Genomic DNA, 110736 nt, shown 5'->3' on the forward strand with positions numbered 1-110736 from the left:
TAACGAAGAGGTCCCAGGTTCAAGTCCTGGTAGGCCCACGCAGGTCAAGCCCGGTTCGCGTCTCGCGGACCGGGCTTTTGCGTGACCTGAGTGACTATGCGGGTGACTGTGGCTCCCGGGAGACCTCGGCTTCATCGGCAGTTGCCTGCCCACGCACGTCCACGACGATGCCCGAAACGGTCGTACGGTCCTGCGAATAGCTGGTGAGGATGACGTTGGTGAATACAGCTTTCTCAGCGAGTCGCCGATCGATCGTCGGGAGAGCACCAGTGAAGGTCGCGCTGGCGAACGAGGCGTCGCCGCTGAAGGTCGCGTTGTCGAACGTGGCCTCGCTGGTAAAGATCGCGCGGTCGAACACGGCCTGGCCGCTGAAGGTCGCGTTGTCGAAGGAGGCCTTGCGAATGAAGGTCGCGCCGCGGAACCAGACGTGGTCGGTGAAGGTCGCGTTATAGAACGTGGCCTTGCGGGTGAAGGTCGCGCCGCGGAACCAGGCTTGGTCGGTGAAGGTCGCGCTGTCGAACAGGGCGTTGCCGGTGAAGGTCGCGCCACCAAACGCGGCGTCGCCGGTGAAGGCTGCTTCATTGAACCAGGCGTGGTCGGTGAAGGTCGCGCTGTCGAACCAGGCCTCGCAGGTGAAGGTCGCGTTGTCGAACCAGGCCTCGCGGGTGAAGGTCGCGCCGCGGAACCAGGCTTGGTCGGTGAAGGTCGCGCTGTCGAACAGGGCGTCGCCGGTGAAAGTCGCGCTGTCGAAAAAGGCGCTGCCGGTGAAAGTCGCGCTGTCGAAAAAGGCGTCGCCGGTGAAGGTGGTGCCGCTGAAACGGCCGATCCGTGGTCGGCAGTTCCTCGGGGTGAAGTCGATGAGGTGCGCGTCGGTGAGGTCGAGGTCGATGTCGGCCCAAAACTTCCGGCGGTTCTGCGGGGCAAGGTGATCGGTGAGGATGCGCTGGCCAGCAAGTCGGACTTCGCGTTCTTGAATCCATTCCTGGTGTTCCACGCTGTCGGCCGCCGGGGCAGAGCTGGGAGGCGTGTAGGGCATGCGCAGGTAGGCGCAGATGACGTTGACGATGCTCTGCCGCTGCTCAGGATTGTCGTGGGCGAGCCGTTCGAGAGCGTAGAGGCCAGCCAGGCGCACTGGGGCCTCAATCGAGCCGAGTTGGTCGGCGGCCTTGGTGTACAGCTCGGTGACGTTCTTCTCGGTCGCGTCGCTCTCGTTGTGCCACTGCCGCCGCACCGCCAGCAGTAGCGCGAAAATGCCCGTGGTGCCGGCGCCGATGCCGAGCCCCGTCTTGATCGCATCGACCCGTGCGGCACCAGGATCCTTCGCCGCGGTGGCTTCGCCCAGCAGCCAGTTGGTCGCAACCCAGGCCACGACGACCACCACGATCGCGGCAGCGGCGACGACCCACCAGCTCATTCCTGAGGCCCGTGTCCGCGGCGCATGCTGTCCTCGCAGCCGCCAACCAGCGGCGGTCATACCCACTCCGGCAGCAGCGAACAGGGCTAGCGGCACTGCGTGCGGGCGTGCCCACCTGCCCAACGCCGGCCAGTCGACCCACCCGAACAGCACCGTCATCCCGGCCAACAGTGCGGCCCCGCTGAGCAGCAGCGCTCCGCGCGCCGGCGCCCAGTCCAGCGCGGGCAGGCGAGGCAGCGTTGGCTTCCGCTTCGTCACGCACGGTCAGTCGCCGTCGAGCCACCTGGTGCTACACCAGAGTGGGGTTATAAGAGAGGACTACAGAGTGGCTAAGCAGCCCTAAATCTCGCTCAAGTGCGGGCGCCATCCCCGTCTCCCCGGCTTACCTTGGTGGAGACGAAGGGGGGCCCACATGGGCTGGATCGTCTTCGGGATAGCGATTGTGGCGCTGCTCGCGATCGCCTTGATGGCGGACCTGCGGGACCACGGCCGCGGCGGCAAACGGATCGCGGGTGGCCTCGGCGAAGCGCGCCGCGATGACCTGGCGCAGAACCCGCAGGTCGGTGACCAGGGCAGCTATCTGAACCTCCCCTGACGTCAGTCGCGTTCCATCGTGAGTACCGCGCTCGTGCCTTGGGCGACGTCGACCTCGATGCGGCCCTGGTTGCTGTCGGCGAGCTCGACCTCCCAGCTGGGCTGGCCCTGCGCGGTGTCCTGCTCGACTCCCAGCGATCGGCCGCCGTACTTCTGGGTGGCGATCCGGGCGGCTTCCGTCTGGTCGACCGCGTGGGGCGCGCTCCCCGGCGGAGCAGCCGGGGCGGCAGGCGGCGTCGACGAGCTGCACGCGGCGGTCGCGACCAGCAGGGCAGCGGCACCGGCGATCAGCACGGCTCGCATGAGAGGACTCCTTCCGTTGACGACTTACCCCTCCGAGGGTGTCTTCGCGAGAAGGTGACGACATCAGGGCCCGACCCTGAAATCTCCCGGATACAGGTCAGCCCTGCCGGGAAGAGAAGGCCGGCAGGGCTGAGCAGTCACGGTCGGCACGCGCCACGGTCGCCTCTCGGCGGTGGGCGCATCGCGGCTCCAGCCGGACGGAACTCCGCGAAGGCAGTGGTTGAGGCCCGGGGGACACGGTGGGCGCACCGACCACTGGGTACAACAGGATCACCGGGTCCGGTATTTCCCCGCGCGTGTGACGTGCGTTACCGGCAAGATCGTGGTTCCACGTGGAACCACGGCCCCCGACGCCGGTTCGTGCCGGTGCAGTAACATCACGGGGTAAGGGAAGCAAGCTGAGAAGGGGGCTTCGGTGAAGAAGCTGCTGGCACTCGCGGTCATCGCGGGCGGCGTCCTGTTCGTCGTGAAGCGCAACAAGGCGGCCAAGGCCGAAGCCGACCTCTGGCGCGAGGCGACCGCACCGGTCCCCTCCAGCAACGGCACGACCCCGGCCAAGCCGGCGAGCGCGTCCCAGAACTGAGTCTTCGCGGGCGGTTCGCCGCTCGCGCCCGGGGCTGTAGCTCAATTGGTAGAGCACCGCCTTTGCAAGGCGGGGGTCAGGGGTTCGATTCCCCTCAGCTCCACAACCCCAGGGACGTGACAAAGGCCAGGTCAAGCGGTGTTTCCGCCGGCCTGGCCTTCGTCGTATCAGGCGGCTGTGTTGCCCGCCGTGCCCCCTGCGTGCCCCTCGCCCCGCTGGCGGGCACGTTTTCGAGCCCTCTTGCCCTGCGGACGTCGCCGGGCCTGCTCGATGTTGCCGCTCATCGCGTCGGCGATCGTGTGGTCACGCTCGCGCCGCGCGCGCTGGTAGATCAGCGCTGCCCGCGTGGTCGAGTGGCCCATCCGCGCCATCAGCTCCCGCGTCGTCGCGCCACCTTCGGCAGCCAGCTCGTTCCCGCTGTGCCGGAGGTCACGGAAGTGGACGTCATCCGGGATCTTCGCATCCTTTCGAGCCTTGACCCACAACCGTCGGAAGTTGTGCCTGCGAAGCCGACCACCCTGCGGGCCAACGAAAACCAGACCGTCCGCGCCCGGCTCGGCGTACCGCGCGATGTGCTCGCGCAGGTCACCCACGATCGCCTTCGGAACGGCCACGCGACGCTTTCCGGCCTCACTCTTCGGTCCCTTGATCGTCGAACCACCCCGCAGTTCTGCTTGCGAGCGCAGCACGCGAATCTCGCGACGTTCGAGGTCGACGTCTCGCCTGCGCAGCGCCGCCAGCTCGCCGAACCGCGGCGACGCGAACGTCGCCAACAGGATGAGCATCCGATACCGCGGCTGGATCGCGTCGGCGACGGCGAACACCTGGCGAATCGTCAGCACCGGCCGTTCGGCTGAGTTGTCCTCGCCAGCACCCTTGATGCGGCACGGGTTCCGCTTCACGATCCGGTCCTCTTCAACCGCCGTGTTGTAGATCGCGCGAAGCAACCGGTACGCCTTCGCCACTAGTCTCTACAACTGGAACGCACCGCCACCGTCGAACAGGGCCAAACTCGCTGAGACGGTGCGTTCTCCAATGTTGTGAACGCTAGGGCTCGACAACTCGACTACTGCATTTCATCGGGGGTATCCTCCTCGTTAATCTCCTGGATCTGGTTAAAGAACTTCGGGTTGACGTCCACTATGATTTCTGCGCCAATCTCACGTTCGATGAGGTCGATTGCCCTCCTTGCCATCCTATTTGGAGGAGATCTAAACCAGATCGAGTAGCCGCCCGGCCCTACGCTGGTTACGTAGTCGTCAAGATCGACCCTGTTTTTCATTCTCAAATTCACGAATTCATTGAATTCTCGCTGACCTAAGAGCCGTGCATGGCGAGTAAAACCGGGATCTGATCGAATGTCGACCCTGGCTTGCCTGCTTAGCTGGTCAACGTCATGGGAAATTGAACGCTGCGAGCGATCCAGGCCGCGAACAGTCGCCAAGAGTTCCTCTAGGATTTCCCGCTCTGGTCGCTCGGCTTGAATAAGAGCAGTTTGAGCGAGTGGGCCAGACTTTATCGCCTCCACCTCTTCGTGAAGTTCTGGCCACCACTTGCTTAGAAGCTTGTCAATCATGCCGTCATCGAGCGGCTTCTGTGCGACCGCATTCAAGGCTCGCACAATGCTCTTCATTCCAGCTTCATCAAGAATCTGTCCTTGAAATTGACCGAGCGGGTTCTCTATATCGGCCAAGCCGAGATTGATCGCAAGAGGTACGACGTGACTTGCAGATACCGACTTCGCTAATGCGCCTGCCTCGAAGTTCAGCCACGGCTTTGCCTGATTGTCCGCCGTGACAAAGATAATTCCGAAGTCTGTCGCTTCAAGCTGCGTAGAAATCTCCGCCTGCCAGCGAGTTCCCGCCTCAATGCTGGACGACATAAATGGCTCAACTTCGTTTATCAGGTAGGGAAGCCATCCCTTTACGGCGGCGGCAACTTGGCGACTATAGTCGCCGGACCAGCTTAAAAATACCCTCATACGCGGTCATCTTAGTGGTGTGACAACGAGGAGCGCGGGGGCATCCGGCGCGCTGGTTGAGATGACTTCCGTTAGGTCTTGATCAATTACTCGCCATCAAGAGGTCTGATCCTTCTGGTCATCACCGGCCAGTCTGCCTCGGAATGGCCTGTAGAGCAGGCCGCAGCCCGAGTGTGAGAGCAAGCGACAAGGCTCGGCAGCCGGGTGGCATGCGAAGGCTTCTGGACGGCAATTGCACGCTGAGTGCGCCTACAGCCCCGGCGATAGCCGGAATTTCGCTGCCTGAGACCGCCGTACGCGGCTGACGATGATGACGGCGATGGATCCGGCCCGGATACCGTCGTAGGCGCTCTGAGAGCCGGTTTTTGGACGATGGCTGTCTCCGTCGGCGGTTAGAGCGCTCACGCCTGGCGTTCAGGAGAGTGACACCTGCGGGGTGTCGACGCTGTCACACCTGTCACTCCGCCTAGTCTGACCTGCGCGTTTAGGTGTGACAGGTGAGTGACACCGAAGGCGACAACAATTTTCCCACTCTACTACTATGTCTCTCCAGTCACGAGCAGCGAAAATAGGCTGAACCAGGGACGCGGATCCCTGGTTCAGCCTCTTGTACTTGTCGTGCCCCCCGCGTGCCCGTTGCCGGGGAAGCGAGCAGGGAACATCGGGCAGCGCACGTTGCTGACCAGGCAATACGAGTTCTGCAGCTCGCCGGCGAAACCGGTTCGCACCTTTGCAAGGCGGGGGTCAGGGGTTCGATTCCCCTCAGCTCCACAACCCCGGAAGAGGGCCGGCGCGAAGCAGGCCCTCTTCCGGCGAAATCAACGCAGGAAACTGATCACCGCGTCCCGGCCCGCGTGGCCGCGTTCGCGGTTCTGGATCGAGTGGGCCTCGCCCGGCACGATCACCAGCTTTCCTTGCGGTGCAACACGAGCCTCCTCCTGCGCCCACTCCAACGGCGTCGACAGGTCACGATCGCCGTTCAGCAGCAACACCGGGACGTTCGGGAGCCCTGAAGCCGGGTTCGAGCCGACGCGCTCCGCCGGCCATGGCAGGCAGCCCTGGATGAAACCCTGCCGCGTCGCCACTTCCGTTGTGTACGGCCAAGTTGCCGACGCCGGTAGTGCACGCGCGGCCAAGGACAACAGCGGCTGCCGCAGGGCCACCGGTGTTGCCGACGTGCCCCACGGGAAGCGCTGGTCCGCGCACAGCGTCGCCGCGTGGAGGCCTGAGCTGTAGTCCGCCGGGGCGACGTCCTCGGTTGTGTAGCCCTCGACCACCTGATCCAGCCACTCCGGTGCGCCGCCGCGAGCCGCGTGCAGTGCGCCGATGACGTCGCCCGCGTCGGGGGATCGGTACGTCGGGTCGTTGAACTCGTAGGCGACGATCGCGTCGAAGATCTTCACACCTTCGGCCGGGCTGCGGTGGCGCACCACCCACGCGAGGTCCTCCGCCGGGTCGAAGCCGCAGGCCGGGGCCGCCGCACACGCCGTGCGCAACACCCTTGCCTCGGCCGTCAAGCCCGTCAGGTACAGCGTCGCCGAGGGGGTCGAGTGGTGTGGCAGCACGGAATCCAGCACCACCTTGCTGACGTTCCCCGGGTGCGCAATCGTGTATCGCGCCGCCGTGAACGACCCGTACGAGACGCCGTCGACCACCATCTTCGGCACGCCCAGTGCGCGCCGAAGCTGGTCGAAGTCCGCGACGCTCTGGTCGGTCGAGTACAGCGGCGCCGTGGTGCCGAGGATGCGCGCGCACTCGGTGACCGCGTCCCGGGTCGGCGTTGCGATGTCCGAGCTGCCCACCTGGGTCTGCAGGCCCGGGCAGTTCAGCGCACCGGCGCCGGTGCCGCGCTGGTCGAGCATGACGAACCGGTAGTCCTTCGCGACCTCCGGCAGCCGCTGCGTCGCGATCCGCGTGATGGTGCCGACGCCGCCCTGCCCGGGCCCGCCGGTCAGGAACAGCAGCACGCCCTTCGGCGCGGACACGTTGTCGGACGTCGCGACCGGCAGGTCGAGGGTGCCCGGCACCCGGCCGGTGTGGTCGAAGGGCACGGTCAGCGTCGAGCAGGTGAAGCCCGGTTGGCCCGGGCACGGATGCGGGTCCGTCAGCGTCGGTCGTCCCCCAGGACGCGCGTCGGCCACGGCCACACCCCCGAGTGCGGCGGTCAGCGCCAGGACCAGCCCGGCGGTCAGCATCTTCGAGCGCATGACTGCATCATGCGCACAGCCGCCGGCGTGCGGTCTACCCCCGATCAGGGCTTGACGCAGGAGATCTTCCCGCGCACCGCTCCCGTCGGGCTCGCTTCGCCGGCCGTGTTCGGTGCGTTGTCGCGGCGGCTGCCGTCGGACTGCGTGACGCACAGGCGGCCGTCCGGCAGCAGCACCGGGCTGGTCGGGAACTCCAGCGGTCCGCCGTTGCGCAGCTTCGACGCCGGATCGGCCGGGTTGCGGAAGTACTCGACGACGCGGCCGTCGCGCCGGGCCAGGACGATCGCATTGCGCTCGTTCGCCGCCGTCCAGACGTTGCCCGCGCGGTCGAGGACGATCCCGTCGGCGCCTTCGAGGTACGGGTGCTGCACTTCGATGTCGTCCAAGCACAACGTGTTCGCCGGGAACGCGGCGTCGCACCCGGTGGCCGCGCGTGGCCGGCCCGAGCGGTCCATCGGCACGCGCCAGAGCGCGCCTCGCGCGGTGTCCGCGACCAGCAGCGTGCCGTCCGCGGTGAACGCCAGGCCGTTCGCGACGAGGTGCTGCGAACCCGCGGTGTCCGCCGCGGTCCGGCCGCTCGGCGTGATCGTGACCGTGCCCGGCGGCAGGCCGCGCACGTCCCGGCCCACCCCGCCGGCGATGACGTCGCTGACCATCGGCTGCACGCGGAACACCTCCGCCGCGACGCCGTCCGCGCCGGCCCGCCACACCCGGCCCTGGCCGGTCACACCGTCGGAGATCCACAATGCGCCGGACTGGTCGAACGCGACGCCGTTCGCGCCCGGGACGCCGCTGGTGAACACCGTTGCCGCCGGTGGGTTCGCCGCGTCCGGCACGAACGACACCACGGTGTCGGCGTTCGCGACGTACAGCCGGCCACGGCGGTCGAACGTCAGACCCGCGGGGCTGCACGGCGCCGGGATCGTGCCGACCACCGCGGCCGGGCCGCCGGAAGCGGCGACGCGGTAAACAGGACAGGGGTCGGCGCCGCGTGCCGGGGCGTAGAGGTTTCCCCGGCCGTCGGTGGTCAGGCCTTCGATGCCGAGCGGGGCGGCGAAGACCGTCTCGAACACGGCGGGGTGGTGTGAAGCGGTCATGTCACCGGCGGACGCGCCGGACAACAGCCCGGCGGACAGCGCGATGGTGGCGGTGAGGACGACGGTTCGGCGCATCAGGGCCTCCGTTTTGTCGGATTTCCTGCCTACGCCGCCGCGCCCGGGCCGTCAAGGCCAGAGGCGCTCGCGGACCCAGCCGCCGTCGGCCTTCCGGTACCGCAGCCGCACGTGCCGGCGGTCGTGGCTGGCCTGCCAGAACTCGACCTCGTCCGGGTCCACCAGGTACCGCGTCCAGGTTTCCGGGGCCACACCGGGGTTTTGTTCGACCCACCGCTCGGCTTCCGCGGCGGCGGTGTCGAGTTCGGCCGGGTCGCGCAGCACCTGCGACTGGTGCCCGATGAACGCTTCGACGCGGGAAGCGGGCGGCCGGGCCAGGAAGTCCCCGGCGGACACCTCGGGCGCGGCGGGGGAGACCGGCCCGCGCAGCCGGACCTGCCGGCCGCGGCCGGGCCAGAAGAACGTCAGTGCCGCGCGCGGATCCTTCCGCAGTTGCAGCCCCTTCGGGCTTTCCGAGCTGGTGGCGACCGCCCAGCCGCCGGGGCCGACGTCCTTGAGGATCACCACGCGCGCGTCGGGCGCGCCATCGGCGTCCACTGTGGACAGTGTGACGGCGTGCGGCGCCAGCACGTGCTCGCCGGCCTCGGTGAGCCACTCGAGGAAGAGCTCCTGCGGGTCGGCCGGCGCCGTTTCCGGCGTGAACACGGGAAGTTCTTCGGGGAACGACGGCCAGCCGCGCAACGCCACCATGTCAGTAACCGTACGGCCCCTGCTGCGGCGGGTGCCCCGGCGGTGGGTAGACCGGCGGCTGCGGCCCGGGCTGCCCCGCGTACGGCGGCGGAGGCACCGGCGGCGCGGCCATCGGCGGCTGCTGCTGCCAGCCCGGTGGTGGTGGCTGCTGGGCCGGCTGCTGGGGCGGCTGTGGTTGCTGCGCCTGCCATTGCGCCTGCTGGTAGGCCTCGGCGGGCTGCGGGAAGCAGAACGTCAGCTTGGCCCGGATCGCGCCGTGCATCGCGGCGCCCCAGACCTTCCCGCCGGTGAACGCGTACGTCTGCCCGGCCGTCAGGTCCACCGCGACCATCCGCGTCTCGCCGCCGAACTGGTTGCTCGTCTTCGCCGACGCGGCCTGCGCGGCGTCCGGGTAGACGCGCGGGGCGACGAGCCCGGCGATCACCACCGATCCCGCGGTCCAGCCCATGGTGCCGATCATGTTCGCCCGGGCGTGCTGCGTGGCGCGGGCGGTGAAGTCGTACAACGCGGCGGCGCTGACCTCGGGGACGGGCGCGGCGACGACGCAGTAGTTCATCGTCGTCAGCATCACCGACTCGGTGAACAGCCCGACCACGGCCGTCGCGGGCCCGATCTGCACGGAGTTCAGCCGGCCGCCGGAGCGCTGGACGCGTTCGGCCACCACGCCGAGGTACTGCTCGGGGGTGAGCACGCCGGGACCTCCCTTGTCGAGACACGGCCATCGTCGCATGCCGGGCGGTCACGGCGAGTTCAGCCAGCGGTTTTCACACATGCTTCATGGTTGACTGTGCGCGCTATGCGACGACTCGTACTTCTCGCGCCCGCCGTGGCCCTGCTGGCCGGCTGCAGCGCCACCATCGTGACCGGCACCGCGACCCCCAGCCCGCCGTCGGCGTCCGCCGGAACGGCCGCGGGCGCCCAGCTGCCACCGGACCCCGAGCCGGGGGCGACCGAGGACTGCCCGTACCTCGACAAAGAGTTCGTGGCCGAGTCGAACGGCCAGCACGTGTCGAAGGTCCGGGTGTCGGCCGACCAGCCGCACCCGGCGTGCTTCTTCTACCGCCCGGACGGGAAGATCCAGCTCACCGTCCGTGTCTACGTCGGGGATCCGGCGACGGCCACGGCGCTGGTCAACAAGGCCGCGCCGGTCGACTCGACAAACCCGGCGAGCGACCCTTCCGGCTGGAAGGGCGGCTACCAGTCGTCCGACGACGGCGCCGTTTACGCGGTGGCGAAGGGGGATGCGGCCGTCATCGCGACGACCAACCAGAAACAGAGCGTGAAGGCACGCACAGTGGTCAAGAAGGCTATCGCCGCCCTGAAGCTCTAGGTAGCGCCTCCACACGGGTGAGTGATGTTGATCTTGTATTACCCTGTGCGTCACGCGCAGGCTTCGTGGACTCGCGCACCGCAGCCACCGGGGGATCCCCACCCCGGGGCGGGGCACAACTCTGCAACGACAAAGGACAAGATTCGTGGCTGACACCCTCAAGGACATCCTGCTCGACTCCAGCCGTCGCCCGGCGGTCGTGACCGACTTCGGAGACCTCGTCGACGCCGAGGTCTCCGACAAGGGCGGCGTTTCGGGTGCCGTCGTCAAGACCGGCTTCGCCGCGGTCAAGAAGATCAAGCCGGGCATCATCCCCTCGGCCGTCGACACGCTGCTGCCGGACTTCGCCACCGCGCTCGAGCCGTTCTACGGCGACTACCGCGCCAAGGGCGGCAACGACTTCGGCGCCTACCTGGTCGGCCGCTCGGACGAGGCTTCCGACGCGCTGCTGAGCGTCACCGACTCGCGCGCGGAGAAGAGCAGCCGCGACAGCATCAAGAAGGTCTACGGCAAGCTGCGCCCGAACGGCAAGAAGAACGTCGAGGAGGCGCTGCCCCGCCTCGGCGCGCTGATCGACAAGCACGCCGCTGCCGTCTGATCAGACCCCACGCACGACTGAAGAGGCCCCCGGGGCACCCCGGGGGCCTCTTCGTGTCGTGTTCAGTTCTTCTTCTCGGCCGGTGCCGCGGACGGCGCCTTCCCGTTCGCCGTCGGGCTCGGCTTCGCCGCTTCGGCCGGCTTCGGCGGCGCGGGCGGGGTGGCCTTCGGCGGCGCGGGCGCGACCGGGGGCTCCTGCTTCGAGCGGAGGGCGTAGGCGGCGCCGGCGCCGACCACGACCAGACCGAGCAGCCACGGCCACTTGCGACGGCTGCGCGTGCCCTTGGCCGCGGCCTTCGCCTCGACCACAGCGGCGTAGAAGTCCTTCTTCGCCGCCTTGAAGTCCTTCTTGCCGCGACGCTTCGACTCGCCGGCCGACTTCGCCGCCTTGATGGCGGCCTTCTTGGCCTTGCGGCCAGGCTTGCGCAGCTCGGAGAGCCGGGCGAGGGCCTCCTTGCGGGCGGCCTTCGAGCTCTTCTTGAGCTCCTTGCGGGTCAGTTCCGTCTTCTTCGCCAGCTGTTTCTGGACGCGGCGGCCGGACTTGGCCCCCTCGGAGACCAGCTTGTCGGCGGCGTCGACGGCCTGGGCAGTCGCCCGGGACATGGCCTTCACCTCATCAATCGTTTTGGCACTGCTTTGTTGCCCGTAACCTATCGTGCCCTTTTTCGCGCTGCTTCGCTCCGTCTTCCTGCGTGAGTACCCGGTTACTCACCCGGCAAAGCCCCCCGGACCCCCCGAAAGCTTGAACCGGTGGCACGATGAAGCGCGTGAAAGCGACGCTGCACACCAACCAGGGTGACATCCACCTGAACCTGTTCCCCGACCACGCGCCGAAGACGGTCGCGAACTTCGTCGGGCTCGCGGAAGGCACCAAGGAGTACACCCAGCCGAACGCGGCGGGCACGAACTCCGGCCCCTTCTACGACGGTTCGATCTTCCACCGCGTCATCGACGGCTTCATGCTGCAGGGCGGCGACCCGACCGGCACCGGCCGCGGTGGCCCCGGCTACAAGTTCGGCGACGAGTTCCACCCGGAGCTGCAGTTCAGCAAGCCGTACCTGCTGGCCATGGCCAACGCCGGGCCCGGCACGAACGGCTCGCAGTTCTTCATCACGGTGGCGCCGACGACCCACCTCAACTTCCGGCACACGATCTTCGGCGAGGTGGCCGACCAGGAGTCGCGCACCGTCGTCGACAACATCGGCCGGACGTCGACCGGGCCGGCGGACCGTCCGCTGACCGACATCGTGATCGAGAAGGTCACCGTCGACCACGAGGGCTGAGTTCACGAGGTTTCGGTAGGTTGGTTCCATCGTGAACCAACCGCCGAACCCCGCCGCGCAACCCGAAGCCGCCCTCCCCGGGTGCTGGTGGCACCCGAACCGCCCGACCGGACTGAGCTGTTCCCGGTGCGGGCGTCCGGCGTGCCCGGATTGCCTCCGCGAAGCCCCCGTCGGCTTCCACTGCACCGACTGCGTCCACGCGGGCAGCCAGGAACAACGCCGTCAGCACCGCGGCTACCAGGGCGCCGGCTTGGGCGTGCGCACGATCGCCGGCGCGCGCCCGTCCGAGTCGTTCCTGGCGACGCAGGCCATCCTCGCGGTCAACGTCCTCGTCTTCGCCGTCACCGTCCTCCAGGCCCGCAGCCTCAACGACAACCAGACGTCCGGCGTCTTCCAGGTCGGCGTGCTGTGGGGCCAGGCGACGCTCGGCGCCGGCGAGTGGTGGCGCCTGTTCACCTCGGGCTTCCTGCACTACGGGCCCATCCACATCGCGGTCAACATGTTCTCGCTGTGGATGATGGGCCGCGCGCTCGAGCCGGTCTTCGGCAAGGTCCGGTACCTCGCGCTCTACTTCGTCTCGATGCTCGGCGCGTCCACCGCGGTGCTGCTGTTCGACAGCCTCGACGGCGGGACCGCGGGCGCGTCCGGCGCGCTGTTCGGCCTGATGGGCGCGTACGCGGTCATCGTGCTGAAGCTGCGCCTGAACCCCACCGGGCTGATCATCACGCTCGCGCTGAACGCGTTCATCACCTTCGGCGTCGCGAACATCTCGATCCTCGGCCACGTCGGCGGCCTGGTCACCGGCGCGCTGGTGACCGTGGCGATCCTCTACGCGCCGAGGACGCGCCAGACGACCTACCAGGTGGCCGGGATCACGATCCTCGTCGTCGCCATGGTGGGCCTGCTGATCTTCAAGGACACCGAGGTGGCGGCCCAGACGTGCCACTTCGTCCAGTACCGCGGCCAGGAGCTCTACAGCTGCGGCTAGCTCCGCGCGCGCAGCGTGCTGAGGACGTCCAGGACTTCGCGCGGGTCCTCGCCGAGGTCGAGCCACCCGAAGACGTACAGCTGGTCGTCGTGCTCGATTTCGAGCGTGACGCCGTCGCGGCCCATCCGCCGGGTGGTGCGGAGCCGGGTGCGGGTCTGCGCCCACGGCAGCCGCTGCGTGCCGCTCAGCGTCCGGGTCACCAGGCCGTCGGTGTCGGCGGCCAGCCGCGGCCGGACGAGCGTGGCGTGGGTCGCGAACGCCCCGACGGCCACGGCCGCCAGCGCGAACAGCACCAGCCCGCCGCGGTCGCCGGTCAGCGCGTCGGCCACCACGCCGATCAGCAGCAACGCGGTGACCGCCCACGCCGATACCACAACGGCCTGACGCGGTGCCCATGAGGTGGGGTAGTTATCCACAGGGGTTATCCACACTGGGGATGAGTCACACCGGTGTAATTCGGCGTCAAGCCGCCATTCGGAGTAATAATCAACGCCAGCGCATGGTCATCAGCAGACCTGCGATCATCAGCGCAAAACCGCCGGCGAAGTTCCAGTTGCCCAGATCGGCCATCCAGGAGATCTTGTCCCCGGCGATGTAGTTCACCAGCAGCCAGATCAGGCCGAGCAGCATCAACCCGAACATCGGGATCTTCCAGGCCAGGCCCGTGGGGCCGGCGGCCCGCACCTTCACCGGCGTGCGCCGGTCGGCAGGTGGGGTGTAAGCGGTCTTCTTGCGGACCTTGGACTTGGGCATCGTGTGTTCCTCGCGGTGCTCTTCGGGCTCGTCTGGTGGCGATGTCCCGCTGAGGGTGCGCAACCAGCGCCACGTGCACACGTTAACGTAAACGACCGCAGGAAAGCAGCGGCCGGGAGTGGTCGGATTTTCCCGCACCGTGACAAGGGCGTCACCCAGGGTTCGACGCGGCTTGAGAGGAGCTTGCGTGACGATGCGCGAAGGACCGGATGACGACCGGCGCAGACACCCCGGACAGCGGCCGGTGCCCCAGCGTCGGACGCCCGCCACGCCCCCGCGCGGCCAGGTGCCGCCGCGGCCGCCCCAGGGCCCGCCGCCCCGGCGTCCGCAGGGCCCGCCGCCCCGTCGCTACACCAGCCCCGCCCCGCCGCCCGGCGCGGCCGAAGAGACCGTCGTCTTCGCCCCGGTCGGCAAGGGTGGCACCGCGACCAAGGAGAAGCCCGCCCCGGCGCCGCTCGGCAAGGGCGGCGTCGCGATCCGGACCGCCGGCGAAGTCCTCATCACGCTGGGCCTGGTCGTGCTGCTCTTCATGGTCTACGAGCTCTACGTGACCGACCTGTTCTCCGCCGGCAAGCAGTCCGAGGCGAGCGACCAGCTCGACGGCGAGTGGGCGCACGACCGCACGCTGCACCCCGAGCTGATCGACGGCAAGGCGTTCGCCCGGATCCACATCCCGACGTTCGGCGTCGACTACAACTTCACGATCCAGGAGGGCACGGACGACGTCGCCCTCGAGGTCGGCCCCGGCCACTACAAGGGCACGTCGCTGCCCGGCGAGCCCGGCAACTTCGCCGTCGCCGGCCACCGCGTCGGCAAGGGCGCCCCGTTCAACGACCTGGACAACCTCTCCTCTTGTGACCAGATCGTGATCGAGACGTCCACCGACTTCTACATCTACAAGGTGCTGCCCTACGACGACGAGATCGAGGGCTGGGCCGGCGGCAAGGGCGCCGACCCGAAGTGCAAGGGCGTCTCGACGCTGCGCGACACGAACGCCGAGGACGGCGGCGCGTACAGCGAGACGTTCGGCCGCAAGGTCGTGCTGCCGAGCCAGGGCACCGCGGTGAACCCGGTCCCGTACAAGGACGCCGAAGTGCTCCCGAAGGCCCAGCAGGCCGCGCTGCTCACGCTCACCACCTGCCACCCGCAGTTCTCCGCCAAGGAACGGCTCATCATCACCTCGGTGCTGACCCAGCAGGTGCCGAAGAACCAGGTCAAGGACTACGGCGACCTGCTCTCGAAGATCGGGGAGGCCTGATGTACGGGTGGCTCTGGCGCAAGTTCCCGGGTCCGTTCGCGGTGAAGCTGACGATCGCGGTGGTGCTCGCGCTCGGCGTTGTCGCGCTGCTGATGTTCGTGATCTTCCCGTGGCTGGAGCCGCGGCTGTGGTTCAACGAGGTCGCGGTCAACTGAGGTTCGGGATCTTCCTGGTCAGCGGCCGTTTCCCCGGCCAGTCGGACGGTGACGTCCTCCGCCGGTCGGTGCGGGCCGCCGAGCTGGCCGAAGACGCCGGCTTCGACGACGTCTGGTTCGCCGAGCACCACTTCATGCCCTACGGCGTCTGCCCGTCGGCGATCACCCTGGCCGGGCACGTGCTCGGGCGGACGTCGCGGATCGGGGTCGGCACCGCGGTGAGCGTCCTGTCGACGACTCACCCCGTCGCGCTCGCCGAACAGTGGGCGATGCTCGACGCCGTCTCCGGCGGGCGGCTGCGGCTGAGTGTCGGGCGTGGTGGGCCGTGGCAGGACCTCGAGGTGTTCGGCACCGGCCTGGACCGCTACGAGACCGGCTTCGAAGAGACTCTCGACGTCTTCTTGCAAGCCACGACCGGCCGCGCGCACGCCCGGGGAAGACACTTTGCCTTCCGGGACGTCCCTCTCGTGCCGGCGCCGGAGCGGCGGCCGGACGTCGTGGTCGCGTGTGGCGGGCCGAAGTCCGACGCCGTGCGGCAGGCCGCGGCGCGGAACCTGCCGTTGCTGCTGGGACTGCACGCGGACGACGACGAAAAAGCCGCCACCGTCGCGGCCTACGGAAAACCCGCGGCCCACGTCTCGACCGTGCTCTGCCAGGTGGGCGACGCCGGCGTTGTCCGCCGGGCGCTGCCCGGGTGGCTGGCGGCCGGGCTCGGTGCGCACGTCACGGTCGACGGGCGGCCCGGGCCGACGCGGGATCCGGGGGACTACACCGAACGGCTCTGCGCGATCCACCCGGTCGGCGACGCGGCCCACTGCGTCCGGACCCTGGAAACGAGCCTCCGGCGCACCGGCGTCTCCCACGTGCTGATGTTCGTGGAAGCGTCCGGTACGCCGGAGGGGACTTACAAAAACATCGCGCGGATCGGCACCGAGGTGCTGCCCGCGCTGCGGGCTAGCAGTCCCGCAGCTCCGGGCTCTGGTTGAGCAGCTGGCCGCGCGGCGAGACGAACGCGCGGTAGCGGTCACCGTCCACATCGGACTTGAAGACGGCGACCCGGTGGCAGTTCTGGAAGGCCAGCTTGACGCCGAAGTGGCGCTCGAGGCCGCCGCGGATCGCGTCCGAGGCCAGCGCCCGCAGCAGCTGCCCGCGGGCGGCCTCGCTCGGTGGCGGCGTCTCGTTGTCGGCGAAGCCGTCCGCGGCGCCCTCGGCGTCGGCGATGACGCCGGTGATGACCTCCCAGGCGTACGGCAGGGATTCCTTGACGCAGGTGACGAACTCGGCGTCGGTGACCTCCCCGCGCTCGGCCTTCTCCAGCAGCGCGGGTGACACGTCCAGGGACATCGAACCTCCAGTTTGAGCAGGGCCACCCTCTTGGCTACCGGCCGGGTGGCCCCGCCACAAGAGAAAACGATGATCATCACCAATATGGCGGAAGGCGTGGTCACTCCCAGCGAAAGAGCTTGGCCGCCAACGCCGTTCCGATCACCGCAAAGGCGGCGAGGACGACCAGCTGAAGCGGCTGCACACCGGCGCCGGTCCAGGCGTCCTGCAGCGGCTGCGAGCCCGGCGGCACGTAGTCGCCGATCCGGCGGACGACCTCCGGCAGCAGCGGCCGCGGCAGGTACACACCGCCGAAGAACATGATCGGCAGGAACGCGATCATCGCGATGCCGCCGGCGATCTTCGCCGTCCGGGCGACCGAGGCCGCGATCAGGCCCAGCGCGAACGTCGAAACCACGCCGAGCAGCAGCGTCGCCACGAACGCCAACGGGTGCTTCGGCATCGGCACGTCGTAGACGGCGTTGGCCAGCCCCAGCACGAGCGCGATGCCCGCCAGCGCGACGACGACGTGGATCAGCAGTTGCGCGCCCAGCAGGTTCGCCGGGTGCACCGGTGTGGTCGCGAGCCGCCGCAGCACACCCTGTTCGCGGTAGGTCGCGACGGCGGCCGGGATCGACTGCAGCGCCAGCATCGCGAGGCTGATGACGATCAGCGACGGCACCCAGGCGTCGATGAACCGGTAGCCGCCGGCCGCCGGGCTCGGCTCGGTCATGCCCGGGATCGCGCCGATCGCGAGCAGCAGGACGGGTGGCAGCAGGATGCCCGCGATCCCCATGAACGGCGAACGGAGGAAGAGCTTGGTTTCGGTGGCGGTGATCTTGGCGAAGGTGTTCACAGGGAGCTCCTCGTGAGCGAGACGAACGCGTCGTCCAAAGTGGAGGCTCCGGCCGCGGCGCGGAGCTCGGCCGGGGTGCCGGTGGCGACCACGCGCCCGGCGTCGAAGATCGCGACGCGGTCGCAGAGCCGCTCGGCTTCGTCCATGAAGTGGGTGACGAGCAGGACGGTGACGCCGGTGGCGCGCACACCCTCGACCAGCCGCCACGTTTCGCGGCGGGCGTGCGGGTCCAGCCCGGTGGTCAGCTCGTCGAGGACTGCCAGCTCGGGCTTCCCCACCAGCGCCAGCGCGATCGACACACGCTGCTTCTGACCGCCGGAGAGCTTCCCGAAGAAGGCGCGCTGGTGGTCGCGGAGGTCGAGCTGGTCGAGCAGGACGTCGACGTCGGCCGGATCCGGGTAGAAGGACGCGAACAGCTCCAGCGCCTCACGCACCCGCAGCTTCGCGGGCAGCTGGCTTTCCTGCAGCTGGACGCCGACGCGGCGGGTCAGCGCCGCGCGGTCGGTCGCCGGGTCGAGGCCGAGCACGGAGATCGTGCCGCCGTCGGCCTGGCGGAGGCCCTGGAGGCATTCGACGGTGGTGGTCTTCCCGGCGCCGTTCGTGCCGAGGATCCCGAAGATTTCGCCGCGCTCGACGGTGAACGAAACGCCGTCGACCGCGACCCGGTTGCCGTAGCGCTTGTGGAGGTCGGTGACTTCGATGAGTGGCATGGTTACGAAGCTACGAACTGGCGGCCGTGCGCAGAAGGACGCTGAAACCCCAGCTCAAGTAGTGTTTTGCTGACGCGGGGGTGGGGCTGGGCCCACCCCCGCTGTGGGGCTTTCAGCACTGCGCGGGCGCGGGCGGGTCGGCCAAGATCTCGGGGGAAGGAGGTGCCGGATGACGTACCTGCGTGCGCTCGGGCGAGCGTTGGCGCTGGCCGCGTTCTCGTTGCTCAGCTGGGTCGACGTGGTTGTCGAGCTGATCGCGTTTGCGCTGCTGTGCGTCGGCCTGGTGTTCTTCCTCGGTCCCGCGGTCGAATGGACCCGGGGCCGCTCGACGAAGGCCCGGGCGCTGGCCGCGCGCTGGTGCGGCGTCGAGATCGAAGTGCCCTACCAGCCCGAGCCGCCGGAGCCGGCGCGCGAGCGGGACGGCTGGTACCGCGACGGCAACACGCTCTACAAGCGGGTGTTCTGGATTCGCTGGCAACGCCGGCTCACGTGGGCGCTGGAGGACCCGGCCGCGGGCCGCGAGTTCACCTGGCAGCTGCTCAACCCGCTGGTCACGCTGCTGCTGCCGGTCGCCGTGCTGCTCGGTGGACCAGTGGTGCTGCGGGGTTACGGCCAGTGGACACGCTGGTGGATCGGCCCGCGCCCGGTGGTCGAACACCGTAAGAACTGGGTGCACCGGCACCTCGAGTCGTTCGGGCACCAGGCCGGCATCCTCGCGCTTTCCCTGGTGCAGCTGGTGTTTTCGGTGTGGCAGTTCGTCGTCATCGTCGGCGCGCTGCCGGTCGCGGCGCCGGTCGTGCTGTGGAGCCGGACCATCACGGACACGCTGCGCCGCGAGGCCGGGAACTGGACGGGAGTGCGGATCCCGCGCCCGTACCTGCCGCCGCCCGGCCTGCCGGTGCCCCGCCCGGACGGGCTCTTCCAGGTCGGCAAGCAGCTGTACGAGGAGCCGTTCTGGCCGGTCCAGCACGCCCGCTCGCGGTGGATCCTGCGAGACCGGGCCACCTGGCGCGACCTCGCCGGCGGCGGCCTGATCCCGCTGGTTTCGCTGGCGCTGACGCTGCCCACGTTCGTGCTGCTCGGCTGGGGGCTGATCGGCCTGGGGACGCTGTGGGTGTGGCGGCCGTTCGTGACGTCGCCGGTCCGGTGGGTCTTCCTGCCCGAGGTGTCGACGCACCTCGGCGCGCTCGCACAGACCCCGTTGTTCCTGGTCGCGCTGGTCGCCGGGCTCGCGCCGACGACGTGGCTCGCGCGGCAGCAGGCGCTGTTCGCGCGGGTGTGGCTCGGGCCGACCGAGTCGTCCCGGCTCGCTCACCGCGTCGAACGGCTGAAGCAGACCCGCGCCGACGTCACGATCACGCAGGCGGCGGAGCTGCGGCGGATCGAACGCGACCTGCACGACGGCATCCAGTCGCGGCTGGTCGCGATGGGGATGAAGCTCGGCGCGGTCGAGGCGCTGGTCGACACCGACCCGGCGGCGGCGAAGCGGCTCGCGGCCGAACTGCGCTCGGCGTCGTCGGAAGCGCTCACGGAACTGCGGGTGCTGATCCGCGGCATCCACCCGCCGGTGCTGTCCGAGCGTGGGCTGGTGGACGCGATCCGCGCGCTCGCCTTGGACAGCCCGCTGAAGACGCAGGTCACCGGCTCGCTGCCGGGGCGAGTCGAGGAGCCGGTGGAGGCGTGCGCGTACTTCACGGTGTCGGAACTGCTGGGCAACGCGGCAAAACACGGCTCGCGGCGAGTGTCGATCGAGATCGGCTTCGCCGACGAACTGCTGACGCTGGTGGTGACCGACGACGGCAAGGGCGGCGCGGACCCGGCGCGGGGCACCGGACTGCGCGGGATCGAGCGCCGGCTCGGCGGCTTCGACGGTAGGTTGACCCTGACCAGCCCGATCGGCGGGCCGACGAGGGCGACCGTGGAGATCCCGTGCCAGATCGACCCAGAACCGTCGTCGCCGAAGACCAGTACCTCCTCCGAGACGGTCTGACACACCTGTTAGCAGCCCACGGCTTCGACGTCGTCGCGGCGGTCGGCAGCGGTCCCGAACTGGCGGCGGCACTGCGTGAGCACCGACCCGAAGTGTCCGTTGTGGACGTTCGGATGCCACCGACGAACACGGACGAAGGCCTGCAGGTGGCGCTGGCGGCCCGGCGCGAGATGCCGGGCTTGCCGATCTTGGTGCTGTCCCAGCACGTCGAGCAGCTGTACGCCCGCGAACTCCTCGCCGACGGCACCGGCGCGATCGGCTACCTGCTGAAGGACCGCGTCTTCAACTCGGACCAGTTCATCGACGCGGTCCGCCGTGTCGCCGCCGGCGGCACGGTGATGGACCCCGAGGTGATCGCCAAACTGGTGGCCGGCAACGCCTCCGACCCCTTGTCCGCGTTGACGCCTCGAGAGCGCGAGGTCCTGGGCCTGATGGCCGAGGGCTGTTCCAACGCGGCCATCGCGGCCCGGCTGCACTTCAGCGAAGGCGCGGTCGGCAAGCACACGGCGAACATCTTCCAGAAGCTCGGCATCTCGGCTTCGGACGATACGAACCGCCGCGTGCTGGCCGTCCTCGCTTACCTCGGTGCCGGTTAGCCGCGCGAAACCCGGGTCATCTCTTCACGCTCGACCACCTTGATCCGCTCACGACCGGCGGCCAGGCCCAGTGACTTCTCGTGCGCGTCGAGCTTGCCCCAGCCTTCCCACGTCGTGAACGGAATGCCGCGGGTCGCGAGGAAGTCGAGGATCGCGTCCGGGGAATTGTGCTTCGGGGCGTTCAACGTGTCCGCGTCCGAGAGCAGGCTGGCGATCGTCTCCGCCGCGTCGCCCTTCGTGTGGCCGATGAGGCCGATCGGGCCGCGCTTGATCCAGCCCGTCACGTACACGCCCGGCAGCTGGTTCTCGTCCAGGTCCAGCACCCGGCCGGCCTGGTTCGGGACCACGCCGTCGACGTGGTCGAACGGGATCTCCGGCAGGTGGGACGACAGGTAGCCGACCGCGCGGTACACCGCCTGGACGTCCCAGTCGTGGAATTCGCCCGTGCCGCGCACGTTTCCGTCGCCGGTCAGCTCGGTGCGTTCCGTTCGCAGGCCCGTCACGCGCCCGTCGGCACCGAGGATTTCCGAAGGGGAGTGGAAGAAGTGCAGGTGCAGCCGGCGCGGGCGGGTCCCCGGCTCGCGGATCGCCCACTCCTGCAACGTCTTCACGACCATGTCGATCTGCTTGGACGCGCGCAGCGCCGCGATGCTGCCGTCGTCGAACTCGATGTCCTCCGGGGACACGATGACCTCGACGTTCGGCGAGTGGTCGAGCTCCCGCAGCTCCAGCGGGGTGAACTTCGCCTGCGCCGGGCCGCGGCGGCCGAACACGTGCACGTCGGTGATCGGGCTGGCCTTCAGGCCCTGGTAGACGTTGTCCGGGATGTCGGTGGGCAGCAGCTCGTCGGCCGTCTTCGCGAGGACGCGCGCGACGTCGAGCGCCACGTTCCCGACCCCCAGCACCGCAACCGAAGTCGCGTTCAGCGGCCAGGTGCGCGGGACGTCCGGGTGGCCGTCGTACCAGGAGACGAAGTCGGCGGCGCCGTAGCTGCCGTCCAGCTCGGCGCCCGGGATGTCGAGCGCGCGGTCGGCGGACGCGCCGGTCGAGAAGATCACCGCGTCGTAGAACTCCTGGAGCTCTTCGAGCTTGATGTCGGTGCCGTAGTCGATGTTGCCCAGCAGCCGGATGTTCGGCTTGTCGAGCACCTTGTGCAGCGCGGTCACGATGCCCTTGATGCGCGGGTGGTCGGGCGCGACGCCGTAGCGGATCAGCCCGAAGGGCGCGGGCATCCGTTCAAAAAGGTCGATCGTCACGTCGGCGTCGGACTTGTCCAGGATGTCGGCGGCGTAGATGCCGGCGGGACCAGCGCCCACGACGGCTACGCGAAGAGATCGGCTCACCCGCTCCACGGTAAGTTAGGTTGCCCTAACCTAAAATGTGATTTGCGGTACGGTCCACCAGGTGGGAGCCGGTAAGCTCGGCGCCATGCGCGTTCTCGTCGTCGACAACTACGACAGTTTTGTCTACAACCTGGTCCAGTACCTGGCCCAGCTCGGCGCCGACTGCACGGTCTGGCGCAACGACGTCGTGGACCTCGACCGCGTGCCCGAGTTCGACGCCGTGCTCGTCTCGCCCGGCCCGGGCACCCCCGAACGCGCTGGTCAGAGCATGGACGTCGTCCGCAAGTGCGCCGAGACGCGCACACCGATGCTCGGTGTCTGCCTCGGTCACCAAGCGCTCGGCGTCGTTTACGGCGCGACCGTCGACCGCGCTCCCGAACTGCTCCACGGCAAGACGAGCCAGGTGCGCCACACCGGCGCCGGCGTCCTGAGGAACCTGCCGGCGGAGTTCACGGCCACGCGGTACCACTCGCTGACCGTGGTGCCGGACACCATCCCGGACGACGTCTTCGAGATCACCGGCCGCACCGAGTCCGGCATCGTGATGGGCATGCGCCACCGCGAGCTGCCGCTGGAAGGCGTCCAGTTCCACCCGGAGTCCGTGCTCACCGAGGGCGGCCACCGGATGCTCGCGAACTGGCTGGCCGCCGCCGGGCACCCCGTCGACCCGGCCCGGGTCGACGAGCTCGAGCGGGCGACCCGGGCGCTCCAGAAGGCCGCTGTTGCGTGATCCGGCTCGAGGGAGTCGGCAAGCGGTACGGGCGCGGCGACTTCGTCCTGCGTGACGTCGACCTCAGCGTCGAGCCCGGGCACGTCGTCGGCGTCCTCGGCAGCAACGGCTCCGGCAAGTCGACCCTGCTGCGGATCATGGCCGGCGTCTCGCACGCCACCACCGGCACCCTCACCGGCACCCCGCGGATCGGCTACCTGCCGGACCGCTTCCCGGCCGGCCAGCGCATGGGCGCGCGGGCCTACCTGCGGCACATGGCACGCATCCACGGGCTCGCCGACCTCTCGGTGATCGACCCGCTGCTCGAGCGGCTCGCGCTGGTCGGCGGCCCGACGGCGCCGCTGCGCACGCTGTCCAAGGGCAACGCGCAAAAGGTCGGGCTCGCGCAGGCCGTGATGGTCCGGCCGGATCTGCTGATCCTCGACGAGCCGTGGTCCGGCCTCGACGTCGGGACGCACACGATCCTCGGTGAGCTCGTCGCGGAGACGCGGGCGCGCGGGGCGAGCGTCGTGTTCACCGACCACCGGCCGCAGGTGGTGCACGACCACGCCGACGTGGTCCACCTGATGGACCAGGGACGGCTCACCGCCGAAAGTGCCGACCCGGCAACGCGGATCGTGCTGCGCGGGCGCGGCACCGACTGGGCGGACGAGCCCGGCGTGCGGCACGCCGTCGCCGAGGCCGACCGGGTGGTGCTGACCGTCGAAGCCGAATCCGCCGACGCCGTCCTGCTGCGCGCCCTCAAGGACGGCTGGTCGGTGCGGGAGGTCGCGCCGTGCTCCCGATGACGCGGTACTACCTCGCGCTGCTCGGGCATTCGCAGCGGTACCTGCCGGCGCTGCTGGCCTACCTCGCGCTGTGCGTGATCCTCTACGCCGACCCGAACTCCCCGCCGCTGCCGCTGTTCGGCGTCAGTGCCGGCGGCCTGCTGGTGGTGTCGTGCTGGCTGACGATCGCGCTGCTCGACATCGAAGACCCGGTGCAGCGGCTGATCACGTTGAGCCATGCGCGGCAGTGGCGGCGGATGGTCACCGGCGCGATCGTCACCGTGCTGGCCTGCTCGCTGGTGCTCACCGTGATCACCGAGGCGTGGTCGGCGCTCAAGGCGTTCAAGGTCCAGCCGTCGGCGCTCGGCATCGGGCTCCTCGCCCACCTGGCGTGCGCGCTGCTGGGCATCGCGATCGCGCTCCCGTGCTCGCGGCTGCTGGTGCACCGCATCGGCTGGACGGTGCTGGCCGCCGTGGTCACCCTGATCGTCGTGCTGCTGGCGAAGATTCCGCTGGTCCACCCGCTGCTGCACGCCCTGACCGACGAAGAACCGGTCGGCGGGCCGCTGGTGCTGGCGGTCGTGACGTCGGTGGTGGTGCTGGCCGCGAGCTTCCTCGTCGTCTCGGAACTGGTCCGCCGCCGCTCCTGACTGCAAATTGCAGAATTCAATTTCCCCCACGGGCTTCCAGCCGGGCCTCGCGGCCGACTAAAGTTCGGGTCCTCTCCGATTCTGGGTGAAGGGAGACCGGGTGACGGCTGGGATCGTTGCGATCACCGTGCCAAACTCCGAAGGCGAGCTCCCTGGGCTCGCCGCCTGGCTGCGTGGCGAAGACGAGCTCCGCGGCCGTGTCCAGCTTTTCGACGCCGTGGTGGTCGGCGTGACGAGCAACTCCGCCGGCGTCTTCTGCCGCTCGCTCTTCGGGTGGTTGCGGCGCTACCGCGAATCCCGCGTCTCCCTCAAGGTCAAACGCTCGGGCGCCGCCGAGGAGCTCGAGCTCGACTGCGGCGCCGCGAGTGACGCCGAACAGGTCCTCGGCGCGGTCCGGGGATTCCTCGACAAAGCCTGAACAACGAAGAAGGCCCGCACGGCGAACCGTGCGGGCCTTCTTCTTGTGAACGGGGATCAGGGCGCGCCACCGGGAGTGCTCGTCGTCGGGAACGGGAAGCCCCCGTTGCCTTCCGACACCCCGACCGTGATGGCCTGGTCCTTCTCGATCTCGGTACCCGGCGAGACGCTCTGCTTGGTGACGGTGCCCTCGGGTTTGTTGCTGGTCTTGTCGGACTGCTGCTTGAGCTGCCCGGTCCAGCCCATGCTCTCCATCTTCTGCTGAGCCTCGTCGACCGTCATGCCGGAGAGGTTCGGCATCTGGATCTTGGAGTCGTCCGGGCCGCTCGACACCGTCAGCGTGATGAGGCTGCCCGCCGTCACCGAACCACCGTTGGGGTTCTGCGTGATGACCGTGTCCTTCGGGACCGAGTCCGAGGCCTGGTCGACCTTCTTCGTCCTGAAGCCGGCGCCCCGCAGCGCGGAGTCGGCCTGCGAATACGGCTTACCGGTGAAGTCCTGGACCTGCTTGAGCTCCTTGGACTTGGCCACGGTGATCTTCACGCTCGAGCCCTCGGGGACCTCGGACCCCGCGGTCGGGGTCTGCAGCTGAACCAGGCCGGCCTGGTTCGGGTCGTCCACCTCGACCTCGTCGACGTTCTGGTCGAGGGTCAGCTTCGCGTCGGTCAGCGCCTTCTCGGCCTGGTCACGCGTCTTGTTCTTGAGGTCCGGCACGCTGGCCTTGCCCGGCGACACCCCGACCGTCAGGATGATCTTCGTGCTGGTCGCCACCTCGGTGCCGATCGCCGGGTTCACCTGGATGACCTTGTTGATGTCGTCCTGGCTGCACTGCGGGTTGCCGTCGGTGGGCGTGACACCGCAGGGGACGTTCTTGCTTTCGAACGTCTGGAACCCCTTGCCGCGCAGCTGTTCCTGGGCCTGCGGCAACGACTGGTGCAGCACGTCCGGGATGGCGGCCGTGGTCGGGTCGTTGCTCTTGAACGCGTTGGACAGCCACATGATGAGCAGCACCGCGCCCAGCACGAACACCGCGGCCAGCACGGCGAGGATGGTCCGGCGACGGCGCTTGGCCTTCGGGTCCTCGTCGTCCGGCTCGTTGTACTCCTCGTAGCGCTGCGGCTGCCGCCGGTCGGCGTTCATCACCTGCGTGCGCTCGTCCTCGGACATCACCATCGGCGCCGCCGGGCGCTGGCCCGAAAGCGTGCGCACCAGGTCCGAGCGCATCTCCGCGGCCGACTGGTAGCGGTTCGCCGGGCCCTTGGCCAGCGCCTTGAGCACCACGGCGTCGAGCTCGGGCGCCACCGCCGGGTTCACCGACGACGGCGGGTTCGGGTCCTCCCGGACGTGCTGGTAGGCGACCGCGACCGGGGAGTCCCCGGTGAACGGCGGCTCGCCGGTGATCAGCTCGTACAGCACGCAGCCGGCGGCGTAGACGTCGGACCGGGCGTCGACCGACTCACCGCGGGCCTGCTCCGGCGACAGGTACTGCGCCGTGCCGATCACCGCGGCGGTCTGGGTCATGGCGGACTGGCCGTCGTGCATCGCGCGCGCGATGCCGAAGTCCATCACCTTGACCGCGCCGTTCTTCGTGATCATCACGTTGGCCGGCTTGACGTCGCGGTGCACGATGCCGTGGCGGTGCGAGAAGTCCAGCGCCGCGCAGACGTCCGCCATGACCTCCATCGCCCGCTTCTGCGACATCGGGCCTTCGGTCTTGACGATGTCGCGCAGCGTCCGGCCTTCGACGTACTCCATGACGATGTACGGCAGCGGCCCGAACTCGGTGTTCGTCTCGCCGGTGTCGTAGACCGCGACGATCGCCGGGTGGTTCAGCGCGGCGGCGTTCTGCGCTTCACGGCGGAAGCGCTCTTGGAACTGCGGGTCCCTGGCGAGGTCGGCACGGAGGATCTTGATTGCGACTTCCCGGCCGAGGCGCACGTCGTGGCCGTGATGGACCTCGGACATGCCTCCGTAGCCGAGCGTTTCGCCCAGCTCGTACCGGTTGGAGAGCAGTCTGGGTGTGCTCATCTCTGGGTGCCGTTCCATTCCGTCCAAGGTGTGGTCATGATGCCTTGCTGGCCATCGTCGGTCGTGCCGGGAGTGTCCGCCGGGTAGGCACTCGAAGCGGGCGGCTCCTCCGCGGGCGGCTGTCTGCCCGGGACCACCTGGCTCGTCGTCTGGCCGGTGCGTGGTGGCGAGCCGGAGCTGCCGATCATCTTCGCCACCAGCACGATGCCCGCCACCAGGACAACGAGCAGGATCGCCGCGAGGAGCGCCCACCAGCCCCATTGGGACTTCTTCTTGGCCATCGGCGCCATGGCCGGACGCATTACAGGCCGGGACGGCGGGCCGATCGCGACCATCGGGTTCACCGCCGGCGACGGCGGGCCGACCGGCATGTGCTGCTGCTGCGGCGGGACCTGCTGCGGCGGCGGCTGCTGGATCGGGTGCTGGCCGGTCGAAGCCGGCGGCTGTGCGGGGTGCTGGCCGGTCGAGTACGTGGCATTGACCAGCCCGGACGGCGTCGGCAGCGGCATGCCGGCGCGGACCGCGGCGACGGCGTTCGCGAACTCGCCGCCGTTGTTGTAGCGCTGCCGCGGGTCCTTCACCAGCGTCGCCTCGATCACCGCGCGCGCCGCGGGCGGCACGTCGGGCGGCAGCGGCGGCGCGATGTCGCGGATGTGCATCATCGCGACCGTCACGGCGTTTTCGGAGAGGAACGGCCGGTGCCCGGCGAGGCATTCGTAACCGCACACCGCCAGCGAATAGACGTCGGACGCCGGTTCCGCCGGGTGCCCGAGCGCCTGCTCCGGCGCGATGTAGTGCGCCGTGCCCATGACCATGCCGGACCGGGTGACCGGCGCCGCGTCGGCCGCCTTCGCCACGCCGAAGTCGGTGATCTTCACCTGCCCCGCGGGGGTCACCAGGATGTTGCCCGGCTTGACGTCGCGGTGGACCAGGCCCTGCTCGTGCGCGGCCTGCAGCGCGTTGCCCGCCTGCTCCAGCATGTCGAGCGTGAACTCCGCCGACAGCCGGCCGTGCTTCGCCAGCAACCCGGCCAGCGGGTCGCCGTCGACGAGCTCCATCACCAGGTACGCGATCGAGAGGTCGCCGTCGAAGAGGGTCTCGCCGTAGTCGTGCACCGCGGCGATGCCGGGGTGGTTGAGGGACGCCGTCATCCGCGCCTCGGTGCGGAAGCGGTGGAGGAACTCGGCGTCGCCGGAGAGCTCCGCCTTGAGGATCTTGACGGCCACGGTCCGGTCCAGCCGGGTGTCACTGGCCTGCCAGACCTCGCCCATCCCGCCGACGGCGATCCGGCTGGTGAGCTTGTACCGCTCGGCCAGCAACTGACCGGAGGACAGCATCCGCTATCCACCCCCGAGCTTGGCGTTGATCGCCGCGCGGCCGATCTCCGCGGCGACCGTGCCGCCGGTGGCCGCGAGGCCGCGGTTGCCGCCGTCCTCGACGATCACGGCGACGGCGATCTGCGGGTCGTTCGCCGGCGCGAAGCCGGTGTACCACGCGTGCGGGGCGGTGTTCTTGGAGTCCGTGCCGTGCTCGGCGGTGCCGGTCTTCGACGCGATCTGGATGTCCGGGCGCTTGCCGCCACCCTTGGTGAAGCCCTCGGAAGCGATCATCATGTCCTTGAGGATCGCGGCGTTCGACGACGAGAGTGCCGCCGTGCCGGTGAGCTCGGTCGGGCTGTAGTCCTCGATGGTCGACAGGTCCGGCGCCAGCACCGACTGCACCAGCTGCGGTTTCATCGCCATTCCGTTGTTGGCCACGGTCGCCGCGAGCAGGCAGTCCTGCAGCGGGGTCAGCCGGACGTCGCGCTGACCGATACCACTCTGGTAGAGCGCGCCCTGCGAGTCCAGCGGGCCGACCGTCGACGGCGCCACCTTCATCGGCACGGTCAGGTCGGTCTGCCCGATACCGAAGTTCGCCGCCGTCTTCTTCAGCTTCTCCGGGCCGAGCTGACCGGCGAACTGCGCGAACGGCACGTTGCAGGAGTGCGCGAGCGCGTCCTTGAACGTGGTGCCGGGGCAGGCGGCGCCGGCGTAGTTCTCCAGTGTGACGCTGGTGCCGGGGAGCTTCGTGTTCGGCGCCGGGTCGATCGGGGTGTCCGGGCCCTTGCCGTCTTCGAGCACGGCCGACGCGGTGACCAGCTTGAACGTCGAGCCCGGCGGGTAGGTCTCGGAGATCGCCCGGTTCAGCATGGGCTTCTTCGGGTCCTTGTTGTTCGCGTTCCAGGCGTCGGTCTGCGCCTTCGACGTGTGCGACGCCAGCTGGTTCGGGTCGTACGACGGGGTCGAGACCATCGCCAGGATCCGGCCGGTCTTGGGCTCCAGCGCGACGACCGAGCCGGTGTAGCCCCGCTGCATCATCAGGTCGTACGCGGCCTTCTGGACGGCCGGGTCGATGGTCAGCCGGACGTTGCCGCCGCTCGGGTCGCGGCCGGTCACCATGTCCGACAGCCGCCGCACGAACAGCCGCGGGTCGGAGCCGTTGAGGACGTCGTCCTCGGCGCGCTCGAGGCCGCCGGCGCCGTAGTTGATCGAGTAGTAGCCGGTCACCGGGGCGTACATCGCGCCGTCGGCGTAGGTCCGGATGTACTTGTACTTGTCGTTCGACGGGTTGACGCTGGCCAGCACCTCGCCGTTCGCCTGCGAAACGATCTTGCCGCGCTGGCGGGCGAACTCGTCGTAGAGGACGCGCGCGTTGCGCGAGTCGGTGCGGTAGTCGTCGGCCTTGACCACCTGGATGTAGGTGGCGTTCGCCAGCAGCAGGACGACCATCACGAGCATCGCCATGCCGACCTTGCGGAGCGGGGTGTTCATGCCTGCGCGCCCCCGTTCGCCGGCGGGCGCTGCACGAGCACGGTGTGCGCTTCCGCGATCGGGGCCTGCGGCTGCTGCTGCGGCTTCGGGCGGTGGGCGGGCTTGCGGGCGGCGTCGGAGATCCGGAGCAGCAGCGCGACCAGGATGTAGTTCGCCAGCAGCGACGAACCACCCTTCGACAGGAACGGGGCGGTGATACCGGTCTCCGGGATGAGTTTCGTGACCCCGCCGACAACGACGAAGATCTGCATGACCATGGTGAACGCGAGCCCGCCGCCGAGCAGCTTGCCGAACGTGTCGCGCACGGCGAGCGCGCTGCGCATGCCGCGCATGGCGACCAGCAAGTAGAGCATCAGGACGGCGGCCAGCCCGATGAAGCCGAGCTCTTCGCCGATCGCCGCGGTGATGAAGTCGGTGTTCGCCTCCGGGACCATGTCCGGGCGGCCCGCGCCGAGGCCGGTGCCCCCCATGCCGCCGGTTCCGAGCCCGAACAGGCCCTGCGCGATCTGGTAACCGCCGCCGGCCTCGTCGTAGGTGGCCAGCGGGTCCAGCCAGTTCGCGACGCGCTGCTGGACGTGCGTGAAGAGGTTGTAGGCGATGATGCAGCCGACGGCGAAGAAGCTGAGCCCGAGGACGACCCAGATGACCCGCTCGGTCGCGACGTACAGCATCACCAGGATGACGCTGAAGAACAGCAGCGAGGTGCCGAGGTCCTTCTCGAACACCAGGATGCCGATGCAGACGAACGCGGCGATCAGGATCGGGCCCAGGTCGCGGGCGCGCGGCAGTTCGACGCCGACGAGCTTCTTGCCCGCCACCATGAACAGGTCCCGCTTCGACACCAGGAACGAAGCGAAGAAGACCATCAGCAGGATCTTCGCGAACTCGCCCGGCTGGATCGAGAAGAACGGCAGCTTCAGCCACACCTTGGCGCCGTTGACCTCGGAGAGGCTCGACGGCAGCAGTGCGGGCAGCGCCAGCGCGACGATCCCGACCAGGCCCGCGGTGTAGCCGTAGCGGGTCAGCGTGCGGTGGTCGTTCACCACGACCAGCACGGCGACGAAGAACACCAGCGAGATCACCGTGAACAGCACCTGCGCGGTGACGGCGGGCGTGTAGTCCTTGCCGTTCTGCAGGGCTCGCTCGGCCAGCGCCAGGTCGATCCGGTGGATCATCACCAGCCCGATGCCGTTCAGCAGCGCGACGCAGGGGAGCAGCACCGGGTCCGCGTACGGCGCCCACTTGCGGACGGCCAGGTGGGCGGCGGCGAAGATGCCGAGGTAGGCCAGCCCGAGCCAGAGGATCGAGCTGGTGAGCTCCTGCTCCTGGTTCGCCTCCACCAGCACCAGGGCGATGGTGACGATGCACGCGGCGAACCCCAGCAGCACCAGCTCGGTGTTGCGGCGGGTCGGGACCTCGCGCGGCGGGTTCGTCTGGAACTGCGCGGCGAGCGGCTCGGCGGCGCGCGCTGCGGCGGGCTGGCTCATCAGTTACCGCCTCCCGTCGTCGGTGCCGTCGAACTCGGCGTCGAGCAGTCCCTCCCCGCTGGCTGGTTCGCCGACGACGGAGCGGTGGAACCGGCCGGCGCCGACGGAGTTGTCGTCGGCGTGACCGAAGGTGTCGGCGTCGGGGACGGCTGGGTCCCCGCCGGCGCGCAGTTGTTCAGGCGCTTGTGCAGCTGCAGGAAGTCGTCGATGTACTTCCGGGCGTCGTCGAGGCTGTCCTTCTTGACGCCGTTCTGCACCGCCAGCCGCGCGTCTTCCTGGAGCTGGTCGACGCGCAGCTTGTCCGTGCACACCTGGTTGGGCGGGCACGAGCCCTGCTCGTAGGTGTGCAGGTCGATGCCGAGGATGCTGCCGGGGACGCCGCGGTAGATCACGACCTCCTGGTCGGCACCTTCGCCGACATAGTACTGACTCAGCACGAAGTACCGGGTCGCGATGGCGGCCGCGGCGAGCACCACGAGCACGACCAGCGCGCCGGCCAGCCAGCGGAACCGCTTCCGGCGCTTGGCCTTGGGATCTTCGGTCGGCTGCGGCAGCTCCGGGCGCGGCTGCGGCGGGGGCTGCGTCAGCGCCCTGGCCCGCGCCGCGGGCGAGTCGCCCTGGTGCCGTTCGTCGCTGCCATCCCCGGCGGCGCCGCCCACGATGGGCGCGTCCTCACCGAAGTCGACGTCGACGACGTCGGCGATGATCACCGTGACGTTGTCCGTGCCGCCGCCCTTGAGCGCCAGCTCGATCATCCGGTCCGCGCACCGCTGCGGGTCCGGGATCTGCACGGCTTCGGTCAGCGTCTCGTCGCTGACCATGCCGGACAGGCCGTCCGAGCAGATCAGGTACCGGTCACCGGGACGCGCTTCGCGCACGGTGAGGCTCGGCTCGACCTCGTGTCCGGTCAGCGCCTTGAGCAGCAGCGACCGCTGGGGGTGCACCGCCGCCTCTTCGGGCGTGATCCGGCCTTGCTCGAGCAGTTCGTTGACGAAGCTGTCGTCGCGCGTGATCTGCGCGAACTGGCCACCGCGCAGGAGGTAACAACGCGAGTCACCGACGTGGACGAGGCCCAGCCGGGTCCCGGCGAACAGGACGGCGGTGAGCGTGGTGCCCATGCCGTCGAGGTCGGGGTCCTGCGAGACGAGCTCGGCGATCGCCGAGTTGCCGTTCGCCACCGCCTCGCGCAGCTGGGCGAGGAGGTCGTCACCCGGCTCGTCGTCGTCGAGCGGGGCGAGGGAGGCGATGACGACCTTGCTGGCCACTTCACCCGCCGCGTGCCCACCCATGCCATCGGCGAGCGCGAGCAGGCGAGGGCCGGCGTACACGGAGTCCTGGTTGCTCGAACGCACCAGGCCCCGGTCGCTGCGGGCTGCGTAGCGGAGGACGAGAGTCATGGGCGAAGCTCGATCACCGTCTTGCCGATTCGGATGGGGACTCCGAGCGGGACCCGGAGGGGTGCAGTGACCTTAGCCCGGTCGAGATACGTGCCGTTCGTCGAGCCCAGATCTTCCACGTACCAGTCCTCACCGCGCTGGGCGATCCGGGCGTGCCGGGTCGACGCGTAGTCGTCGTCGAGCACCAGCGTGGAGTCGTCGGCACGGCCGATGAGGATCGGCCGCCCGTCCAGCGCGATGCGGGTCCCGGCCAGCGCGCCGTGGGTCACCAGGAGCTGCTGCGGCGACTTGCTGTTGCGCGGCTTCTTCTCCTTCTTGCGCCCGAAGGTCGGCACCTGGACGCGCATGCCTGACGCCGCGTAGAGGTCCGAACGGACGACTCTGAGCGCCGCGAACACGAAGAGCCAGAGCAGCACGAGGAAGCCCACCCTGGTGAGTTGTACGACCAGCTCTGGCACTTGGTGTGTCCGCTCCCGACTCTTCCGCGCAGCCGCGACGCGGGTACGCCGCGGTCCCCCCGCACGTCAATTCTGCGGGAACAGTATTCCGTGCCCGGAGTCAGCCCTGTGTACGGAACACGAGGGACGAATGACCCACCCGGATGACGTCGCCGTCGGCGAGCTGCCAGGTCTGGACCGGAGTGCCGTTCACGGTGGTGCCGTTGGTCGACCCGATGTCGGCGAGCGTCGCGCTCTGGCCGTCCCAGGTGATCTCCAGGTGCCGGCGCGAGACGCCGGTGTCGGGGAGGCGGAAGTCGGCGTCCTGGCCGCGGCCCACGACGTTCCCGCCCTGCTTGAGCGAGTACGTGCGGTTCGAGCCGTCGTCGAGCTGCAGGCTCGCCGCGAGCTGGCGCCCGGCCGCGGGCGGGGCGTAGCCGCCCTGCTGCTGGGCGTACGGGTCGCCGGCGGGCTGGCCGTACGCCTGCTGGCCGTACTGGTCGTAGCCGCCCTGCTGCTGGCCGCCGTACTGGTCGTAGCCGCCTTGCTGGGGCTGGGCGTAACCACCCTGGTCGTAGCCGCCGCCTTGAGGCTGGGCGTAACCCTGGTCGTAGCCACCCTGCTGGGGCTGGGCGTAACCACCCTGGTCGTAGCCGCCGCCCTGGGGCTGGGCGTAACCCTGGTCGTAGCCACCCTGCTGGGGCTGGGCGTAACCACCCTGGTCGTACCCGCCCTGCTGCTGGGCGTACCCCTGGTCGTAGGCACCGCCCTGCTGCGGCTGGCCGTACTGGTCGTAGCCACCCTGCTGCTGGCCGTAACCCTGGTCGTACCCGGGCTGCTGGCCACCCTGCTGTCCGTAGCCGTACTGGCCCTGCTGGCCGTACGGGTCACCCTGGTCGTATTGGCCGTAGCCGGGGGGCTGGCTCATTGCTGGGTCTCCTGCGTTGCTGGGTCGTGCCGACCGCGGTGAACCGGCGCCTGAGGGGCGGGCGTCGGGATCGACGGACGAACGGGTCTTGAACTGTCCAGTATGCAGCGCCTCGTTGCGCTCGAGTGATACGACGACGTCACCATAGGTGTCCAGGCCTTCGGCGGCGAGGTGTTCCGCCACCGCCTTGGCCAGCACCTGGGTGACCCGTTGCTCGTCACCGGCCATGCGCTCGTGGTCAGCCGTCCCCAACGACACGATGTAGTGATTCGGGGCGAGCTGCCGACCGCCTGCCAGCTCACGAACGTTCTCCTCACTCTCCCGCTCCAGGGCGATCGCCACTTCCTGCGTGACGACGTTGCCACCGAACATGCGCGCGAAAGTGTTCCCCACCAGGTTCTCGAGTCGCCTGTCGAATCTCTCGGCGCGGCCCACCGGGGAAAACCTCCTCACACTCGTGCTTCCGCACCGATCCTATCCGGGTGAGCGAGCCTCGACACGGCCCCCGGTGAAACAGGTCGGAACCACCTGCTAGTCTTCTCCTCGCTGTCGTAGAGAAGCACTCGGGCGAGTGGCGGAATGGCAGACGCGCACGGTTCAGGTCCGTGTGTCCGAAAGGACGTGAGGGTTCAACTCCCTCCTCGCCCACAGCAAAAGGGCCCCGGCTGGTCGCCGGGGCCCTTTTTTGTGCGCTGGGGGCGGACTGGGGTTCTTGTGCTCAGGTGGGGAATATCACCCGTTTGGCTCTGCGTGGTGTTCGCTCACGGCGGACCTCGAGGTGTATTACGACGCTGTTTTGGTGATCCAGTCCGCGATGGCGTCCGCCCTCGAGGTTGTTTCGATGCCCGCGTGGGGGCAGCCGGGGCCCGTTGCCTCCAGGGCGACCAGGGTGTCGTTCGTGAAGTAGGGGGCGCCCGAGTCGTAGGTGCAGGCGCTCGTGGTGATTTCCGGGGCCGCGCCGCGGACGCCCAACGTGGTCGGGGCGACCTTGGCCACCGTCACCGTGCCCTGCTGCATCCGGGTGGCCGGTTTGGGGTCGGTGCTGGTCAGGCTGCCCCAGCCGGCCAGCGTCAGCTGGTCGCCGACCTTGGGGGCGGTGCGGTTGAGCTTCATCGGGGTGACCGTGGTCACCGGGGTGTCCAGCTTGAGGAGGGCCACGTCGCTCTCCTTGGCCTGGCGCACTTCGGTGACCTTGCGGGCGATGCCCGATTCGGTTGCTTCGTCGGTCAGGCCCAGCGTCGCCGTGGTCGGGTACGGGGTCTTGCCGGACACGCGGACGCGGTTCGCGTCGTGGAAGCAGTGGCCGGTGGTCAGGAGCCAGGCGGGGGCGACCAGCGCGCCCGTGCAGTAGCTGCTGTACGTCGAGCCGTCCGGGCGGGGGATCTTCGTCATCGCGAGCTTCGCGACGAACCCGAACCGGCCCGGGGGGACGTCCGTTCCGTGGGCGACCCCTGGCGCGGCCAAGGCGGCAGGGGTGGTGGTGCTGGTCAGGATCGTCAGGACAGCAGCGGCTAGCAGGGCGCGCGGGCGCATTCTTCCCCTTCGTCGAGTTGGTGATCGACGTTCGAGGTTATTGCCGCGGCCCGGCGCGGGGAATTCCCTGGCCGGGCGTCACCCGGTGGCACACCGGGTGACACCCGGACGGACGTTGCCCGGCGGTGACGACCGCCGCGGCGGTGGCGGGAATCCCCGCCACCGCCGGGAAATCAGTTCACGCCGACCAGGTCGACGACGAAGACGAGGGTCTCGCCGGGCTTGATGACGCCGCCCGCGCCGCGGTCGCCGTAGGCCAGGTGCGGCGGGATGACGAGCTTGCGGCGGCCGCCGATCTTCATCCCCGCGACACCCTGGTCCCAGCCGGTGATGACCTGGCCGGCGCCGAGGCCGAAGCGCAGCGGCTCGCCGCGGTTCCAGGAGGCGTCGAACTCTTCGCCGGTCGAGTGCGAGACACCGACGTAGTGGACGGTGACGGCCTTGCCGGGTGTGGCCTCCGCGCCGTCGCCGACCGTGATGTCGGTGATCTCGAGGTCGGCCGGCGGGGTGCCGTCCGGGCGGTCGATCTGGGGCTTTTCCAAGGTCATGGCAGCCACCGTACCCACGCGCGCGAGGCTGCGCCGTTCGGACTACGCCCAAGGACTGAAAAACGCGAAAAGTCTTCACACTTGTCCTACTGCTCGGTAGCGTGCGCTTCGTCACTCTCCTTTGAGCGAGGGAGCCCTGATGCGACGTGGCATCCGCACCTTGACCTTGACGGCACTGGCGGGCCTGGTCGCCGGGCTCACCCAGGTCGCTGTCACCGCGCCGGCCGCCGAGGCGGCCGCGGCGCCCAACGACTACTGCGGCGGGCAGTGCAGCGACATCCTGCCGCCCGGCGAAAACGGCAACGGCACCCTCGCGGAAATCCTGGCGCACAAGGTGCTCGGCACCCGCCCGGCGCACGCGAGCGACCAGCTCGGCAAGTACTCCTCCCTGGCCGGCGGCTACCAGGCGCTGACCACGTCGACGATCAACCAGTACTTCAACGACTCCTCGTTCGGCGTCGCCGCCGACCAGGTCGCCAGCACGATCCAGCCGCGCTCCGACGTGACGATCGTGCGGGACAAGGCGCTCGGCGTCCCGCACATCACCGGCACCACCCGCGCCGGCACCGAGTTCGGCGCGGGGTACGCCGCCGCCCAGGACCGGCTGTGGCTGATGGACGTCCTGCGCCACGCCGCCCGCGGCAAGGTGACGCCGTTCGCCGGCGGCGCCGAGGCCAACCGGGAGCTCGAGCAGGACTTCTTCGCGAACGCGCCGTACACCGACACCGAGCTGCAGCAGCAGATCGACAAGGTCGCCGCGAGCGGCCCGCGGGGCGCGCAGGGCCTCGCCGACGCGCAGGCGTACGTCGACGGGATCAACAAGTACATCACCGACTCCCACAGCGGCCGCTACTTCCCGGGCGAGTACGTGCTCACCGGGCACGTCGACGCGATCACCAACGCCGGCACCATCGACCCGTTCCGGCTGACCGACCTGGTCGCGCTCGCTTCGCTGGTCGGCGCGGAGTTCGGCGCCGGCGGTGGCGGCGAGGTGCAGAACGCCGTCGCGAAGCTGGCGCTGCAGGAGCAGTACGGCGCCGTGCAGGGGGAGAAGGTCTGGCAGAGCCTGCGGTCCGAGGACGATCCCGAAGCCGTCAAGACCCTGCACGACGGCCAGAACTTCCCGTACGGCAAGACGCCGGCCAACGCGGTCGGGCAGGCCCTGCCGGACAAGGGTTCGGTGTCCGCGCAGCAGCTGGTGTTCGACAAGACCGGCTCGGCGTCGACCGCGACGCCGTCCACTGTGGACGTCCCGGCGCCCGCCGCGCAGGAGCCCGCCCGCGGGATGTTCGAGAACGGCGTGCTGCCGGGCGACATGCTGAGTGACAAGCACGGGATGTCGAACGCGCTGCTCGTGTCCGGTTCCAAGACCGCCAGCGGCCACCCGGTCGCCGTCTTCGGCCCGCAGACCGGCTACTTCGCGCCGCAGCTGCTCCTGCTGCAGGAACTGCAGGGCCCGGGCATCAGCGCCCGCGGCGCGGCCTTCGCCGGGCTGAGCATGTACGTGCTCCTCGGCCGCGGCCAGGACTACTCGTGGAGCGCGACGACGTCGGCGCAGGACATCATCGACACCTACGCGCTCAACCTGTGCGACCCGAGCGGCGCCGCGCCGACGAAGGACTCGAACTACTACACCTACCAGGGCCAGTGCCTGCCGATGGACACCGTCGAGGTGAAGAACGCCTGGAGCCCGACGGTGGCCGACGGCACCGCGGCCGGCTCGTACACCCTGCGCAGCTACCGGACGAAGTACGGGCCGGTGGTCAGCCGGGCGACCGTCGGCGGCAAACCGGTGGCCTACACGCAGCTGCGGTCCTCGTACTTCCACGAGGTCGACTCGCTGATCGGCTTCCAGGAGCTGAACGACCCGGGCTTCGTCAAGTCCGCGGCCGACTTCCAGAAGGCCGCGGCGGACATCAACTACACTTTCAACTGGTTCTACGCGGACTCCAAGGACATCGCGTACTTCAACTCGGGCGCGAACCCGGCGCGGCAGTCCAATGTGGACCCGAACATGCCGGTCTGGGGTGACCAGGGGCACGACTGGATCGGCTGGAACCCGACCGGCAACGTCGCGAACTACACCCCGGCGTCGCAGCACCCGCAGTCGGTCAACCAGGACTACTACGTCAGCTGGAACAACGCGCAGGCGAACGGCTACGCGGCCGCGGGTGCGGACAAGTCCGCCGTGCACCGCGTCGACCTGCTCGACTCGCGCGTCAAGAAGCTGATCTCCAGCGGCACCAAGGTCACCCGGGTCAACCTGACCCAGGCGATGGAGGACGCCGCACTGGCCGACCTGCGTGCCGAGCGTGTGCTGCCGCTGTTGCTGCAGGTGCTCGACAAGACGCCGACCACCGGCACGGCCGCCGACGCCGAGGCGAAGCTCAAGGCGTGGCTCTCCCACGGCCAGCAGCGCAAGGAGACTTCGGCCGGCAGCAAGGCGTACGCGGACGCCGACGCGATCCGGATCTTCGACGCGTGGTGGCCGCTCCTGGTCCAGGCGGAGTTCAAGCCGGGCATGGGTGACAACGCCTACAACGCGATGACGGGTGTGCTGGGCATCAACGAAAGCCCGTCCGGCTTCCAGAACGGCAACGGCCAGCACACGGGCCAGCCCCACAAGGGCTCGTCGTTCCAGTTCGGCTGGTGGGGTTACGTCAGCAAGGACATCCGCCAGGTGCTCGGCCAGCCGGTCGCCGGCCCGCTGGGCAGCACGTTCTGCGGCGGCGGCAACGTCACCGCGTGCCGCCAGGCGCTCGTCGACTCGCTGACCACCGCCGCGGGCCAGGCCGCGAACACCGTCTACCCCGGTGACGCGAACTGCTCCGCGGGTGACCAGTGGTGTGCCGACACGATCATCCACAACCCGCTGGGCGGCATCACGCAGGACAAGATCAGCTGGCAGAACCGCCCGACGTTCCAGCAGGTCGTCGAGTACACCGCGCACCGCGGCGACAACATCGCGAACCTCGCGCCCGGGAAGACGGTCAGCGCCACCAGCGCCGAGTCCGGCTTCTACAACTCACCGGCGTCGAACGCGATCGACGGCAACACCTCGACCCGCTGGGCCAGCGACTGGAGCGACGACCAGGCGATCACCGTCGACCTCGGCTCGGTGCAGCAGGTCTCGCGGGTCGGGCTCAGCTGGGAATCGGCGTACGGCAAGGGATACCGGATCCAGACCTCGCCGGACGCCGTCACCTGGACGGACGCGGCGGTCGTCACCGACGGGAACGGCGGGCAGGACAACGTGTCCTTCGCTCCGCAGCAAGCCAGGTTCGTGAAGCTGCAGGGTGTCCAGCGCGGCACGAAGTACGGGTACTCGCTCTACGAGTTCGAGGTGTACGCCCACTGAAGCCAGGTCGGCTCGCCTGCGGACGCGCGGGCGAGCCGGCCGTCTTCGTCACAGTGACCGGGGCATGACCTGCGGTTACGGTGAATCCATGGACGACTGGACACCCCGCACCAAGGCCATCGCCGCCGGCCGGCCGCACGGACCCGGTGAGCCGCTGAACACGCCGCTCGTCGCCACCAGCACCTACCAGGCCGGTGGCGATTTTGTGTACGCGCGGGGTGACGGCACGCCGACCTGGCACGCGCTCGAGGAGACCATCGGGGCGCTCGAGGGCGGTCACGCGACGGCGTTCGCGTCCGGGGTCGCCACCCTGTCGGCCGTCCTGGACCTGCTGCCGGTCGGGTCGCGGGTCGTTGTCCCGACGTTCAGCTACGCCGTGACCCGCGGGGTGCTGGCCCACGCGCAGAAGCTCGGCAAGCTCGCCGTCACCGAGCTCGAGCCGACCGACACCGCGGCCTGGGTGGCCGAGGCCGCGACGGCCGACCTGGTCTGGCTCGAGTCGCCGACCAACCCGACGCTCGACGTGATGGACATCCGGACCATTGCCGCCGCCGCGCGCGGCCGGGTCGTCGTCGACAACACCTTCGCGACGCCGCTGCAGCAGCGGCCGCTGGAGCTGGGCGCCGACGTGGTGGTGCACAGCGCGACCAAGCTGATCGGCGGGCACAGCGACCTGCTGCTCGGCATCACGGTGGCCAAGGATCCGGCCGTCGCCGAGGAGCTGCGTGGTGCGCGGACCCGCGTCGGGTCGACGCCGGGCGCCCTCGAAGCGTGGCTCGCGCTGCGCGGGCTGCGGACCATGCCGGTCCGGCTGGCCGAGCAGTCCCGGACCGCCGCGCTGCTGGCCGAGCGCCTCGGTGCGCACCCCGCCGTGACCCGGGTGCGGTACCCGGGCTTCGGGATGATGGTCGCCTTCGAACTGGCCGACGCCGAAACGGCCGACCGGTTCTGCGGATCGGTCCGGCTGATCCGGGCCGCCACGAGCCTCGGCGGGGTCGAAAGCCTGGTCGAGCGGCGGGCGTGGCTGCCGGGTGAGGAGCGCGTCCCGGCCGGGCTGGTCCGGTTCAGCGTGGGTCTCGAAGATCCGGAGGACCTCTGGCGCGACTTGTCCATCGCCCTCGCGGAGTAACACCAACGGCTGAATCCTCGATAGTCGCGGCATCGCAGTTTCGCTGGCTGTTTGGGAGTGGTCGTGGGTAGAACGCTGAGCCGGGTGGCCGGGATCGTCTTCGCGGGTGCGCTCGCCGCTGTGGTCGCCGCGCCGGCCGCGCTGGCGCAGACGGACACGACCACGGCGCCGTCGACGACGGAGACCAGCACGTCCGAGACCACCACGACGACGGCACCGTCGACTTCGGAGACCACGACCTCCTCTCCGGTCACGACCACCACTTCGGCGGCCCCGACCAGCGACGTCACCACGACCACGACCCCGGTCACGAGCACCACCTCGACCTCCGCCACCAGCGAGCCGCCGGTCGACGACCCGAACTACCAGGACGCCGTCGGCCACGGCTTCGTCGGCCTCGGCGGCGAGGGGATCCTGGTGGTCGCCTGCGCGTCCGGCAAGGTCGGGGGCATCCTCAGCCTGAACCTCAGCGTCACGTCGGGCCCGGACCAGGACGAGTCCGACGGCCGGTACTGGAACTACTCGGTGACCGTCTCGACGCCGCCGTCCGGCCCGACCGCCCGGTTCGCCTTCACCTGCGACGGTGTCGAGGGCATCGGGATCGTCGAGTTCGAGCAGGAGCAGCCGCCGACCTCGTCGAGCAGCACGCCGACCACCACGAGCGCCGCGCCGTCGAGCAGCGCTCCGGTCACCACCGCTCCGGTCACCACCGCGACGTCGGCGGCGCCCGGCAACAGCGCGCCGAAGGCCCAGGTCAAGGTGGCGCCCAAGGGCGGGATCGAGACCGGCTTCGGCGGTACCGCCGGATGACCGTCCGGCGGGCGGGTGTGGTGGTCGCCGCGCTCGCCGTCCTGCTGGCCGGGTGCAGCACCGCGGAACCGCAGGCGGCCGCGCCCAAGGGGCCTGTCCCGTCGTCGGGCCCGGTCAGCGTGCCGTTCAAGGGTCTCCGGCCGACGTCGGTGAAGATCCCCAAGATCGGCGCCGAGTCCAGCTTGCTCGCGGTGGCGGTGAAGACCGACGGCACGATCTCCGTCCCGTCGGTGCACACGCCGATGCAGGCGGCCTGGTACAAGCTGTCGCCGGTGCCCGGGGACGTCGGCCCGGCGATCGTGCTCGGGCACGTCGACGGCGACAAGAAGCCGGGCATCTTCTACAAGCTCAAGGACCTCGCGCCCGGCGACGAGGTGGACGTCGACCGCAGTGACGGCAAGAAGGTGAAGTTCGTCGTGGACCGCGTCACCCAGGTCCCGAAGGACACGTTCCCGCGTGACGCCGTCTACGGCAACAGCGACCAGCCGGAGCTGCGGCTGATCACCTGCGGCGGGGTGTTCGACCACGCCGAGCACAGTTACAAGGACAACATCGTCGTCTACGCGAAGCTAGCCAACGCCTGAGCCGGGGTACGGGAACTCCGGCTTCGACGCGGCTCCGGGGCACACCCAGCGCCGCATCCCGGCGTCGCAGACCGCGTACCCCCAGTTGATCAGCTGGTCCTGCACCTTCTCCGGCGTCTTCGTGAGCCGCGTCTTCGTCTCGGCGAGCGCGCGGGTCTGCTCGACCGGCGCGGGCAGCGCGTCCGGCAGCTCGAAGTTCGCGATGTTGCTGTAGGTCGCCCAGTACGTCCCGGCGAACTGCTTGTCCTGGTAGGACTTCAGCAGCGAGCCGGTGCGCAGCTCACGGACCTGGTTGTCCATCACGGTCAGCACGCGCAGCAGCTGCATCGGCCAGTTCCGCTTCGGCTTCTCGTCGTGCTTCATCTTCTTGCCGGCGTCGCTGACCAGGATGGTCGCGCGCTGGTTCTCGATCGGGTCGAGGCCGAGGTTGTCGTACACACCGGCGTCGCTGAGCACGATCTTGCGGTCGGTCCGGTGCGGGTCCGGGATCACCACCGGCGACAGCATCGGCGGGAAGGCGGACGACGCGGCGACGGCGGTGGCCAGCGGCACCTGCCCGTGCGGGCCGGGCTGCCGGAAGAACCACCACAGCGAACCGTCCTGCAGGCTCGTCGCGGTGAACACGAACTGCGGGCCGGCGGCGTCGAGGTCCGTGAGGCGGCAGTCGCCGAAGAGGTGTTCGGCGTACCGGCGCGCGAGCTCTTCACCCGCGCTGCGCCAGGGGATGAACAGCGCCTTCAGCGTCACCGGGATGTCGAGGTTGGTGCGCGCCAGCTTCCGGAGCGGCTCCACGACTTCCTTGCCGAAGTTCTCCGCGACGCCGTCGTCGCCGAACCACAGCTTGTGCCACGCGTGCGCCAGCACACCCGCGGCGATCGAACCGCCGGAGACACTGGAGACGGTGGTCAGCTTCGGCAGCCAGCCGAGTTCGTTGAGCCGCCAGAGCGCTCCCGCGTGGAAGAGCATCGCGCGGTAGCCGCCACCGGAAAGCGCCAGTCCGACGCCGTCGCGTTCCGAGGAATCCACCCGACGGAGTGTAGGGCGGTCAGCGCAACAAAGGTGTGAGAAGTGGCCGTTGCCCGGCCGGGACGTACTCGGCGTAGTTGTCGTACAACGCCTGTTTGGCCAGGTGGGCCGCGCCGGCGCCGTCGGCCGCGCGGATCGCGTCGAGCACTTCGGCGTGGTGCGCGAGCCACGCGCGCATGAGTGACGCGCGGTTGCTGGCGTGCTCCAGCTTGTCCTCGATCAGTTCCAGCACCACCCCGCGCACCACTTCTTCGCTGACCACCAGCAGGGGGTTGCGCGAGATGCGCGCGATCACCTCGTGGAAGGCGACGTCGGCGCGGCTGAACTCGGCGTAACCGCGCGAGACGCCTTCGCGCATCGACTCCAGCGCAGTGTCGAGGCCGGTGAGGTCGTCGTCCGTGCGGAGCTCGGCGGCGAGGAGGTGGGCCGAGCCGTCGAGGATCATCCGGAACTGCAGGAGCTCGGCGAGCCCGACGTGGTCGGCGCGCGCGAGCCGGTGCATGGACCGGTGCAACGCCACGGGAGACGCGGCCAGCACCTCGGGCCCGCGCGGGTCGCCGGGCCGTGACCGGATCATTTCGGCCGCCTGCAACACCCGCAGGGCTTCCCGGATCGTCGAACGGCCGACGCCGAACTGCGTCATCAGCTCCCGCTCGCTCGGCAGCCGCTCGCCCGGCTTGAGCTCACCGCTGATGACGGCCTGCTCGATCTGCTCCACGACCCGCTCGTACGCGCGGACCGGAGCCACCGGTTCGAACCGCATCCCTTGACCTCGACGTCCGTCGCGTGCAGGCTACTGGTCAGACCAGTGTACTAACTTTTTCGGGGGTCCGGGTGGCGGAGCCCCCGGCCCGGGGCGAAGTCCCGGTTGTTACAGCCCTGGAGGCCGAATGAAAGCCCGACTTCACGTGCTGGCAGTGGCGCTGCTGCTCGTGGTGTCCGGCTGCTCGGCCGGCTCGTCGGCCAGCGTTTCCGCTGGTCCGGACACACTTTCCGTCGGGTTCACGGCGGAGCCGGCGAACTTCGACTTCACCAAGACCGACGGCGCCGCGATCCCGCAGGCGCTGCTCTACAACGTCTACGAAGGCCTGGTGAAGCTCGACTCGCAGGGGCGTGTCGTGCCGTTACTCGCGAAGTCGTGGACGATCAGCCCGGACCGGAAGACCTACGACTTCCAGCTGCAGCCGGGTGTGAAGTTCAGCAACGGCGCGCCGTTCACCGCCGAGGACGTCAAGTTCTCGCTGCTGCGCGTGAAGACCGACTGGACCATCTCGATCAAGTCCACGATGGACGTCGTCGACCACGTCGACGTCGTGGCGCCGGACCACGCGCGGGTGGTGCTGTCGAAGCCGTCGAACGGCTGGCTGTTCAGCCTCACCAGCCGGCTCGGCGCGATGTTCAGCCCGACCGGTGTTGCGGACCTGGCGAACAAGCCGGTCGGCACCGGGCCGTACGTCGTCGCGGCGCGCAAGCGCGGTGACTCCGTGGTGCTCAAGGCGAATCCGACGTACTGGGGCCGGAAACCGGCGTACACCACGGTTGTCCTCAAGTACATCAAGGACCCGACCGCGCTCAACAACGCGCTCTACAGCAACGGCATCGACGTCATCTCGGCGATCACCGCGCCCGACTCGATCCCGCAGTTCCAGGCCGACGACCGGTTCCAGGTCGTCCAGGGCACGTCGAACAGTGAGGTCACGCTCGCGATGAACAACGCGCGGGCGCCGCTGAACGACCCCCGCGTCCGGCAGGCGCTGACCTACGCGATCGACCGGAAGGCGTTGCTGGACACGGCCTGGGCGGGCCGCGGCACGCTGATCGGCAGCATGGTCCCGCCGACCGATCCCTGGTACGAGGACCTGTCGAACGTCCACCCGTTCGACCCCGCGAAGGCCGAGGCGTTGCTGAGCGAGGCCGGTGCCACGAACCTGAACCTGCGGATGCGGATCCCGAACCTGCCGTACGCGGTCTCGGCCGCGCAGGTGGTGCAGTCGCAGCTGGCCGACGTCGGCGTGCGGACCACGATCGAGCCGCTCGACTTCCCGGCGGTCTGGCTCAAGCAGGTGTTCACCGACCACGACTACGACCTCTCGATCATCCAGCACGTCGAGGCGCGCGACATCACGACGTTCGGAAAGCCGAAGTACTACTGGGGTTACGACAGCAAGCGCGTCCAGCAGCTGCTGGCCGAGGCCGACAGCGGGACGCCGGAGCAGCAGGTCGCGGACATGAAGCAGGTGGCGCGGCAGCTGAACACCGACGCCGCCGCGGACTGGCTCTTCCTGTTCCCCAACGTGATCGTGGCGAAGGCCAAGGTCGGCGGGTTCGTCCAGAACCAGGTCAGCGAGTCGTTCGACCTCACCGGATTGGCGCCACGATGACGGCCAAGGTGCTGCGCCGGGTGGCGATCTTCGTGGTCAGCGTGCTGGTCGCGTCGATCGTGGTGTTCCTGTTCATGGCCGTGCTGCCGGGTGATCCCGCGCAGGTCGCGCTCGGTGTCAACGCGACACCGGAGCTGCTCGCCAAGACGCGCGCGGAGTTCGGCATCGACCGGCCGCTGGTGACGCAGTACTTCGACTGGATCGGCGGTGTGCTGCACGGCGATTTCGGCCGCTCGTACGTCACCCGCGACACCATCGGCCCGCAGCTGCTCGACCGCCTCGGCGTCACGCTCTGGCTGGTCGGCGCCGGCATGCTGGTGGCGCTGGTGATCGCGATCCCGGCGGGCACGTTCGCCGCGGTCAAGCACCGGAAAGCGTCCGGTGCCGGGGTTTCCGGACTGTCGCAGATCGGTGTTGCCATCCCCGCGTTCCTCGCCGGGATCATCCTGGTGCAGATCTTCGCCGTGCAGCTGCGCTGGCTGCCGTCGGGCGGGTGGACACCGCCGAACCAGGACTTCGGCGAGTTCTTCCGCGGTTTGGTCCTGCCCGCGTTGTCCCTCGGCCTGGTGCAGGGCGCGGTGCTCACCCGGTATGTGCGCTCGGCCGTGCTCGACACGCTCGGCCAGGACTACCTGCGCACCGCGCGCTCGAAGGGGCTGCGGCCGGGACAAGCCTTGGTGCGCCACGGCTTGCGCAACGCGTCGGTCCCGGTGGTCACGGTGCTCGGACTCCAGCTGGCGACGCTGTTGATCGGCGCGGTGGTTGTCGAGCGCGTCTTCGTGCTTCCCGGACTGGGCTCGATGCTGCTGGACGCCGTCGCGTCGCGCGACCTGCTGACCGTGCAGGGGATCGTGCTCGTGCTGGTGGTCGGCGTGCTGCTGGTCAACTTCGTCGTCGACGTCCTCTACACCGTGCTCGACCCGCGATTGCGAGGTTCGTGATGCGCAATCTCGTCATCGGTGGGGTGCTCGTCGGGCTGGTCGTGCTGGCCGCGGTGCTGTCGTTCTTCTGGACGCCGTTCGACCCGGTGAAGGTCGACGCGGCGCACCGGCTCCTGGGCTTCGGCGGCTCGAATTTGTTCGGCACCGACAAGTTCGGGCGTGACCTGCTGAGCCAGCTCATGGTCGGCGCGCGGACGACGTTGTACGTCGGTGTGGTCGCGGTCGGTATCGCCGCGGTGATCGGCACGCCGCTGGGCATCCTGGCCGGGATGTCGCCGCGGTGGCTGGGCGAGTTCGTCATGCGGGTCAACGACCTCGTGCTCGCGTTCCCCGCGCTGCTGCTGGCGATCATGTTCGGCGCGGTGTTCGGGGCGGACACGCTGACCGCGATGGTGGCGATCGGCATCGCGACCATCCCGTCGTTCGCTCGGATCGCCCGCTCCGGGACGCTGCAGGTGATGAGCACCGAGTTCGTGCTCGCCGCCCGCGCCGGCGGCCGGTCGCGGCTGACCATCGCCGTGCGGCACGTGCTGCCGAACATCTCGGGGCTGCTGATCGTGCAGGCGTCGGTGTCGTTCGCGATCGCCGTGCTCGCCGAAGCGGCGCTGTCGTTCCTCGGCTTCGGAACGCGGCCGCCGACCCCGTCGTGGGGCCGGATGCTGCAGGAATCCCAGGAACTGCTGACCGTGCAGCCGCGGCTGGCGCTGGTGCCGGGCATCGCGATCGCCGTGGCCGTGCTCGGGTTCAACCTCCTCGGTGACGGCCTGCGCGACCGCCTCGATCCGCGATTGGCGGCGAAGGTATGACGCTCTCGGTTTCGGGGCTCAGCGTGAACTCGCTGGTCAAAGATGTCTCCTTCACCATCGGCGCCGGTGAGCGGGTCGGCCTGATCGGCGAGTCCGGGTCCGGGAAGTCGTTGACGGCGTTGTCGATCATGGGCTTGCTGCCCGAAGAGCTGCGCGCGTCCGGCTCGGTGCGCCTCGGTGATCGCGAGCTGTTGGAAATGTCCGAAAGGGACATGTCCCGGTTGCGCGGTGACGAGCTGGCCATGGTGTTCCAGGAGCCGATGACGGCGTTGAACCCGGCCATGCGCGTCGGCCGCCAGGTCACCGAGCCCGGGCGCATCCACGGTCGCCGTCGATCCGCCGAGGAGCTCCTCGACGCGGTCGGGTTGCCGGGCACGGCTCGCGCGTACCCGCACCAGCTCTCCGGCGGGCAGCGGCAGCGGGTGGTGCTCGCGATGGCGCTGGCCAACGAGCCGGCACTGCTGATCTGCGACGAGCCGACCACCGCCCTCGACGTCACCGTCCAGGCGCAGATCCTGTCGCTGATCAAGACTTCTTTGCCCGCCGAGAGCGCGTTGCTGTTCATCACGCACGACCTCGCGGTGGTCGCGTCGGTGTGCGAGCGCGTCCTCGTGATGCTGGACGGCGAGATCGTCGAAGCGGGCTCGACGGGCGAAGTGCTGACGCAGCCGAAGCACGAGTACACGCGCAAGCTCCTGGACGCCTCGGACCTGGAGGCCCGGCGATGATCATCGAAGTCCGCGACCTCGAACGTCGTTACGCCCGCCGGGACGTCCACGCGCTGCGCGGAGTCAGCTTCGACGTCGAGGCGGGGCAGCGGTTCGGCATCGTCGGCGAGTCCGGTTCGGGCAAGTCCACGCTGGTCCGGCTGCTGGCCGCGCTCGACAAGCCGACCGCGGGCACCGTCTCGTTCCAGGGCCGGCGCATCGACAACCTGCCGGAACGCAAACTCGGCTTCCTGCGGTCGGAGCTGCAGATCGTCTTCCAGGATCCGATGGGCTCGCTCGACCCGCGGATGCGGGTGGCCGACATCATCTCCGAACCGCTGGGCCGCCGGAACCCGAAGCTCGTCGACGAGCTGCTGGCGGCGGTCGGCCTCCCGGCGGACGCGGCGGGGCGCTACCCGCACCAGTTCTCCGGCGGCCAGCGGCAGCGCATCTCCATCGCCCGCGCGCTCGCGCCGAGCCCGAGCGTGCTGATCGCCGACGAGCCGGTCAGCGCGCTCGACGTCTCCGTGCGCGGCCAGATCCTCGACCTGCTCGGCTCGCTGGTGGAGCAGTTCGCACTGACGCTCATCTTCGTGTCGCACGACCTCGGTGTGGTCCGGCACGTCTGCGACCGGGTCGCGGTGATGCGCCGCGGCGAGATCGTCGAGCTGGGTGACGTGTCCCAGGTTTACGACGCACCGGAGCACGAGTACACCCGGGAGCTCCTGGCCGCGGCGCCGAACCTGCGGGCGGAGCTGGCCCGGCTGAGCGGAGGTGACGATGCCTGAGTACCCGGACGGCCTGCCGGTCGGCGCGGAATGGGTGTCCACTGTGGACGCCGCGGAAATCGTTTTCCCTTACGACGGGAGCGTGGTCGGCACCGCGCCGCTCGGGACGCCGGAGCTGGCTCGACGTGCTGTCGACGAAGCTGTCGCCGTTGCGCGCGAAGTGGCTTCGCTGCCTTCGCGGACCCGCCGCAAGCTGCTCAACGATGTCGCGCTGGCGTTGACCGCGAAGCGCGAGGAGTTCGAGAACCTGCTCGTCCTGGAGACGGGCAAACCGCTGGTCGACTGCCGCGTCGAGGTCGCGCGCACGATCGTCACCTGGGAAGCCGCCGCCGAAGAGGTGTCACGGCTGCACGGCGAGACCGTCCCGCTGGACCTGCTGCCCTCGGGTGACGGCCTGGTCGGGTTCTGGAAGCGCAAGCCGATCGGGGTGGTGGTCGGCATCGCGGGCTTCAACTACCCGCTGCTGCTCGCGTCGCACAAGATCGCGCCGGCGATCGCCGCGGGCTGCCCGGTGATCGTCAAACCCGCGCCGCAGACCCCGTTGGCCACGCTGTGGCTGGTCCACCTGGTCCGGTCGGTCGCGCCGGTTGCCGCGATGGTCCAGCTGGTCACGGGTGACGCGTCCGTCGGCGCCGCGCTGACGACCGACCGCCGGATCGGCGCGGTCTCGTTCACCGGCTCGGCCGCGGTCGGCCACCGCATCGCCCGCGACGCGGCTCCGACGAAGACGTTGCTGGAGCTGGGCTCGAACGCCGCCTTGGTCGTCGCCGAGGACGCGGACCTCGACGCGGCCGCGGACGCCGTGCTGCGCGGCGGGTTCTACGCCTCCGGACAGGCGTGCATCTCGGTCCAGCGCGTGCTGGTCGTCTCGTCGGTCGCCGAAGACTTCACCGAACGGCTGCTGGCCCGGCTCGACGAGGTTGTCATCGGCGATCCGCGTGACGAGAAGACGCGGGTGTCGGCGCTGATCGACCCTGCTTCCACCGACCGCGTCGCCGCGTGGATCAAGAAGTCCGGCGCCCGCCAGGTCGGCGGTGGTGTTGACGGCACAGTGCTGCGGCCGACCGTCTTGCTCGACGTCCCGGACGGCGTCGAAGCCTGGGACGAGGAGATCTTCGGCCCGGTCGTCTGCCTGCGCACGGTGTCCGATGTGGACGAAGCCTTCGCCGCGGTGAACGCGTCCCGCTACGGCCTCCACGCGAGCATCTACAGCCGGTCCCTGAACACGGCGTTCCGCGCGCTCGACGAGCTGGAGGTCGGCGGCGTTGTGGTCAACGAAGTGCCCGGGTTCCGCTCGGACACCATGCCGTACGGCGGGGTGAAGGACTCCGGCATCGGCCGTGAAGGGCCCCGGTTCGCCGTCGAAGAGCTGACCGTGACGAGGATGGCGGTGCTGCGCCCGTGAGCTACGAGAACCTCTTCCGGCTGGACGGCCGCCGGGCCGTGGTGCTCGGCGCGGGCGGCATCGGCGCCGAGGCGGCACGGGCGCTGGCCGCGCACGGCGCTGACGTGATCTGCGCGGACCGGGACGTCGAGGCCGCGCGTGAGGCCGGCGTCGGCGAGGCGTACGAGATCAACCTGCTCGAACCCGGGGCGGTCGACCAGGCCGCGAGCGACCTCGGCCCGCTCGACATCGTGGTGCTGACGGCCGCGACCAACGTCCGCAAACGGTTGCTGGACTACACCCGCGAGGAGTTCGACCGGGTCATCGCGCTGAACCTCGGGGTGACGTTCGAGGTCGTCCGGGCGTTCGGCGCCGACATGGTCGCGCGCGGGCGGGGGAGCATCATCGGCTTCTCGTCGATCCGCGGCACCACCGTCGAGCCCGGCCAGGGCCCGTACGCGGCCACAAAAGCCGGGCTCGTCCAGCTGTTCCGGACGGCGGCGGCGGAGTTCGGCCCGGCCGGCGTCCGGGTCAACGCGATCGCCCCCGGCGTCGTCGAGACCCCGCTGACCGCGCAGATCAAGGCGAACCCGGAGTGGTACGACGCGTACGCGCAGAAGAGCGCGTTGGGTCGCTGGGCGCGTCCGGACGAGCTCGCCGGCGCCGTGGTGTACCTCGCTTCGGACGCTTCGTCGTTCGTGACCGGCTCCGTGCTGGCGGTGGACGGCGGCTGGACCGCCGTCGACGGCCGCTTCGAACCGCCTGCTTCGTAAGGAGGGCTCATGACCGAGCTGCCCGATCTGACCGCCGTCGACCTCGTTGCGCAGTTCCGCGCGAAGACGCTCTCGCCGGTCGAGGTCACCGAAGCCGTTCTCGCACGTATCGACGCGCGAGAGCCGGAGCTGCACGCGTTGTACGCGTACGACCCTTCGGCGGCTCTCGACGATGCGAAGGCCTCCGAAGCGCGCTGGGCGTCCGACGAACCGCTGGGCCCGATCGACGGTGTCCCGCTGACGCTCAAGGAGAACATCGCGACCCGCGGCACCCCGGTCCCGCTGGGCACCGCGGCGACCGCGCTCGTTCCCGCCGCCGAAGACGCCCCGGCGGCCGCGCGGATCCGCGAGTCCGGCGGTGTCCTGCTGGCCAAGACGACCATGCCGGACTACGGGATGCTGACGTCCGGGCTGTCCAGCTTCCACACGACCGCGCGGAACCCGTGGGTGACGTCGGCTTCGCCGGGCGGGTCGAGCGCGGGTGCGGGAGCCGCGGCCGCCGCCGGGTACGGCCCGCTGCACGTCGGCACCGACATCGGCGGCTCGATCCGGCTGCCCGCGGGCTGGTGCGGCCTGGTCGGGCTGAAACCGAGCTTCGGCCGGGTGCCGGTCGACCCGCCGTTCCTCGGCCGGGTCGCCGGGCCGATGACCCGCACCGTCGCCGACACGGCGTTGCTGATGAGCGTGCTGTCCGCGCCCGACCCGCGTGACCACCTGAGCCTGCCGCCGGAGGACCTGCCGTGGTCGTCGCTCGACGGCTCCCTCGCGGGACTGCGTGTCGGGCTGCACCTCGACTCCGGCCCCGGCCTGCCGGTGGACCCGGCGACCCGCGACGCCGTCACCGCGGCGGCCCGGGTCTTCGAGGCCGCGGGCGCGGTGGTCGAGCCGCTCGGGCCGTTCCTCACTCGCGAGATGCTCAGCGGCCTGGACGTCTTCTGGCGCACGCGCGCCTGGTCGGACATGGCGGTGCTGCCGCCGGAGCGCCGCGCGAAGGTCCTGCCGTACATCGCGGACTGGGCGGCGGGCGGCGCCGAGGTGCCCGGCGTCGACGTCTACCGCGGTTTCGCCCAGATCGACTCGATCAGCGTGGCGACCCTGCGCGCGACTCAGCCGTTCGACGTCGTCCTGTCGCCGACCTGCCCGGTCGCGGCCCCGCCGGCGGAGTGGGCGTCCCCGACGAACGACCCGGCGCGGCCGTTCGAGCACATCGGGTTCACGGTGCCGTACAACATGTCCGGCCAGCCCGCGGTGTCGCTGAACTGCGGTTACACCGACGACGGCCGCCCGATCGGCCTCCAGCTCTCCGGGCGCCGCTTCGACGACGTCGGTGTCCTGCGCGCGGCCGCGGCGTACGAGCGGCTTCGCGAGCCTCAGCGTCCCTGGCCGATCGGGTAGGGAAGAAGATCCGGGCCCGCGGCGAAGTGGTGGTGGAACTGACGCCGACGGGAAGGATCTCCATGACAGAGGCAGCCACATGACGGCGGCCCCGGTGCTCGGCGCCGAGTCGTTCACCGAGGTGCACGACCGCCACTTCGCGGCCGTCTACCGGTACGTGGCGGGGCGGCTCGGCGCCCAGGCGGCGGAAGACGTCGCCGCCGAGACGTTCCTGGTCGCCTTCGACCGCCGGAAGACGTTCGACGCCACCCGCGGCGACCTGCGGGCCTGGCTGTTCGGCATCGCCACGAACCTGGTGTCGAGGCATCGCCGCAAGGAGGCCCGGCACTACCGCGCGCTCTCGCGGCTCGAGGTGCCCCGGCCCGCCGAAGGCCACGAAAACCGCATCGTCGTGGCCGGGCAGCTGGGAAAAGCGTTGTCGCGGTTGACCGCCGGCGAACGCGACGTCCTGCTGCTGGTGGCCCTCGCCGACCTCGGTTACGCGCAGGTCGCCGAAGCACTCGGCATCTCCCCGGGCACGGTCGGCTCCCGGCTGACGCGCGCCCGCAAGAAGCTCACTCCCGTTCTCTCCCCGGAGGCCACCGATGAATGACCTGGAGACGCTGCGCACCGCGCTGCTCCCGGAAGACCCCAGCCACGACGTCGCCGACCGGAGCCGCCACCGGCTCCAGAACCACATGCTCGTCGGCCGCCGCCGCCGTCGTGTCGGCCCGATCGCCCTCGGCGCGGGGGTGCTCGCCGCCGCGGTCGCGGCCGGCGTCGTGGTGGCGACCCTGCCCGGCACCCCGGCGCCGGCGCCGTCCCCGCAGGCCGCGGCGCCGGTCGCCGTCACCGGCCAGGAGGTTCTGCTGGCCGCGGCCACGGTGGCCGCGCAGGTGCCGGCGAGCACCGGCACGTACTGGCACGTCAAGATCAACGCGTCCGAGACCTACGAGTACTGGACCAAGGCCGACGGGCACGTGTGGTTCCTTGGCGCGAAGACCAGGGGCCGGGTCATGCCGCTGGGCGAGCTGCCCTTCCGGCTGGGTGGCGCGGAGGTGACCATGGCGAAGATCCAGACCCTCCCCGCCGAGCCGGCGGCCTTGCGGGACTGGATCACGAACCTGGTGGCGCACAGCGACATCCGGACGAGCGGGGGCCCGCTGACCGCGGACCAGCGTCAGCAGGCGGTGCTCGAAGGCCTGGTCTCGCTCGTGTCCACGCTGCCCGCGCCCCCGGCGGTCCGGGCCGCGTCGTTCCGGGCGATCGCGGCGTACCCGGGGGTGCGGGCGGTCGGCGCGGTGCCGGGCGGGCAGGGCCTGCAGCTGCCGCCGCCGGGAGGGGGACTGCTCGTCGTCGACCCGGCGACCAGCCGGGTGAACAAGACGTCGACGTACGTGACCGCGGACGGCGCGATCGCCACCGCGGCCGAGGGCACCACCTTCGGGATCAGTGCCGAGTGGACGGACAGCCTGCCGAAGTGAAAGACCGGTGGCCGGGCCTGCGCGCCCGGCCACCGGGGCTCAGCTCTTGACCGCCTCGGCCAGCGCGAGCACGCGGCGCGCGTTGTCGACGTGCAGGTTTTCGATCATCCGGCCGTCCACAGTGACCACGCCGCTGCCGGCCTGCTCGAAGGCCTCGATGATCCGCCGTGACCGGTCGATCTCCGCTTCGGACGGCGCGAAGATCCGGTTGCACGGCTCGACCTGGCCCGGGTGGATGAGCGTCTTGCCGTCGAAGCCGTACTGACGGCCCTGGACGCACTCCTCTTCGAACCCGGAAAGGTCCTTCACGTCGTTGTAGACGCCGTCGAGGATCACCTTGCCGGTCGCCCGGGCGGCCAGCAGGCACAGCGAAAGCCCGCCGAGCAGCGGGCCGCGGCCCGGGACGAACTCCGCGTGCAGCTCCTTGGCCAGGTCGTTGGTGCCCATCACCAGCACGGTCAGCCGCTCGGACGCCGCCGCGATCTCCTCGGCGTGCAGCATCGCGACCGGCGTTTCGACCATCGCCCAGATCTTCGTGTGCTCCGGCGCGCCGCCCAGCTCCAGCGCGCGCTCGATGTTGTGCACTTCGGAGGCCGAGTTCACCTTCGGCACGACGACCGCGGCCGGCCCGGCGGACGCGGCCGCGCGCAGGTCGGCGTCGTGCCACTCGGTGTCCAGGCCGTTGACGCGGATCGTCACCTCGCGCGTCCCGTACGAACCGACGGCAGCGCAGACGCGTTCGCGTGCGGCTTCCTTCGCGTCCGGCGCGACGGCGTCCTCGAGGTCGAGGATCAGCGCGTCGGCGGGGATGGTCTTGGCCTTCTCCAGCGCACGTTCGTTGGCGCCCGGCATGTAGAGGACGGAGCGTCTCGGCTTCAACTCGGTCATCCCAGGATCTCCTTGGTGGCGGCGTCGTAGGCGGCCGCGAGTTCGGGGTCGTCCGCCGCGAGGGCGTCGGCCAGTTCGGCGACCACGCGGCACTGCTTCACCGACGCGTCGTCCTGCATCTTCCCGTCGATCATCACCGCGCCGGTGCCGTCGCCCATCTCGGCGATCACGCGGCGCGCCCAGGCCACATCGGACGGCGAAGGCGAGAACACCTTCTTCGCGATGTCGATCTGCACCGGGTGCAGGCTCCACGCGCCGACACAGCCGAGCAGGAACGCGTTCCGGAACTGGTCCTCACACGCGACGACGTCGCGGATGTCCCCGAAGGGCCCGTAGTACGGCAGGATCCCGTGCATCGCGCAGGCGTCGACCATCCGCGCGACCGTGTAGTGCCAGAGGTCCTGCTGGTAGGTCGTGCGGCCTTCGTTCAGGTCGTCACCCGTCGGGTCGGTGCGCACCAGGTAACCCGGGTGCCCGCCGCCGACGCGGGTGGTCTTCATCCGGCGGCTCGCGGCCAGGTCGGCCGGGCCGAGCGAGATGCCCTGCATGCGCGGGCTCGCGCCGGCGATCTCCTCCACATTGGCCACGCCGCTCGCCGTCTCGAGGATCGCGTGGACCAGCAACGGCTTCGTCAGCCCGGCCCGCGCTTCGAGCTGGGCCAGCAGCCGGTCGACGTAGTGGATGTCTTGCGCGCCCTCGACCTTGGGGACCATGATCACGTCGAGCTTGTCGCCGATCTCGGTGACGAGCGTCACCAGGTCGTCGAGCACCCACGGCGAGTCCAGGCTGTTGACGCGCGTCCACAGCTGCGTCTTCCCGAAGTCGTTCGCCTTGGCGATCGCGACGAGGCCGGCGCGCGCGGCCTCCTTGCGGTCGGCGCGCACGGCGTCCTCGAGGTTCCCGAGCAGGACGTCGACCTTCTTCGCGATGTCGGGCGCCTTCGCGGCCATCTTCTCGTTGCTCGGGTCGAAGAAGTGGATCATCCGGGACGGCGTCACCGGGATCTCCCGCACGGGGGCGGGCGCGCCCAGGGCGAGCGGGGCGAAGAAGTCCTTCGGGGAGCGCATCGGTCCTCCACAGCGACGACTAAGTAACTGGCGGGTAACTTTAGTCGGGCGCGCGCGACACCGCTGCGGCGCAAGTCACCGCCGTGGGGGTGACGGCGGACAACCGCAGCTCAGCCACCTGCGTCCACTGTGGATTTTCCCCCGGTTGCGCCGAACGGCCTAATCGGACGAAGTGCCTTCGGTAGTCGGTTGCGGGCGGACGGTAGTGCCACTCACCTCGCGATCACTCGGTTGGCCGCACCGTTCGACCGAAGTCCCATGACCGCCTACCGACCGGTCATCGACCGCTGGCCGCCGCCGATCGCAGCCACTCGCACTACCCGGCGACGCCGCGCCGCCGCGCTGTTAGACAGATTGAGTGCCGGTTTTCACCGGTCACGAAGCGGTGCAGGTTAGAAGGAGGCGGACTCGTGGCGGCTACACCTCAGAACACCGAGCGCTCGACGGTCGCCGGTGGCGCGAAGCGCAGCCGGTCGATGCCGAGCCGGGTGGTGCCGCCGATCGAGCTTCCCGCGAGCGCCGACGAACTCGCCCGCGCCGCCGCGGCCCAGCTGGGCTGGAACGGCGTGGTGCTCCCCGAGATCACGATCCTGGGCCGCAAGGTCTGCGTGGTCGCCAAGCTGCGCACCGACGTGCACGCCGAACGCATCGCGATGGGTGCCGGCCCGGTGGCCGACCGTGCCACCGTCGACACCTGGACCTGGCCGGAGCTGGCCGGAACCGCCCCCGCCCCGGCCGCCGAGATCGTCGGCGTCCTGGCCGTCGCGCGCCACTGGCGCACCGCGATGGCCTCCGCGGTTCCGTTCGCCCGCTACGGCGAGGCCGCGATGGTGCTGCCGTCGCCGGCCGTGCTGACCGAGGACTACGTCGGCAACTGCCTGCCGCGGGCCCGGGCGTACGGCCTCGCGATCGTGACGGCGGACCCGAACGCGGTCGTCGACCTCGACCTCGAGGGCCGCACCGAGCGTGTGGTGCTGGCCGAGGACCCGGTCTCCCGCCTGATGAACGAGATCGTCTACGACCACCTGCTCCGCACCGCCGAGGCGCCCGCTTCGCACTAAGGTCGGCTCCATGCGAGTCGTCATTGCTGGTGGACACGGTCAGATCGCGCTGCGGCTGGAGCGGCTGCTTGCCGCGCGCGGGGACGAAGCGGTCGGGATCATCCGGAATCCCGCCCACGCGGCGGACCTCGAGGCGGCCGGTGCCCGAGCCGTCGTGCTCGACCTCGAAAACTCCGATGTGGACGCCGTCGCCGCGGTGCTGAAGGGTGCCGACGCCGCGATCTTCGCGGCCGGCGCCGGACCGGGCAGCGGCACCGCCCGCAAGGACACTGTGGACCGTGGCGCGGCGGCGCTGTTCGCCGACGCGGCCGAGCGGGCAGGGGTCCGCCGGCACATCCAGGTCGGCTCGATCGGTGCCGACAACCCGGAGAACCCCGACGTCACCGAGGAGTTCCGGCACTATCTGCGCGCCAAACGCGCGGCGGAAGACGACCTCAAGGCCCGCGACCTCGACTGGACGATCCTTCGCCCGGGCGCACTGACCGACGACCCGGGCACCGGCCTGGTGCTGCTCGCCGAGCGGACCGACCGCGGCCCGATCCCGCGTGACGACGTCGCCGCGGTGCTCGTCGGCCTGCTCGACGCGCCCAAGACCGCGCGCCGCACCCTGACGCTGATCTCCGGTGAGGTCGCGATCGACGAAGCGATCTCAGCACTGTGATCACCCAGGCATCCAGGGAAATCGCCGTCTTCAGCGGCAGCGCGCACCCCGAACTGGCCGAAGAGATCTGCGCCGAACTGGGCATCCCGCTGCAGCCGACGGAAATCCGGCGGTTCGCGAACGACTGCCTCGAGGTGCAGTTGCAGGCGAACTGCCGCGAGCGGGACGTCTTCATCATCCAGCCGCTGGTGAAGCCGGTGCAGGAGCACCTGGTCGAGCTGCTGCTGATGCTCGACGCGGCGCGCGGGGCGTCGGCGTCGCGGATCACCGCTGTGATGCCGCACTACTCGTACGCGCGCTCGGACAAGAAGGACGCGCCGCGCATCTCCCTCGGCGGCCGCCTGGTCGCCGACCTGCTGACCACGGCCGGCGCGAACCGCGTGCTCGCGATGACCCTGCACTCGCCGCAGGTCCACGGCTTCTTCAGCGTCCCGGTCGACCACCTGCACGCGCTGCAGGAGCTGGCCAAGCACTTCCGGCAGTACGACCTCTCGCGCACCACCGTCGTCTCACCCGACCTGGGTAACGCGAAGGAGGCGTCGCACTTCGCGCGGCTCCTCGGTGTCCAGGTCGCGGCCGGGGCGAAGGAGCGCTTCCCGGACGACCGCGTCCAGATCAGCTCGGTGATCGGTGAGATCACCGGCCGCGACGTGATCGTGCTCGACGACGAGATCGCCAAGGGCAGCACGGTCATCGAGCTGCTGGACAAGCTCCTCGAGCTGGAGCCGCGGTCGATCCGCGTCGCCTGCACACACGGGCTGTTCGCGGCGAAGGCCATCGAGCGGATCGGCAGTCGCGCGGAGGTGCTGGAGATCGTCTGCACCAACACGGTCCCGGTGCCCGAAGAGGAGCGCACCGAGAAGCTGAAGATCCTGTCGATCGCACCGGCCATGGCCGAGGCGATCCGCCGGATCCACAACGGCGAATCGGTCTCGGCGCTCTTCTAGGCCGGCCCGAGCACCCGGTCCAGGTAGGTGTTCGTGAAGACGCCGTTCGGGTCGGTTTCCTTGCGCACACGCAGGAAGTCGTCGAAGTGCGGGTAGCGCGAGCGGAGGACGCCGGCGTCGAGGTCGTGCATCTTGCCCCAGTGCGGGCGGCCGCCGACCGCGCCGGCGATCTTCTCGAACGCGCTGAAGTACTCGCGGTACGGCATGCCGGTGAACTGGTGGATGGCGATGTAGGCGGAGTCGCGGCCCTGCGCGGTCGACAGCCAGATGTCGTCGGCCGCTGCGACCCGCACCTCGACCGGGAACATCACCGGGTCCTTCAGCGTCGGCACCACGGCGCGTAGTTCGGCGAGCACGTCGAGCACTGATTCACGTGGAACAGCGTATTCCGTTTCGGTGAATCGGACGTTGCGCGCGGTGACGAAGACGCGGTGCGAGAGGTCGCTGTACTCACGCGCGGACAGCATGTTCGACGCGAAGCTGTTGAGCGACCGCACGAGCCGCGGCATCAGCCGGCCCGTCCGGCAGAGTCCGCCGAACGCCACGTTCTCCATGATCTGGTAGTCGACGAACTCGCGGACCTTGCTGAGCGGCTGCGCCGTCTCGGTCCGGTTGTTGCGCTTGACCAGGGCATTCTTGCCGTAGGGGAACCAGTAGAACTCGAAGTGCTCGTTGTCCGCGGCGAAGTCGTGGAAGCCCTCGAGGACCTGCTCCAGCGGCTCCGGCCGTTCCTGCGCCCGCAGCACGAACGACGGCTCGCACTGCAGGGTCACCGTGGTGATGACACCGAGCGCGCCGAGGCCGACGCGGGCGGCGGCGAAGAGGTCGGGGCGTTCGTCGGCTGAGCAGGTGACCACCGAGCCGTCACCCAGCACGAGCTCGAGCGCGACGATCTGGGTGGCGATGCCGCCGAGCCGCGCGCCGGTGCCGTGGGTGCCGGTGGAAATCGCGCCGGCGATGGTCTGTGCGTCGATGTCGCCGAGGTTGGTCATGGCCAGCCCGAGCGTGTCGAGCTCGGCGTTGAGCCGGCGGATCGTGGTGCCGGAGCGGACGGTGACGTGCCCGGTCTCGAGGTCCACCCGCTCGACGCCCGTCCAGTGGCGCAGGTCGAGCGCGTCGGAGTCGGCGACGGCGATCGCGGTGAAGGAGTGGCCGCTGCCCCAGGGGCGCACGGTCCGGCCGGCTGCGGCGATGGCTTGGACGGTCGCCGCGATCTCGGCCACGCTGCGCGGCTGGTGAACGTGCTGCGGTGAGGCGGACGCAGTGCCCGCCCAGTTGGTCCACCGGGTCATGCGCGCCCCCTCCATCGGTCGAATGTCCGAGACAGTATGTGAACAGTATTCGCGTTTCAAGCTTTGTTGTCGTACTTTAGACCTCGTGACCAGTGCGACGGTGTACGACTTGGCGACCAAGGACCTCGATCCACCCTTGGCCGTGGTCGACTTGGCTGCCTTCGACGCGAACGCCGACGACCTCCGCCACCGCGCGGCGGGCAAGCCGATCCGCGTTGTCAGCAAGTCGGTGCGCTGCCGCGCGTTGCTGGAGCGGGTGCTCGCGACACCGGGCTTCGAAGGCCTGATGTGCTACTCGCTCGCCGAAGCCGTCTGGCACGTCGAGCAGGGCACCACCGACAACATCGTGGTCGCCTACCCGACGGCCGACCACGAGGCGCTCCGCCGCCTGGCCGCGTCCGATCCCGCTCGCGCGGCCATCACGATCATGGTCGACTCGCCTGAGCACCTGGACCTGGTGGACGCCGCCCTCGGTCACGGCCACCCGGAGATCCGCGTCTGCCTGGAGCTGGACGCGTCGTGGCGCCCGCTGCCGGGAGTCCACGTCGGCACCCGGCGTTCCCCGATCTTCACCCCGAAGCAGGCGACGACGTTCGCTCGCCAGATCGTGGCGCGGCCGGGGTTCCGCCTGGTCGGCGTCATGGCGTACGAGGGTCAGATCGCCGGCCTCGGCGACGCGGCCGGCCGCCGGCTGAACCAGCTGGTGATCGGCTGGATGCAGCGCCGCTCGGCGTCGGAGCTGAACCGCCGTCGCGGCGAGGTCGTCCGCGCGGTCGAGTCGGTCACCCCGCTGGAGTTCGTCAACGGCGGCGGCACCGGCAGCATCGAATCCACGGGCGCCGACGCGGTGGTCACCGAGATCGCAGCCGGCTCGGGCTTGATCGGCCCCACGCTCTTCGACGGCTACACGCGCTTCAAGCCCCGCCCGGCAGCACTGTTCGCACTCCCGGTGGTCCGCCGCCCGACCCGCAAAATCGCCACACTGTATTCCGGCGGCTACATCGCTTCAGGGCCAACAGGACCTTCGCGCCAGCCGACGCCGTACCTCCCGACCGGCCTGAAGTTCCTCGGCTTCGAAGGAGCAGGCGAAGTCCAGACACCGGTGACGGGCCGCGCGGCCCGCATGTTGCAGCTGGGCGACCGGGTGTGGCTGCGGCACGCAAAGGCCGGCGAGCTCGCCGAGCGGTTCACGCACTACCACTTGGTGCTGGGCGACCGGGTGGAGCGCACGGTCCCGACGTACCGCGGCGAGCACCAGAACTTCGGCTGAGTCACCCGGCCGCGGCCTTCGCGGCCCGCTCGACTTCCGCGTGACGGTTTTGGCCCGCGGCCGCACTTTCTGCGTCCATCCCCACCGTGCCGTCGAGCTGTTCACGCAGGATGTCGGCGTGCCCGGCGTGCCGGTTGATCTCGGTGAGGAAGGTGACGAGCACCTTGAAAAGCGTCACGTCCGGCCGCGGCCACCACGGCACATGTCCGGCGGAATCAAGCTCGAGGCCGGCGATCGTCGTGTCGGAGTGCGCCCAAACCCGCCGATAACGCTCAACGATCTCGGCGCGCGTCTCGTCCTCGGTCGCCCACATGTCGGTGCCCCGCGCCGGCAGCGGTTCCGGGAACGGCCGCCCGAAGACCTCACCGAAGTACCTGGCCTCCCAGGTCGACAGGTGCTTGACCAGCCCGAGCAGATTCGTCCCGGTCGCCGTCAGTGGCCGCCGGACGTCGTATTCGTTGAGCCCGTCGAGCTTCGAGAGCACCGCCTCGCGAATCCAGCGGAGCTCGTCGTGCAGGTAGGTCTTCGCATCGTTGTCGGTCACGGAAACGAGCTTGCCGCAAATCCCCAACCCGCGAGCGCGGCCCATCCGGCTTGCCCAGCCCGGCTCCGAGCTCGCAGCTACTCGCTCGCCCGACCCGCTCCAAGCCGCAACCACCCGCTGGCCCGACCCAGCCCGCGAGCCGCAGTCGTCCGCTTGCCCGACCCCGGTCCTTAGCGCAGTCCGCCTCCGCCAACCAGCCGTCGGCCTCAAGCGCGGCTCGCCCCATCGCCTAGCTACCCACCGAGCGCGGCCCGCCCGAATGTCTGGCACCGAGCGCGGCCTGGCTTTGCGATCCGGCCCGAAGCGCAGCCCGCCTCCGCTAGCCCGCCCCTCAGTCCCGAGCGCTGCTCAACCCACCGACCGACCCCCGAGCGCAGCCCGCCCTTCCCTGGGGGAACCCCCGCTTCCAGTCTATCGGCGCCCACCGACAAACCCGGGTCAACCAGGGGACTTGTCCACAGCTGTGCATACCTGTGGACAACTTCTGTGGACAGCTAAGACTGCTCCCCGAACCGAGCCGCGAGATACCCCTTCACCACGTACTTGGCCTCAGCCACGATCTTCTCGTCGCCGCTCGGCTCCTTCCGGAACGCCAGCTTGAGCAGCGCGTCCGCCACCTCGTTCGCGATGCCGATGGCGAACCGCAGATCCTCCACCGGCCGGTCCACCTGCCCCGACAACAGGTCCGTCAGGGAATCGACGATCACCGCGTTGTTGTCGCGGGTCTCGTCGAGGAGCTGGCGGTCGATGATGTCGCCGAAGTGGACCTTGGAAAAGCCCGGCACGGACCGGTGCATCTCGAGGTAGATGTCGAGGATCGAGTCGACGACGTCCCACCAGTGCTCGGGGCCGAGCTGCTTGAGGCGCTCGTTCACCGCGCCGACAAAACGCTCGAGGTTCCGGGCGGTAAGCGCTTGCACGACCGCGCGCTTGTCCGGGAAGAACTGGTACAGCGAACCGACGGCCACCCCTGCCCGCTTGGCGATCAGCGTTGTGGTCAGGGCGTCGTAACCGAGCTCGTCGATCAACGCCGCGCTGGCGTCGAGCATCTGCTCGACCCGCTTCGCACTGCGTTGCTGAACCGGCTGACGGCGCAAGGGGGTGGCTTCCGCCGGCACCTTTGCGGCCTGGATGTCGGACACGGCGCTCCTCCTCGTCTGATCTGGGACTTTATCGTGCCGACGGGCTTCCCCCCGGACGAGTGAAGACCTAGTATATGAGAACTTTTCATGTTCACCCGCAGGGGTGGCCTGACGAAGGGGTCAGCAGCCGGTGCAGAACCCGATCTTCCCGCCCGACTTCCTCTGGGGTGTCTCGACCTCGGCGTTCCAGATCGAGGGCGCCACCAGCGAAGGTGGGCGCGGACCGTCCATCTGGGACACGTTCACCGCCACCGAGGGCAAGATCGCCCGCGATGAGACCGCAAACGTAGCCGCCGACCACTACCACCGCTACCCCGAAGACATCGCCCTGATGGCGGAACTCGGCGTCGGCGCCTACCGGATGTCGATCGCCTGGCCCCGCATCCAGCCCGACGGCAAGGGCGCGCCCAACCCCGAAGGCCTCGGCTTCTACGACAAGCTGATCGACGCCGTGTGCGAAGCCGGCATCGCACCCGCCGTCACGCTCTACCACTGGGACACCCCGCAGGCGATCGAGGACGACGGCGGCTGGCTCGCGCGGGACACCGCTGAGCGCTTCGCCGAGTACGCCCGCATCCTGGGGGAGCGCTTCGCCGATCGGGTGAAACTGTGGATTCCGCTCAACGAGCCCATGGTGATGTCCATCTTCGGCTACGCGATCGGCGAGTACGCACCCGGCCGGACGCTCCTGCTGGACGCCATCCCGACCGCGCACCACCAGAACCTCGCGCACGGCCTCGCCGTCCAAGCCCTCCGCGCGGCGGGCGCCACGAACGTCGGCACCGCCAACAACCACTCGCCGATCTGGCCCAGCGACGACTCGCCGGAAGACGAACAAGCCGCCGAGTGGCTCGACGCGCTCCTCAACCGGCTCTACGCGGATCCCGTGCTGCTCGGCAGTTATCCGGAGCAGCTCCACGAGCACCTCCCTGCCGGGTTCGCCGCCGACCTGCCGACGATCGCGCAGCCGCTCGACTTCTACGGCGTCAACTACTACGAGCCGCAGGGTGTTGCCAAGCCCAGCCCTGGCAACCCGCTGCCCTTCGACCTTCGCCCGGTCGAGGGCTACCCGATGACGACCAACGACTCGCCGATCGTCCCGCACGCGCTGCGCGAGCTGCTGCTGGACTTCCACCGGCGCTACCGCGACAAGCTGCCGCCGATCCAGATCACCGAGAACGGCTGCAGCTTCGCCGACGTCGTCGCCGAAGACGGCGGTGTGCACGACCCCGAGCGCATCGACTTCCTGCACAGCCACCTCGTCGCGCTGCGCGAGGCGATGGACGCCGGTGTTGACGTCCGGGGGTACTTCTGCTGGTCCTTGATGGACAATTTTGAATGGTCCAAGGGTTACGCGCCGCGCTTCGGCCTGGTGCACGTCGACTACGAGACCCTGCGGCGGACGCCGAAGGACTCGTTCCACTGGTACCGGAAGCTGGTGCGGGATGAGTAGTGAGACGACCGAGGCCACCGGTGTGCCGGACGCCCTCGCCGAGCCCGTCGTGCGGGTGCGCCCCGGCTGGATGAGCCTGCTGTTCTTCGCGAACATCGCGCTCTGGCTGGGGATCTACGCGCCGATCCAGGTGCTGCTGCCGCAGCAGGCCGAGCTGCTCGACCAGGCGAACAAGGAGTTCGTCCTCGGGCTCGTGATGGGCGTCGGCGCGGTCGTGGCGCTGGTTGTCAACCCGGCTGTCGGGCTGCTGTCGGACCGGACGTGCTCGCGGTTCGGCCGGCGTCACCCGTGGACGGTTGTCGGCGCGGCCGTCGCCGCGGTCGGGCTGCTGGTGCTGGCGTTCGCGCCGACCGTCACGCTCCTGATCGTCGGCTGGTGCCTCGTCCAGGCCGGGCTCAACGGCATGCTCGCCACCCTGATGTCCGCGATCGCCGACCGCGTCCCGGTCGGGCAGCGCGCGCAGGTCGGCGGCCTGGTCGGCATCGCGCAGATGCTCGGCACGGTGCTGGGCGCGCTGGTGGTCGTCGTGATGCTGGGCATCGCCGGGCTGCCGCTGGCTTACGCGGTCTGCGCCGGCATCGTCCTGGTCGGAGCCGCGTTCTTCGTGCTCCGGACGCCGGACGCGCGCCTGCCGGTGGCGTTCCGCCCGTCGTCGGCGGCCGGTGAGGTCCTGCGCAACCTCTGGGTCTCGCCGCGGCGGCACCCGGACTTCGCGTGGGCGTGGGGCTGCCACTTCATGATCAACCTCGGCAACGCGTTCGGGACGCTCTACTTGTTGTTCTTCCTCAAGGACGCGGTGCACTACGAGGACCCCGACACGGGCCTGCTCATCATGATGGGGCTGTACGGCGTTGCGCTCGTCGCGGGCGCGGTGGTCGCCGGGCACTTCTCGGACAAGTCCGGACGGCGTAAGCCGTACGTCCTTGCGGCCTCCGGTGTGATGGCATTGGCCGCTTTGCTGCTGGTGATCTGGCAGAGCTGGCCGGTCGCGCTCGCCGCGTCCCCGCTGCTGGGGGTCGGCTTCGGCGCGTACATGGCTGTTGCGCTCGCGATGCTGACGCAGGTGCTCCCGACGGCGCAGGACCGCGCGAAGGACCTGGGCGTCATCAACATCGCGAATTCGCTGCCGCAGGTGGTGGCCCCGCTGCTGACGCCGCTGGTGCTCGCTTACCTCGGGGGTTACTCGGGACTCTTCGCCGCTTCGGCCGTCGCGACCCTGCTGGCCGCGGTGCTCGTGCTCCGTGTGAAGGCAGTGAGCTGAAGCCATCTTTGAAATGACGGAGTGGAACCGCGGGCCGGTGCCGGTCGGGGGAGGGGAGTGCAACGGCACCGGCCCGCGGAATTCGAGGGCCGCTCGGGGGCGGGTGGCAGCGGGACGAACCAGTGGTCCACGCTGCGCTTGATGATCAATCTAGCGGGCGATTACCGCCCGGGCTAGGGCTAACGCGTAATTTTTTCGATTAATCGCGATGGGGACCGAGTGGAAGGCCGAGGACTGGTTCGCGCTGCTCGGGGGTGCGGGCGAAACAGTCCTCGGCCGGGCGAGAGCAGTCGCGGATCCGATGGGGCGATCGGACGACCACGCTCGCCAGCTCAGGGGCGGAACGGGTGACGCGGGGGTCCGGGCCGCGACCGCGGGAGGTGGCGGCGGCCCGGGCGGGTCAGGCGGTGACCGCTCGGCGCGGGTTCACCAGCGCATGGCGACCGGTGGTCTCGGCCGCGGAGGGCGCCGGGGCAGGACGGCCCTGGGCCGGCACCGGGCTCTTACGACGGCCCTGCAGCCTGCTGTCCGCCGAGGCCTGCTGCTGCGGGGCCAGCCCGCCGGCCACGAGGTGTTCGTGCGCGACCTGCCAGACCGAGCACGGCGCCTTGCAGCGGTGCCACCGGGTCGAACAGGTCGGGCAGTCGCCGCGCTCGTCGGGCTCGTGCATCTTCAGCATCGCGCGCCACGCCTCGGTCAGCCGGGGGAGTTCGGAGCGCGCAACCGAGACGAGCGACTGGGCGTCGGCGCGGTTCGCCAGGTCGGTCAGCATGTCGAGGCGCTCCCAGACCGCATTGCGGAGGACCTGCCCGAGTACCTGATCCATGATCAGCTCACCGTTACCTTTCCGCCATCTTGGCGGCTTCGTTGAGCGCGGCGCGCAGCTGGCCGAGCTGGCCGGACGTCAGCCGCGCGGTCTCGCCGGGGGGCGAGACCAGTACCACCTGGTTGTCTTCGACGAACACCGTCACCGCGCGCTCGCGGCTGATGAGGTCACCGCACTGCACGCGCCACACCAGCTGTCCGCCTTCGTAGTGCCGGACGCTCGCGGTGCGGGGGTCCACCGCGGCGGCGGGGGTGACGGGGCGGACGGCGGAGACGGGAGAGACCGTCGCGACCGCCGGCCGCACGGCGCGGGTGGCCGTGCCGGCATGTCCCCCTGCGAACGAGTCCACGAACTCCACGCCCTTCTCCGCTCTGTCGAAGTCTTCGAAGATGCCTTCTGCAACATCGCCTTGTCACAACGCTGCGGTTTTCGTAGCTCTCCGTGATCGCTGCCGGTGTCCGGGCGGTGACGGAGATCTGACAACTACAGTGAGGTGAAACCGGGTGCGATAGAAGGTCGAAATGGCGTCATAGCGGTGACCGGACTCGGTTCCACGGTAAGCGGTCAACGGACTTCGCCCGGACCGATCAGGGCCTGGTTCCGCTGGTTCACATGGTTCGACAGCTTTGCTTACGCTGTTTCTCAGACGCCCGACCGGACAGTGGAGGGGGCGCGATGGACGCCAGTAGCGGTGGCGGTGCCGAAGCCCGGCAGAGCCACGCAGTTCCCGCCGACGCGTGGGAGCAGCCCGAAATGAGAGCTGCTCTCGCAAGCCGCGAGATCAGCGCCGTCTACCGGCTCCTTCGCAAGCACGGTGTCTCGCAGCGCCAGATCGCCGCGATGACCGGCCAGTCCCAGTCCGAGGTGTCGGAGATCCTCAAGGGTCGCCAGGTCATGGCCTACGACGTCCTCACGCGGATCGCCGACGGCCTGGGTGTCCCTCGTGGATACATGGGCCTCGCCTACGACGAGGCCACGGCGATACGCGTCGTCGGCTCCGCCGACGGCCAGCAGGCTGAGGAGGACGAGTCCGTGAAGCGACGGAGGTTCCTCGCGCACGCCGCCCAGGTCACGATGGGTGCGGCGGTGTTCGGTCCGGAATCGGGCACGTGGTCGGCGGGACCGGCGCGGACGCCGGCCCCCGGGCGCATCGGCATGACCGACGTGCGCCAGGTGGAGGCCGCGACGCGCGCGCTCCGGGCGCTGGACTACCAGTACGGCGGCGGGTTCTGCCGCGACGCCGTGGTGGCGCAGCTGTCCTGGGGACAGCAGATGCTGGAGTCGAACGGCACCGACATCGTCAAGAACCGGCTGTACGTGGCACTCGCCGACCTCCACTCGCTGGCCGGCTGGACCTCCTTCGACACCGGCCTGATGGATTCCGCCCGCGGCCACTTCGCGAACGCGCTGGACCTGGCCAAGCAGGGCGAGAACCACCCGCTGGTGGCCAACGTGCTCTACCGCATGGGCCGCGTCTACCTGCACCAGGACGCCCCGAACGACGCGCTGAAGCTGTTCCAGCTCGGCCAGATCGCCGCCCAGGAGTCCGGTTCCGAGCTCGCGGTCTCCGTGCTGTGCGCGAACGAGGCGTGGGCCTACGCGATGATGGGCAACGAAGAGCAGGCGGTGAAGCTGCTCGGCCGGAGCAAGGACGAGTTCGAGCGCGCCAACCTGGCCGAAGCCGAGTCCTGGGTGAAGTTCTTCACCGAGACCGACGTCTACGCCATGGTCGGCACCGTCCACACGGTGCTCGCGCAGAAGAACGCCGACCACACGAAGTACGCCATCCCCGCGCTGACCAGGGCCGTCGAGTCCTACGACGACGAGATGGCCCGGTCCAAGACGTTCATGCTCAGCGCGCTCGCCACCAACCACCTGCTGGAGGGCGACCTCGACCACGGCGCCAAGGTCGGCGGCAAGGCCATCGACTGCGCCGAGGGCATCAAGTCCGAGCGGGTCAAGGACCGCATGCGGCCGCTCCAGGAAGAGGCGGAGCGCCGCCGCAACAACGCCGACGCGCGTGATCTCGCCGACCGCCTCCACGCTTTCTACGCCGCGTAACGCCGAAGGCGCCGGCACCGTCTTGGACGGCCGGTTCACCCCCGGGAAACTGCGTGGCGTGCTGGCGGAGGTCTGCGCGCAGCTGGGTTTCGACCCGGCGGGCGCGCGGCTGCTGCGGTTCACCAACAACGCGGTGTACGCGCTGGTCACGGCCCCGGTGGTGGTCCGGATCGTCGGTTCGACCCGGCTCCGGCACCGCGTCGGGACCGTGGTCACCGTGGCCCGGCACTTCGAACACCACGGCGTTCCCGCGATCCGGCTGCTCGGCACCGTCGAGCAGCCGATGGACGTCGGCGGGCACCTGGTGACCGTGTGGCACCAGGTGCCGAGCATCGGCCGCGCGGCGACGTCCGCCGACCTGGCCCGGCTGCTGCGGCAGGTGCACGCGCTGCCCGCGCCGGACGGTCTGGCCGAGTGGGCGCCGTTCGCCGCGGTGCGGGCCCGGGTCTCCGACGCCGAAGAGATCAGCGCCGCCGACCGCGTGTTCCTGCTCGACCGCTGCGCCGAGCTCGAAGCCGCGCTGGCCGAGCTGGAGTTCCCGCTGCCCAGGGGCCTGGTGCACGGCGACGCGTACCCCGGCAACGTCATCCCCGGGCCGGACGGGCCGGTGCTCTGCGACTTCGACTCCTCCTGCGTCGGCCCGCCGGAGTGGGACCTGACGCCGCTGGCCGTCGGGCGCGACCGGTTCGGTGACCCGCCGGTGCGCTACCGGACGCTCGCCGCGGCGTACGGCTTCGACGTGACGTCCTGGTCCGGTTTCGCCGTGCTCCGGGCGATCCGCGAGCTGAAGCTGACGACCAGCGTGCTGCCCATCCTGCGCAGCCGGCCGCAGGTGCGGCCCGAGCTCTTCCGCCGTTTGGACGACCTGCGCAGCGGCCGGACGGACGCCCGGTGGACGCGTTACCGCTGAGCGGCGACTGTCACATGGTGTGACCAGGGCCACAATCTGCACGTGCATTCGGCGACTGCAAATGACCGTTCGCCGCTTCTCAAATGCATGCAGCTCTGGGTAGAAAGTTCTGCTCGACGGGTCACCCCCAATGGATGCCCAGTCATCCCAATGCGCAAGTTGCAGCTACTCGCCGTGACATGACACCGGGTCCTACCAGCGCGAAAGGGCTTTCAGGACGCGACGACCGGCGCGCGCGTGAGCACCACGGCAAATCCGAACGCCAATCCCATGACGGTCAGCTCCAGCGTCGCCCACGCGGCGAGCGCCGTGCGGTTGTGCCGGATGATCTGCGGCATCAGCCGCCAGCGGGTGTACGCGCCGAGCAACGCGATGACACCGGTGCAGAGGAACTTCAGGACGAAGAGCTGCCCGTACGGCGTTGTGAAGATCGCCGCCCAGAACCCGATGGTCGGGTTGAGCGAGATCTCGACCAGGCCGTTGAACAGCCCGGTCGCCGCCGAGAGGATCAGGCAGAGCGTCGCGAGCTTCGAGAACCGCGGCATCGCGTGCGCGAGCAGCGTCCGGTTCGCCACCAGGAGCACGGTCATCGCGCCGAGGCCGCCGGTCCAGGCGACGGCGCTCATGACGTGCAGCTCCATCGAGATCATCGTGTAGTCGTGGAAGTTCCAGTTCGACGCGTGCCCGGTGACCGGCAGCGGCAGCAGCGCGAACAGGCCGAGCCCGACGCGGACCTCGGCGGGCACCTTCTCGCCGAAGCGCAGCGCCAGCGCGCCGATCCCGGCGTGGACGAGCGCGAGCACGGCGACGATGACGAGCGCCTTCCCGGCGCCGACGTCGGTGATGTAACTGCCGATGTCGGCAGCGGAGAGCGTGGACGAGCCCGGTTTGTACTCCGCGGTCTGCAGCACCAGCGCCACGACCGCGGCCGTGGCCCAGACGAGCGCGGCCGCAACACCGGCCGGGCGGGCCAGCCGCATGATCGGCTCGGTGAGCTTCGGCCGGTCGTAACCGACGAGCACCGAGAGCAGCGCGAGGCCGATCGTGGTGACCGCGGCCAGGTCGAGCAGGACCCGCACGATCGGGATGCCGGCCGAGACCACCGCGCTGGGTTCCACCACACCGGGGACCGGGGTGGTGGACATGAGCGCGACGCCGATGAGGGCGCCGAGCAGGCCCGCCGTCACGACGCACAGGAGTGTCGCGTAGCGGGGCTTCGTGGTGGTCTCGGCCTGGGTCATCCCGCTACTTCTTCTCTTCCACGGACCGGCCCGAGCGCAGGGCGACGGTCAGCCCGATCGCCAGCAGCACCACCGCGCCGGCGATCCAGACCCAGATCGGGACCCCGGTGGACGACGACGTCTCCGACGTCGCTTGCGACGAGGTGCCGCCGGGTGACTTGGCCGCGTCGACGGTCGCCGGCGTGCCGGTGCCCGCCGCGGTGAGCGTGAACGTCAGCTCGCCGGTCACCGGGTGGCCGTCCGCGGACAGCACCCGGTAGCCGACGGTGTACTTCCCGGCCGGTCCGAGCGGCCGCAGCGGCGCGCTGATGACGTTGTTCACCACGCTGATCGGTCCCTCGGCCCACTGGCCGCCGCCGGGTCCGGTCACCGCGATCTGGTTGACGTCCGCGCCCTGCACGTACTGGTCGAACGTCAGGCTGATCTTCTGCGGGCCGGCGGCGATGGACGAGCCGTTCGCCGGGTCCGAGGAGATCAGCACGTTGTGCGCGAGCGCCGGGGTGGCCGTGCCGAGCACGGCCACCACCGTCAACGCCAGCGCGACGAGCGCTTTCCGCATCTAGCTGTTGCCTCCCGACTTGGCCGTGGCCTTGCGGGCCCGGATGGTCGCGCCGGCCCCGACGCCGAGGCCGATGGCGCCGACGAGCAGGCCGGCCCCGCCGAGCCAGCGGGCCGTGCTGTCCGACGTCGCGGCGGCTTCGGTGTGCTCACCGGTCGTCGACGCCGTACCTGCCATATTGCCGTGCGCGTCGCCTTCTTCGGCCTTCGCGGCCAGCTTCACGGCCGGCGCGGGGTGCTCCGGCTCCTCGGCGCCGGCCGGGGTCGGCTGGTTCCAGTCGACGACCTTGCCGTCGCTGTAGGTCTGGTGGGCGGGGAACTCCACCTGGTCCACGTTGGTCGGCAGCGGGCCGAAGCTGACCGAGAACTCCTGGTAGTCGGTCGCCTTGAGCTCGCTGCCCGGCTGCGCGGTCCACGTCACCGCGGTGACGGCCTCGGTGATCTGCGTGCCGTTGTCCTTGGTGATCGGGGCCGGCAGCTTCGACTTGACGACGTCGGCGGTCCAGCCGGGGAGCGGCTTGGTCCGCACCGAGCCGATGCCGTAGTCCGCCTTGAAGTCGACGGTGACCTTCGTGGTGGTGACGGGCGCCTTCTCCTCGCTGGGCACGCGGAACACGATCGCCGCATAGCCACCCTTCGTGGGCTGCGGGCCGTAGACGTTGGCGGTGACGTGCGCGGAGGCGGCGCCGGCGCCGAGGAGGCCGGCGACACCGACGGTGGCGGCGAGGAAACCGGCGCGCTTGAAGACGTGCTGGGACATGGGTTCACTCCTGATGAACTCAAGAAAGGGACGGCTCGGTTCGGGGACCGGCCGTGAGGGGGATGAGCTGGGTTTCAGGAGTGCACGGGCGGGCCGCGCCGCCCGTGGATCCGGCGCAGGTCGACGCCGACGAGGTGACCCGGGGCCGCGGTGCGGGCCGGGACGAGCGCGGGGGCCGCGGCCGGCACCGGCAGCGGGGTGAGCAGCCGCGGGAGGAACGCGCGCAGCACGGCGAGCACCGTGAGCAGTGTCGCGTCGGCGCGGGCGAGCAGGAGCGCGGTGAGCACGGTCGCGACGGTGTGCGCGCCGATCATGCCGAGCCCGGTGCTGCCGGGCATCGTGTACATGTCGTGGTGGCCGGAGAGCGTTGTGAGCAGCAGGTGCATCACGAGCTGGGCGGCGCCCAGCAGGGTGATCGTGGCGAGCGTTCCGCGTGCCTTGCGGGTGAGTGCGGTCGCGGTCCAGCCGAACAGGCCGGTGAGCAGCACGGTCATCGCCGGGTCGGGCAGCCCGCCGTCGGCGAGCCGGTGCGCGGTGACGGAAAGCGCCGCGGCGCTCACGGCGAGCAAGGCGCCCCGGGTAGCTCCGAGCACGGCGGGTCGCCGTGCCGGAACGCTCATGGGGAGCAGCCTAAGCGACGCACCAACGGGTGATCGCGTGATCCCGCCAAGTGAGCACACACGAAGTTCACGGCTCCCGGGCCGAATCGGTTCAGCGTTGTTGTTGCCGATCACGGCCGGATACGGAACGGTGTCGGAATCAATGGGGCCGCGAACGGGGGTTTGGCTTCGGCGCACGGTGGGTACTGAGCCGTCGGTCAGGAGCTAGCCCGTTCGGGTGAAGCCTCACGGACGCGGGCGGGAGTGCGGACACGGATGAATCTCTTCGAGTACATCTCGGACCGGGCGAGCAAGTTGTGGCTGGAGGCCTATCTGCACACCAGCCTGGTGGTGCAGTGCACGATCCTCGCGGCGGTACTGGGCGTGCTGATCGGGGTGGCGGTCTACCGCAGCCCGATCGGGGCGGCCGTGGCCACCGCGCTGGCCAGCACGATCCTGACGGTTCCGTCGTTCGCCCTGCTGGGCCTGCTGATCCCGATCTCCGGGCTCGGTCCGACAACCGCCGTCATCGCGCTGGTGCTGTACGGCCTGCTGCCGATCGTCCGGAACACCATCGTGGGGCTCGACGGCGTCGACCCGGCGATCACCGACGCCGCGCGCGGCATCGGGATGAGCCGCTTCGGTGTGCTCACCCGGGTCGAGCTGCGGCTGGCCTGGCCGGCGATCCTCACCGGGATGCGGGTCGCGACGCAGATGCTGATGGGCATCGCGGTGATCTCCGCCTACGCGAAGGGGCCCGGCTTCGGCGCCGAGGTCTTCTCCGGGCTCACGAACGCGGGGAGCACGAACTCCCTGAACCAAGCCGTCACCGGCACGGTCGGGGTGGTCATCCTGGCCCTGATCCTCGACGGCATCTACGTCCTGATCAAGCGCTTCACCATCTCGAGGGGTGTCCGTGGCTGAGAACGAGGAAGTCTCCGGCGTCGAAATCGAACTGGAGCACGTGACCAAGCGGTACCCCGGAACCCGCGAAGCGGCCGTCGAAGACTTCTCGATGGTCGTGCCCGCCGGGAAGATCGTCGTCTTCGTCGGCCCGTCCGGCTGCGGCAAGACGACCACGATGCGGATGATCAACCGGCTGGTCCAGCCGACGTCCGGCCGGATCACCATCGGCGGCGACGACGCGCTGAAGCTGGACGTCGACACCCTGCGCCGCCGGATCGGCTACGCCATCCAGCAGGCCGGGCTGTTCCCGCACTTCACCGTTTCGCAGAACATCGGGGTGGTGCCGGGCCTGCTCGGCTGGGACAAGAAGAAGGTCAACGACCGGGTCGAGGAGATGATGGACCTGGTCGGCCTCGACCCGTCCGACTTCCGCGACCGCTTCCCGCGCCAGCTCTCCGGTGGTCAGCAGCAGCGGGTCGGCGTCGCCCGCGCGCTCGCCGCGGACCCGCCGGTGCTGCTGATGGACGAGCCGTTCGGCGCGGTCGACCCGATCACCCGCGGCAACCTGCAGGACGAGCTGCTGCGGCTGCAGACCGAGCTGAAGAAGACGATCGTCTTCGTCACGCACGACTTCGACGAAGCCGTGAAGCTCGGCGACAAGATCGCGGTGCTGGGCAACCAGTCGTCGATCCTGCAGTACGACACACCCGAAGCGATCCTGGCGAACCCGGCCAACGACACGGTCGCGGGCTTCGTCGGCGCGGGCGCGTCGCTGAAGCAGCTGACGTTGCTGCGTGTCCGCGACGTCGAGCTCCAGCAGGACGCGCTGACGGCGACGGTCTCCGACGACCCGGCCGAGGTCCGCAAGAAGCTCGAAGACCAGCGCAAGCACTTCGCGCTGGTGCTCGACCAGCGCAACCGCCCGATCCGCTGGGCACACGTGCGCGAGCTGACGGCGTCGGCCTCGATGGCGACCGTCGGCCGGCCGCTGCGCGACATCGTCAGCCTGCAGTCGACGCTGCAGGACGCGCTCGAGGCGATGCTCGCCGAGGGCGGCTCGGTGCCGGTGACCGGCGCGCGCGGCGAGTACGCGGGCACCATCCAGCTGGACACCGTGATCGCGACCATCCAGCAGCTGCGTGAAGAGCACACGAACGGTGAGGAGGTGTCCGCATGACGGCTGCCGTCGATACCGGCTTTTCCACCGAATCCGGCTCCAAGCGCGCGGAACGCGTCCGGCTGTTCGCGCAGCCGGTCGTGGTGCTGGTGATCGTCGCCGTCACGCTGATCTGGGTGTTCTCCAGCGGCCTGACCGCGACCGAAAAGGAGACGCTCAACGCGTCTTCGCTGTTCACGGCCCTGGGTGACCACGTGCTGATGACGCTGGTGGTGACCGCGATCGTCGTCCTGGTGGCGGTGCCGCTCGGCGTGATCGTGACCCGGCCGTGGGCACGCTTCTTGGCGCCGATCTTCCTGGCCATCGCGAACATCGGCCAGGCCGCGCCCGCGCTCGGTGTGCTGGTGCTGTGGTTCATCGTCACCGGCGCGACCGGCGGGCTGTGGGTGGCGGCGCTGCCGCTGGCCTTCTACTCGCTGCTGCCGGTGCTGCGGAACACGATGGTCGGCATCCAGCAGGTCGACGAGTCGCTCATCGACGCGGGCCGCGGCATCGGGATGTCGGCGACGGCGGTGCTGTTCCGCGTCGAGATGCCGCTGGCCGTCCCGCTGATCCTGGCCGGCCTGCGCACCTCCCTGGTGCTGGCGGTCGGCACCGCGACGTTCGGCATGTTCGTCAACGCGGGTGGGTTCGGGCTGCTCATCGACACCGGCTACAAGCTGAACCTGACCTCGGTGCTGGTCACCGGTTCGGTGCTGGCCGTCGCGCTGGCGCTGCTGGTCGACTGGCTGGGCGCGGTCGCGGAACAGTTCTTCGGACCGAAGGGGCTGCGATGAAACTCCGCCGATTGAAGGCTCTCTTCGGGGTGGTGGTGCTGGGCGCGACGCTCTCGGCGTGCGGGCTGTCGCTCAATCCAGGGGTGCCGTACGACATCCAGCCGGGCTCGATCCAGCCGATCCCGTCGCTGCAGGGGCTGAAGGTGACGGTGGGGTCGAAGGACTTCACCGAGAACATCATCCTGGCGTACATGGCCGAGATGGCCCTGACGGCGGCCGGCGCGGACGTCGTCGACCTGTCGGACATCAAGGGGTCGAACTCGTCGCGGCAGGCGCTGCTGTCCGGGCAGACGGACGTCACGTGGGAGTACACCGGCACGGGCTGGATCAACTACCAGGGCAACGAGCTCCCGGTGCCCGGCGGGGAAAAGGCCCAGTACGACGCGACGGCCAAGGCGGACGAAGAGAAGTTCGGCGTCACCTGGTTGAACTACTCGCCGCTGAACGACCAGTACGCCTTCGCCGTCACCGAGGCCTACGGCGCGCAGAACAACCTGAAGACGACGTCGGACCTCGCGGCGTTCATCAAGCAGAAGCCGGACCAGGGGGTGTTCTGCCTGGAGACGGAGTTCACCAGCCGCCAGGACGGTTTCCCGGCCGCGGTGAAGGCCTACGGGTTCCAGAACCCGAAGATCGAGAACTTCGGCATCGGCACGATCTACTCGGCTGTCGCGGGCGGAACGTGCAAGGTCGGCGAGGTGTTCACCACCGACGGCCGGATCGCCGGGCTGAACCTTCGGGTGCTCGAGGACGACAAGAAGGCGTTCCCGCAGTACAACGCGGTGGCGACGCTGCGCACGGATTTCCTCAAAGCGCACCCGGACCTCCGCGGCCCGCTCGAGAAGGTCAGCGCGGCGATCACCAACGAGCAGATGGTCGAGCTCTGCAAGCGCGTCGACGTCGACGGTGAGGACCAGGGCAAGGTCGCCCACGACTGGATGGTCAAGAAGGGCTTCGTGAAGTAACGGCTCGCTCGAAGCAGCCCCCGATGCCTCGCATCGGGGGCTGCTTTCGGTTCCGGCTCAGATGCCCAGCCGGTGCAGCAGCTGGCCTTCCAGCCGCTCCAGCTCGCCGGCCACCGCCCGGTGGGCCGACTTCCGCCGGGCCGTCGGCATGCGCTCGGCCGCGCGGACCGTCGCCGACAGCTGCTCCAGGGTCCCGAGCGAATCCTTCGCGAACTCCTGGTCCGCCTTCGAAGCCTTGTCGGACTTCTGGAGGTCGCGGCAGCCCTCGGCCAGCCCCGCGATCCGGGCGTGCAGCCCCGCGCCGCGGCCGGTGTACTCGCCGAGCCGGTCGACCGCGACCCCGAGCTTGCGTGCCTGGTAGCGGTCGTACATTTCCCGCGCGGCACCCGCCGCGCGCACCGCGTACGGCGCGACCACCGGGATCATGGCCGGGCCCAGCACCTTGGCCACCGCGACCGCGTTCTTCGCCTTCTTGGGGGTGAATCGGCCTTCACCCTCGACCTTGGCCTTGCGCGCCATGGCACCTCCTGCGACGTGTCGAGGTCGAACTTACTGGTCGTGCACGTGGCGGGCATGTCGGCTCGGCGGTGGGTAACTAGAGTGATCTCCATGAAGGGCGAGGTGGTACTCGACGCGGGCGCGGTCAGCCGCTGCCGCCGCCGTGTGCACCTCGAACACGACCCGTCGATGCGCGAGGTTCCGCTGTCACCGCCGGACCCCACGGCGCAGCAGCGGATCGACGACGCGACCGCCCATCGCGAGGACATCGTCACCCGGCTCATGGCCGCCAACCCCGGCCACTGGGTGAAGATCGACCGCGGCCTCCCGGCCCACGAGCGTGTCGAGCTCACGGAAAGGGCTTTCGCGGCCGAGGCGCGCTACATCTGGGGTGCGCTGCTGCCGGTCGACCCGGCCGGGCACCGGCGTGGCGGCATCGACCTGCTCGTCCGCACCGGTCGCGGGTACGTCCCGGTGCTCGTGGTGCGCCACCGCATCACCGACCGCGGCGCCGGCGCGATCGTCACCGGGCCGACCGACCTCGACCCGGCGCGCCGCGCGGCCGACGAGGGCCGCAAGGTCCGGTCGCAGCCGCGTGACCAGCTGCGGCTCGTGCACATCCGCCGCATGCTGCAGACGCTCGGGCAGGCCGACGAAAGCCTCGTCCTCGGCGGCGTGATCGGCCTCGACGCCGACGTCGTCGTCTGGCACGACCTCACCGCGGGCACCTGGCCGGGCGGGCGCAGTGCGCTCACCGAGTACCAGGTCCGGTTCGCCGACCGGCTCGCCATCGCGAACGCGGCCGCGAACGGCGAGGAGCCGCTGGCCGAGCCGTCACGCGTGCTGGAGTGCCGCCGCTGCCCGTGGTGGCCGACGTGTGAAGAGCTGCTCAACGAGACCCGCGACGTCAGCCTCGTGGTCCGCGGCGAAGACGCGGTGGAGCTGCGCCGCGCCGGGGTGTCCACCGTGGACAAGCTGGCGGCGCTCGACCCGGCGGGCGAGGCGCCGCCGGTGAACTGGACGGGCGTCACTTTCCCGGACGCCGTGGTGCTCGCCCGCGCCTGGCTGGCCGACCTGACCCTGGTCCGCCGCGTCGGCCAGGTCGACGTCCCGCGTGCCGACGTCGAGGTCGACGTCGACATGGAGAGCTTCGGCGACGCCGGCGCGTACCTCTGGGGCTGCCTGCTGACCGGCGCCGACATCGGGCTGGAGCCGGGCTACCGCGCTTTCGCGACGTGGGACCCGCTGCCCACCGACGACGAAGCCCGCTCGTTCGCCGAGTTCTGGGCCTGGCTCACCGACGTCCGCGAGCGCACCGAAGCGGCCGGCCTGACCTTCCGCGCCTATTGCTACAACGCGCTGGCCGAGAACCGCTGGCTCTTCGGCTCCGTCGAGCGCTTCGGCGACCACCCGGGCATTCCCACGAAGAAGGCCATTCAGTCCTTTGTGGACTCCGAGGAGTGGGTCGACCTCTTCCGCAGTGTCACCGACCAGTTCCTCTGCTCCCACGGCAAGGGCCTGAAGGTGATCGCCCCGGTCGCCGGGTTCTCCTGGCGCGATCCGGAGGCGGGCGGTGAGGCGTCGATGCGCTGGTACCGCGACGCGGTGGGCATGGACGGCGAGACGCCGGACGACGGCCAGCGCGAGCGGCTGCTGCGTTACAACGAGGACGACGTCCTCGCGACGCAGGCGCTGCGCGAGTGGATCAGCACGCGGGCGCAGGCCGAAGTGCCGTTCATGTTCGACCTCTGAGGTAGTTCGTCGACTAAGACACTTGCCCACTGACGCGTTCTGCGTATACTCGTCTGCGAGTACTCGTGGACGAGGAGTGGGGATGAAACGGCGGAAGGTCGGCAATCTCCTGGGGCTGGCCGTGCTGTCCGTCGTGTTCGAGCGCCCCATGCACCCGTACGAAATGGCGGCCGTGCTCAAGCAGCGCGGCAAGGACGCCGACCTGCCGATCAAGTGGGGCTCGCTCTACACCGTGGTCGCGAACCTCGAAAAGCACGGCTTCGTCGAGGCCGTCGAGAGCGTTCGCGACGGCGGGCGCCCGGAGCGGACCGTCTACCGGATCACCCCGGCCGGGCGTGCGGAGTTCGAGGACTGGGTCCGCGAGCTCGTCGGCACGGTCGAACCGGAGCCCCCGCGGTTCCGGGCCGGGCTGTCGATGATGGGCGTGCTCGGCCCCGACCAGACGATCACCCTGCTGCGGCAGCGGATCGGGCAGCTCGACGACCGCGTCGAGGCGCAGCGGGCGACGCTCGACCAGCTGCGGCCGCTGATGCCGCGGCTGTTCCTGGTGGAGGTCGAGTACAACCTCGCGATGACCGAGGCCGAGGCGCGCTGGGCGCGGGCCTTCCTCGACGAGCTGACGAGCGGCGCCCTGCCCGGCATCGACGCGTGGCGCCGCTTTTACAAGACCGGCGAACTCCCGCCTGACCTGGGGGAGCTCGTGGAAAAAGAGGAATAGCACGGACCCCGGGTGGTGCTGGCACACCGCCCGGGGTCCTCGACCCCGAACCGAGCACGCCCGGTCACGAGGTGGCACCGGCAAGGATAACCGGGCGGCTCTTCGGTTCGGCTCACCCGAAGAGGAGAGATCCATGGAGACGACCCGCAAGCACAAAGTGCCCGAGATGGAGGGGTTCCAGGCCCGCTGGTACGCGAAGAACCGGGGGACCGAGGCGCAGCTCGCGCAGTACCGGCGGCAGGCGGCCGAAGTCGCGGCCGGGCTGGCGGAGGGCGCCGAGATCCTGGAAGTGGCGCCCGGCCCGGGCTTCTTCGCCGTCGAGCTGGCGAAGCTCGGCTTCCGCGTCACCGGGCTCGACATCAGCCACACGATGGTCGAGATCGCGCTCGAAGAGGCCCGGAAGGCCGGCGTGGAGATCGGTTTCCGGCAGGGGGACGTGACGCGGGCGCCGTTCGCGGCCGAGTCGTTCGACTTCGTGGTCTGCCAGGCCGCGTTCAAGAACTTCCGGCAGCCGGTGACGGCGCTGAACGAGATGCACCGGCTGCTGCGGCCGGGCGGGTTCGCGGTGATCCACGACCTGAACCACCAGGCCACCGGCGCGGACATCGGGCGCGAGGTGGCCAGGATGAACGTGGGCACGGTCAGCGGCTTCACCGTGCGGCAGACGCTCGGCTGGCTGCGGCGCCGCGCGTTCACCCCGGCGCAGTTCGAGGAGCTGGCCGCGGAAAGCGCGTTCGGCGGTTGCTCGGTGACCACCGACGGAATCGGCCTGGAAGTCCGCCTCACCCGTTGACCGCTGGGCGGCACTTTCCCCGGGAAAGTGCCGCCCCCGGCGTCAGCGCGGGGCCATCCGGAGCGAGCCGTCCATGCGGACGACCTCGCCGTTCAGGTAGTCGTGGGCGATGAGCGACAGCGCGAGCTGCGCGTACTCGTCCGGGCGCGCGAGGCGCTTCGGGAACGGGATGCCGGCGGCGAGCGACGCGCGGAACTCGTCGCTGACGGTGGCGAGCATCGGGGTGTCGACGATGCCCGGCGCGATGGTCAGCACACGGATGCCCTGCGAGGCCAGGTCACGGGCCGCGGGGAGCGTCATGCCGACCACGCCGCCCTTGGACGAGGCGTAGGCGACCTGCCCGATCTGGCCGTCGAAGGCGGCGATCGAAGCGGTGTTGATGATGACGCCGCGGGCGTCGTCCTCGAGGGGCTCGGTCTTCGCGATCGCCTCGGCCGCGACGGTCAGCACGTTGAACGTGCCGATCAGGTTGATCTGGATGACCTTCGCGTACAGCGCGAGGTCGTGGCGGCCCTTCTTGGACAGGATCCGCGCGGACGGCCCGATGCCGGCGCAGTTCACCACGGTCCGCAGCGGCGCCCCCGAGCCGGCCGCGGTCGCCACGGCGGCCTCGACCTGCTCGACGTCGGTCACGTCGGCTTCGACGTAGGTGATGCCGTCGATCTGCTCGGCCTTCTCGATCGACGGCGCCAGGTCGAGCGCGAACACCCGCGCGCCCTGGGCCGCGAGGGCCTTCGCCGTCGCGCCGCCGAGGCCGGACGCGCCCCCGGTGACGAGCGCCGCGGTGTCGGTGATCTGCATCGTTGCCGTTCCTTTCGCTGTGGTTCGCCGCCCCAGGTTAACGCTCGTTCGCACGGGCGATTCGTGTCTTCGCTCACCGCTTTCGGGCACGACTGCTCCCGTTAGCGCGGTGGTCACGTCGGGCTGTCACCTTCAGCACCATGACGCCAGCTCGGATCGTGGTGGTAGGAACTGGTTACGTCGGCTTGACCACGGGGGCCTGCCTGGCCAGCCTCGGTCATTACGTCACTTGCGTGGACGTCGACCGCGCGAAGGTGTCCCGGCTGGCCGCGGGCCGCGTGGACATCCTCGAACCAGGGCTGGCCGATCTGGTCACCCGCGGGCTCGCGGCCGGTCGCCTCCAGTTCGTTGTCGGCGCGCGGGAAGCGGTCCGCGACGCGGCCGCCGTGTTCCTTTGTGTGCCGACGCCGATGGGCGCCGGCGGCTCCGCGGACCTGCGCGCGGTCGAGGCGGTGACCGCCGAGATCGGTGACGTCCTGCCCGCCGGGTGCGCGCTGGTCACCAAGTCGACCGTGCCGGTCGGCACCTCGAAGCGGATCGAAGAGATGCTCGGCCGGACCGACGTGCCGGTGGTGTCGAACCCCGAGTTCCTCCGCGAGGGCACCGCGGTGGCGGACTTCCTGGGCCCGGACCGGATCGTCGTCGGCTCGGACGACCACGCCGCCGCGCAGTGGGTCGGCGAGCTGTACGCCGATCTCGCGGCGCCGGTCGTCGTCGCCGACGCGGCGAGCGCGGAGCTCGTGAAGTACGCCGCGAACTGCTACCTCGCGCTGAAGCTGTCCTACGTCAACTCGATCGCCGAGCTGTGCGAGCGGCTCGGCGCGGACATCAACCTCGTCACCGAGGGCATGGGCCACGACCGCCGGATCGGCCGGACGTTCCTCAAGCCGGGCCCGGGCTGGGGCGGCTCCTGCCTGCCGAAGGACACCAGCGCGCTGGTCAAGGTGGCCGAATCGGTCAACTACGACTTCAAGATGCTGACCTCGGCCATCGACGAGAACATCGCCCAGCGCGACCGGATCGTCGCGAAGATCGCCGGCGCGGTCGGCGGCACGCTGGCCGGCGCCCGGATCGGCGTGCTGGGCCTGGCCTTCAAGGCGGGCACCAACGACCTGCGTGACTCACCCGCGCTCGCCGTCTCCTCGGTGCTGTGCGCGCTGGGCGCCGAGCTGATCGCCTACGACCCGGCCGTCGACGGCGAAATCGACGGGATGACCGTGGTCGACGACGCCTACCAGGTGGCGAAGGACGCGGACGCCGTTGTGGTGCTGACCGAGTGGGCCGAGTTCAAGCACCTCGACTGGCGCATGATGGCCGAGCTGATGGAGGGCATCGACGTCGTCGACACGCGGAACCTGCTGGACCCGCGGGTGATCGTCGAGGCCGGGCTGTCCTGGCAGGGTGTCGGGCGGGCGCGGGCGGCGGCGCGGATCAAGGTTTCCTGACGCCGGTTCGCTCGCTAGGATGATCGGCACGGCATCGCGTGTCGGTCACCGGCTGGGTGAGGCATGGAGGTGGCGGGAGTGCCCCGGAGGCATTTCACCCGTGTCAGTATCCGTTTCCGTTGAATTGAACCATCTGATCGTCCCGTCCCGGAACAACCGGGAATCCGCCGAATTCCTGGCGAACCTGCTCGGCCTCGAGGTCGGGGAGGAATGGGGCCCGTTCATCCCGGTCGAGGTCCGCAACGGCGTCCGCCTGGACTTCGCGACCATCCCCGAGCAGGACCTTCGCCTGCAGCACTACTGCTTCTTGATCCCGGAGGACGACTTCGACGCCGTGTTCGCGCGGCTCGTCGAAACGGGCGTGACCTATCACGCCGATCCGATGGGAAAGCAGGTCGGCGAAATCAACCACAACCACGGCGGCCGTGGTGTCTACTTCCTCGATCCCGGCGGGAACGGGATGGAAATCATCACGCAGCCGTACGAGCCGGAGCGGCGTCGGCCCGCATCCTGGTAGAAGTTCCTTAGCAATGCGTACCATCTAGGCATGTTCACGACGAGGCCGGAGCTGGCCGGCACCTTCGGGATGGTGGCGTCGACACACTGGCTGGCTTCGGCCACCGGGATGGCGGTGCTGGAAGACGGCGGCAACGCGTTCGACGCGGCGGTCGCCGCCGGGTTCGTCCTGCAGGTCGCCGAACCGCACCTGTGCGGGCCGGCGGGCCAGGTCCCCGGCCTCTTCGTGACGGCGGACGATCCGACCCCGCGGGCGCTGGCCGGCCAAGGCCCGTCGCCCGCGGGGGCCACGCCGGAGCACTTCGCGTCGCTCGGGCTGGACCTCATCCCGGGCAGCGGCCTGCTCCCGGCGACGGTCCCGGGCGCCTGGGACGGCTGGCTCCTGCTGCTCCGCGACCACGGCACGAAGTCGCTTCGCTCGGTGCTGTCGTACGCGATCGGCTACGCGCGCAACGGCGTCCCGCTGGTGTCGCGGGTGGGGGACACGATCCGCGCCGTCTCGCGACTGTTCACCGAGCACTGGCCGACGTCGGCGGCGCTCTGGATGCCGGACGGCAAGCCGGCTTCGGGTCTGCACCGGAACCCGGTCCTGGCGGACACCTGGGAGCGTCTCCTGCGCGAAGCGGAGGCCGTCTCGGGTCGCGAAGCGCAGATCGAGGCCGGACGTCGTGCCTGGTCACAGGGTTTTGTCGCCGAAGCGATCGACGAGTTCAGCCGGACGGCGTTCCGCGACGACTCCGGCCGCGACCACGCGGGCCTGCTCACCGGCGACGACCTGGCGTCGTGGTCGGCGACGTACGAGGACCCGGCTTTTGTCGACGTCGACGACTGGCGCCTGGTCAAGATGGGCGGCTGGACGCAGGGGCCGGCGCTGCTGCAGCAGGCGCTGCTGATGCACGGCTTCCGCGACGAGCTGTCCTTTGTGGACGGAGTGGCGTCGGAGCGCACGGTGCACTTGGCGGTCGAGGCGGCGAAGCTGGCCTTCGCGGACCGCGAGGCGTGGTACGGCGACACCGACGTGCCGCTGGACGTGCTGCTTTCCGCGTCATATACGGATTCCCGGCGTGCCCTGATCACCGACACGGCGTCCGCGGAGCTTCGCCCCGGGGACGCCCGCGGCCCGGCGCGGCTCCCGGCGATCCTGGATTCGCTGCAGGGCGTGCAGGCCGAGGGGGGCGCGACGGGCGAGCCGACGGTCGGCCCCCAGGGCGAAACCCGCGGCGACACGGTCCACCTGGACGTCGTCGACGCGGCGGGCAACCTGGTGTCACTGACACCGTCCGGCGGCTGGCTGCAGTCGAGCCCGACGATCCCGTCGCTGGGCTTCTGCCTCGATTCGCGAGGGCAGATGTTCTGGCTGGAGCAGGGCCTGCCGAACTCCCTGGCGCCGCGCAAGCGCCCGCGGATCACGCTGTCACCGTCACTCGCCCTGCGCGACGGCGTCCCGACGCTGGCCTTCGGCACGCCCGGCGGCGACCAGCAGGACCAGTGGCAGGCGTGCTTCTGGCTGGCCCACGTGTACGGCGGCCTGAACCTCCAGGAGTCGATCGACGCCCCGGCCTGGCACACGACGGCCTTCCCGAGCTCCTTCTACCCGCGCTCGTGGAACCCGCGCGAGCTGGTGGTGGAGTCGCGCCTGGGAGCGTCCACTTTGGACGCACTCCGGGAGCGCGGCCACTCGCTGATCGACGCGGGCGACTGGGCACTGGGCCGCTTGTCGGCGGTCTCCCGCTCCGAAGGTCTGCTTCGCGCGGCGGCCAACGCACGCGGCATGCAGGGCTACGCGGCGGGCCGCTAGAGAACGTGGGATGTCAGCGTGGATTCCACGATCGCGCGGGCGCATCAGCATGCCGCGGTGCGCGGAAAAGGGGATCTGCAGGCCGAACCGCCGGGCGGGGTCACCGTCGAGCCTGGTGATCACGCGTTGGGTCGCTATGACAAGTTCGCCGTCCGCTACGAAGCCACCGCCCAGATCGCAGCCATCAACGAATGGCTCTAATCGACTTCGATACAGGGCCTAGAGCGTCAGCGAGGCCCAGCCACCGCCCTCGGCGAGCAGTGTCCGCACACTGTCGGCGTGCTCGGCGAAGCCGGCGAGATCGCTGTGCAGCAGGGCGAGCCGCTCCCCGTCGAGGGGTGCGGTGTCGCCCCGCCACAGCTCACAGATCCAGCTGGCGGCCATGTGCACCGACGCGATGAGCCCGGCCACGTCGGCCTGGTCGCGCCCACCCGCGGCCAGGTAGTCGGCGAGGATCGTGGTGCCGGCCTTGACCAGCTCCAGCAGTCCCCGCACGGCTTCGTCGGGAGTGCCGTCCCAGTCCGGCCGGGGCCACGCCGACGAGCCGAGTTCGAGCCACAACCGCCAGCCCGCGGTCAGCTCGTCGTGGTCACGTGGCGTCCATTGCCCGGCCATGCCCTCGAGTGTGCGCCTGCTCGACGGCCCCGGCGGATGGGATTCCTCACTTTGCGGGGCGCTCCCAGAGCCAGAACTCGATGCCCTGGTTGTCCGTGCAGTCGGCGGTGTTGCCGTACGGGTGGTTCTCGACCTCGCCCGGCCGGCCGCCCTGCTCGCCGACCCGCGTCAAAGCCGCGGCGAGGTCGTCGACCGCGTACATCAGCTTCCAGCCGACCTGACGGTCGCCGGCCCACAGGCCGCCTTCCAAGCCCGGGCCCGAGAACGACCACGCGTCCGAGACCGAGCCCGGCGTGAACTCCCAGCCCAGCACCGCGCCGTAGAACGTCTTTGCGGGCTCGGCTTCCGGGACCTGGAACGTGAAGTACATGGCCTCGCCCGGCTTCGACGCCGGCGCCGGCTTGGGTGTCGCCTGCGAGACCAGCCAGCGCTGGCCGAACGGGTCGCGGAACGAGCCGCCCCGGCCGTACGGCGAATCGCTCACCGCGCGGATCAGCGTCGAGCCCAGCTCCAGCGCCCGGGTCACGCTGACGTCCGCGTCCGGCACCTCCACCCGCACCGACGCGCCGCCGTTCTGCGGTGCGACGTGCCCGATCTCCGGGTACTCCTCGGCGAGCATCAGCACCGCGTCGCCGATGGCCAGCTCGGCGTGCCCGATGCGGCCGTCGTCCATGAGGATCGGCTCGCCGCGGCGGGTCGCGCCGAAGACGTCGACGTAGAAGTCGAGTGCGGCCCGCGCGTCGGACACAGCGAGGTAGGGCGTCAGCGAGCGCAGTTCGGCGGTGGTCGCCGGTGTCTCGGTGGTGGTCATATCGGCTCCGTTCAAGATGGCGCGACGCAGGTTGTCACGCAGTTCGGCGGCGAAGTCCGGGTCGGGGGCGACCCGCGCGGAGGGACGGCGAAGCGCGTCGAAAGGCTCAGGCATCGCGACCCTCCTTCTCTTCGTAGGCACGCCGGAACGCGGCACGGGCCCGCACGAGCAACGCCTCGGTGGCGTGCACGCTGCGGCCCAGGTGGCCGGCGACCTCGGGCACCCCGAGGCCGTCGACGTAACGCAGGGTCAGCGCGGCTTGGTGGTGTGGCCCGAGGGATCCGAGCACCTGTCTCGCGCGCAGGGCGTCGAGCCGCTCGTCCCACGGGTCGTCGACGTCCGGCTCGCTGTCGTGCACCAGCCGCAGCCCGCGTTCCTCACGTTCCTTGCGCCGCCAGTGGTCGGCGAGCTTGTGCCGGGCGACGCCGATCAGCCACCCGGTGCTCACTGGAGGTGCGTACTCCTTGCGACAGGCAGCGACCGCCCCGAGGAACGTCTCGGACGTCAGCTCCTCGGCGAGCGTGCGGTCACCACACCGGGACAGCAGGTACCCGTAGACCTCCGGCAGCGCGGTCTCGTAGAGCCCGAGCAGCGCGAAGGCCGGGTCCGGTCGTACCCGAGGTTCCGTCACACCCTCATCGTCGCTTGGCGGCCACCTTTTCCGACGGGTGAACCTTGCCTTTTTTCGGCGGCCAGTTCACCCGGATGGTGACAACGTGGTCACGCCGCCCGGGAAACAGCCGGTAGACGCTGACCACGAACGTCCCCGGCCGCGCCCGCTTCCGGGACAGGTAGTCGTGCGCACAGGCGGTGCCGTACCGGACGGTCCACCCCTGGTAACGCTCACTGCGGTGCTCCAGGACGAACCCCATGTCGTCGACGAGCTCGGTGTACTCGTGCACCCGCCCGTCCTCGACCTCGCGCCGGTATTCGAGCTCGTGGGGATAGCCGTACCTGTCCATGACCTGCAGGTTCTCGATACAAGTCAGCACGACGCGGCCTGCACACGGGAATCCCACTTCGGACCGCCCGGCCTACGATTCGTGGTTGATCAACAGCGAGGGGTGACCACCATGGATCGGCCGAGCAAGCCGAACTACCGGCGACGCCAGCTCGGCCGCACCCTGCGCAAGTTACGCGAGGCGGCCGGGCTCAGCCAAGAGGACGCGGGCCGCCCGCTGCGGTTCTCGACCTCGAAGCTGAGCCGGATCGAGCAGGGCTACATCCCGGGCTACAACGACTTCCTCGCGCTCCTCGACCGCTACGGGATCATCGCCTCGGACTACGACGAGTACGTGCGGATGTTCGACTACGCCAAGGAGAAGGGCTGGTGGCACGCCTTCGGGTTGAGCGATCGCGGTTTTGTGAGCGTGGAAGCCGAGGCTTCCTGGATCCGGAACTACCAGCTCGGATTCGTGCCGGGCCTGCTGCAGACCGAGGAGTACATGCGCGCCACCTTCGCCGGTGCGCGCGATTCGTTCGAGGGCGCCGATCTGGAAAACCAGATCAAGGTTCGCTTGCGCCGCCAGCTTCGCCTGACCGAGGCGCCGCTGCTGAAGCTGCATGCGGTGATCGACGAGTCCGTGATCCGGCGCGAGCCGTGCGATGCCGCGCAGTTGCGCCGCCTGCTCGAAGTCGGTGAGCTGCCGAACGTCGATCTGCAGGTGCTGCCGCGGATGATCGGATCCCACGATGGGCTGTACAGCAACTTCATCATCGCGGGCTTCCCGGACAAAGCCGAGCCCGACTTGGCCTACGTTCCCTACGGCTTCGGCGCGCTTCAGATCGAAAAGGAAGCGGAGGTGAGCGCTGCTAGGCTGATTTTCGACCATCTCGCCGACCTGGCGCTGGACGAAGAAGACTCGCGCGCTTGCATCGCGGGGATGATCGCCGAGATGTAATCCCTAGCGAGAGGCGTGCATCGTGGACTGGCGGAAGAGCAGCTACAGCGGTGGCGCCAACAACGATGACTGCGTCGAGGTGGCTTTCGGTGAAACCGTGGCCGCCCGGGACTCGAAAGCCCCCGCGGCCGGCGCACTCGAAGTGCCACCGGCCGCTTGGCTCGCCTTCACGGCTCAGCTCACACCCGAGGGTCCGGCAACCGCCGCGCGGTGACCGCGACCACCGTCGCCAGCAGCGCCACCACCCCGATCACCAGCGCAAACGCATCCCGGGTCCCGATTGAACCCGAAAGCGCCGCATACAAGCTCCCCAGCGTCGCCACACCCAGCGCCAGCGACGTCTGCTGATTAGTCGTCATCACGCCCGACCCGACCCCGGCCAGATCCGTCGGCACATGCGACAGCACGATCCGGAACAACGTCGTCATCGCCAGTGCGTTCCCCACGCCGATCGCCACCATCGACGGTGCCAGATCAAGCAGGGTCAGGTGCGGCCACTCCGACAGCGTGGTGCACAGCAGCGCCACCATCCCGATCGCCGTGATCGCGCCGCCGACCGGCACCACCTTCTGGCCGTACCGTGCCACCAACCTGCTGCTCAGCATCGACACCGTGAAGTACGCGACCGCCAGCGGCGTCAGCACCGCGCCCGCGCCGAGCGGGCCGAAGTGCAGGCCCTCCTGCAGCGTCATCGCGAACACGAACATGAACGAGCCGAACGCGGCGAAGAACGGGATCGCCACCATCAGCCCGCTCCGGACACTCGGCAGGCGCATCACCGACGGCGGCAGCAGCGGCGTCCCGCCGATTCGCTCCAGCCGCCGTTCCACGTGCACAAAAGCCGCGGCCGAAACCGGCGACAGCGCCAGCAGCACGATCGACCACACCGGCCAGCCCAGCGCCCGGCCCTCCATCAGCGGGACCAGCAACGACAGCAGCGTGGTCGCCAGCAGCGCCGTGCCGAGGCGGTCGACCCCCAGCGGGTTGTGCGCGCGGCTCTCCGGCAGGCGGCGGGCCATCACCAGCACCACCAGGCCGATGGGCACGTTCACCAGGAAGATGGGCCGCCAGCCGGTGCCCCACAGGTCCGCCGCCACCAGGCCGCCGCCGAGGAGCTGGCCGACGACCGTCGAGAGGCCGCCCGTTGCGCCGTAGAGGCCCAATGCGCGTGAACGCTCTTCGCCGGCCGTTGTCGCCTGGATGATCGAGAGCACCTGCGGCAGCAGCAACGCCGACGCCGCCCCCTGTGCGGCGCGGGCGATCACCAGCGTCGTCGCCGTCGGGGCGATTCCGCAGGCCAGGGACGTCAGCGTGAACAGCCACAGTCCCGCGAAGAACAGCCGTCGGCGGCCGAACGAGTCGCCGAGGCGGCCGCCGACCACCAGCAGCACCGCGTACGCGATGCCGTAAGCGGCCACCACCATCTCCAACGTCGCGGTGGACGCGTGGAGGTCGGCATCGATCGTCGGCAGCGCGACGTTGACGATGAAGAAGTCGATGATCGGCAGTGCCGCCCCCAGCAGCACGGTGACCAGGCCGGCGGGGGTCAGTCCCGGCCGGGCAGGGGCGCCGGGGGTATTCGGCGCGAGTTCAGTCGTGGTCATGAGTACTACGATCGACCCACTTCAAAACTGGTACCAGTTGTTGTTTATCCAGGTACCGCCACTACCTGGTACCAGGTTCGGGGGCGTGCGATCCTGGCACCATGACCACCGCCGTCGAATCCGAGCTCCGTCGCCAGGAGCTGGCGAGGTTCCTGCGCAGCCGGCGTGAGCGGATCACGCCCGAGCAGCTCGGCCTCCCGATCATGGGCCGCCGCCGGACGCCGGGGCTGCGCCGCGAAGAGGTCGCGCAGCTCGCCGGGGTCGGGGTCACCTGGTACACGTGGCTCGAGCAGGGGCGCGACATCAACGCGTCCGAGCAGGTGCTGCAGGCGATCGCCCGCACCCTGCGGCTCGACCCGCACGAGCACACCCACCTCTTCCGGCTGGCCGGCGCGCCGGAGCCGGATCGTGAGAAGGACTGCCAGGTCATCTCGCCGCAGCTGGAGATGATGCTGAAGCAGCTGGAGCCGTACCCGGTCGCGGTCCGCAACGCCCGCTGCGACCTGCTCGGCTACAACCGCGGTTACACCTGGCTGATGGGCGACGTCGACGCGATCCCGTTCGAGGACCGCAACACCCTGGTCCAGTGCCTGCTCAACCCGCAGTGGCGCGAGCGGATGCTGGACTGGGAGACGAACATCCCGCGCGTGATCGCGTCGTTCCGCGCGGCGATGGCCGAGCACGTCGCCGAGCCCGCGTGGAAGCAGCTGGTCAAGCGGCTGAAGGCGGAGTCGCCGCTGTTCGCCGAGCTGTGGCCGCACCACGACGTCAACTCGGAGCCGATCCGCACCAAGCGGTACATGCACCCGGACGTCGGGCTGCTGCAGTTCAACTTCACCTACCTCTACTCGGGCCGCCGCTCGGAGATCACGGTCTCGACCTACACCCCGGCCGACGAGGAAACGGCGGCGAAGCTCCCGCTCATGTTCGACTGACGACGTACGCGGACTGTCGCTCTGTGACGGACGCGGCGCAGCCCCGCGACCGGTAGTTTTCGCGACATGAGATGGCCGCCGCAGTCACGCCTGTCCCCGTGGGTGGGACGGGTGGCGCGCACCGTCGTTGTCACGGGGTTCGTGCTCGGGGCGACCAGCGGCGCGTCGCGGTGGCAGACCGGGACGCCGCCGATGACGCCGCTCGCCGGTGTGTGGCTCGTCGCCACCACGCTGACGTTGCTGGTCGTGCACCGCTTCCCGTTGACGCTCTTCCTGCTCACCGCCGCGTCCGCGTTCGGCTACTACGCCGCCGGGATGCCCGGTGGGCCCATCATCATCGTGCCGACGATCGCGCTCTTCATGCTCACGAAGCTGCGTGGTCCCGTCACCGCCGGGATCGCCGGGGCCGCCGCGCTGGCCGTGGCCTACGTGGCACACGTGATCAGCTCCGGGTCGTTCGTGATCCAGATCGGCTCGTGGTTCCTGGTCGTCTGGCTGGTCGCCGTGATCGGGGTCGGCACCGCCGTCCGGTACCAGTACGCCGCGAACGCCGCCCGCCGCGAGCAGGCCGACGAGCACCGGCACCGGCTCGCCGAGCAGGAACGGCTGCGCATCGCCCGCGAGGTGCACGACGTTGTTGCGCACAGCCTCGCGATGATCAACGTCCAGGCCGGCGTCGCCGCGCACGTCGCGGACCGGCGGCCCGAGCAGGCGAAAGAGGCGCTGCTCAACATCAAGTCGGCCAGTGCGTCCGCGCTCAAGGACCTGCGCGCCACGCTCGCCGTGCTGCGCTCGGGTGAGGACAAGGCGCCCGCGCCGAGCCTTGCCCAGGCCGCCGAACTGCTGGCACACGCGCGGGACGCCGGGCTCGAGGTCGACGTCCACGGGGAAGCCGGCGACCTCCCGGCCCCGGTGGACGCGGCCGCGTACCGGATCCTGCAGGAGTCGCTGACCAACGTCGTCCGGCACGCCGACCAGCCGAAACGCGTCGACGTCCGGTTCGAGCGGAAGCCGGGAAGCTTCACACTGAGAGTGCGTGACGACGGCCGCGGCACCGCACAGCCGACCAAGGGCCACGGCCTGCGAGGCATGTCCGAACGGGCCACCGCGCTCGGTGGGCAGTGCACCGCCGGGCCGGTCGACGGCGGTTTCGAAGTCCGCGTCGACTTACCGATCGAGGGGGAAGCATGATCCGCGTCCTGCTGGCCGACGACCAGGTCCTGGTCCGCGCCGGGTTCCGCGTGCTGCTGGAGACCGAAGACGGCTTCGAGGTCTGCGGTGAGGCGGGTGACGGCGAGCAGGCCGTGGCCGGAGCCATCGAACACAAGCCGGACATCGTCGTGATGGACGTCCGGATGCCCGGTGTCGACGGCCTCGAAGCCACCCGCCGGATCACCGCGAACCCCGACCTCGCCGGGACAAAAGTGCTGGTCCTGACCACTTTCGACGTCGACGAGTACGTCTACGAGGCGCTGCGTGCGGGCGCCAGCGGGTTCCTGCTGAAGGACACCGAACCGGTCGAGCTGCTGCGTGCGCTGCGCGTCGTCGCGAGCGGGGAGGCGCTGCTGGCGCCGACCGTCACGCGCCGGCTGATCCAGGAGTTCGTCGGCCGCCCGGAGAACCGCAGCATCGACACGAGTGCCATTCGCCAGATCACCGACCGCGAGCGCGAAGTGCTCGGCCTGGTGGCGGGCGGCATGTCGAACGACGAAATCGCGGCCCACCTGGTGATCTCGACGGCGACGGCCCGTACCCACGTCAGCCGCATCATGACGAAGATCGGCGCTCGTGACCGCGCCCAGCTGGTGGTGCTGGCCTACGAGTCGGGGCTGGTCACACCCCGTCGCCCCGCCTGACCCGGCGCACCACGCGCACGGCCCGCACCAGGAACACCACGGCGAGGACGGCGACCAGGCAGATCCAGATCATGTCGCCTCCTTCCCCCGCCGATGCTCTGCTCAAGGGGCGTCCGAGCGGGGGAACGCGTTCATCGACACGGGCGAAGTCACACCTTCGGGCTAAGTGCAGGTGACTACCCGGCTAAGCTCAGCGGGTGCGTCGTGCGTTGATCACCGGTATCACCGGTCAAGATGGCCAATACCTTGCCGAGCTCCTCCACGAGAAGCAGTACGAGGTCTTCGGCCTGGTCAAGGGACAGAACAACCCACGGATCGACATGATCCGCGCCGAGTACCCGTACGTGGAGATCGTCGAAGGTGACCTGCAGGACCTGTCGAGCCTGGTCGGGGTCCTGGAGCAGGTGCAGCCCGACGAGGTCTACAACCTCGGCGCGATCTCCTTCGTCGCGCTGAGCTTCAAGCAGGCCGAGCTCACCGCCAACGTCACCGGCCTGGGTGTGCTGCGGCTGCTCGACGCCGTCCGGATGGTCGGTGGCAGCCAGAACAACCCGATCCGCTTCTACCAGGCTTCGAGCTCGGAGATGTTCGGCAAGGTCCGGCAGTCACCGCAGACCGAGGACACGCCGTTCTACCCACGGTCGCCGTACGGCGTGGCGAAGGTTTTCGGGCACGACATCACCGTGAACTACCGCGACAGCTACGACCTCTTCGCCTGCTCCGGCATCCTGTTCAACCACGAGAGCCCGCGCCGCGGCATCGAGTTCGTCACCCGCAAGGTGACCAACGCCGTCGCGCGGATCAAGCTCGGCCTGCAGGAAAAGCTGATGCTGGGCAACCTCGACCCGCAGCGCGACTGGGGCTTCGCCGGCGACTACGTCCGCGCGATGTGGCAGATGCTGCAGCAGGACGAGCCGCAGGACTACGTGGTCGCGACCGGCCGCACGCACAGCGTCCGCAACTTCGTCGATCTCGCGTTCAAGCACGCCGGCTTCGACGACTGGGAGCGGTTCGTCCAGCAGGACCCGCGGTTCTTCCGGCCCGCCGAGGTCGACCTCCTGGTCGGTGACGCCACCAAGGCCCACACCGAGCTCGGCTGGAAGCCCGAGGTCGGGTTCGAAGAGCTCGTCGCCATGATGGTCGACCACGACCTGCAGCTCGAAGCCAAAAAGGCCGGGATCGCGCTCCCGTGATCTCCTACGCGCAGAACGCGGAGGACGTCGTCCTGGCCAGAGTTTTTGCGGGCCAGGCGACCGGTCGTTATGTCGACTTGGGCGCCGGTTATCCGACACGCGACTCGGTCACCAAGCTGTTCTACGACCTCGGCTGGCGCGGGATCAACGTCGAGCCGGAGCCGGCGCTGGCCGACGAGCTCGACCGGGAGCGCCCTGGGGACGTCAACCTGCGGGTCGCCGTCGGCGCCGAGCCGGGCACGACCGTGCTGCACGTCGTCGATGGCCAGTGGGGCCGCGCGACGGTCGACGACTCCCTCGCCGCGCAGTACCGCGAGGACTGGCGCCTCCGGGACCTCGAGGTCCAGGTCGTCACGCTGGCCCAGCTGCTCGACGACCACCCTGGTGACGTCGACTTCCTCAAGGTGGACGTCGAGGGTGCGGAGCGCGCGGTGATCGAGGGCGCCGACTGGAGCCGGCACCGGCCGCGGGTGCTCGTCATCGAGGCGACCGAGCCGGGCTCACCGAAGCCAGCGCACGACGAGTGGGAGCCGATGCTGCTCGAAGCGGGTTACCGCTGCGGGCTGTTCGACGGCCTCAACCGCTTCTACGCCCAGGCCACCGACACCGACGCGCTGGCCGCACTGGCCGCGCCCGCGAACGTCTTCGACGACTTCGAGCGCTACGCGGCGGCCGAAGTGCGCGAAGAGCGTGACCAGCTGCGCCAGGCCCGCCCGTCCGAAGTTGCGTACATCCGGCGGCTCGAGGAGACGGTGGAAGCGGCGCAGAAGGCACGCGGCGAGCTGGGTGCACAGCTGGACGCCGCGCAGCAGGAACTCGCACAGGCCCGCCGGACGGCCGAAGAGCACCGCCGTCGCGCGGCCGCGCTCGAACACCGCGTCGCCGAGCTGGAAGCCCAGCCCGGCGTCCGCCGTTACTGAGCCGCGCGCTCGCGGGCGAGCTGCGCCAGCCGGTCCGTCATGACCTTGCCGACGGCGGCCGGGCTGGACCAGTCCTGGATCGCCCGGATCGCCCGCTCACCCATGGACGCCCGCAGCCGGGGGCTGTCCGCGAGCCGTCGCAGCCACTGCGCGGCCTGGTCGACGTCCGGCTCCGCCCACAGCTGACCGACGGTGTACCAATCGCCGAACTCCGCGCCGAACCGGTGGTCGTGCTTCGAGATCGGGCGGACGTCGTACCCGACGACGGCGGCGGAACCCGGCGGCATGAAGTCGGTGTTGGCGCTGAAACCGGTGGCCACCACCGGCTTGCCCATGGCCATCGCCTCGGCCATGCCCATGCCGAACCCCTCGGACCGGTGCAGCGACGCGTAGATGTCGCAGCTCGCGAGGAGCGTGTCCATGTCGTCGCGGGACATCTCGCGGCGGAGCAGCGTGCCGCCGACCGAAGCCATCGCCGCGGTCAACGCCGCGTCCAGCTCCGGGAAGCGCTCGAGGTTGTTCACCTTGAGCACCAGGTGGGCCTTCGTGCCCCGCTCTTCGGGCGGGAACGCGCGGCGGAACGCCTCGATCAGCGCCCACGGGTTCTTCCGCGCGTCGCTGGACGACGCGCTGAAGGTGTACAGCACGATCAGGCCGTCTTCCGGCAGGCCGAGCCGCCCCCGGTCGGGCTGGATGCCCGGCGCGTGCGGCACCACGCTCGGCACGACGAGGATCGGGATGTCGGTGACCGTGCGGAACGCGTCCGAGACGAACGACGAAAGCACCCACAGCTCGTTGATGCCCGGCAGGTGCGGCAACGCGTGCGGCGGCGGTTCCGGCAGTTCCCACGCCCACAAGGCGATCGTGTAGCGGTCGAGCGCGTGCTCGGGGATCAGCTGCCACTCGTTGACGTTGACGATCCAGAGGTCGACGTCGAACTCCTTGCCGCGGCGCAGCGCGGCGATGTCCGGCGGGATTTCGACCGAGCGGTACGGCGCCTGGCTGTTGAACTCGGTGAAGGTGAGGTTCGTGTCCGTCGCGGCGAGGGCCTGGATGTGCCGCCGCGCCGACTCCGACAGGCCGGTGGTGGCACGGACGTCGGCGAAGGTGTTGACGCCGGGGCGCCGGATTTCGGGCGCCGGCTCGGGAAGTGCCGCTTCGATGGCCTTCGTGTAACCCTGGGCGGCGATCGGCCAGCTCGCGTTCTCACCGACCCACTTGCGGGCCAGGTCCCCGGCCGCGCGCAGCTCTTCCGGCCAGTACATCCCGCGTTCCAGCAGCCGGTAGAGCCCGGCCGCCTCACCCGCCGGATCGGTCGGCACGGTCCACACGAACGCGGGGTCGAAGTGCCGGTGCTGCGGCAGGTCGCTCGCGATCACCGTCCGCCCGGCGCCGAGGGCCTGCATCATCACGGCGCTGGTCTCGCCGGCGGTCGGCCAGCGGAGGCTGATCACCGCGTCGGTGGCGAGGATCAGTTCGTCGAACCGGTTTTCGTCCGGCGACAGTTCGAAGTGGACGGAGCCGGCCGCGCCGCTCTGGTTGATGGTCTGCCGGAGTTCGGCCAGCAGTTCGGCGTCACCGGCGTGCCCGGCGACGACGAGCCGCGCGTTCGGCCAGCGGCGGCGCAGCTCGGCGAACGCCAGCACGGCGGCGGGCACCCGCTTGTAGCGGACCAGGCTGCCGAACACGCCGAACACGACCTGGTCGTCGGTCCAGCCCAGCTCGGCGCGGATCGTGTCGCGCCGGGAGCCGTCGAGCAGCGTCGCGCCGAGCGGCACGGCGTGCACCGGCACCTGCGGGTAGCGCGCCTGGAGGAACTTCGCGGTGTGCGGGTCGTGGACGAGCACGCCACGGCTGCTGGTGACGAGCCGGCGTTCCATGGTCAACGTCGCGTAGTCGAGCGTCTTGACCCCGTCGACCTCGATGGCGGGCATGCTGTTCAGCAGGGCGGGATCGGTGGAGTGGCCCCAGATCGGGCCGTGTGCGTACCGCACCTCCGCCGCGAACGCCTCGCTGGTGTAGCTGCCGAAGTAGCCGGCGTGGAAGTCGACCAGCGCCGGGTCGTGCAACACGACGACGCCAGGGTTCTTGATCGCCTCGCGGTAGATCTCGCCGTGGACCCCCGCGTGGTTGCCCATGTGGTAGACCGGCACGCCGTCGCCGGGATCGTCCGGTCGGCGCAGCTCGACGCCGTCCGGCACGCGCGCCGACGGCGAGTTGTGCACCGCGGTGAGGTCGACCAGTTCGGAAAGTGCTTCGAGCAGCCGGTAGCTGTAGTCCGCGATGCCGCTGGTCTGCGGCGGCAGCGGCGTCCACACCGCGGCGCGCGCTCGCGACCCCGTCATCGGCGGGCGACCAGGCGCAGCCGCTCGCCGAGCCCGTGCGGGGCCTCGACCGAAGTGACCTCGACGTCGGCGAAGCCCGAAGCTTCGGCGAGGAACCGCAGGTAGACGGCGGGCAACGCCTTGCGGGCGAACGGATCCAGCCGCAGGTCGGCCTCCGAAACCGGCGTCTCGACGAGCAGCACCCCGCCGGGCTGCAACGCGGTCGCGGCGAGGTCTACGAAACGGGCGAGGACGTCCGGCGCCAGGCGCTCGGCGAACCGGAAGGCCGTCACCGCGCCCAGCGAGCGCGGCGGCCGGGCGGCGAGCGCGGCCAGCGGCTCCCGCGCCTCGACGTCGAAACCGAGCCCGGCGCAGTGTTTCCGGACCAGCGAGTTGTCCGACGCCGCCGCGATCGGCAACCCGGCCGAGCGCAGGACTTCGAGCCACTCACCGCGGGCCGGGGCGACGTCGAAGACCGGGCCGGTGGCGCCGGCTTCGCGGGCGGCGGTGACCAGCGGCAGGTGGCTGCGGCGGGCTTCGCGGACGTGGTCCGCGGGACCGTCGAGCAGCTCGATCAGTGCGAGCTCGAGGAAGGACTCGCGGTCGGCGGCCTCGACGTCGGCCGGCTCCTGCCCGGCGCGGACGCGGTCGAGCGCGAGATCCAGCTGAGCGTGCCGGAGCCGGACGTCGGTGGCCGCCGACGCCAGCGCGGCGACCTGCGTCTCGATGGCCTTCAGCCGCTGCTCGACGTCGTCGCCGGCCTCGGCGCTTTCCGCGTGGCGCAGCCGCATCTCGCTCAGCTGCGACTCGACCCGGCCGAGCCCGGAGTACAGCCGCTGGTTGAGCCCGGCGGTCAGCGTCTGGTCGTGCCGCCGGAGCTGCTCGATCTCGTGGACCAGTTCGGAGTGCCGCACCAGCCGGCCGTCCCCGTCCTGGGTCTGCTCGTGGAAGGCGCCGAGCGCGTCGCGGATCGCCAGGTTGGCCTCGATCTGCCACTTCACCTGGCGCTTCCACAGGAACCGCAGGGCCAGCCGGCCCAGCAGGTCGCTCTTGCGCAGCGGCAGGTGCAGCTCGCGGTGTTCGTCGAGGCGGGCCAGTGCGGCGGCCACCCGGTCAGCAGGCATTCTGGGTTCCCTGGGTCGATCTCGTCATGGGTTGAGCTTGCGCGAGATGTTCTTCTGCACCGCCGGCGAAAGCAGCGACACCGAGCCGGAGGTGAACCCGCGCTCGGTCAGCTCGATCACCACGACGTCGCTGCGCTGCAGCAGGTCCGCGATGGCTTCGCCGCTGTCGTGGTCGGCGGTGCTCGTGTGGAGCGCGGTCAGGTCGCCGAAGGACGCGGCGAGGTAGGGCAGGGCCCGGATGGTGAACGAGTCGCCGATCCAGGCCGTGCGCAGGCCGTAGGTGCCGTCGCCGCTCGTGGTGTCGGTGTGCACCGGGGTGACGTAGTCGCCGGGCATGGTCCGGGTCCGGTCGGTCTTGCCGTCCGGCATCAGCGCGTAGTGGGTGCCTTCGGTGACGCCGGTCTTGCCGATCAGCGGCGGCAGGTCGGCCGGCAGCTGCCAGTCGCCCTTCGGCTCCAGCCGCCACTTCCTGCTGATCCCCGGCCGCAGCTTCTCGGCGACCGCGCGGACCGCGGTGATGGCGCCTTCGTCGTCCCAGTGCGCGTCCTGGGGCCCGTAGAGCGGTGTGCCCTTGCGGTTCGCCCACTCCTGCATCCCGCCGCGGACGTCGAGCATGAACGGCTCGGCGTCCACCCGGTGCCAGAAGTCGTCGGCGACCTTCTGGCGGCAGTCCTTGCCCAGGTAGTCGTCGGGCAGGTGCTGCGGGACCATGCCGATCTTGTCCGGCGCGACGACGACCACGAACTGCCGGCCGGACGCCTCGACCGCGTCGCGGAAGGAGCGCAGCCGGGCGAACGTGGTGTTCAGGTCGACCGCCTGCACGCAGTGGCTGGTGGCTTCGTCGCCCAGGTAGAGCCAGCCGTCCTTGCCCTCGATGACGTCGGGGAACTGGCGCGGGTCCAGCTTCGTGGGCGCGGTGTCGGCGGGCACCTGGAGCGGTCCCTGCTGGTTTTCCTGGTGCAGCGGCGGCGGTTCGCCGAACACGCCGCGGCTGATGCCGTCGGCGGCGTGCACCGCCTGCTCGCGGAACACCAGGTGGTCGGTGGTCCACTGGCTCAGCTGCGTGAAGAACGACCAGCCCTGCCCGATGCTCGGGAACGGCGTCAGCTTGCGGTTTTCGAACTCCGACGGCCGCGCGCCGAGGATCGCCGACAGGGCCGGGGTGGCGAAGAAGACCGTCGCGCACAGCAGCGCGGCCAGCTGCTTGCGGCCGTGCCGCGGCCGGTACAGCGCGTGCTCACGCGGGAGGAACGCCTCGTAGACGGGCGGCAGGGTGGGCTTCGGCCCCTCGGTGCGGGTCATGCCGTCACCCCGATCCGCCGGGCCGCGGCGCGAACCGGCCGGAGCACCCGGCGGGCGCCGGCGACCAATGGATGCCGCCGCGGCGCCGGTTGCGGCCTTCCGGCGAGCCACGTCTGGTGGGCTTCGGTCAGCCGCTCCCGCATCCACGCCGCCGCGGTGTCCGTCGTGCGGGTCCGCAGGATGTGCGCGCGGGCGGCCTGCCCCCGGCGACGAGCCTCCTCCCGGTCGTCCGCGACGGCGCGCATCGCGGCGGCCGCGGCGTCGAGGTCGGGATCGGCCCACCGGCCGCCGGGCTGGTACGGCGGCCAGTCCGGGCCGACGCCGGTCATCGTGTACGGCACCGGCCAGCCGTGTTCGGGCCCGAAGAACTCCGTGGTGCTCGAGTAGTCGGTGGCGATCACCGGTATCCCCCTGACCATCGCTTCCGCGACGGTGAGCCCGAAGCCCTCACTGCGGTGCAGCGAAACGTAGGCGTCGGTCCCGGCATACAGGGCGCCGAGTTCGGTCACCGTGAGGTAACGCTCCTGCAGCTCGATCCGCGGGTCCTCGCCGATCGCGCGGCGCAGCCGCTCGACCGCGGGGGTGTTCAGGTGCCCGTTGGTGGCCTTGAGCACGAGCCGGACGTCTTCGCGGCCCGGGAACGCGCGGTGGAACGCCTCGACCACACCCCACGGGTTCTTCCGGCCGCCGGTGGAGTTGAAGTCGAAGATGAAGAGGAACTGCGTGACCGCACCGGGTTCACGGGCCGGCTCGCCCGGATCCGGCACGGGCACCGGAATGGTCCGGACCGGCACCGGCGAGTGCGTCGCGATCGCGCGAGTGGCGAAGTCGCTCGGCGTCCAGATCTCGTCGACCAGTGCAAAGCCGTCGTGCATCACCGCCGGGAAGTCCTCGAGCTCCCAGGCCCACAGGCCGATCCGGTAGCGGTCGGCGCCGGTGTCCGGGTGGGTGTCGAGCAGCAGCCGGGTGAAGTCGGAGTTCACGGTCAGCAGGCTGACGCCGAACCGCGGCACACCCACGTCGTCCGGCGCGGCCAGCCCGGTGCGGACCGAACCGGACAGGGAGTGCTCCTCGACGACCGACACCATCGGCACGCCGGCCGCGGCGATGGCCCGCTGGACCACCCGGGCCATCTCGCCCAGTCCGAGCTCGGCGGTCAGGTACCCGGCGACGTTGACCCCGAAGTCCTCGACCGGCGGCACCGGCGCCGGCGGCTCGGCGGGCACGGCCCACTCCGGCACCAGGCCCTCCTCGGCGCCGTGGGTGGCGCACCACTGCCGGAAGCCGGCGCGGTCGGCGCCACGCGGGTACGGGAACACCGCCTGCAGGTCGACGCGGGAGAGCCAGACGGCGGCGGCCAGCCGGGTCAGCCCGGTGGCGGCGTCGAGCGGGGACGCGGGTTCGGTCAGCCACTGCCGGAACGCCTCACCGCCGTCCTCGCCGAACGGGTCCGGCGGCAGCTTCTCGGCGACGCGGCCGAGCGGGTCCGGCGTGTGGCGGAAGCTTTCCGCGCGGCTCCAGGTGTCGTGGTAGAGCTGCCGCATCTGCAGGGTGATCGGCGTGCCGCCGGGCAGTTTTCCGTACCCCGCCTCGGTTTCCGCGTCGTCCCGGCCGATGTGCTCGCCGTAGCTGTCGCAGAGTTCGCGCAGCGCCGGATCGGCCGACAGCCGGACTCGCGGCCGGGGCCCGCAGTCGGTGGTCAGCAGCCACGGCGTCTCGGGGTCGTAACCGCGGAACGCCAGGAACTTCAGCCCGGCCAGGGCACGCTCGTGCAGGTTCCAGTAGCCGACGGCGAGACCGGGGTCGCGGACGACGTGGTGGCCGAACACCCCGGCCAGCAGATCCGGCCAGCGCCACGTCGGCTCGGTCCGCAGCGGCGGGCGCCGGCGGGCCTGGTCGGCCCAGTGGTCGAGGAACGGCCGGGCGGCCGGCCCGGCGGCGAGGAAACCGTCGAAGACGCCGGGCACGTGCTCCGGCTCCAAACCGTCCTGCGGCACCGGTTCGAGCAAGGCCGCCGAGACGACGATGCCGTGGTCCACGGCGAGCGTGGCGACGTCCTCGAACGGCGCGCGGACCTCGACGTCCGGATCGAGCAGGACCACAACGTCGTACTTGTCCAGCAGAGTGCGGACGAGCAGCGGCCGCAGGACGTCGACGAGGTCCGCGCCGGCGTGGCAGGTGGCCAGCCGGTGGAACTCGTCCGCGTCCAGGCCGAGCTCACCGGGCGTCGCGGCGTCGTCGGCGACGAGGGTGGTGAAGCCGTGCCCCGGGTGGTGCGCCCGGTAAGACCCGGCCAGCACCTCCGCGACGGCCCGCCGGTCCCCGGTGACGACGGTGCAGGCGGTGATCCGGGGACCGCTTCGTGTCATGTCAGCTGCTGGCGGGCAGCTCGGCCAGCTGCTTCGCGAGGATTTCGTCGAACACCTTCGAGACGGTGGCCATGTCGGGCCCGTCCACGTGCACGCGGACGATCGTCTGCTTGTTCACGTAGTGCGCGCGGATCAGCGCCACGCCGTCGTCCTTGACCAGCTGCAGCACGTCGACGCCGGGCGGTGTGGTGCCGGTGTACTTGACCAGCTTGAACTTGACCTGCTGCTCGGTGAGCTGCTCGACGGCGTTGGTCGCGCCGGCCGCCCCGGAAGCGCGCACGGTCAGCACGACCGCGGTGGCCCCGGACGGCAGCTTGGACACCGACTGGCGGGCCTTCGTCGGGTTCGCGTCGGTGAGCGCGTCGTACTCGCCCTCGGTCAGCACCTTCGCGGCCTTGAGTTCGTCGAAGCTCGCGTAGTTGTTGGTGGACAGGACCGTCCCGGGGAGCTTGGCGATCTCCAGGTCGTCCTTCGGCTTCTGCGTCGGCGACGGCGGCGCGCTGGAGGACTGCGCGACCGGCGGCGTCTCGTTCGAGTTGCCGGAGAAGAGGAAGTAACCGCCGACGCCGAGCCCGGCCAGCACGACCACCGCGATCACGATCGCGACGATCTTCTTGCCACCCTTGGACGGCGTGGCCTGGAACGAGGGCTCCGGGCCTTGTGCGACCCAGTTGGTGTCGGCCGGGAACTCCGAGCTGCCCCACGGCGTGCCGGTGTCCTGGCTCGGCGCGTTCCAGGGCATCTGCTGCCCCGGCGGCTGGCCCTGCTGGTGGTACTGGGGCGCCTGCTGGGGGAACCCGCCCGAGCCCTGGCCCTGCGGCCGGTACCCGCCGGCGACCGGCTGCGGCGGCATGCCCGGTACGACCTGCGTGCGGTCGGCGTCGCCGCCCTGGGCCGGCGCCCAGCCCTGCGGGGCCCCGCCCTGGCTGACGGCCTGGGTGCGTTCGCCGTCGCCGAAGGACGAGTTCACGATCTGGGTCTGGTCCGCCGCCGTGGCGCCACCGGCCTGCTGGGCCGGCGTCGGCCCGGACGGCGGTGACACCGGGGCGATGATCTGGGTGCTCTCGGCCTGACCGCCCGCCGCCGGTGCGGCCTGGGGATCGGCGTTGACGGCCGCGGACAGGACACTGTCCCGGCGCAGCCGGTAGTCGTCGGCCGAAATCTGACCAGCGGCCAGCTCTTCGTCCAACCGGCGCAGTTCCTCCTGCCAGGACAAACCCGGCCCCCTATCTCGTCAGCGGTTGCCAGCTGAGCCAGCTCACGCATCATTGTGCACTCAGCCCTGCTCACCGGGGCCCGGAGGGTCGTTTCGTGACCCGTCTCCTCAGCCCGCGGGCAGGACGCTTTCGAACTGCTTCAACATCCCGTCCAGCTCGCCGCTCATGCCGGACTGGCCCCGGTAGGGGAGCCCGACACCGATGACGACGGCGTTGTTGCCCGAGCCGTACCAGCTGGTGTTGAGGAACTGCTGGCCGACGCGGCCGGAGATGGTCCGGACGTCGGCGGTGACCTGGCGCATGCCCGACGCCAGCGCCTGCTGGTAGAGCGTCTCGACGACGGTCTGCGCGTTGGTCGGGCCGGCCGTCGGGATGACCAGCGCGAGGTAGTTGACGTCGCCGTCGGAGCTGCCGCGGAACACCATCTCCTTGGCGCCGTTCGAGGTGAAGAGCTCGGCGGTCTGGGCGGGGATCAGGCCGAGGTCCCGCGCCTTTTCGATCGCCATCGTCGAGTTGTTCGGGTTGGCCTCGCCGGGCAGCTTCGGCACCCGGTCCTCGAGCGGCTCGGGCCGGATCCCGGAGGCGGACGACGTCCCGGGCGGGGGCGCGCCCTGCGGCGCCGGGTCGTCCGTCGAGCCGATCCACGCGGTCACGCCGACGACCACCGCGAGCACGACCAGCACCCCGAGGCCGAGGAACAGCCAGGTCGGCCGGCCACCGGTGGACCCGCGGTGCTTGCCGGGCGCCTCCTCGGGCTCTTCCGGCCGGTGGTGCACCGGCCGGCCGACGGGCGGGAACCGGCTGATCGGCTCGGGGCCCGGCATCTGCCCTTCGACGCGCATGTAGCGCGTCGGGTTGATGTCGGCCGGGCTCGGCGCGGTGGTGAGGTGGTCGGGGACCGGCGGGACGCTGGAGTGGGAGAGCGTTTTCTGCGCCCCGGAGTCGGTGCGCTGCCACGGCGGGGCCGGGCGGGGCGGCTGCGACCGTGCGTGCGGCCCGGTGGACGGCGACTCCATCCGCTGCGGCGGCGCGGTCCGCGGGTCGACCGGCGGCTGGGCGGCGGGGTTCGTGCTGTGCCAGGCGGTCGCGGGCCGCCGGAGCGGGGAAGGGACGGGCGAGGGCACCGTCGAGCCCGACGCCTGCGCGAGCAGCTCGTCACGCTGCTTTCGGTGCGCAGCCGGTTCGATCCGGCCGGCCGCCAGGTCCGCGTCGAGTCGGCGCAGATCGTCCTGCCAGCTCATCCATCGACCCCCATCCACCATTCGGGGCATCAGTCTGGCACGTGCGGCCGACCAGCGAGGTTGCGGTTTGAGGTTGATCGGCAACGTAGCGCAAGTGGCGTCCTTTCGGGAGTCCTCGCCGCGCCCGGATCCGATCCGGGCCTCCGGTATGGTCCGGCTGCCCAGGTCACGGCGGTGGGGAGCCGGCTGGGCGTTCAGAGGGGAGCCACGTGACCACCGAAGCACCACCGAAGCCGCACCGCCCGCTCGGCCGCCTCCGGCCGACGAGCCGGGCCCGTGAAGGTCTGTTCGCCCTGATCGTCGGCGGCTTCCTGTCGGCGTTGTTCAACTACCCCGTCCTGCTGCACCCGAAGTCGGTCGTCACGGCCGACCTCGGCGACCCGCTGCTGCAGGCCTGGCAGCTGGCGTGGCAGCACAACTTCGCCACCGGCGGCGGGCCACTGTGGACGGGCAACACGCTCTTCCCGGCGGTCGACAGCTTCGCCTTCTCCGACGCGCTGCTCGGCTACCTGCCGCTGACGCTGTTCGGCGACGGCCAGTACGCCGCGATCTTCCGCTACAACATCGTCTTCCTGATCGCCTTCGCGATGGCGTACGCCGGGGCGTACCTGCTGGTGCGCCAGCTGGGCGGGAACTGGCAGGCCGCGGCGCTGGCCGGCGCCGCCTTCGCCTGGGCGCCCTGGCGGCTGACCCACATCAGCCACCTCAACATCCTTTCCTCCGGCGCGATCGCGCTCGCGCTGTTCGCGCTGGCCCGCGGCCACGGTTACTCCCTGCGGCACGGCCGCCGTCCCGAGCTGGCCCGCCCGTGGTGGGCGTTCGTCGGCTGGCTGGTCGCGGCGTGGCAGGTGACGCTCGGGTTCGCGGTCGGCCTCCCGTTCGTCTACCTGCTGGGCGGCGTCGGGGTGGTCATCCTGGTGACGGCGCTGCGGCGGTGGCGGGACTTCGGCACCCGGCTGGCCGTGCTGAACGGCGCCGGCGTCGTGGTGTTCCTCGTTGTCACCTACCTGATGACCATCCCGTTCCGGCAGGTCGTCACCGACTACGGGTTCAACCGGCCCTGGGAGGAGGTGAAGGTCTTCTCGCCGCCGGCGGACGGGCTGTTCACCACCCTCAGCTCGACCTGGCTCTGGCAGGGCACGCCGTTGGACCCGAACACCGGCGTCCTGGTCGACTCGAACTGGCTCCTGCAGCCCGGCGCGTCCGAGAAGGTCCTGTTCCCCGGGCTGGCGCTGCTGGTCGTGGCGCTGATCGGGCTGTTCTACAGCGCGTGGTCGGTGCGGGTGCGGGCGGCCCTCGCCGCCGCGTCGGTCGTGGTGTTCGTGTTCGCGCTGGGCTCGCAGTTCTTCGGCGGCGACTACACCTACTACATCCTGTGGAAGTACCTGCCGGGCTGGGACGCCCTGCGCACGCCCGGCCGCCTGATGCTGTGGGTGATCCTGCTGTTCATCCTGCTCGCCGCGGGCGCGCTGACCCGCGCCGGCGAGTGGCTGCGCGACCGGGACACGACCTACGACCGCGGCCGCTTCCTCGCGGCGCTGCTCGTGGTTCCGGCGTTGTTCGCGCTGGTGGAGGGCATCCCGGACGTGCCCCACCCGTCACCGCCGGGGATCCCGCCGGACCTGGCCGCGACCTTCCGGGACGACCCGCGACCGGCGGCGATCCTGCCGATGGTCCAGGAGCCCGACCGGCCGTTCAGCGAGTTCGTCTACCAGTTCTGGTCCGTCGAGGGCTTCCCCAAGCTGGCCAACGGGCACAACGGGCTGCTGCCCCCGGAGTACCTCGAGATCAACGAGGCGTTCAAGACCTTCCCGGACGCCCACAGCGTCGACGTCATGCGGAAGTTCGGCATCCCCCGGGTGCTGGTGCTGAAGGTCGGCGCGACCGGGACGCCGTACGAGCAGGCGCTCACCCGCCCACTCGACGGGCTGCCGCTGACCCGGACCGAGTCGACGGACCTCGTCACCTTCACCCTGCGCTAGTCCCCGCCGTCACCCATCAGGCCCCCGAAACTGTCGTACATATGTTCTAAAATGGGCGTTGTCCAGGGGAGATGCCGCCCGCACCCGCGGGTGGCGTGATGGAGGAAGGCAGGGCCATGGCCTACATCACCCTGCCCACGTTCGTGGGCTACAGCGCGAGTTCCGGTCCGTCGCGGTCGTCGTTCGTCCGGCGGCAACGCCGGCTGTACGAGGACCCGGCGCGGGCCGCGTTCAACTACTACCGGCGGGCGGCCAACGCGGTGCGGTCCGGCCGGGCGGCGAACCAGGACGCGACAGCGTTGCGCGCACTGGTCAACGCCGCCGACGAGAAGGTGAAACCGCACTACGCCGCGATCGCCGAGGGCTGGCTGCAGTACCTCGGCCGCCGGTCGCCACGGCTGGTCGAGGTCGGCCGCGGACGCTGCCGGATCGGCGACCTCGAAATCGGCGTCAGCCCGCAGATCGGGCTGCGCAAGAGTGACGGCCGCCGGTACGCGACCTGGCTCTACTTCAAGGAAGAGCCGTTGACGAAGGACTCCGCGCAGCTCGCGTTGTGGGTGCTGGAGCAGGCGATGCCGGACGTCCTGCCGGGCGGGGAGGCGCTGGTGATCGACGTCCGCCGGGCGAAGGAGTACAAGCTCTCCGCGCGTGATCGCGAACGGCTGCGGCCCTGGGCCCGCAGCGAAGCCTCGGCGTTCCTCACCCTCTGGGACGCCGCCTGAGGCGGGGAGGCGCCGGGTCCGCCCGGCGCCTCCCTTAGCATCGCCCCGAGCGTTCAGGGGGGCGACGATGAGACTGGTCGCGGGACGGTACGCGATCTCGGCCGAACTGGGCCGGGGCGGCATGGGCGTCGTCTGGCGCGCCGAGGACCGGGTGCTCGGCCGGCAGGTCGCGCTGAAGGAGCTGGCCACGCCGCCGGGCGCGTCACCCGCGCACCTCGAACGCGTCCTGCGTGAAGCCCGCACAGCCGGGCGGCTCAACGATCCCGGCGTTGTCACGGTCTACGACGTCGTCACCGAGCACGGCGCCACGTTCATCGTGATGGAGCTGGTGGTCGCGCCGACGCTCGCCGACGTCGTCGGCCGTGAAGGCCCGCTCGCGAACGACCGCGTGGCCGCGCTCGGCCTGCAGGTGCTCGGCGCGCTGGAGAGCGCGCACGCGGCCGGCGTGGTGCACCGGGACGTCAAGCCCAGCAACATCATGGTGCTGCCCGGCGACCGCGTGAAGCTCGCCGACTTCGGCATCGCGCGGGCGATGGACGACCCGGCGCTGACGCAGACCGGCGGTGTCATGGGCTCGCCGGGGTACATGGCGCCGGAGCTGTTCGCCGGGGCCGGGCCGTCTCCCGCGTCGGACCTCTGGTCGCTCGGTGCGACGCTGTTCCACGCCGCCGAGGGCCGGGCGCCGTTCCAGCGCACCACCACGGCCGCGACCCTGCACGCGATCATGTACGACCAGCCGGTGTTCGAGCACTGCCGCGGCCCGCTCGCCGACGCCGTGCGCGGGCTGCTCACGCAGTCCACTTCGGACCGGCTGAGCGCGGCCGGCCTGCGGGGCCTGCTTTCCACCGCGCGCAACGCGATCACCGACGCGCCGACGCAGGCCGTCGACCCGGCCGAGCTGCCGACGATCATCTTCGAGCCGGTGACGGCGAAGGTCGCCACGCCGGCACCGACCACAGTGGACTGGGACCGGCCGCCGAAGAAGCGCCGGCTGCCGGTTGTGCTCGGCGGTGTCGCGGTCGCCGTCGTCGCCGCCTTGGGAGCGATCTTCCTGCTCAAGCCGGACACCACGACGCCGGTGGCCGCGGGCGCGCCGGGTCCGGCGCCGACGTCGTCCTCCGCCGCTCCCACTTCGGCGAAGCCCAGCACCAAGAAGTCCTCGGCGCCGCCGTCCACCAGCCAGTCCGCCTTGCCGGGCGCGAGTTCCGCGACGCCGCCGCCGTCGAGCGCGGGGGAGCAGCCGGGCAAGCCCGACCCGGTCAAGGTGCCGCTGACCCGTTTCCACCACCCGGACGGCGGGCACTTCAGCGGCACGAAGAAGGTCGGCCCGCCCGCGGGCTTCACGAAGGAAGGCGTGTTCGGCGCGCTCGTCGCGACGGCCGAGCCGGGCACACGCAAGCTGTTCGCCTGCAAGGTCAAGGACCAGAAGGACTGGTTCACCTCGACCGACCAGAGCGGCAAGTGCGAAGGCCAGCAGTCGCTCGGCCTGCTCGGCCACCTCTACGCGAACCCGCCGGGCTGGGCGGCCGCGCGGGCGATCTACCGCTGCAACGCGGGTGCCAGCCACTTCGACTCGCTCGACGCCGGCTGTGAAGGCAAGACCAAGGAGTTCCTGATGGGCTACCTGGTGCTCTGAAGCAGCACTTCGGCCATCAGCTCCGGCCGCGTGACGAACGGGTGGTGCGCCACCGGCAGCTCGACGACGTCGGTCGCGCGCGCCGCGTGCACCCGCTGCGTCTCCGGCGGTGTCGCCAGGTCTTCGGCGCAGACGACGTAGGTCGACGGGATCTCCCGCCACGCGGCCTTCGTCGTCCGCTGGCCGAACACCGCCTCGTTCTGCGGCGTGAGGCGCTCGGCGGCCGCGGTGTAGGTGACGTCGTCGAAGTCCTGGGCGAACAGCGGCCGCACCACCTCCTCCCGGACGCTCGCGGTGCCGTCGCCGTGGCTCACGTGCCGGGGCGGCGCGTCGCCGCTGCCGAAGTCGGCCAGCGCCTCGCCGGCGTCGGGCAGGAACGACGTCACATACACCAGCCGGTGGACGGCCGCATGGCCGGCGGCTTCGGAGATCACCATTCCGCCGTACGAGTGCCCGACGACCACGGCGGGCTCGTCGGAGGCGTCGAGCAGCGCCCGGACGGCCGCGGCGTCGTTGTGGAGGTCACCGCGCGGCTCGCTCTCGCAACTCGGCAGCACCGCCGCTGAACTGCGAAGACCGTGCCCGGCGAGCACGTCGGCCGTCGGCTGCCACCACCAGGCACCGTCGCGGACGAACGCACCGTGCACGAAGAGGATCCTCATGGTGACAACCTGACAGAACCCACCCGGTCGAGTGACACAGTTCGCGCGGAGCGGACGAGGACTGGACAAACCGGAGGCCGAACACGAAGCTTTCGCGTGTTCTTCCGTGCCTGGCCAAGTCAGAGGTCGAAACAGTGAATGCTGCCTGGGAAGCCGTCTCCCGCGTCGCCGACGAGCCCGCCTGGTACTGGGTGTACGACAAGCTGGCGTTCTGGCCGAGCACCTACGCCCACGCCTGGCCGGGCTTCCGCGAGCCCGCGCCGTCACGGACCTGGGACCTCTCACCCGGCGACCTGGACCGCGCGTCGGCCGAGTTCCGCCTCGGCCCGTACGCGGTCGAGGAGCACCAGATCTCGGCCATCGCGCAGGCCGCGTTCCGCGAGGTCTGCGGCCCGGACGACTGGCTGTGGGCGCTGCACTGGCAGCACCAGTCCTACCGCCTCCGCCCGCAGCTGATGACCGACGGCGCCCGCTGGCCGGTGCCGGTGTTCCCGCGCGCGGACTACCACCTGTTCCTGGCGAAGGACTTCTCCTACGGCACGCTCGGCCACCCGTGGGAGCGCACGCTGTGCGTGTTCGGCGAGAAGCTGGTGCCGGCGTTCGAGCGGCACGGCGAAGGTGTGCTGACCAACGTCCTGCGCCGCGACGGGAAGCCGTCCGCGCTGGCCCGCTGAACCCGGCGTTGATCTCTTGCTACCGTTCTGCGGGTGTTCGAGTATCACGGGTGGGCGACCATCCAGGCGACGACCAGCGGCGACGACGACGCGGCGCTCCTGGAGCGCCTGGTCGACCGCGTCCACCGCGCGATCCGCGACGCGGGTGACTTCGACCTGGTCGACCTCCGCTGGAGCGCCGGAATGCCGATGCTCCACTTCGGCGGCTTCGACAAACACGGCGGCCGCCTCGGCCCCCAGCTGCTGGACCTGTTCACCAGGGTCGGCGAGCTGGCCGCGGGCTCGTACGGCCTCCTGTACGTCTGGGACGACCAGGACACCGAGCACGACAACGACTTCCGCGTCTACCGCATGGCCCGCGGCCAGGTGACCGAACGCGAGGATCCCCACCTGACCCCGGTCGCCCCGACGGTCCTGGACGTCTACGAGCTGTAGCCCCCGGCTCGCTCCTTGGCCGCGGTTGTCCACAGCCCGGCACGAATGTGGACAGCCCGGCGGGATTTCGCGCGATCCCCGAGTTCCGTCGGCCCCCACCGATACGCTGGAAGCGGGGCCGGCCCCCAAGGGGGAGGCGGTTTCTAGGGGTGGTTGCAACACCTGAGTGTTCAGGAGTTGCCTCGTGTCCGGACAGGATCGAGACCGTGCCCCGGAATGCCTCTCGCGGGGTTCTGATCGGCGTGGTCGGGCGTTGACCGCCGGGCGAGCGGCCTACTTTGACCTGGTGGAAGCAGGGACAGGCACCAGGGAAGCGGCCCGGCAGGTCGGGGTCAACCACCGGACCGCACCCCGGCCCTGGTCCGCGACGCGCTCATCGCGAAGATCGCCACGCTGCCCGAGCAGCTGCGGCGGTCCCTGACCTGGGATCAGGGCAGCGAGATGCACCTGCACGGCCAGTTCACTCAGGCCACGAGCATGCCGGTCTGCTTCTGCGACCCGCACGCTCCCTGGCAACGCGGCTCCGATGAAAACACCAACGGCCTGCTCCGCCAGTACTTCCCCACAGGCACCGACCTCGCGGTGCACACCGCGGAGCACCTGGACGCAGTCGCTGCCGAACTCAACGACCGACCCCGCATGACCCTCGACTGGGACACACCCGCCGAACGCATGACAGCATTACTCACCATCACCGACCAGCAGTGTTGCGATGACCGCTAGAACCGCCGGAGGGCGGGGGCGCCTGCGTGCGATGGGTTGATGCACCCAATGCCACATTGGGTGCATCACGCCTCGTGTGGTCCGCGCGAGTGGGTTGCCGCGGCAGCGGCGGGAGCCGCCCACACCACGACCGCTCGCGGCCGCCGCGAGGTTTGCCGCATCGCAACCGGGGCTGAGTAGTTCTGCTCAAGACACCCGCAGAGCCCGGCGAGACCGTGGTCACATGACCAAATCCGGAACCACGTCCCCCACCACGACGGCCTTCTACATCCAGGCGGCCCTCTCGTTCGCCCTGGCGCTGGCCGCGGTCGTCGGCGCGATCGTGTACCTGCCGGTCGACGGCTGGATCCGGGGCTTCCTCGCCCTGGGCATGCTCTACCTGGTCACCTCGACCTTCACGC

112 protein-coding genes, 2 tRNA genes and 1 pseudogene (1 of these 115 only partly in view) are annotated in these 110736 nt (G+C 70.1%); 64 read left to right on the forward strand and 51 right to left on the reverse strand.

The features are described 5' to 3' along the window. Positions 1-94 precede the first annotated feature (94 nt). Positions 95-1672 carry a pentapeptide repeat-containing protein gene (locus ACIA5G_RS00005; protein WP_395919999.1) on the reverse strand — a complete coding sequence of 526 codons (1578 nt, stop codon included), beginning with the start codon at positions 1670-1672 and terminating at the stop codon, positions 95-97. A 154-nt stretch (positions 1673-1826) separates the two neighbouring features. Here ACIA5G_RS00005 and ACIA5G_RS00010 point away from each other — a divergent pair, with 154 nt between their 5' ends. Then, complete coding sequence (locus ACIA5G_RS00010; protein ID WP_395920000.1) at positions 1827-2009, forward strand: hypothetical protein; 183 nt, start codon at positions 1827-1829, stop codon at positions 2007-2009. A gap of 2 nt (positions 2010-2011) precedes the next feature. On the opposite strand, the gene ACIA5G_RS00015 is transcribed toward ACIA5G_RS00010, so the two are convergent. After that, entirely contained in the window at positions 2012-2311 is a 300-nt protein-coding gene (locus ACIA5G_RS00015; protein ID WP_395920002.1) for a PepSY domain-containing protein, read from the reverse strand. A 415-nt stretch (positions 2312-2726) separates the two neighbouring features. On the opposite strand from ACIA5G_RS00015, the gene ACIA5G_RS00020 reads away from it, so the two are divergent. Continuing rightward, positions 2727-2894 (forward strand): DLW-39 family protein, encoded by a 168-nt coding sequence (locus ACIA5G_RS00020; RefSeq protein WP_395920003.1) that lies wholly within the window; start codon positions 2727-2729, stop codon positions 2892-2894. Positions 2895-2924: 30 nt separating this feature from the next. Further along, positions 2925-2997, forward strand: a tRNA-Ala gene (locus tag ACIA5G_RS00025). 64 nt (positions 2998-3061) lie between these two features. Here the strand turns inward: ACIA5G_RS00025 and ACIA5G_RS00030 are convergent. From ACIA5G_RS00030 to ACIA5G_RS00055, 6 genes are all read right to left on the reverse strand, one after another. Continuing rightward, complete coding sequence (locus ACIA5G_RS00030; RefSeq protein ID WP_395920005.1) at positions 3062-3796, reverse strand: tyrosine-type recombinase/integrase; 735 nt, start codon at positions 3794-3796, stop codon at positions 3062-3064. Positions 3797-3960: 164 nt separating this feature from the next. After that, positions 3961-4875 (reverse strand): hypothetical protein, encoded by a 915-nt coding sequence (locus ACIA5G_RS00035; protein ID WP_395920007.1) that lies wholly within the window; start codon positions 4873-4875, stop codon positions 3961-3963. An 818-nt stretch (positions 4876-5693) separates the two neighbouring features. Continuing rightward, complete coding sequence (locus ACIA5G_RS00040; RefSeq protein ID WP_395920009.1) at positions 5694-7082, reverse strand: alpha/beta fold hydrolase; 1389 nt, start codon at positions 7080-7082, stop codon at positions 5694-5696. A 44-nt stretch (positions 7083-7126) separates the two neighbouring features. After that, the gene (locus ACIA5G_RS00045) at positions 7127-8254 is read right to left on the reverse strand and encodes an SMP-30/gluconolactonase/LRE family protein (RefSeq protein WP_395920010.1); all 1128 of its coding nucleotides are present in this window, start codon (positions 8252-8254) and stop codon (positions 7127-7129) included. 51 nt (positions 8255-8305) lie between these two features. Continuing rightward, positions 8306-8944 carry a pyridoxal 5'-phosphate synthase gene (locus ACIA5G_RS00050; RefSeq protein ID WP_395920011.1) on the reverse strand — a complete coding sequence of 213 codons (639 nt, stop codon included), beginning with the start codon at positions 8942-8944 and terminating at the stop codon, positions 8306-8308. A 1-nt stretch (position 8945) separates the two neighbouring features. Further along, positions 8946-9635 (reverse strand): hypothetical protein, encoded by a 690-nt coding sequence (locus ACIA5G_RS00055; RefSeq protein WP_395920012.1) that lies wholly within the window; start codon positions 9633-9635, stop codon positions 8946-8948. 105 nt (positions 9636-9740) lie between these two features. Here ACIA5G_RS00055 and ACIA5G_RS00060 point away from each other — a divergent pair, with 105 nt between their 5' ends. Further along, positions 9741-10274, forward strand: coding sequence for a DUF2020 domain-containing protein (locus tag ACIA5G_RS00060; protein ID WP_395920013.1), 534 nt, complete (start codon positions 9741-9743; stop codon positions 10272-10274). Between the two features lie 145 nt (positions 10275-10419). Further along, on the forward strand, positions 10420-10872 hold the full coding sequence (locus ACIA5G_RS00065) for a DUF6918 family protein (RefSeq protein ID WP_395920014.1): 453 nt from the start codon (positions 10420-10422) through the stop codon (positions 10870-10872). 62 nt (positions 10873-10934) lie between these two features. Here the strand turns inward: ACIA5G_RS00065 and ACIA5G_RS00070 are convergent, their stop codons facing one another. Continuing rightward, positions 10935-11474: a hypothetical protein gene (locus tag ACIA5G_RS00070; protein ID WP_395920015.1), complete on the reverse strand. Its 540-nt coding sequence runs from the start codon at positions 11472-11474 to the stop codon at positions 10935-10937. Positions 11475-11629: 155 nt separating this feature from the next. On the opposite strand from ACIA5G_RS00070, the gene ACIA5G_RS00075 reads away from it, so the two are divergent. Further along, positions 11630-12154 (forward strand): peptidylprolyl isomerase, encoded by a 525-nt coding sequence (locus ACIA5G_RS00075; protein WP_395920016.1) that lies wholly within the window; start codon positions 11630-11632, stop codon positions 12152-12154. Positions 12155-12185: 31 nt separating this feature from the next. Continuing rightward, positions 12186-13142: a rhomboid family intramembrane serine protease gene (locus ACIA5G_RS00080; protein WP_395920017.1), complete on the forward strand. Its 957-nt coding sequence runs from the start codon at positions 12186-12188 to the stop codon at positions 13140-13142. Here the strand turns inward: ACIA5G_RS00080 and ACIA5G_RS00085 are convergent. Both ACIA5G_RS00085 and crgA read right to left on the reverse strand, forming a co-directional pair. Then, entirely contained in the window at positions 13139-13558 is a 420-nt protein-coding gene (locus tag ACIA5G_RS00085; protein WP_395920018.1) for a PH domain-containing protein, read from the reverse strand. The two genes, ACIA5G_RS00080 and ACIA5G_RS00085, sit on opposite strands and share 4 nt — an antisense overlap. 70 nt (positions 13559-13628) lie before the next feature. Next, positions 13629-13895: a cell division protein CrgA gene (gene crgA / locus ACIA5G_RS00090; protein WP_348952508.1), complete on the reverse strand. Its 267-nt coding sequence runs from the start codon at positions 13893-13895 to the stop codon at positions 13629-13631. A gap of 193 nt (positions 13896-14088) precedes the next feature. Here crgA and ACIA5G_RS00095 point away from each other — a divergent pair, with 193 nt between their 5' ends. From ACIA5G_RS00095 to ACIA5G_RS00105, 3 genes are read left to right on the forward strand one after another with little or no spacing between them, the layout of a single operon-like run. Continuing rightward, positions 14089-15153 (forward strand): class E sortase, encoded by a 1065-nt coding sequence (locus ACIA5G_RS00095; RefSeq protein ID WP_395921824.1) that lies wholly within the window; start codon positions 14089-14091, stop codon positions 15151-15153. Continuing rightward, positions 15153-15308 carry a hypothetical protein gene (locus ACIA5G_RS00100; protein ID WP_395920019.1) on the forward strand — a complete coding sequence of 52 codons (156 nt, stop codon included), beginning with the start codon at positions 15153-15155 and terminating at the stop codon, positions 15306-15308. The genes ACIA5G_RS00095 and ACIA5G_RS00100 overlap by 1 nt, the downstream gene beginning before the upstream one ends. Beyond that, positions 15281-16294, forward strand: a complete 1014-nt coding sequence (locus tag ACIA5G_RS00105; RefSeq protein ID WP_395920020.1) for an LLM class flavin-dependent oxidoreductase — start codon at positions 15281-15283, stop codon at positions 16292-16294. Before ACIA5G_RS00100 ends, ACIA5G_RS00105 begins: the two co-directional genes overlap by 28 nt. Here the strand turns inward: ACIA5G_RS00105 and ACIA5G_RS00110 are convergent. From ACIA5G_RS00110 to ACIA5G_RS00120, 3 genes are all read right to left on the reverse strand, one after another. Next, positions 16263-16652, reverse strand: coding sequence for an SCO5389 family protein (locus ACIA5G_RS00110; protein ID WP_395920021.1), 390 nt, complete (start codon positions 16650-16652; stop codon positions 16263-16265). The two genes, ACIA5G_RS00105 and ACIA5G_RS00110, sit on opposite strands and share 32 nt — an antisense overlap. Before the next feature lie 100 nt (positions 16653-16752). Continuing rightward, entirely contained in the window at positions 16753-17487 is a 735-nt protein-coding gene (locus ACIA5G_RS00115; RefSeq protein WP_395920022.1) for an ABC transporter permease, read from the reverse strand. Continuing rightward, entirely contained in the window at positions 17484-18197 is a 714-nt protein-coding gene (locus ACIA5G_RS00120) for an ABC transporter ATP-binding protein (RefSeq protein WP_395920023.1), read from the reverse strand. The genes ACIA5G_RS00115 and ACIA5G_RS00120 overlap by 4 nt, the downstream gene beginning before the upstream one ends. A gap of 169 nt (positions 18198-18366) precedes the next feature. Here ACIA5G_RS00120 and ACIA5G_RS00125 point away from each other — a divergent pair, with 169 nt between their 5' ends. Continuing rightward, positions 18367-20187 (forward strand): histidine kinase, encoded by a 1821-nt coding sequence (locus ACIA5G_RS00125; RefSeq protein WP_395920024.1) that lies wholly within the window; start codon positions 18367-18369, stop codon positions 20185-20187. After that, positions 20127-20783, forward strand: a complete 657-nt coding sequence (locus ACIA5G_RS00130) for a response regulator (protein WP_395920025.1) — start codon at positions 20127-20129, stop codon at positions 20781-20783. The genes ACIA5G_RS00125 and ACIA5G_RS00130 overlap by 61 nt, the downstream gene beginning before the upstream one ends. On the opposite strand, the gene ACIA5G_RS00135 is transcribed toward ACIA5G_RS00130, so the two are convergent. Beyond that, complete coding sequence (locus tag ACIA5G_RS00135) at positions 20780-22099, reverse strand: FAD-dependent oxidoreductase (RefSeq protein ID WP_395921826.1); 1320 nt, start codon at positions 22097-22099, stop codon at positions 20780-20782. The two genes, ACIA5G_RS00130 and ACIA5G_RS00135, sit on opposite strands and share 4 nt — an antisense overlap. Positions 22100-22211: 112 nt before the next feature. Here ACIA5G_RS00135 and ACIA5G_RS00140 point away from each other — a divergent pair, with 112 nt between their 5' ends. The 4 genes from ACIA5G_RS00140 to ACIA5G_RS00155 all read left to right on the forward strand — a co-directional run bounded on the left by ACIA5G_RS00140 (position 22212) and on the right by ACIA5G_RS00155 (position 24691). Continuing rightward, positions 22212-22856: an aminodeoxychorismate/anthranilate synthase component II gene (locus ACIA5G_RS00140; protein ID WP_395920026.1), complete on the forward strand. Its 645-nt coding sequence runs from the start codon at positions 22212-22214 to the stop codon at positions 22854-22856. Next, on the forward strand, positions 22853-23644 hold the full coding sequence (locus ACIA5G_RS00145) for an ABC transporter ATP-binding protein (RefSeq protein WP_395920027.1): 792 nt from the start codon (positions 22853-22855) through the stop codon (positions 23642-23644). The genes ACIA5G_RS00140 and ACIA5G_RS00145 overlap by 4 nt, the downstream gene beginning before the upstream one ends. After that, entirely contained in the window at positions 23632-24273 is a 642-nt protein-coding gene (locus tag ACIA5G_RS00150; RefSeq protein WP_395920028.1) for a hypothetical protein, read from the forward strand. Before ACIA5G_RS00145 ends, ACIA5G_RS00150 begins: the two co-directional genes overlap by 13 nt. Positions 24274-24373: 100 nt before the next feature. Then, entirely contained in the window at positions 24374-24691 is a 318-nt protein-coding gene (locus ACIA5G_RS00155; protein WP_395920029.1) for a hypothetical protein, read from the forward strand. A gap of 56 nt (positions 24692-24747) precedes the next feature. Here ACIA5G_RS00155 and pknB read toward each other — a convergent pair whose 3' ends face one another. From pknB to ACIA5G_RS00190, 7 genes are all read right to left on the reverse strand, one after another. Next, positions 24748-26718, reverse strand: coding sequence for a Stk1 family PASTA domain-containing Ser/Thr kinase (gene pknB, locus ACIA5G_RS00160; RefSeq protein ID WP_395920030.1), 1971 nt, complete (start codon positions 26716-26718; stop codon positions 24748-24750). Beyond that, a complete protein-coding gene (locus tag ACIA5G_RS00165) occupies positions 26715-28055 on the reverse strand; it encodes a serine/threonine-protein kinase (protein WP_395920031.1) in 1341 nt (446 codons plus the stop codon). Before ACIA5G_RS00165 ends, pknB begins: the two co-directional genes overlap by 4 nt. 3 nt (positions 28056-28058) lie before the next feature. Then, positions 28059-29528, reverse strand: a complete 1470-nt coding sequence (locus ACIA5G_RS00170) for a peptidoglycan D,D-transpeptidase FtsI family protein (RefSeq protein WP_395920032.1) — start codon at positions 29526-29528, stop codon at positions 28059-28061. Then, the gene (locus ACIA5G_RS00175; protein ID WP_395920033.1) at positions 29525-31015 is read right to left on the reverse strand and encodes an FtsW/RodA/SpoVE family cell cycle protein; all 1491 of its coding nucleotides are present in this window, start codon (positions 31013-31015) and stop codon (positions 29525-29527) included. Before ACIA5G_RS00175 ends, ACIA5G_RS00170 begins: the two co-directional genes overlap by 4 nt. After that, positions 31015-32412, reverse strand: a complete 1398-nt coding sequence (locus ACIA5G_RS00180) for a PP2C family protein-serine/threonine phosphatase (protein ID WP_395920034.1) — start codon at positions 32410-32412, stop codon at positions 31015-31017. Before ACIA5G_RS00180 ends, ACIA5G_RS00175 begins: the two co-directional genes overlap by 1 nt. Next, complete coding sequence (locus ACIA5G_RS00185) at positions 32409-32870, reverse strand: FHA domain-containing protein (protein ID WP_003079002.1); 462 nt, start codon at positions 32868-32870, stop codon at positions 32409-32411. The genes ACIA5G_RS00180 and ACIA5G_RS00185 overlap by 4 nt, the downstream gene beginning before the upstream one ends. 100 nt (positions 32871-32970) lie before the next feature. Further along, positions 32971-34212 (reverse strand): DUF3662 and FHA domain-containing protein, encoded by a 1242-nt coding sequence (locus tag ACIA5G_RS00190; RefSeq protein WP_395920035.1) that lies wholly within the window; start codon positions 34210-34212, stop codon positions 32971-32973. 130 nt (positions 34213-34342) lie between these two features. Between ACIA5G_RS00190 and ACIA5G_RS00195 the strand changes: the two genes are divergently transcribed. Further along, a tRNA-Leu gene (locus tag ACIA5G_RS00195) sits at positions 34343-34425 on the forward strand. Between the two features lie 135 nt (positions 34426-34560). Here the strand turns inward: ACIA5G_RS00195 and ACIA5G_RS00200 are convergent. Together ACIA5G_RS00200 and ACIA5G_RS00205 are read right to left on the reverse strand one after the other, a co-directional pair. Continuing rightward, a complete protein-coding gene (locus ACIA5G_RS00200; RefSeq protein ID WP_395920036.1) occupies positions 34561-35310 on the reverse strand; it encodes a S1 family peptidase in 750 nt (249 codons plus the stop codon). Positions 35311-35483: 173 nt separating this feature from the next. Then, the gene (locus ACIA5G_RS00205) at positions 35484-35858 is read right to left on the reverse strand and encodes an FKBP-type peptidyl-prolyl cis-trans isomerase (RefSeq protein WP_395920037.1); all 375 of its coding nucleotides are present in this window, start codon (positions 35856-35858) and stop codon (positions 35484-35486) included. Positions 35859-35997: 139 nt separating this feature from the next. Between ACIA5G_RS00205 and ACIA5G_RS00210 the strand changes: the two genes are divergently transcribed. The 4 genes from ACIA5G_RS00210 (at position 35998) to ACIA5G_RS00225 (ending at position 41739) form a co-directional block, all read left to right on the forward strand. Further along, on the forward strand, positions 35998-39216 hold the full coding sequence (locus ACIA5G_RS00210; protein WP_395920038.1) for a penicillin acylase family protein: 3219 nt from the start codon (positions 35998-36000) through the stop codon (positions 39214-39216). 88 nt (positions 39217-39304) lie between these two features. Beyond that, the gene (locus ACIA5G_RS00215; protein ID WP_395920039.1) at positions 39305-40345 is read left to right on the forward strand and encodes a trans-sulfuration enzyme family protein; all 1041 of its coding nucleotides are present in this window, start codon (positions 39305-39307) and stop codon (positions 40343-40345) included. Positions 40346-40408: 63 nt separating this feature from the next. Next, the gene (locus ACIA5G_RS00220; RefSeq protein ID WP_395920040.1) at positions 40409-41155 is read left to right on the forward strand and encodes a hypothetical protein; all 747 of its coding nucleotides are present in this window, start codon (positions 40409-40411) and stop codon (positions 41153-41155) included. Next, complete coding sequence (locus ACIA5G_RS00225) at positions 41152-41739, forward strand: class F sortase (protein ID WP_395920041.1); 588 nt, start codon at positions 41152-41154, stop codon at positions 41737-41739. Before ACIA5G_RS00220 ends, ACIA5G_RS00225 begins: the two co-directional genes overlap by 4 nt. On the opposite strand, the gene ACIA5G_RS00230 is transcribed toward ACIA5G_RS00225, so the two are convergent. Beyond that, positions 41725-42765, reverse strand: coding sequence for a patatin-like phospholipase family protein (locus ACIA5G_RS00230; RefSeq protein WP_395920042.1), 1041 nt, complete (start codon positions 42763-42765; stop codon positions 41725-41727). The two genes, ACIA5G_RS00225 and ACIA5G_RS00230, sit on opposite strands and share 15 nt — an antisense overlap. A gap of 19 nt (positions 42766-42784) precedes the next feature. Next, a complete protein-coding gene (locus ACIA5G_RS00235) occupies positions 42785-43528 on the reverse strand; it encodes a FadR/GntR family transcriptional regulator (RefSeq protein WP_395920043.1) in 744 nt (247 codons plus the stop codon). A gap of 127 nt (positions 43529-43655) precedes the next feature. Here ACIA5G_RS00235 and ACIA5G_RS00240 point away from each other — a divergent pair, with 127 nt between their 5' ends. The 10 genes from ACIA5G_RS00240 (at position 43656) to ACIA5G_RS00285 (ending at position 53403) form a co-directional block, all read left to right on the forward strand. Beyond that, on the forward strand, positions 43656-45146 hold the full coding sequence (locus ACIA5G_RS00240) for an ABC transporter substrate-binding protein (RefSeq protein WP_395920044.1): 1491 nt from the start codon (positions 43656-43658) through the stop codon (positions 45144-45146). After that, positions 45143-46087 carry an ABC transporter permease gene (locus tag ACIA5G_RS00245; protein ID WP_395920045.1) on the forward strand — a complete coding sequence of 315 codons (945 nt, stop codon included), beginning with the start codon at positions 45143-45145 and terminating at the stop codon, positions 46085-46087. The genes ACIA5G_RS00240 and ACIA5G_RS00245 overlap by 4 nt, the downstream gene beginning before the upstream one ends. Beyond that, positions 46087-46893, forward strand: a complete 807-nt coding sequence (locus ACIA5G_RS00250) for an ABC transporter permease (RefSeq protein WP_395920046.1) — start codon at positions 46087-46089, stop codon at positions 46891-46893. The genes ACIA5G_RS00245 and ACIA5G_RS00250 overlap by 1 nt, the downstream gene beginning before the upstream one ends. Next, positions 46890-47621 (forward strand): ATP-binding cassette domain-containing protein, encoded by a 732-nt coding sequence (locus ACIA5G_RS00255; protein WP_395920047.1) that lies wholly within the window; start codon positions 46890-46892, stop codon positions 47619-47621. The genes ACIA5G_RS00250 and ACIA5G_RS00255 overlap by 4 nt, the downstream gene beginning before the upstream one ends. Then, positions 47618-48388 carry an ABC transporter ATP-binding protein gene (locus ACIA5G_RS00260; protein WP_395920048.1) on the forward strand — a complete coding sequence of 257 codons (771 nt, stop codon included), beginning with the start codon at positions 47618-47620 and terminating at the stop codon, positions 48386-48388. Before ACIA5G_RS00255 ends, ACIA5G_RS00260 begins: the two co-directional genes overlap by 4 nt. Beyond that, complete coding sequence (locus tag ACIA5G_RS00265; protein WP_395920049.1) at positions 48381-49793, forward strand: aldehyde dehydrogenase family protein; 1413 nt, start codon at positions 48381-48383, stop codon at positions 49791-49793. Before ACIA5G_RS00260 ends, ACIA5G_RS00265 begins: the two co-directional genes overlap by 8 nt. Next, the gene (locus tag ACIA5G_RS00270; protein ID WP_395920050.1) at positions 49790-50545 is read left to right on the forward strand and encodes an SDR family NAD(P)-dependent oxidoreductase; all 756 of its coding nucleotides are present in this window, start codon (positions 49790-49792) and stop codon (positions 50543-50545) included. Before ACIA5G_RS00265 ends, ACIA5G_RS00270 begins: the two co-directional genes overlap by 4 nt. 9 nt (positions 50546-50554) lie before the next feature. After that, positions 50555-51940, forward strand: a complete 1386-nt coding sequence (locus tag ACIA5G_RS00275) for an amidase (protein WP_395920051.1) — start codon at positions 50555-50557, stop codon at positions 51938-51940. A 79-nt stretch (positions 51941-52019) separates the two neighbouring features. Next, complete coding sequence (locus tag ACIA5G_RS00280; RefSeq protein WP_395920052.1) at positions 52020-52532, forward strand: RNA polymerase sigma factor; 513 nt, start codon at positions 52020-52022, stop codon at positions 52530-52532. Continuing rightward, positions 52525-53403, forward strand: coding sequence for a CU044_5270 family protein (locus tag ACIA5G_RS00285; RefSeq protein WP_395920053.1), 879 nt, complete (start codon positions 52525-52527; stop codon positions 53401-53403). The genes ACIA5G_RS00280 and ACIA5G_RS00285 overlap by 8 nt, the downstream gene beginning before the upstream one ends. 39 nt (positions 53404-53442) lie before the next feature. Here ACIA5G_RS00285 and ACIA5G_RS00290 read toward each other — a convergent pair whose 3' ends face one another. Both ACIA5G_RS00290 and ACIA5G_RS00295 read right to left on the reverse strand, forming a co-directional pair. Then, on the reverse strand, positions 53443-54291 hold the full coding sequence (locus ACIA5G_RS00290) for an HpcH/HpaI aldolase/citrate lyase family protein (protein ID WP_395920054.1): 849 nt from the start codon (positions 54289-54291) through the stop codon (positions 53443-53445). Next, positions 54288-55358 (reverse strand): HpcH/HpaI aldolase/citrate lyase family protein, encoded by a 1071-nt coding sequence (locus ACIA5G_RS00295; RefSeq protein WP_395920055.1) that lies wholly within the window; start codon positions 55356-55358, stop codon positions 54288-54290. Before ACIA5G_RS00295 ends, ACIA5G_RS00290 begins: the two co-directional genes overlap by 4 nt. A gap of 410 nt (positions 55359-55768) precedes the next feature. On the opposite strand from ACIA5G_RS00295, the gene ACIA5G_RS00300 reads away from it, so the two are divergent. The 3 genes from ACIA5G_RS00300 to ACIA5G_RS00310 are packed head-to-tail and all read left to right on the forward strand — an operon-like array spanning position 55769 to position 58027. Further along, positions 55769-56419, forward strand: a complete 651-nt coding sequence (locus tag ACIA5G_RS00300) for a hypothetical protein (protein ID WP_395920056.1) — start codon at positions 55769-55771, stop codon at positions 56417-56419. 10 nt (positions 56420-56429) lie between these two features. Beyond that, entirely contained in the window at positions 56430-57080 is a 651-nt protein-coding gene (locus ACIA5G_RS00305) for an SDR family oxidoreductase (RefSeq protein ID WP_395920057.1), read from the forward strand. Beyond that, positions 57077-58027 carry a ribose-phosphate diphosphokinase gene (locus tag ACIA5G_RS00310; RefSeq protein WP_395920058.1) on the forward strand — a complete coding sequence of 317 codons (951 nt, stop codon included), beginning with the start codon at positions 57077-57079 and terminating at the stop codon, positions 58025-58027. The genes ACIA5G_RS00305 and ACIA5G_RS00310 overlap by 4 nt, the downstream gene beginning before the upstream one ends. On the opposite strand, the gene ACIA5G_RS00315 is transcribed toward ACIA5G_RS00310, so the two are convergent. After that, entirely contained in the window at positions 58024-59319 is a 1296-nt protein-coding gene (locus ACIA5G_RS00315) for a D-arabinono-1,4-lactone oxidase (protein ID WP_395920059.1), read from the reverse strand. The two genes, ACIA5G_RS00310 and ACIA5G_RS00315, sit on opposite strands and share 4 nt — an antisense overlap. An 85-nt stretch (positions 59320-59404) precedes the next feature. Between ACIA5G_RS00315 and ACIA5G_RS00320 the strand changes: the two genes are divergently transcribed. Beyond that, a complete protein-coding gene (locus ACIA5G_RS00320) occupies positions 59405-60589 on the forward strand; it encodes an amino acid deaminase/aldolase (protein ID WP_395920060.1) in 1185 nt (394 codons plus the stop codon). Between the two features lies 1 nt (position 60590). On the opposite strand, the gene ACIA5G_RS00325 is transcribed toward ACIA5G_RS00320, so the two are convergent. Both ACIA5G_RS00325 and ACIA5G_RS00330 read right to left on the reverse strand, forming a co-directional pair. Further along, positions 60591-61133, reverse strand: coding sequence for a DinB family protein (locus tag ACIA5G_RS00325; RefSeq protein ID WP_395920061.1), 543 nt, complete (start codon positions 61131-61133; stop codon positions 60591-60593). A gap of 494 nt (positions 61134-61627) precedes the next feature. Continuing rightward, positions 61628-62275, reverse strand: coding sequence for a TetR/AcrR family transcriptional regulator (locus ACIA5G_RS00330; protein ID WP_395920062.1), 648 nt, complete (start codon positions 62273-62275; stop codon positions 61628-61630). 130 nt (positions 62276-62405) lie between these two features. Between ACIA5G_RS00330 and ACIA5G_RS00335 the strand changes: the two genes are divergently transcribed. Next, entirely contained in the window at positions 62406-63728 is a 1323-nt protein-coding gene (locus tag ACIA5G_RS00335; protein WP_395920063.1) for a GH1 family beta-glucosidase, read from the forward strand. Beyond that, positions 63721-64989, forward strand: coding sequence for an MFS transporter (locus ACIA5G_RS00340; RefSeq protein ID WP_395920064.1), 1269 nt, complete (start codon positions 63721-63723; stop codon positions 64987-64989). The genes ACIA5G_RS00335 and ACIA5G_RS00340 overlap by 8 nt, the downstream gene beginning before the upstream one ends. Before the next feature lie 400 nt (positions 64990-65389). On the opposite strand, the gene ACIA5G_RS00345 is transcribed toward ACIA5G_RS00340, so the two are convergent. After that, complete coding sequence (locus ACIA5G_RS00345) at positions 65390-65815, reverse strand: hypothetical protein (RefSeq protein WP_395920065.1); 426 nt, start codon at positions 65813-65815, stop codon at positions 65390-65392. Positions 65816-65828: 13 nt separating this feature from the next. Next, positions 65829-66173 (reverse strand): hypothetical protein, encoded by a 345-nt coding sequence (locus tag ACIA5G_RS00350; protein WP_003069007.1) that lies wholly within the window; start codon positions 66171-66173, stop codon positions 65829-65831. Between the two features lie 317 nt (positions 66174-66490). On the opposite strand from ACIA5G_RS00350, the gene ACIA5G_RS00355 reads away from it, so the two are divergent. Together ACIA5G_RS00355 and ACIA5G_RS00360 are read left to right on the forward strand one after the other, a co-directional pair. Beyond that, the gene (locus ACIA5G_RS00355; RefSeq protein ID WP_395920066.1) at positions 66491-67876 is read left to right on the forward strand and encodes a tetratricopeptide repeat protein; all 1386 of its coding nucleotides are present in this window, start codon (positions 66491-66493) and stop codon (positions 67874-67876) included. Between the two features lie 22 nt (positions 67877-67898). Further along, positions 67899-68786, forward strand: a complete 888-nt coding sequence (locus ACIA5G_RS00360; RefSeq protein ID WP_395921828.1) for a phosphotransferase family protein — start codon at positions 67899-67901, stop codon at positions 68784-68786. 212 nt (positions 68787-68998) lie between these two features. Here ACIA5G_RS00360 and ACIA5G_RS00365 read toward each other — a convergent pair whose 3' ends face one another. The 4 genes from ACIA5G_RS00365 to ACIA5G_RS00380 form a co-directional block, all read right to left on the reverse strand. Then, positions 68999-70027, reverse strand: coding sequence for a copper resistance D family protein (locus tag ACIA5G_RS00365; protein ID WP_395920067.1), 1029 nt, complete (start codon positions 70025-70027; stop codon positions 68999-69001). A gap of 4 nt (positions 70028-70031) precedes the next feature. Next, the gene (locus ACIA5G_RS00370; RefSeq protein ID WP_395920068.1) at positions 70032-70586 is read right to left on the reverse strand and encodes a copper resistance protein CopC; all 555 of its coding nucleotides are present in this window, start codon (positions 70584-70586) and stop codon (positions 70032-70034) included. After that, positions 70587-71345, reverse strand: coding sequence for a YcnI family protein (locus ACIA5G_RS00375; RefSeq protein ID WP_395920069.1), 759 nt, complete (start codon positions 71343-71345; stop codon positions 70587-70589). 74 nt (positions 71346-71419) lie between these two features. Further along, on the reverse strand, positions 71420-71914 hold the full coding sequence (locus ACIA5G_RS00380) for a hypothetical protein (RefSeq protein WP_395921830.1): 495 nt from the start codon (positions 71912-71914) through the stop codon (positions 71420-71422). Between the two features lie 306 nt (positions 71915-72220). Between ACIA5G_RS00380 and ACIA5G_RS00385 the strand changes: the two genes are divergently transcribed. The 4 genes from ACIA5G_RS00385 to ACIA5G_RS00400 are packed head-to-tail and all read left to right on the forward strand — an operon-like array spanning position 72221 to position 75768. Then, complete coding sequence (locus ACIA5G_RS00385) at positions 72221-72868, forward strand: ABC transporter permease (RefSeq protein ID WP_395920070.1); 648 nt, start codon at positions 72221-72223, stop codon at positions 72866-72868. Then, positions 72861-74027 carry an ABC transporter ATP-binding protein gene (locus ACIA5G_RS00390; protein WP_395920071.1) on the forward strand — a complete coding sequence of 389 codons (1167 nt, stop codon included), beginning with the start codon at positions 72861-72863 and terminating at the stop codon, positions 74025-74027. Before ACIA5G_RS00385 ends, ACIA5G_RS00390 begins: the two co-directional genes overlap by 8 nt. After that, positions 74024-74803 carry an ABC transporter permease gene (locus tag ACIA5G_RS00395; RefSeq protein WP_395920072.1) on the forward strand — a complete coding sequence of 260 codons (780 nt, stop codon included), beginning with the start codon at positions 74024-74026 and terminating at the stop codon, positions 74801-74803. Before ACIA5G_RS00390 ends, ACIA5G_RS00395 begins: the two co-directional genes overlap by 4 nt. Continuing rightward, the gene (locus ACIA5G_RS00400) at positions 74800-75768 is read left to right on the forward strand and encodes a glycine betaine ABC transporter substrate-binding protein (RefSeq protein ID WP_395920073.1); all 969 of its coding nucleotides are present in this window, start codon (positions 74800-74802) and stop codon (positions 75766-75768) included. Before ACIA5G_RS00395 ends, ACIA5G_RS00400 begins: the two co-directional genes overlap by 4 nt. A 57-nt stretch (positions 75769-75825) precedes the next feature. Here the strand turns inward: ACIA5G_RS00400 and ACIA5G_RS00405 are convergent, their stop codons facing one another. Further along, complete coding sequence (locus ACIA5G_RS00405; RefSeq protein ID WP_395920074.1) at positions 75826-76287, reverse strand: DUF6474 family protein; 462 nt, start codon at positions 76285-76287, stop codon at positions 75826-75828. A gap of 90 nt (positions 76288-76377) precedes the next feature. On the opposite strand from ACIA5G_RS00405, the gene ACIA5G_RS00410 reads away from it, so the two are divergent. From ACIA5G_RS00410 to ACIA5G_RS00420, 3 genes are all read left to right on the forward strand, one after another. Beyond that, positions 76378-78018, forward strand: coding sequence for a TM0106 family RecB-like putative nuclease (locus ACIA5G_RS00410; protein WP_395920075.1), 1641 nt, complete (start codon positions 76378-76380; stop codon positions 78016-78018). 82 nt (positions 78019-78100) lie between these two features. Further along, positions 78101-78736 (forward strand): helix-turn-helix transcriptional regulator, encoded by a 636-nt coding sequence (locus ACIA5G_RS00415; protein WP_395920076.1) that lies wholly within the window; start codon positions 78101-78103, stop codon positions 78734-78736. A gap of 133 nt (positions 78737-78869) precedes the next feature. Continuing rightward, positions 78870-79529 carry a class I SAM-dependent methyltransferase gene (locus ACIA5G_RS00420; RefSeq protein WP_395920077.1) on the forward strand — a complete coding sequence of 220 codons (660 nt, stop codon included), beginning with the start codon at positions 78870-78872 and terminating at the stop codon, positions 79527-79529. A 42-nt stretch (positions 79530-79571) separates the two neighbouring features. On the opposite strand, the gene ACIA5G_RS00425 is transcribed toward ACIA5G_RS00420, so the two are convergent. Continuing rightward, entirely contained in the window at positions 79572-80330 is a 759-nt protein-coding gene (locus tag ACIA5G_RS00425) for an SDR family NAD(P)-dependent oxidoreductase (protein WP_395920078.1), read from the reverse strand. Between the two features lie 140 nt (positions 80331-80470). On the opposite strand from ACIA5G_RS00425, the gene ACIA5G_RS00430 reads away from it, so the two are divergent. Genes ACIA5G_RS00430 through ACIA5G_RS00445 form a run of 4 tightly spaced genes read left to right on the forward strand, consistent with a single transcriptional unit; the run spans position 80471 to position 84290 of the window. Beyond that, the gene (locus ACIA5G_RS00430; protein ID WP_395920079.1) at positions 80471-81775 is read left to right on the forward strand and encodes a UDP-glucose dehydrogenase family protein; all 1305 of its coding nucleotides are present in this window, start codon (positions 80471-80473) and stop codon (positions 81773-81775) included. A gap of 19 nt (positions 81776-81794) precedes the next feature. After that, positions 81795-82292 carry a VOC family protein gene (locus ACIA5G_RS00435; protein ID WP_395920080.1) on the forward strand — a complete coding sequence of 166 codons (498 nt, stop codon included), beginning with the start codon at positions 81795-81797 and terminating at the stop codon, positions 82290-82292. Between the two features lie 30 nt (positions 82293-82322). Beyond that, positions 82323-84089, forward strand: coding sequence for a gamma-glutamyltransferase family protein (locus tag ACIA5G_RS00440; RefSeq protein ID WP_395920081.1), 1767 nt, complete (start codon positions 82323-82325; stop codon positions 84087-84089). Between the two features lie 18 nt (positions 84090-84107). Further along, positions 84108-84290, forward strand: a complete 183-nt coding sequence (locus tag ACIA5G_RS00445; RefSeq protein ID WP_395920082.1) for a hypothetical protein — start codon at positions 84108-84110, stop codon at positions 84288-84290. Between the two features lie 18 nt (positions 84291-84308). Here the strand turns inward: ACIA5G_RS00445 and ACIA5G_RS00450 are convergent, their stop codons facing one another. Genes ACIA5G_RS00450 through ACIA5G_RS00465 form a run of 4 tightly spaced genes read right to left on the reverse strand, consistent with a single transcriptional unit; the run spans position 84309 to position 86477 of the window. Beyond that, on the reverse strand, positions 84309-84704 hold the full coding sequence (locus ACIA5G_RS00450) for a hypothetical protein (RefSeq protein WP_395920083.1): 396 nt from the start codon (positions 84702-84704) through the stop codon (positions 84309-84311). A 46-nt stretch (positions 84705-84750) separates the two neighbouring features. Beyond that, positions 84751-85629, reverse strand: coding sequence for a VOC family protein (locus ACIA5G_RS00455; protein ID WP_395920084.1), 879 nt, complete (start codon positions 85627-85629; stop codon positions 84751-84753). Continuing rightward, positions 85622-86146 carry an RNA polymerase sigma factor gene (locus ACIA5G_RS00460; RefSeq protein ID WP_395920085.1) on the reverse strand — a complete coding sequence of 175 codons (525 nt, stop codon included), beginning with the start codon at positions 86144-86146 and terminating at the stop codon, positions 85622-85624. Before ACIA5G_RS00460 ends, ACIA5G_RS00455 begins: the two co-directional genes overlap by 8 nt. A gap of 4 nt (positions 86147-86150) precedes the next feature. Further along, positions 86151-86477 carry a hypothetical protein gene (locus ACIA5G_RS00465; RefSeq protein ID WP_395920086.1) on the reverse strand — a complete coding sequence of 109 codons (327 nt, stop codon included), beginning with the start codon at positions 86475-86477 and terminating at the stop codon, positions 86151-86153. A 111-nt stretch (positions 86478-86588) separates the two neighbouring features. Here ACIA5G_RS00465 and ACIA5G_RS00470 point away from each other — a divergent pair, with 111 nt between their 5' ends. Beyond that, positions 86589-87416: a helix-turn-helix domain-containing protein gene (locus ACIA5G_RS00470; protein ID WP_395921831.1), complete on the forward strand. Its 828-nt coding sequence runs from the start codon at positions 86589-86591 to the stop codon at positions 87414-87416. Positions 87417-87438: 22 nt separating this feature from the next. Then, positions 87439-87630: a DUF397 domain-containing protein gene (locus ACIA5G_RS00475; RefSeq protein WP_395920087.1), complete on the forward strand. Its 192-nt coding sequence runs from the start codon at positions 87439-87441 to the stop codon at positions 87628-87630. Here the strand turns inward: ACIA5G_RS00475 and ACIA5G_RS00480 are convergent. Next, the gene (locus tag ACIA5G_RS00480) at positions 87596-89020 is read right to left on the reverse strand and encodes an MFS transporter (RefSeq protein WP_395920088.1); all 1425 of its coding nucleotides are present in this window, start codon (positions 89018-89020) and stop codon (positions 87596-87598) included. The genes ACIA5G_RS00475 and ACIA5G_RS00480 overlap by 35 nt on opposite strands. Positions 89021-89121: 101 nt before the next feature. Between ACIA5G_RS00480 and ACIA5G_RS00485 the strand changes: the two genes are divergently transcribed. The 5 genes from ACIA5G_RS00485 to ACIA5G_RS00505 all read left to right on the forward strand — a co-directional run bounded on the left by ACIA5G_RS00485 (position 89122) and on the right by ACIA5G_RS00505 (position 93924). Then, positions 89122-89955 (forward strand): helix-turn-helix transcriptional regulator, encoded by an 834-nt coding sequence (locus ACIA5G_RS00485; RefSeq protein WP_395920089.1) that lies wholly within the window; start codon positions 89122-89124, stop codon positions 89953-89955. Positions 89956-90066: 111 nt separating this feature from the next. Then, the gene (locus tag ACIA5G_RS00490; protein WP_395920090.1) at positions 90067-91146 is read left to right on the forward strand and encodes a sensor histidine kinase; all 1080 of its coding nucleotides are present in this window, start codon (positions 90067-90069) and stop codon (positions 91144-91146) included. Continuing rightward, positions 91143-91811, forward strand: a complete 669-nt coding sequence (locus ACIA5G_RS00495; protein ID WP_395920091.1) for a response regulator — start codon at positions 91143-91145, stop codon at positions 91809-91811. Before ACIA5G_RS00490 ends, ACIA5G_RS00495 begins: the two co-directional genes overlap by 4 nt. 197 nt (positions 91812-92008) lie before the next feature. After that, positions 92009-93004 (forward strand): GDP-mannose 4,6-dehydratase, encoded by a 996-nt coding sequence (gene gmd, locus ACIA5G_RS00500; RefSeq protein WP_395920092.1) that lies wholly within the window; start codon positions 92009-92011, stop codon positions 93002-93004. Then, positions 93001-93924: an FkbM family methyltransferase gene (locus tag ACIA5G_RS00505; RefSeq protein WP_395920093.1), complete on the forward strand. Its 924-nt coding sequence runs from the start codon at positions 93001-93003 to the stop codon at positions 93922-93924. Before gmd ends, ACIA5G_RS00505 begins: the two co-directional genes overlap by 4 nt. On the opposite strand, the gene ACIA5G_RS00510 is transcribed toward ACIA5G_RS00505, so the two are convergent. The 6 genes from ACIA5G_RS00510 to ACIA5G_RS00535 form a co-directional block, all read right to left on the reverse strand. Beyond that, entirely contained in the window at positions 93918-96269 is a 2352-nt protein-coding gene (locus tag ACIA5G_RS00510; RefSeq protein ID WP_395920094.1) for a glycosyltransferase family 4 protein, read from the reverse strand. The genes ACIA5G_RS00505 and ACIA5G_RS00510 overlap by 7 nt on opposite strands. Further along, entirely contained in the window at positions 96266-97372 is a 1107-nt protein-coding gene (locus ACIA5G_RS00515; protein WP_395920095.1) for a hypothetical protein, read from the reverse strand. The genes ACIA5G_RS00510 and ACIA5G_RS00515 overlap by 4 nt, the downstream gene beginning before the upstream one ends. Positions 97373-97396: 24 nt before the next feature. Beyond that, positions 97397-98674, reverse strand: a complete 1278-nt coding sequence (locus ACIA5G_RS00520) for a hypothetical protein (protein ID WP_395920096.1) — start codon at positions 98672-98674, stop codon at positions 97397-97399. Continuing rightward, entirely contained in the window at positions 98671-101043 is a 2373-nt protein-coding gene (locus tag ACIA5G_RS00525) for a glycosyltransferase (protein WP_395920097.1), read from the reverse strand. The genes ACIA5G_RS00520 and ACIA5G_RS00525 overlap by 4 nt, the downstream gene beginning before the upstream one ends. Before the next feature lies 1 nt (position 101044). Continuing rightward, positions 101045-102259, reverse strand: coding sequence for a hypothetical protein (locus ACIA5G_RS00530; RefSeq protein ID WP_395920098.1), 1215 nt, complete (start codon positions 102257-102259; stop codon positions 101045-101047). Between the two features lie 108 nt (positions 102260-102367). Continuing rightward, positions 102368-103501, reverse strand: a complete 1134-nt coding sequence (locus tag ACIA5G_RS00535; protein ID WP_395920099.1) for a hypothetical protein — start codon at positions 103499-103501, stop codon at positions 102368-102370. 209 nt (positions 103502-103710) lie between these two features. On the opposite strand from ACIA5G_RS00535, the gene ACIA5G_RS00540 reads away from it, so the two are divergent. The 3 genes from ACIA5G_RS00540 to ACIA5G_RS00550 all read left to right on the forward strand — a co-directional run bounded on the left by ACIA5G_RS00540 (position 103711) and on the right by ACIA5G_RS00550 (position 107841). Continuing rightward, a complete protein-coding gene (locus ACIA5G_RS00540) occupies positions 103711-105483 on the forward strand; it encodes a hypothetical protein (RefSeq protein WP_395920100.1) in 1773 nt (590 codons plus the stop codon). A 116-nt stretch (positions 105484-105599) separates the two neighbouring features. Next, positions 105600-106205 (forward strand): hypothetical protein, encoded by a 606-nt coding sequence (locus ACIA5G_RS00545; protein ID WP_395921832.1) that lies wholly within the window; start codon positions 105600-105602, stop codon positions 106203-106205. Between the two features lie 67 nt (positions 106206-106272). After that, positions 106273-107841 (forward strand): protein kinase, encoded by a 1569-nt coding sequence (locus tag ACIA5G_RS00550; RefSeq protein ID WP_395920101.1) that lies wholly within the window; start codon positions 106273-106275, stop codon positions 107839-107841. Here the strand turns inward: ACIA5G_RS00550 and ACIA5G_RS00555 are convergent. Next, complete coding sequence (locus tag ACIA5G_RS00555) at positions 107826-108503, reverse strand: alpha/beta fold hydrolase (protein ID WP_395920102.1); 678 nt, start codon at positions 108501-108503, stop codon at positions 107826-107828. The genes ACIA5G_RS00550 and ACIA5G_RS00555 overlap by 16 nt on opposite strands. 134 nt (positions 108504-108637) lie before the next feature. Here ACIA5G_RS00555 and ACIA5G_RS00560 point away from each other — a divergent pair, with 134 nt between their 5' ends. The 4 genes and pseudogenes from ACIA5G_RS00560 to ACIA5G_RS00575 all read left to right on the forward strand — a co-directional run. Next, positions 108638-109177 carry a DUF2716 domain-containing protein gene (locus ACIA5G_RS00560; protein ID WP_395920103.1) on the forward strand — a complete coding sequence of 180 codons (540 nt, stop codon included), beginning with the start codon at positions 108638-108640 and terminating at the stop codon, positions 109175-109177. 33 nt (positions 109178-109210) lie between these two features. Then, on the forward strand, positions 109211-109612 hold the full coding sequence (locus ACIA5G_RS00565) for an immunity 7 family protein (RefSeq protein ID WP_395920104.1): 402 nt from the start codon (positions 109211-109213) through the stop codon (positions 109610-109612). A 336-nt stretch (positions 109613-109948) separates the two neighbouring features. After that, a pseudogene (locus tag ACIA5G_RS00570) lies at positions 109949-110335 on the forward strand (IS30 family transposase); the annotation flags it as partial. Positions 110336-110558: 223 nt separating this feature from the next. After that, on the forward strand, positions 110559-110736 hold the 5' portion of the coding sequence (locus ACIA5G_RS00575; protein ID WP_395920106.1) for a YiaA/YiaB family inner membrane protein. 116 nt of this gene lie beyond the right edge of the window; 178 of the gene's 294 nt are visible here — the first part of the coding sequence; its start codon is at positions 110559-110561; its stop codon lies off the right edge, out of view.

Source organism: Amycolatopsis sp. NPDC051758 (genome assembly GCF_044453095.1).
Classification (GTDB): Bacteria; Actinomycetota; Actinomycetes; order Mycobacteriales; family Pseudonocardiaceae; genus Amycolatopsis.

Excerpts from the sequence above, each read along its gene's own strand:
- ACIA5G_RS00010 (WP_395920000.1), top strand. The coding sequence starts at position 1,827 with ATGGGCTGGATCGTCTTCGGGATAGCGATTGTGGCGCTGCTCGCGATC.
- ACIA5G_RS00015 (WP_395920002.1), bottom strand. The coding sequence starts at position 2,311 with ATGCGAGCCGTGCTGATCGCCGGTGCCGCTGCCCTGCTGGTCGCGACC.
- ACIA5G_RS00035 (WP_395920007.1), bottom strand. The coding sequence starts at position 4,875 with ATGAGGGTATTTTTAAGCTGGTCCGGCGACTATAGTCGCCAAGTTGCC.
- ACIA5G_RS00040 (WP_395920009.1), bottom strand. The coding sequence starts at position 7,082 with ATGCGCTCGAAGATGCTGACCGCCGGGCTGGTCCTGGCGCTGACCGCC.
- ACIA5G_RS00045 (WP_395920010.1), bottom strand. The coding sequence starts at position 8,254 with ATGCGCCGAACCGTCGTCCTCACCGCCACCATCGCGCTGTCCGCCGGG.
- ACIA5G_RS00050 (WP_395920011.1), bottom strand. The coding sequence starts at position 8,944 with ATGGTGGCGTTGCGCGGCTGGCCGTCGTTCCCCGAAGAACTTCCCGTG.
- ACIA5G_RS00060 (WP_395920013.1), top strand. The coding sequence starts at position 9,741 with ATGCGACGACTCGTACTTCTCGCGCCCGCCGTGGCCCTGCTGGCCGGC.
- ACIA5G_RS00070 (WP_395920015.1), bottom strand. The coding sequence starts at position 11,474 with ATGTCCCGGGCGACTGCCCAGGCCGTCGACGCCGCCGACAAGCTGGTC.
- ACIA5G_RS00075 (WP_395920016.1), top strand. The coding sequence starts at position 11,630 with ATGAAGCGCGTGAAAGCGACGCTGCACACCAACCAGGGTGACATCCAC.
- crgA (WP_348952508.1), bottom strand. The coding sequence starts at position 13,895 with ATGCCCAAGTCCAAGGTCCGCAAGAAGACCGCTTACACCCCACCTGCC.
- ACIA5G_RS00095 (WP_395921824.1), top strand. The coding sequence starts at position 14,089 with ATGCGCGAAGGACCGGATGACGACCGGCGCAGACACCCCGGACAGCGG.
- ACIA5G_RS00100 (WP_395920019.1), top strand. The coding sequence starts at position 15,153 with ATGTACGGGTGGCTCTGGCGCAAGTTCCCGGGTCCGTTCGCGGTGAAG.
- ACIA5G_RS00110 (WP_395920021.1), bottom strand. The coding sequence starts at position 16,652 with ATGTCCCTGGACGTGTCACCCGCGCTGCTGGAGAAGGCCGAGCGCGGG.
- ACIA5G_RS00120 (WP_395920023.1), bottom strand. The coding sequence starts at position 18,197 with ATGCCACTCATCGAAGTCACCGACCTCCACAAGCGCTACGGCAACCGG.
- ACIA5G_RS00125 (WP_395920024.1), top strand. The coding sequence starts at position 18,367 with ATGACGTACCTGCGTGCGCTCGGGCGAGCGTTGGCGCTGGCCGCGTTC.
- ACIA5G_RS00140 (WP_395920026.1), top strand. The coding sequence starts at position 22,212 with ATGCGCGTTCTCGTCGTCGACAACTACGACAGTTTTGTCTACAACCTG.
- pknB (WP_395920030.1), bottom strand. The coding sequence starts at position 26,718 with ATGAGCACACCCAGACTGCTCTCCAACCGGTACGAGCTGGGCGAAACG.
- ACIA5G_RS00165 (WP_395920031.1), bottom strand. The coding sequence starts at position 28,055 with ATGCTGTCCTCCGGTCAGTTGCTGGCCGAGCGGTACAAGCTCACCAGC.
- ACIA5G_RS00170 (WP_395920032.1), bottom strand. The coding sequence starts at position 29,528 with ATGAACACCCCGCTCCGCAAGGTCGGCATGGCGATGCTCGTGATGGTC.
- ACIA5G_RS00175 (WP_395920033.1), bottom strand. The coding sequence starts at position 31,015 with ATGAGCCAGCCCGCCGCAGCGCGCGCCGCCGAGCCGCTCGCCGCGCAG.
- ACIA5G_RS00180 (WP_395920034.1), bottom strand. The coding sequence starts at position 32,412 with ATGACTCTCGTCCTCCGCTACGCAGCCCGCAGCGACCGGGGCCTGGTG.
- ACIA5G_RS00200 (WP_395920036.1), bottom strand. The coding sequence starts at position 35,310 with ATGCGCCCGCGCGCCCTGCTAGCCGCTGCTGTCCTGACGATCCTGACC.
- ACIA5G_RS00205 (WP_395920037.1), bottom strand. The coding sequence starts at position 35,858 with ATGACCTTGGAAAAGCCCCAGATCGACCGCCCGGACGGCACCCCGCCG.
- ACIA5G_RS00210 (WP_395920038.1), top strand. The coding sequence starts at position 35,998 with ATGCGACGTGGCATCCGCACCTTGACCTTGACGGCACTGGCGGGCCTG.
- ACIA5G_RS00215 (WP_395920039.1), top strand. The coding sequence starts at position 39,305 with ATGGACGACTGGACACCCCGCACCAAGGCCATCGCCGCCGGCCGGCCG.
- ACIA5G_RS00225 (WP_395920041.1), top strand. The coding sequence starts at position 41,152 with ATGACCGTCCGGCGGGCGGGTGTGGTGGTCGCCGCGCTCGCCGTCCTG.
- ACIA5G_RS00235 (WP_395920043.1), bottom strand. The coding sequence starts at position 43,528 with ATGCGGTTCGAACCGGTGGCTCCGGTCCGCGCGTACGAGCGGGTCGTG.
- ACIA5G_RS00240 (WP_395920044.1), top strand. The coding sequence starts at position 43,656 with ATGAAAGCCCGACTTCACGTGCTGGCAGTGGCGCTGCTGCTCGTGGTG.
- ACIA5G_RS00245 (WP_395920045.1), top strand. The coding sequence starts at position 45,143 with ATGACGGCCAAGGTGCTGCGCCGGGTGGCGATCTTCGTGGTCAGCGTG.
- ACIA5G_RS00250 (WP_395920046.1), top strand. The coding sequence starts at position 46,087 with ATGCGCAATCTCGTCATCGGTGGGGTGCTCGTCGGGCTGGTCGTGCTG.
- ACIA5G_RS00255 (WP_395920047.1), top strand. The coding sequence starts at position 46,890 with ATGACGCTCTCGGTTTCGGGGCTCAGCGTGAACTCGCTGGTCAAAGAT.
- ACIA5G_RS00260 (WP_395920048.1), top strand. The coding sequence starts at position 47,618 with ATGATCATCGAAGTCCGCGACCTCGAACGTCGTTACGCCCGCCGGGAC.
- ACIA5G_RS00265 (WP_395920049.1), top strand. The coding sequence starts at position 48,381 with ATGCCTGAGTACCCGGACGGCCTGCCGGTCGGCGCGGAATGGGTGTCC.
- ACIA5G_RS00275 (WP_395920051.1), top strand. The coding sequence starts at position 50,555 with ATGACCGAGCTGCCCGATCTGACCGCCGTCGACCTCGTTGCGCAGTTC.
- ACIA5G_RS00280 (WP_395920052.1), top strand. The coding sequence starts at position 52,020 with ATGACGGCGGCCCCGGTGCTCGGCGCCGAGTCGTTCACCGAGGTGCAC.
- ACIA5G_RS00285 (WP_395920053.1), top strand. The coding sequence starts at position 52,525 with ATGAATGACCTGGAGACGCTGCGCACCGCGCTGCTCCCGGAAGACCCC.
- ACIA5G_RS00290 (WP_395920054.1), bottom strand. The coding sequence starts at position 54,291 with ATGACCGAGTTGAAGCCGAGACGCTCCGTCCTCTACATGCCGGGCGCC.
- ACIA5G_RS00295 (WP_395920055.1), bottom strand. The coding sequence starts at position 55,358 with ATGCGCTCCCCGAAGGACTTCTTCGCCCCGCTCGCCCTGGGCGCGCCC.
- ACIA5G_RS00305 (WP_395920057.1), top strand. The coding sequence starts at position 56,430 with ATGCGAGTCGTCATTGCTGGTGGACACGGTCAGATCGCGCTGCGGCTG.
- ACIA5G_RS00315 (WP_395920059.1), bottom strand. The coding sequence starts at position 59,319 with ATGACCCGGTGGACCAACTGGGCGGGCACTGCGTCCGCCTCACCGCAG.
- ACIA5G_RS00340 (WP_395920064.1), top strand. The coding sequence starts at position 63,721 with ATGAGTAGTGAGACGACCGAGGCCACCGGTGTGCCGGACGCCCTCGCC.
- ACIA5G_RS00345 (WP_395920065.1), bottom strand. The coding sequence starts at position 65,815 with ATGGATCAGGTACTCGGGCAGGTCCTCCGCAATGCGGTCTGGGAGCGC.
- ACIA5G_RS00355 (WP_395920066.1), top strand. The coding sequence starts at position 66,491 with ATGGACGCCAGTAGCGGTGGCGGTGCCGAAGCCCGGCAGAGCCACGCA.
- ACIA5G_RS00365 (WP_395920067.1), bottom strand. The coding sequence starts at position 70,027 with ATGACCCAGGCCGAGACCACCACGAAGCCCCGCTACGCGACACTCCTG.
- ACIA5G_RS00370 (WP_395920068.1), bottom strand. The coding sequence starts at position 70,586 with ATGCGGAAAGCGCTCGTCGCGCTGGCGTTGACGGTGGTGGCCGTGCTC.
- ACIA5G_RS00375 (WP_395920069.1), bottom strand. The coding sequence starts at position 71,345 with ATGTCCCAGCACGTCTTCAAGCGCGCCGGTTTCCTCGCCGCCACCGTC.
- ACIA5G_RS00385 (WP_395920070.1), top strand. The coding sequence starts at position 72,221 with ATGAATCTCTTCGAGTACATCTCGGACCGGGCGAGCAAGTTGTGGCTG.
- ACIA5G_RS00395 (WP_395920072.1), top strand. The coding sequence starts at position 74,024 with ATGACGGCTGCCGTCGATACCGGCTTTTCCACCGAATCCGGCTCCAAG.
- ACIA5G_RS00400 (WP_395920073.1), top strand. The coding sequence starts at position 74,800 with ATGAAACTCCGCCGATTGAAGGCTCTCTTCGGGGTGGTGGTGCTGGGC.
- ACIA5G_RS00405 (WP_395920074.1), bottom strand. The coding sequence starts at position 76,287 with ATGGCGCGCAAGGCCAAGGTCGAGGGTGAAGGCCGATTCACCCCCAAG.
- ACIA5G_RS00410 (WP_395920075.1), top strand. The coding sequence starts at position 76,378 with ATGAAGGGCGAGGTGGTACTCGACGCGGGCGCGGTCAGCCGCTGCCGC.
- ACIA5G_RS00415 (WP_395920076.1), top strand. The coding sequence starts at position 78,101 with ATGAAACGGCGGAAGGTCGGCAATCTCCTGGGGCTGGCCGTGCTGTCC.
- ACIA5G_RS00420 (WP_395920077.1), top strand. The coding sequence starts at position 78,870 with ATGGAGACGACCCGCAAGCACAAAGTGCCCGAGATGGAGGGGTTCCAG.
- ACIA5G_RS00425 (WP_395920078.1), bottom strand. The coding sequence starts at position 80,330 with ATGCAGATCACCGACACCGCGGCGCTCGTCACCGGGGGCGCGTCCGGC.
- ACIA5G_RS00430 (WP_395920079.1), top strand. The coding sequence starts at position 80,471 with ATGACGCCAGCTCGGATCGTGGTGGTAGGAACTGGTTACGTCGGCTTG.
- ACIA5G_RS00435 (WP_395920080.1), top strand. The coding sequence starts at position 81,795 with ATGATCGGCACGGCATCGCGTGTCGGTCACCGGCTGGGTGAGGCATGG.
- ACIA5G_RS00440 (WP_395920081.1), top strand. The coding sequence starts at position 82,323 with ATGTTCACGACGAGGCCGGAGCTGGCCGGCACCTTCGGGATGGTGGCG.
- ACIA5G_RS00450 (WP_395920083.1), bottom strand. The coding sequence starts at position 84,704 with ATGGCCGGGCAATGGACGCCACGTGACCACGACGAGCTGACCGCGGGC.
- ACIA5G_RS00455 (WP_395920084.1), bottom strand. The coding sequence starts at position 85,629 with ATGCCTGAGCCTTTCGACGCGCTTCGCCGTCCCTCCGCGCGGGTCGCC.
- ACIA5G_RS00465 (WP_395920086.1), bottom strand. The coding sequence starts at position 86,477 with ATGGACAGGTACGGCTATCCCCACGAGCTCGAATACCGGCGCGAGGTC.
- ACIA5G_RS00470 (WP_395921831.1), top strand. The coding sequence starts at position 86,589 with ATGGATCGGCCGAGCAAGCCGAACTACCGGCGACGCCAGCTCGGCCGC.
- ACIA5G_RS00480 (WP_395920088.1), bottom strand. The coding sequence starts at position 89,020 with ATGACCACGACTGAACTCGCGCCGAATACCCCCGGCGCCCCTGCCCGG.
- ACIA5G_RS00485 (WP_395920089.1), top strand. The coding sequence starts at position 89,122 with ATGACCACCGCCGTCGAATCCGAGCTCCGTCGCCAGGAGCTGGCGAGG.
- ACIA5G_RS00495 (WP_395920091.1), top strand. The coding sequence starts at position 91,143 with ATGATCCGCGTCCTGCTGGCCGACGACCAGGTCCTGGTCCGCGCCGGG.
- ACIA5G_RS00510 (WP_395920094.1), bottom strand. The coding sequence starts at position 96,269 with ATGACGGGGTCGCGAGCGCGCGCCGCGGTGTGGACGCCGCTGCCGCCG.
- ACIA5G_RS00515 (WP_395920095.1), bottom strand. The coding sequence starts at position 97,372 with ATGCCTGCTGACCGGGTGGCCGCCGCACTGGCCCGCCTCGACGAACAC.
- ACIA5G_RS00520 (WP_395920096.1), bottom strand. The coding sequence starts at position 98,674 with ATGACCCGCACCGAGGGGCCGAAGCCCACCCTGCCGCCCGTCTACGAG.
- ACIA5G_RS00525 (WP_395920097.1), bottom strand. The coding sequence starts at position 101,043 with ATGACACGAAGCGGTCCCCGGATCACCGCCTGCACCGTCGTCACCGGG.
- ACIA5G_RS00535 (WP_395920099.1), bottom strand. The coding sequence starts at position 103,501 with ATGAGCTGGCAGGACGATCTGCGCCGACTCGACGCGGACCTGGCGGCC.
- ACIA5G_RS00545 (WP_395921832.1), top strand. The coding sequence starts at position 105,600 with ATGGCCTACATCACCCTGCCCACGTTCGTGGGCTACAGCGCGAGTTCC.
- ACIA5G_RS00550 (WP_395920101.1), top strand. The coding sequence starts at position 106,273 with ATGAGACTGGTCGCGGGACGGTACGCGATCTCGGCCGAACTGGGCCGG.
- ACIA5G_RS00555 (WP_395920102.1), bottom strand. The coding sequence starts at position 108,503 with ATGAGGATCCTCTTCGTGCACGGTGCGTTCGTCCGCGACGGTGCCTGG.